This window comes from Mycobacterium sp. NGS40, from assembly GCF_059812735.1.
In genome coordinates, this window is record NZ_JCALDG010000005.1 from 1 (window position 1) to 115,343 (window position 115,343).

The following is a 115,343-nucleotide window of genomic DNA, read 5'->3' on the forward strand; positions in this document are numbered from 1 at the left end:
ACCTTGAGGATTTCGTCATCGGAAAGCTCCCTGGCCTCCTTGCCGGAGACTTCCTCGGTCTGGATAGCGGCCAGCAACATGCGCAGGGTCGCGGTCCGCAACTTATCCTGGGCCTTCATCGCCCCGGTGAGGTCCGCCCGAAGCCGGGCTTTGAGTTCCGCCATGCCCAGAGACGCTACGCGCCCGGACTGTGCAGGCCAGCGGTGGCGGGACCGGACACTGGGCAAGATTGAGAAAAGCCCCGACCGCCGACAGGATGGACCCCATGACGAACCACGACGGCTGCCGGACACGGTGAGCTCGCTTCCGCCTGGCTATCCGGCCGGCCCGCCGCCTGCAGGGCCCACACCCGGCGCCTTTCCGCCGGGGCCGCCCGCGCGCAGCGGTCCACCGCCCGGGTACGGGGCACAGCCCGCTTACGGGCCGCCTGGCTACGGACCGGGCTACACCCCACCACCCGGTTACACCCCACCACCCGGTTACGGCCCACCGCCTGGCTACGGACCGGGCTACGGCCCACCTCCCGGTTATGGGCCCCCGCCCGGCTACGGCCCACCTCCCGGTTACGGGCCCCCAACCGGCTACGGGCCACCACCCGGCTACGGCGCGCCGCCCGGCTACGGATCGCCCCAGCTGGCGCCGGGAGGCATCAAACCCGGGATCATCCCGCTGCGCCCGCTGAGCCTCAGCGACATCTTCAACGGCGCGGTCGGCTACATCCGCACCAACCCGAAGGCCACGCTGGGGTTGACCGCCATCGTCGTTGTGGTCATGCAGATCATTTCGCTGGTCGCGACCGTGGGGCCCATTGCCGCGTTCGGCGGGATCACCGACGACCGATCGGCAGAAATGAACTGGGGAGTGGTCGGCGCGTGGTTCGGCTCGATGGGTGTCGGCGTGCTGGTCACCTGGCTGGGCAGCATGCTGCTGTCCGGAATGCTCACCGTCATCGTCGGGCGGGCGGTGTTCGGATCGTCGATCACGATCGGCGAGACGTGGGCCAAGATCCGTGGGCGGCTGCTCCCGTTGCTCGGCCTGGCGCTGCTGGAATTCGCCGTCGTGGCCGCACTGTTCGGGCTCGCCGCCGTGATCATCGCGCTGATCGCGGCGATCGGCAACGGGGCCGCGGCGGTGCTGATCGGTATCCCGATGTTCTTGGCCCTGATCGCGTTGATGATGTACCTGTACATGGTCGTGCTGTTCGCGCCGGTGCTGATCGTGCTGGAGCGGCTGCCGGTCCTCGATGCGATCACCAGATCCTTTGCGCTGCTTCGTAATGGCTTCTGGCGGGTGCTGGGCATCCGGGTGCTGACGTTCATCGTGGCCGGTGTCGTCTCCGGGGCGATCAGCGCACCGTTCAGCATCGTCGGGCAGGTGATGCTGGCCGGAATGCCGTCCACGGGACTTCTGCTGCTGGGCACCATGATCACGTCGATCGGATCGGCGATCGGCCAGATCATCACGGCGCCGTTCAACGCCGGCGTCATCGTGCTGCTCTACACCGACCGCCGCATCCGCGCCGAGGCATTCGATCTGGTACTGCAATCCGGTGCGGCGAGCGGACCGTACGCAGCCGCCTCGACCGACCACCTCTGGCTGACCCGGCCATTAGCGGGCTGAGCGAGAACCACAGTGCCTTCTATCGACATCGACCGTGATGCCGCTCACCAGGCCGCAGCCGACGAGCTCAGCAAGCCGATCTATACCAAGGCGTCCGCGACCCAGCAGCTCATGGATTGGATCAACGAGTTGCTGTACCGGCTGTTACAGAAGACCTCCTCGCTACCCGGCGGCTGGTTGACCACCGCGGTGCTGCTCACCCTGCTGGCCATCGCAATCGTGGTTGCCATCCACACCGCGCGACGCACCATGCGCAGCAGGCGCCGCGGTGACTACCAACTATTCGAAGCCGCTCAGCTGACCGCGGCTCAGCATCGTGCGACGGCGGAAAGCTATGCGGCGGAAGGGAATTGGACCGCCGCCATTCGACACCGGTTGCGAGCCATCGCGCGCCAACTCGAAGAGACCGGGGTGCTGAATCCGGCGCCTGGGCGCACCGCCAACGAGCTGGCCCGAGACGCAGGCGAGGTGTTGCCTCACCTGACCGGTGAATTGCCGCAAGCGGCAACGGCGTTCAACGACGTCACGTACGGGGAGGTGCCGGGCACCCAGTCCGCATATCAGATGATCGCCGACCTCGACGACCATTTGCGGATGCGGGCTCCGGCCACCCCATCCACGTCCGGGCAGTACACCCCGGCCGAATCATGGGCTCAGGTGCGGTGATGGCCACCACCGCATCTCAACCCGCAACGGCGAGCACCGGCCGATGGCGGTCGTGGCGCGGCGTCATCCTCATATTGGTTGTGCTGGCAGCCATCGCCTGGCTCGGTGCCTACCTGACCGCGCCGCGACCGGGTGCCCGTCTGGACGCGGAGTCGACCGGAACCGACGGCGCCCACGCGTTGGTCACCCTGCTGCGCGACGGCGGTGTCGACGTCGTGGTGGCCGACAACCTCGCCGACGTCGAACACGCGGCCCGTCCCGACACGCAAATCCTGTTGGCGCAGAGCCAATTCCTCTCCGAAGACATGCTGGACCGGCTGGCCAAGGCACCCGGGGATCTGCTCCTGGTCGAACCAACGGCGCGGACCCGCGAGGCCCTGCTGCCCGGCGTGCGCATCTCGGGCGCCAGTTCTTTTGACAGCAATCCGGACTGCACGCTGCGCGAGGCCGCTCGGGCCGGATCGGTTCGTTTCGGCCCCGCCGACACATTCGACGTCAAAGACACCCGGGTGATCACCCGCTGTTACGACGGTGTGCTGATTCGTTTCCGGGACAACGGCCGAACCATCACCGCGGTCGGAAGCAGCGACTTCATGACCAACCAAGCCCTGACGCAGGCGGGCAATGCCGCGCTGGCGATGAATCTCGCGGGCGACCGGCCCCGCTTGATCTGGTACGCCCCGCACCATACCGAAGATGAAACAAATTCCGCCACATCGATTTTCGACCTGATCCCGGACAACGTTAACTGGATCGTCTGGCAACTGTGGGTCGTCGTGCTGTTGTTCGCGCTGTGGAAGGCCCGACGGCCCGGCCCGCTGGTGGCCGAGGACCTGCCCGTCGTGGTGCGCGCCTCGGAGACCGTGGAGGGCCGCGGCCGGCTGTACCGATCCCGGCGGGCACGCGATCGCGCCGCCGCCGCGCTGCGCACCGCGACGCTGCAGCGGCTGCTGCCCCGGCTCGGCCTGGGTACCGGCGCCCCGGCACAGGCGGTGGTGATGACCGTCGCCCAACGCACCGGGATCGACCCGGGATTCGTCTCCTACCACCTGTTCGGCCCGCCGCCGGGCACCGACAACGACTTGCTCCAACTCTCCCGTGCGCTCGACGACATCGAAAGGCAGGTCACCCACTCGTGACACAGTCCCCTTCCGCCCCACCAGCCGCTACGGCACAATCCCCACTCGCGGACTCGGCGCGCGACGCACTGCTGGCGTTGCGCGGCGAACTTGCCAAGGCCGTCGTCGGACAGGAAGGGGTGATCAGTGGCCTGGTGATCGCGCTACTGTGTCGCGGGCATGTGTTGCTGGAAGGTGTTCCGGGCGTGGCGAAGACACTGCTCGTCCGGGCGCTGTCCGCGGCATTGCAACTGGAATTCAAGCGAGTGCAGTTCACCCCCGACCTGATGCCCGGTGACGTCACCGGCTCACTGGTGTACGACGCGCGCACCGCCGAGTTCGCGTTCCGACAGGGCCCGGTGTTCACCAATCTGCTGCTGGCAGACGAGATCAACCGCACCCCACCCAAGACGCAGGCCGCGCTACTCGAGGCCATGGAGGAACGGCAGGTCAGCGTGGACGGCGAAGCTCGGCCGCTGCCAGACCCTTTCATCGTCGCCGCCACCCAGAACCCCATCGAATACGAGGGCACGTATCAGTTGCCGGAAGCGCAGCTCGACCGCTTCCTGCTCAAGCTGAATGTGACGCTGCCGTCTCGTGATTCCGAAATCGCCATCCTGGGCCGGCACGCGCACGGCTTCGATCCCCGCGATCTGTCCGCGATCAAACCGGTCGCCGGGCCCGCCGAACTGGCTGCGGGACGGCAAGCGGTGCAACAGGTTCTGATCGCCGACGAGGTACTGGGATACATCGTCGACATCGTTGGAGCGACCCGCTCCTCCCCTGCCTTGCAACTGGGCGTGTCACCGCGTGGCGCGACGGCCCTGCTGGGCACCGCGCGCTCCTGGGCGTGGCTGTCGGGCCGAAACTACGTCACTCCCGACGACGTGAAGGCGATGGCCCGCCCGACGCTGCGGCACCGGGTGATGCTGCGCCCCGAAGCCGAACTCGAGGGCGCGACGCCTGACGGAGTGCTCGACGGCATCCTGGCATCGGTCCCGGTGCCGCGCTAGTGATTCTGACCGGGCGCACCGGCCTGGTGGCGCTGATCTGCATCATCCCGATCGCGCTCTCTCCCTGGCCGGCAAAGGTTTTCGAGGTGCTGTTGGCAACGCTGGCGGTCGCCGTGGTTGTCGATATCGCGCTCGCCGCGAGTACCCGCAAACTGCGTTATGTCCGTTCGCCGAACTGTTCGGTACGGCTTGGTCAACCGGTGGACATCAGGCTGGAGATCCACAACGACGGCTCCCGCCGTTTCCGCGGCCAGATCCGCGATGCCTGGCCTCCCAGCGCGCGCGCCGAACCGCGCATTCACGCGGTCAAGATCGCCGCCGGGAATGTCCAGCAGGTCCAGACGCACCTGCGACCGGTCCGCCGGGGCGACCAGCGCGCGGCGGCGGTCACCGCCCGGTCGATCGGCCCGCTGGGATTGGCCGGACGGCAGGGTTCACAGCCGGTGCCCGGTCAGGTCCGGGTGCTGCCGCCGTTCCTGTCCCGAAAGCACCTGCCGTCGCGACTGGCCAAACTGCGCGAGATCGACGGATTGCTGCCGACGCTGATCCGCGGCCAGGGAACCGAATTCGACTCGCTGCGTGAGTATGTCGTCGGCGACGACGTGCGGTCCATCGACTGGCGCGCTTCGGCGCGGCGCTCCGACGTGATGGTCCGCACCTGGCGGCCCGAACGTGACAGGCGGGTGGTGATCGTGCTCGACACCGGGCGCATGGCGGCGGGCCGCGTGGGTGTGGATCCGACCGCGTCCGACCCCGCGGGCTGGCCCCGGCTGGACTGGTCGATGGACGCCGCCTTGTTGCTGGCGGCGCTCGCATCGCGGGCCGGCGATCATGTCGACTTCCTCGCTCACGACCGGTTGACTCGGGCCGGGGTGTTCGGCGCATCGCGTACCGAGCTGCTCGCCCAGCTGGTCGAGGCGATGGCCCCGCTGCAGCCCACACTGGTCGAATCCGACTGGCGTGCAATGGTTGCCGCGATAGCACGGCGTACCCGGCGGCGGTCGCTGGTGGTGCTACTGACCGACCTTAACGCCACCGCTCTGGACGAGGGACTGCTGCCGGTGCTACCGCAGCTGTCGTCCAAGCACCATCTGCTGGTCGCCGCGGTCTCCGATCCTCGGGTGGACCAAATGGCGGCCGGGCGTTCGGATGCGGCGGCGGTCTACGACGCGGCGGCCGCCGAACGGTCCCGCAACGACCGCCGTGCGATCGCGACACGCCTGCGCCAAAGCGGGGTGGAAGTCGTCGATGCGCCACCCGACGAATTGGCGCCCGCGCTGGCCGACCGTTACTTGGCGATGAAAGCGACTGGGCGGCTATAAGTTTCAGGCAGCGGGAACCACGTCGGGCGCATCGTCGATATCGCCGGTCTCCCCGGCCTGCACCGCGCGGCGCCCGAAGTAGATGACGTAGGTCAAGAACGCCGCCTCGGCGAGGACCCCGATGGCGATACGAATAAACGTCGGCAAGGGTGACGGCGTCACCATGGCTTCGATCAGCCCGGACACCAGCAGCACGCCGACGAGCCCAATCGCTACCGACACCACGGCCCGGCCCTGCTCGGCGAGCACCTGTCCGCGGGGCCGATCTCCGGGTGATATCACCGACCATCCCAGGCGCATCCCCGCTGCCCCGGACAGGAACACGGCGGTCAGCTCCAGCAGCCCGTGCGGGAGCAGCAAACCCAACAGGATGCCGCCCTTGCCGGCCTGAAACATCAGCCCCGCGATCAAACCCAGGTTGGCGGCATTCTGGAACAGCACGAACGGAATCGGCAGGCCCAGCAACACCGAAAACGCGATGCACTGGGCAGAGACCCAGGAGTTGTTCACCCAGACATGCAGGGCGAACGCCGCGGCAGGATGTTCGCTGTAGTACTCGGCGATGTCGTGGTTGACCAAATGGTCGATGTCGCTGGGTGTTCCGACCGCGGCCTGTACATCGGGATTGTTCGCCACCCATACCGCGATGATCACCGCGACGCCGAAGAAGGCCACCGCGGTGGCCAACCACCACCGCCAGGCACGGTATGCGGTCACCGGGAAGGACACCGTCCAGAACCTGGTGAACGTGCTGGTCAGCGGCGCATGGGCGCCGGTGACCGCGGAACGGGCACGCGCGATCAGGCTGGACAGTCGACCGATCATCAGCGAATCCGAGGACGCCGACCGCAGCATCGACAGATGGGTGGACACTCGCTGGTAAAGCTCGACGAGTTCGTCGACCTCCGCGCCCGTCAGTGACCTGCGCCGCTTGATCAACTGGTCAAGCCGGTCCCAAGTGGGGCGATGGGTCAGCACGAATGCGTCGACGTCCACCTTTGGCAGCCTAATCGGTTTTTCGGGGTCACCGACGACAGCCGGTCGCACCCGGCGAACCTGTACCGTTCGGTGTTATGTCGGAGGTGGTGACCGGGGACGCCGTGGTGCTGGACGTGCAGATCGCCCAGCTGCCGGTGCGAGCCCTGAGCGCGCTGATCGACATCACGGTGATCTTCCTCCTGTACGTCGTCGGGCTGATGCTCTGGGCGGCGACGCTGACCCAATTCGACGGCGCGCTCAGCGGGGCCATCCTGATCATCTTCACGGTGCTGGTGATGGTCGGCTATCCGATGGCATTCGAAACGGCCACCAGGGGACGCTCGGTAGGCAAGATCATCATGGGCTTGCGCGTGGTGTCCGACGACGGCGGCCCGGAACGCTTCCGGCAGGCCCTTTTTCGCGCGCTGGCATCGGTGGTGGAAATCTGGATGCTCGCCGGGAGCCCGGCCGTGATCTGCAGCATTTTCTCGTCGAAGGCCAAGCGCGTCGGGGACATCTTCGCCGGCACGGTCGTCGTCAGTGAACGCGGGCCACGATTGGGGCCGCCCCCGATGATGCCTCCGTCGCTGGCGTGGTGGGCGTCGTCGCTGCAGTTGTCGAATCTCGATGCCGGCCAGGCCGAAGTCGCGCGCCAATTCCTTTCCCGCGCACACCAACTCGACCCTGCGCTGCGCATGCAGATGTCCTACCGAATCGCCGGCGATGTGGTCTCCCGGATCGCACCGCCGCCGCCGCCCGGCACTGCGCCCGAGCAGATCCTGGCCGCTGTCCTGGCCGAACGCCACCGTCGCGAGCTGGCGCGGTTGCGCACGGCCATGCCACCGGCCCCACCGCCGGGACCCTGGACTGCCGGGCCGCAATTCCACGCTCCGCCCGGGTGGCCCGCCGCACCGCCGGCAGCCATGCCGCAGCCGGCACCGGTCCCGTGGCCACAGCCGGCAGCACCGCAGCCGACGCCGCCGCAGCAGGAACAGCAAACGGGCGGCTTCGCGCCGCCGCGCTAGTCACCTCGCGACTAGCGCGCGACAGAGGCCGCCATCAGCGCCACATCGGCGACCAATAACGCCCATCCGAGCAGCGGCACCGCGATGCCGCCGCGGCGTTTGGCCGTGAAAAACGTGATCAGGATGACGACGAAGGCCACCAGCGGCGCCCCGTAAAAGGCCACGCCGAAATCAATTCCGCCGCCCAGGTTGGGGCAGCTGCGGCCGGTGCATCCGTCGTTACTCATCGCGGCGCCGAGCGCGAAGAGCATGACGATCGCGGCGGCGGGCACCGTCGACAGCGCCAAACCCCAGTTCACCCACGGCCACACGGGCCGGTCCTGGCCGTCGTCGTGGCGCCCCGGTGCCCTGCGATGCGTGTCGCTGAACGTCGGGTTCTCTGCGTTCATCCCGAAGTCCGTACCCGTCGCCCATCCGGGACAAACGAAACCTCGCAACGAGTCTTTTCCGCAGTTCAGCGCCGCAAAATATCGCTTCGATCCGAAGCTGCCCGGAATCCGTCGTTGCATCGCGATCGTTTGCGATATATCGTGATATTCCGAAGCGCACAGACAGTGCGCAACCCGAAAACATTGAGGACTAGACAATGAGCAACCCATTCACTCCCCCTGAGGGACCATTCCCGGGTCATCCCGGCACTGGATTCGGCTTCGGCCCCGGCCACGGCCACGGCCGTGAGCAGCGACGTGCGCTACACGGCACACGGCGACAGGCCCGGCGGGAATTCTTCGAAACCCTCCGCGACCAGGCCGGCGATCAGGGCTTCGGCCCCGGTTTCGGCCCGGGCTTCGGCCCCGGCTTCGGGCCGGGCTTTGGCCCCGGGTTCGGTTTCGGGCCCGGCGGACGACGCGGCGGCTGGCGTCGCGGCGGCCACAACCGCGGCAAACGCGGTGATGTGCGGGCGGCCATCCTGGCACTGCTCGCCGAGCGGCCGATGCACGGCTACGAGATGATCCAGCAGATCGCCGAACGCAGCAATGGAATCTGGAAGCCCAGCCCTGGCTCGGTGTACCCGACGCTGCAACTGCTCGACGACGAGGGCCTGATCACCGCGAGCCAAACCGACGGCAGCAAGAAGCTTTTCGAGCTGACCGAAGAAGGGCGCGCGGCCGCCGAGAAGGTCGAGACCCCGCCGTGGGACGAGATCGCCGAAGGCGCCGACCCCGGCCAGATGAACCTGCGGTCGGCCATCGGCCAGCTGTTCGGGGCGGTCGCGCAATCCGCGCACACCGCCACCGCCGAACAGCAGCAGCGCATCATCGAGATTCTGAACAACGCGCGCCGCGAGGTCTACGGCATCCTCGGCGAGGACTGACCTTGCGCTGGCAAGTGCCCGTCGGCCATTCGCCGACGGGCACTTCGCTACGACACGTCGACCCAATCCAGCGTGCGCTGCACCGCCTTACGCCAGCCCGCATATCCCTGCGCGCGCTGATCGTCGTCCCAAGCCGGCGTCCACCGCTTGTCTTCCTGCCAGTTGGCCCGCAGGTCGGAGGGGTCGGCCCAGAACCCGACGGCCAACCCGGCCGCATACGCGGCACCCAACGCGGTGGTCTCGGCGACCACCGGCCGCACCACGTCCACGCCCAGCACGTCGGCCTGGATCTGCATGCACAGCTCGTTGCCGGTGATGCCGCCGTCGACCTTCAGCACCTCAAGGCGCACACCGGAATCCGCTGCCATCGCGTCCACCACGTCGCGGCTCTGATAGCAGATCGCCTCGAGCGTCGCGCGGGCCAGATGCGCGTTGGTGTTGTACCGCGACAGCCCGACGATCACACCGCGCGCATCGGAACGCCAGTACGGGGCGAACAACCCGGAGAACGCCGGGACGAAGTACACCCCGCCATTGTCCGGCACCGCGCGGGCCAGCCATTCGCTTTGCGCGGCACCGCTGATGATGCCGAGCTGATCGCGCAGCCACTGCACCGCCGAGCCGGTGACCGCGATCGAGCCCTCCAGCGCGTAGACGGGCTTGGCGTCCCCGAACTGGTAACAGACCGTGGTCAGCAGCCCGTTGTCGGAGCGCACGATGGTCTCGCCGGTATTGAGCAGCAGGAAATTGCCGGTGCCATAGGTGTTTTTCGCCTCTCCCGCGGACAGACACACCTGCCCGACCATCGCGGCGTGCTGGTCACCCAGCACGCCGGTGATCGGCACCTCGGCGGCGAGCGGCCCATCCGCGGTCGTGACGCCGTAGGGCTGCGTGGGTGACGACGACGCGATCGCCGGCAGCATCGCGCGCGGAATCGAGAAGAACGACAACAGCTCGTCGTCCCAGTCCAGCGTTTCCAGGTCCATCAGCATGGTCCGGCTGGCATTGGTCACGTCGGTGACGTGCACCCCGCCCCGCACACCGCCGGTCAGATTCCACAACACCCAGGTGTCCGGGGTGCCGAACAAGGCGTCACCGTTTTCTGCCGCCGCGCGCACGCCATCGACGTTCTCCAGGATCCACTGCAGCTTCCCGCCGGAGAAATAGGTGGCCGGCGGCAGGCCGGCCTTTCGGCGGATCACGTCGCCGCGCCCGTCGCGCTGCAACGCCGACGCGATCCGGTCGGTACGGGTGTCCTGCCAGACGATCGCGTTGTAATACGGCCGGCCGGTGCGCCGATTCCACACCAGAGTCGTCTCGCGTTGGTTTGTAATTCCCAGCGCGGCAATGTCTTTCGTTGAGAACTTCGAGGTATTGAGCACCGACATCAATACCGAGGAGGTACGTTCCCAGATCTCGATCGGATTGTGCTCGACCCAGCCGGCCTGCGGCAGGATTTGCTCATGCTCGAGCTGATGACGTGCGACCTCGGCGCCGTCGTGATCGAAAATCATGCAGCGGGTACTGGTGGTGCCTTGATCGATAGCTGCGACGAACTCGGCCACCTGTCTCCTTCGTCGTGAACTGCGACACGTTCCTGCCATCGTCCATGATGGAGGACCGGCCCACCAGATCTGCAGCTAACCGACCCGATTCGCGATTGGTGGGCGCACCCGCGCCGGCGCAATCCGCCGCCGAGGAGTCCGGTCGCCCTTGCGCTACCGCCGGTAACCCTGTTCCATCGGCGATGTGGGCGAAGAGGTCAAGCGCACCACGTACGACCGCGCCCACGCGCGGGAGTACCGGCGCAAGGTGCAGCTGTGTCTCGACGTCTTCGAGACGATGCTCGCCCAGTCACGCTTCGACTCCGACCGTCCGCTTACCGGCATGGAGATCGAATGCAATCTCGTCGATGCCGACTATCAGCCCGCCATGTCGAACCGGCCGGTGCTCGATGCCATCGCAGATCCGGCCTACCAGAAGGAATTAGGCGCCTACAACATCGAATTCAACGTGCCTCCCCGCCCGCTGCCGGGACACACCGGATTGGACTTGGAGGCAGAAGTGCGGGCCAGCCTCAACGACGCGCAGACCAAGGCCGGTGCCGAGGGCACCCGCATAGTGATGATCGGCATCCTGCCGACGCTGATGCCCGAGCATCTGTCGCGCGACGGCTGGATGAGCGATTCGAGGCGGTACGCCGCGCTCAACGACTCGATCTTCAGTGCGCGCGGTGAGGACATTCCGATACATATCTCCGGCCCGGAGCCGCTGAGTTGGGAATCGGTGACCATTGCTCCCGAATCCGCTTGCACCAGCATGCAATTGCACTTGCAGGTGGCTCCCGACGACTTCGCCCCGAACTGGAACGCGGCGCAGGTGATGGCCGGCCCGCAGCTGGCGCTCGGCGCCAACTCGCCCTACTTCTTCGGTCATCAGCTGTGGTCGGAGACCCGTATCGAGGTGTTCGCGCAGTCCACCGACACCCGGCCCGAGGAACTCAAGACTCAAGGGGTGCGGCCGCGAGTGTGGTTCGGCGAGCGCTGGATCAGCTCGATCCTCGAGCTGTTCAAGGAGAACATCCGTTACTTTCCGTCCCTGCTGCCCGAATTGTCCGACGAGGATCCGGCCGCCGAGATCGCCGCGGGCCGCATCCCCCGGCTTTCCGAACTTCGCCTGCACAACGGCACCGTGTACCGATGGAACCGGCCGGTGTACGACGTGGTCGACGGGCGCCCACACCTGCGGCTGGAGAACAGGGTGTTGCCGGCCGGGCCCACCGTCATAGACATGCTGGCCAACTCCGCGTTCTTCTACGGCACGCTGCGCACCTTGTCCGAGGAAGAGCACCCGCTGTGGGCGAAGATGAGTTTCGCTGCGGCGCATCACAATTTTCTCGAAGCGGCCCGCCACGGGATGGACACCGTGCTGCATTGGCCCGGGCTCGGTGAGGTGGCGGCGACCAAGTTGGTACTGGACACGCTGCTACCGATCGCCGACGAAGGACTGCGCCGGTGGGGGGTAGACGTCGAGGTGCGCGACCGTTTCCTCGGCGTCGTCGAGGGCCGGGCCAAGGCCGGCCGCAACGGGGCCAGCTGGCAGGTGGCAACGGTGCGCGCGCTGCAGGACTCCGGCATGACGCGGCGCGCGGCGCTGGCCGAGATGCTGCGCCGGTATTGCGACCACATGCACGCCAACGAACCGGTCCACACCTGGCCCTGCTGACCGCGGGTAGGTTGGATTCATGGCAACCGACGAGGTCATGGACTGGGACAGCGCTTATCGGGAGCAGGGCGAGTTCGCGGGGCCTCCGCCGTGGAATATCGGTGAGCCACAGCCCGAATTGGCCGCATTGATCGCGGCCGGGAAATTCCACAGCGACGTGCTGGACGCCGGTTGCGGCGTCGCCGAGCTGTCGTTGACGCTGGCCGCCCAGGGCTACACGGTGGTGGGCATCGACCTCACGCCTACCGCTGTCGCGGCGGCCACCAAGGCCGCCGAGGAACGCGGCTTGCGCACCGCCAGCTTCGTCCAGGCCGACATCACCTCGTTCACCGACTACCCGCCCGGCTCCGAGGGCCGGTTCGCGACGATCGCCGACAGCACGCTGTTTCACTCGCTGCCGGTTGAGGGCCGCGACGACTACCTGCGTTCGGTGCACCGCGCGGCCGCCCCGGGCGCCAACTATTACGTGCTCGTGTTCGCCAAGGGTGCCTTCCCTGCCGAGATGGACGAGAAGCCCAACGAGGTGGACGAGGACGAGTTGCGCGCCGCGGTGAGCAAATACTGGGAGATCGACGAGATTCGGCCCGCCTACATCCACGCGAACATCCACGCCATGCCCGACGCGCCGTTCCAGTTCCCGCCGCACGACCGCGACGAAAAGGGACGGACGAAGCTTCCCGCTTATCTGCTGACGGCGCACAAGGCAGGCTGATTCAGGTCACGGCCCCATAATGGCCAGACCCCAGTCCAGGTGGCCCTGCCATACGCCGGCGATCCGCCCGCCCTGCACCGCGGGTTTCGGATCACCGATCGGACCGCCGGCTGCACGAATCGCGGTGACGGTGGCGTCCAGGTCGGGCGACCAAAGCGCGAGCCCGATCAGCGCCGGCTCGCCGCCCGCGGCAACCACCTCGATGAAGCCTTCGCCGACCCGGTAGAACGCCATCTCGGGACCTTGGGCACCCCGCGGGTGGAACCGTCGACGCGGCGGCGCACCGAGCACCGCGGTGAGAGCGGTGATGGCAGCCTCCAATTCGCGCACCGTGTAGACGATGTGGTCGACGTGAGTGACACCGCAAGGGTGCACCGCGCCGGTCACCGGCGGGTGGACCGCCGTCGGCACCCCGAGGGCGTCGGGCTGCGCGCAGATTTCGTCGAACCCCCAGCCCCGCTCGACCGTTAGCGCACAGCCCACCCGTCCGATCCGGATCGTGCCGTCATTCACAACGAATCCCAGTGCACTCCAGGAACTTTCGTCACCAGGTACGCCGAGCCAGGTCAGGGTGGACATCGCGGCTTCCGTCACGTCGCCGTTGCGGCGGTCGCGGCGATCAGCGCTTCGGCGAAGCGTTCCAGATCGTCGGCGGTAGTGTCGGCGTGTGGCGAGATCCGCAGCCGCGGCGCGGTCATCTCCAGTGGCGCCCGTTGCACACCGGCGAAGGTGGTCAGGATTCGCCGCTCGGCGAGCAACCAGTCCCGCACGGTCTGCGGGTCGGCGCCTTCGACCGGCGCCAAAGTAGTGATGGCGCTGGGCTCTTCGACCTCTTCGAGCACCGCCCACCCCGGTACGTCAGCCAGCGTCGTGCGGCTGATGCCGCCGAGTTCGGCCAGTCGCGCGCGCACCGCATCGGGACCGAACGCCAGATACTCACCCAACGCCACCGAAACACCCACTCGCGCAGCAATATTGGCTTCGCCGAACTCGAGCTGCTGGGCCACCGAGAATGACCCAGACCACTGCGGGGCGGCCAGTCGGGGATGGAGCCGCCGCATCACGTCGGGCTCCACCGCCAGGAAGCCCACCCCGCGTGGACCCGCGATCCATTTGCGCGACGAGGAATAGGTGACGTCGGCGCCGACCGCGCAGTCGACCTGGCCCAGCGCCTGGGCGGCGTCGACGACCAGCGGCAGCCCCAACTCGCGACACAATTTCGCGATCATCGAAATCGGTTGCACGACACCGCTATGGCTGGCGACCGGGGTTAGGTGGACGAAATCGGGCGGGTCGTCGCCGAGGGCGTAGGCCGCGTCGTCGAGCGCGAGGCGGCCATCCTCGAGGACCGGCAACAACTGCCGGTCGAATCCGTGGGCAGCCATCACGGCGAGGTTGGGACCGTATTCGCCCGGCAGGCAGGCCAGCCGCCGGCGCTCGGCGGGCCAGCTGCCCAGCAGCAGATCCAGCGCATGCAGCGATCCCGTCGTGTAGACCACCTCGGCGTCGGTCATCCCGGCCAGGGCGGCGAACGCGGCACGCCCGGCGTCGAGCGTCGGTGTCGCGGCCTGCGCCGCGACATATCCACCGACCTCCGCCTCGTGGCGGGCGTGCTGCGCGGCGGCGTCGATGGCCGCGTAACTCTGGCGCGAGCAGGCGGCACTGTCCAGGTGTAAACCGGCTACGGGCGGGCGGGCCTCCCGCCATCGGTCGGCCAGCGACCCGCCATCGCTCACTTGACCGCTAACGACAACCCGAAATCGCCTGCGGCGTCGGTCCACCAGCGGACGCGACGCAGTCCGGCGCCGGCCAACTCGGCGCTCACGCCACCCGGGTGGAACTTGCTCGACACCTCGGTCAGCATCTCCTCGCCGGCGGCGAACTCGACGGTCAGGTCCAGGGCGCCGACCCGGACCGTCTGCGGCCGGTCGGTCCGCAGCCACATCTCGACGCGCTCCTCGTCGGCGTTCCAGCGCGCCACGTGCCGGAAGGCCTCGACGTCGAAATCGGCGTCGAGTTCGCGGTTGACGACCTCGAGCACATTGCGATTGAACCGGGCCGTCACCCCGGCGGAATCGTCGTAGGCGCGCAACAACCGACCGATGTCCTTGACTAGGTCGGTGCCCAGCAGCAGGGTGTCGTCGGGCTGCATCACGTCGGCGAGGGACTTGAGGAATTCCGCCCGCGGCCCGGGCGTGAGGTTGCCGATCGTCGACCCGAGAAACACGAACAGGCGCCGACCGCCGCGCGGAATCTCGCCGAGGTGCTCCTCGAAATCGCCGCAGACAGCTTTGATTTCGACACCCGCATACTCCCGCTGGATGGCGGCCGCCGCGGTCGACAAGATCGTCGAGTCGACGTCGAACGGTACGAAACGGCGCAGCGATCCGCGGCCGTGCAGCGCGTCCAGCAAAAGGCGCGTCTTCTCCGAGGTGCCACTGCCGAGTTCGACCAGGGTGTCGGCCGCGCTGGCCGAGGCGATCTCGGCGGCCCGGCCGCGCAGGATCTCCGCCTCGGCCCGAGTCGGGTAATACTCCGGCAAGCGGGTGATCTGGTCGAAGAGATCACTACCGACCGAATCGTAAAACCACTTGGGCGGCAAGCTCTTCGGCGTGCGCTGCAGACCGTCGAGCGCGTCGCGGCGCAATGCGTGGTACGCCGAGTCGGCGGCGAGATGGTTGGACAACGTCAGTGTCATCAAAATCCTTTCGGCTCGTCCAGCGGGGTCATCGTTACGCCTTTAGTGCTCACTTCGACAAGGTGGTGGTCGGGTACGTCCTCCCATTCGGAGTCGTCGTTGTAGGGTTCGCTGGCCAGCACCACACCGTCGTCGCGGCGCAGGATGGACAGGGTGTCCCTCCAGGCGGTAGCCAGCAGGCGAGACCCATTGGCGGCCAAGACGTTCAGCCGGGCGTTGGGATCGAGAGTCCCGATCTGCGCGATGGTCTCGCCGAGCACCTCGAGCCCCAGCGAGAATATGGTGGCTGCCAACATCGCACTGTCGCAGACGGATTCGGCTGTCGCGGTCAAGGGCAGGACGCCGCGATCGACGACACCGTTGTGCGACAGCAGCCACTGTCCGTCGGTGAAAGGTGCCGTCGCGCTGACGTCCAGCGGCATGCCGACGGTCGCCGAACGGACCGCGGCCACCACGCAGCCGCTGCGCAGCGCGGGCGCGACCGATTCCAGTGACGTGTCGCCCCACAGCGGGGCGGTGCTGCGCCAGCGCCGCGGCACACCGTCTGCTGGAGTGCCGCCGGACGAACGATCGAAAAACCCGACGCCCCAACCGTCGGCGTTCATCAAGCCGTGCTTCTGCCGGCGCGGGGAATACGACTGCACGCGCAGGCCGAAGGGCGGATCGAGAATCAGCGAGGAGACGCTGACGTCGGCGCCGAGCCAGCCGAGGTGACGACACATCAGGCGCAGTCCCCCGCGTCGGGGACATCCCAGGCCAGGCGGACGCCGGAGAAGATCTGACGACGGATCGGGTGGTCCCAGTTGCGGAAACTCGGCCGCAGGATCGCGGATTCGACGGCCCACGATCCGCCGCGCAGAATCCGGTAGTCGCCGTCGAAGAACGGCTGGGAGTAGCGGTCGTAGATCATCGGGACGAAGCCGGGCCAGGGCCGCAACGGTGAACTGGTCCACTCCCAGACGTCACCCAGCATCTGCTCGACGCCATACGCCGACGCGCCGGCGGGGTACGCGCCGACCGGGGCCGGCCGCAGCGCGGCGCCGCCGAGGTTGGCGAACTCCGGCGACGGGTCCTGCGCTCCCCAGGGGTAGCGACGCCGGGACTCGGTGACGGGGTCCCACGCGCAAGCCTTCTCCCATTCCATTTCGGTGGGCAGCCGCGCGCCCGCCCAGGCCGCGTATGCCTCGGCCTCGAAGTAGGTGATGTGCTGCACGGGTTCGTCGGCCGGAATGTCTTCGATGTAGCCGAAGCGGGTGCGGGTGCGACCGTCGGGCCCCCAGAATTGCGGCGCGCCGAGCCCCGCGCCGCAGCGGTGCTCCCAGCCGCGGTCCGACCACCAGCGCCGGTCCCGGTAGCCGCCGTCGTCGATGAACTGCTGCCATTCGCCGTTGGTGACCGGGACCCGGCCGATGCGGAACGCCGGCAGATCGATGATGTGGGCGGGGCGCTCGTTGTCCAGCGAGAACGGCTCGCTGGTGGCGTCCACGCCCAGCACGAACGGGCCACCGGGCACCAGCACCGACGTCCCGGCCAGGCCCGTCCTGCCCCCGGGCAGGACGGCGGGGTCACGCAGCAGCGCGGCGCCGGTGCGCAGGTTCAACGCCTGCAGCATCGTCTCGTCGTGCTGGTTTTCGTGGCTGGCCACCATCGCGTAGACGAAGGCCGCGCGGTCTGCGGCGGGGTCGTCAGGCAATGCGTCCAGCGCATCCAGCGCGGCGGAACGCACTGTGCGGCAATAAGATCGGGCTTGGTCGGGAGATAGGAGCGGCAAATCGACGCGACTGGCGCGGGAGTGTTCGAAGGCGTCGTAGAGACCTTCGACCGACGGATCCAGCATCCCCGGGCGGCTCGGGTCACCGCCGCGCAGCAGCCACAGTTCCTCCTGCTGACCGATGTGCGCGAGGTCCCACACCAGTGGGCTCATCAACGGGTCGTACTGACGCCACAGTTCGGCGTCGTCGAAATCGACCAACCGCAGCGTGCGCGTGCGCGCCCGCTCCAGATCGTCGGCGATCCGTTGTCGCGGAGTCACAGCCCCCCTTGCGCCAACTGCGACACCGTGGCCGCGATGCCGTGGTCGATTACCTGGTCGGAGAAGTCGTCGCCGGGACATCGGCCCCGCTCGACGTTGCGGATCAGCCGGTCCATCGCGTCGGTGAGCTCGGGCGGCGCCTTCGCGGCCGCGATGGCCACACAGGCGATGGCGGCCTCGTACAGGCGCCGGTCGCTCAACCCGAGCCGCGCTGCGTTGTCCCACGCGGTGGCCACGGGTTCGACCGCCGCGGCGGCGGCGTCGGCCGCGACCGGGTCGTCGAGCAGCGCGGCCAGCGTGAACGCGATCGCGGGCCAGTGGGCGTCCGGTGCGCTGTCGAGGTAGCGGATCTCCAGCCATTGCCTGGGACGCACTGGCGGGAACAGCGTGGTCAGGTGATAGTCGAGATCGGCGAGGGTGGGCCGACGATCGCAGAGCCGCGCCGAGCCGTCCGCCCAATCGGCGAAGGACACGTAGTGGGTGAGCGCTCGGAAGTCCGGGACTTCCGGGTTGTGCACCATCATCACCGGTGCCTTCAGTGCGTAGCGCGCCCAGTCGGTGCCGGGGTCGTCCCCGCTGGCGCCCAGGATGGGCCCGCAGCGCGCGGAGTCCATCTGGCCCCACACCCACTGCCGGGTGGACACCCACCCGGAGAAGTCGCCGCCCAGCATCGGGGAGTTGGCGGCGATCGCGATCATCGTGGGGCCCAGCGCGTGCGCCAGCCGGATCCGCGCCGCCCAGCCCGCCTGCGGGCCGGCGTCCAGGTTGATCTGGACCGAGGCCGTCGACGTCATCATCGCCGCGCCCGCGTCGGCGGAGTTGCTCGCGGCGAAGAACTCCTCCATTGCGCGATAACGCGCGCCCGGGTTGACCCGCCCGGGTGCCCGCAGCGGGTCGGCACCCAGAAAGACCAGTCCCAGCCCGGCATTGGCGAAGGCCTTGCGCAGCACGGCCTGGTCGTTGCTCATCGCTTCGATGGCGCCGACGACGCCGTCCTCGGGCGGCCCGGACAGTTCGACCGCGCCACCGGGCTCGACGGTCACCGCACTGCCGCCGGGCAGTGGCGGTAGCTGGTCGATGACCTCGGTGATCTCGTCCCAGCTCGGCCGCCGGTAGGGATCGACCGGGTCGATGCAATGCGCTTCCATCTCCAGCCCGACGCGCCCCAGCGGGCCGTCGATCAAACAGCCATCGGCGATGTACTGGGCGGCTTCCTCGGAACTGGTCAATTCGGAGTCGGCCGGGCGGGCGGCATCTAGCTGCGAGGCCGCGGCGGTGATAGCGGCGAGCGTCATATCACGATCCCTCCGGGCCCGACCACGCCGGAACATCACCGGGCCGAGCGCCAAGTTGGGCAGCTATCCGAACGATAGCCGCCGTCTCTTCATCTTCCAGATCGCCCCGACATATTCCCGTTCCCGCAGGTTCTCGCCGCACGGCTTACCTGCATACCCACTTCACCGATTATTGCCCCAGCGCGTTTTGCATCGCCCCGGCCAGCACATTGACCGCGGGCCCCGCGTTGCCAGACTGGCAAACCTTCGCCTGCAGCAACACATTTTCACGCAGCCGGGTTTGATTGAAGCAGCGACGATCGGTGCCCGCTTCTTGCTTGGTCCAGTTCGCGTCGGTCGCGGTGGCCGGTGCGCCGGCAAACGACCACACCTGCGTCTGCCCGTTGTCCAGGTGCATCGTGGTGGTCTGGCCGGAGCAGCCCCCGGTGCGGTCCACCAGCCGATGGAATGCCCGGCCTGCGGCATCGTTGGTGGCGAACACGCCGACGGCCTGCTTGACGAGATGGGTCTGATCGTTGGCCGACGTCTGCGACGTGGCCCCGTTGAAGGACGCCAGGTCGGGATCGTCGTACACGTCGGGCAGTCCGATGTCGGCCCAGTTGTTGCAGTCGGCCAAGTCGACGAAGAAGCCCTGCACCGGCGCGGTGAACACCGCTTCCCACCCCATCGGCCCGCCGACGATGTTGCCCACCGACCCTTTGCCCAGGACCGCATACGACACCACCCCGGGATCGGATGGATGAGCCGCCGCGACGGGCACACCCGAAGCCGCCCCCAAGCCCAGACCGACGCTTACCGCCACAGCGGAGATCCGCATCATGAATCTCGATCATGCCAGGGCGGCGGCCCGTGCCGAACAGGGCGCCTGATGGCGCCACAACTATTGAGCCCGAACGCCCTCCTCGACCTTTTTGCCGAGATCGGGGTCGACGTTGCGCCAGTACTCGAAGACCCGGGACAGCACCGGTTCTTTGACACCCTTGGATACGTGCCCAATGATGTTGTGGGCCAAGCGATCCCGGGCCGCGTCGTCCAGAACTTCGCGGACCATGGTGCCGGCCTGCGAGAAGTCGTCGTCCTCGGCGCGCAGCGTGTATGCGGCGCGGATCATCTCGCCGTCTGCCTGCCAACGCACCTCGGCAGCGCGCTGCGGGTCCGCTTGCGGGCCGCCGTAGGAGTTGGGCGCATATACCGGATCCGACACGTTCTTCATCCGCATCGCGCCGTCTTTGGAGTAGCTGTTGACCTCCACCTTCGGCTCGTTGACCGGGATCTGCCGGTAGTTGGCCCCCAACCGGGCGCGATGCGCGTCGGAGTAGGAGAAGCCGCGGGCCTGCAGCATCTTGTCCGGACTGAGACCGGTGCCGGGCACGGTGTTGTTGGGCTCGAACGCGGCCTGCTCGATCTCGGTGTGGTAGTCGGTGACGTTGCGGTTCAACGTCATCTTGCCGACGTCGATCAGCGGGTAGTCGCCGTGCGGCCATACCTTCGTGAGGTCGAACGGGTTGATCCGGTAGGTCTTGGCCTCCTCGTACGGCATGATCTGCATCTTCAGCGTCCAGCTCGGGAAGTTGCCACTCTCGATCGAGTCGTAGAGGTCCCGCTGGTGGTAATCGCCGTCCTCACCGGCCAATTGGTCGGCGTCCTCTTGGGTCAGGAACTCGATGCCCTGATCGGTGATGAAGTGATACTTCACCCAGAAGATCTCACCGCCGGCGTTGATCCAGCTGTAGGTGTGGCTGCTGTAGCCGTTCATATTGCGCCACGTCTTGGGGATTCCCCGATCGCCCATCAACCAGGTCACCTGGTGCGCGGATTCCGGCGACAGGCTCCAGAAGTCCCACTGCATGTTGTGGTCACGCAAATTCGTTGCCTGCATCCGCTTTTGGGAACGGATGAAGTGCTGGAACTTCATCGGGTCGCGCATGAAGAACACGGGCGTGTTGTTGCCGACCATGTCGAAATTGCCCTCGGTCGTGTAGAACTTCAGCGCGAAGCCGCGCGGGTCGCGCCAGGTGTCTGGGCTGCCGCGTTCGCCGGCCACGGTCGAAAACCTGCCCAGCATCTCGGTTTTGGTGCCGGGCTGGAATACCGCGGCCCGGGTGTACTGGCTGACATCATTGGTCACCTCGAAATGACCGAAGGCGCCACCACCCTTGGCGTGCGGCTGACGCTCCGGGATGCGTTCCCGATTGAACTGCGCCATCTGCTCGATCAGGTAGTGGTCCTGCAGCAGGATCGGACCGTCGGGACCGACCGTCAACGACTGGTCGTCACTGGGCGCGGCAATGCCCGCATCGGTCGTGGTGAAGCGCTCCGTCATCTCGCCATCTCCTCGCTAAGTGGACTGAATCCGAGGGCCGTGCGACGTGTACCCATCCAGTGTGAACCCAAATCGGTGGCAAGCGCGTTCAGGGCAGGAAACGGCCCGGCATCTCTTCGCGGGACGCCGGGCCGTTCGCGATACCGGTGCTAGGGACGTGGCGCGGGGGCACTGGTCGCGGGAGCGGGCGCGGCCGGAGCAGTCGGGCCGGCGCCGGGGCCGCCGGGACCACCCGGGCCGTATCCCGGAGGCGGACCGTACTGGTAGGGCGGCATCATTCCGGGGCCCCCCGGGCCGCCGTACTGCCACGGTCCGGGGCCGCCCGGGCCACCGGGCTTCCACATCTGGCCGTGGTGATGGCGGCAGTGGTGGTTGTGATATCCGAAGATCATGGCGCCGGAAAAGAAGACGACCGACAAGATGAAGACGATTCCCGCCACGATCACCACCCACGCCGCGGCCGTATAGACCTTGGGTGGCTTGACCAGATGCGGCGGTGGGGGCGCAGCCGTGTCGACGGCCGCCGGCTGTATCCCGCGTTCAGGTGTTTCACTCATGGCTTGAATACTGCCCCTGAATGCAACTGCTGCAACAGATTCCGGCGACAAAGTTGCTGTGAATTAATCCGAATGCGATCAGCGAGCGGGTTGCGGCGAAACCACTGGTAGCCCGGCGCTCTGGTGAGCGCCGGGCCAGTGCGTGTGAATTAGTGGCCCCCCGGAGTCCTCCTATTACTCCGTGAGCATCTGAATGGTTGGGGTCTGGGCTACGGCGTGCGAGACGGCGCGACCGAGGACGGAACCTGGCTGGGCCCCGGAGCACCGGGGGTTACGGCCCCGGGTCCACCCGGCTGCTGGTTCGCACCGGGCCAACCCGGACCGCCGGGGCCACCCGGACCGCCGAATCGGTGGGGATGCACCATCGCGTGGTGCTTGTGGTGGTGGCCGTGGCCGTGGTGCCCGGTCGACTTACCGAGCAGGAAGCCGGTGAAGAAGATGACCGCGATGATGAACACGGTCCCGGCGGCGATGGCGACGTAAGCCGCGGCTTGGAAGACCCTGGGGGTCCGGTGGACGACGACTGGCTCGGCAGGCGCCGGTGCCGTTGCGGTCGAGGACCGCACAGTGGGGGTTTCAGATGTTTCACTCATGAGACAAATGATGCGGGGGTAAACAATGGTTCTGGCTATGCGCTACTTATGTAGCAGCTGTGAGCCGAAACCCCTGCTCAGCGGCTGAAACCGCCGGTATTCGGTCCCAGCTCGACGCCGAAATGGCCGACCGAGTGGGCGCCCAGCCTCGTCGGCGCCGAATGGGGGAAATGAACCAGTCGTCGCGCGGGCGGTTCGGCTCAGCTGAGTCGGCTGAGCAGGCGTTGTTTCTGCTCGTTGAACTCCTCGTCGGTCAGCAGCCCCGAGTCGCGCAGATCACCGAGTTTGCCCAAAAGCTCAGCGAATTCACGCATGTCGGAGGCGATACCGCTGATCTGGCCAGCCGCGGCGGACGGGCCCGGCGAGTATGGATGAGCAGCCGCCCCGACACGCTCACGGCGAGCCGGACTCACCGTGCCGTTGATCGCCTGGCCGGCGATGCTTGCCAGGGTCATCTCACCGAACACGGCAGCCGGGCCGGCGGCGAAGGCTTCCGGCACGGCGCCCAGGCCGGTCGCCGGCAACGCCAGCGTGGCCAATCGGAGCTGCGGTGCCGCGGTGGTCCAGCCGGGCGGCACCGATAACGCCCCGATCGTGGCGGCCTGTCCCAACCCTGCCGAGGCCGCCTGGCCGACGGTCCCCAACTGATCGAACCTGCCCAAGATCCGCATCTCGGCACCCGAGATTTGACGGGTGAGCGCATCCTGGTCGTCGGCGATTTCGCGGCCGGCGGCCTCGATCTCGGTATCGGCTTTCGCGGCGTCGGCCCATGCCCCCGACGCGGTACCCAATTCGCTCGTCGCGACACCCAGGCTCGCGGGCTCGAAGAACGTCGAAGGCGATATCAGGTCCAGGCTCTGCAGCGCGTCGAAGATTCCCGACGCGGGTGACACCGCGCCGGCTGTGGAGGTCGGGGACGAAGCAAGCGCCTGCAGCGTCGTGGGCACGTCCGAACTCAATTGCGCCAGCGCCGTCTGGGTCTCGGTGGCGGCCGACGTGGCCGTGGTCCGCGCGAGCGCGTCGGCTTGGTCGCTGTACCCGCCCGGGCGGGTACTTTGCGGTGACGGGGTGAACGGAGTCAGCGTCGTCGCGGCCGCCGACAGCCCGGCATAGCTGTACATCACCGCGGCGTCCTGTGCCCACATCTCGGCGTAGCCGGTCTCGGTGACGGCGATCGCCGGGGTGTTCTGCCCGAAAATGTTCGTCGCCACCAGCGCCTTCAGCGTGCTGCGGTTTGCCGCGATCACCGGCGGGGGCACCACCGCCGCAAACGCCACCTCGTACGCGGCCGCAGCCGCTTTGGCCTGACTGGCGGCCTGCTCGGCCTGGCCGGCAGCGCTGCGCATCCAAGCCACATAGGGAGCAGCAGCGGCCGCCATCGACGCGGATGCCAGACCCAGCCAGGGCCCGGCAACCAGCCCGGCGATCACCGATGTGTAACCCGCCGCCGCCATGTGCAACTCAGCGGCCAGCTCGTCCCAGGCCGCCGCAGCGGCCAGCAGCGAGCCCGCTCCAGGGCCGGCATACAACTGGCCAGAGTTGAATTCTGGCGGAATTGTTGCAAAATCCATTGCTGCACAACCTCCTAGCGCGGCGATCAGATGGACGGCGTACGGCCCTCTTCGCTGTATTAGTGCACAACAGGCACCAGTCCGCAGATCTCGCAAGCGTTCCGGGTCTGGGGCCACGGCGCCCGGCTGGCTCCAGCCGGGCCAGGCAACGCTTGCGGCGCACCACGGTTTTCGGGCTTCAGCGGGGGATCACCGCGCGTTCACCTCAGCCTTATTAGACACACGTTAGGGTGCCGAGCAAACGGTCGCTCTTAGCTCAAAAAAGGGATAAGGCATGGACTTTGGTTTGCTGCCGCCGGAGGTCAACTCGGGACTGATGTACACCGGGCCCGGCTCGGGGCCAATGCTGGCGGCGGCGGCGAACTGGGCGGCGGTGGCCGCACAGCTGGAGTCCGCCGCCGGCGGCTACTCATCGGAGATCGCCGCGCTGAGCGGGCGGTGGTCGGGCCCCTCGTCGATGAGGATGGTCGCCGCGGCGACCCGCCAAGTGACGTGGCTACACGTCAGTGCCGCGCAGGCTGCACAGACCGCCGCCCGGGCGTACGCCGCGGCAGCCGCCTACGAGGTCGCGTTCAGTATGACGGTGCCCCCGCCGGTCATCGTGGAGAACCGGATGCGGCTGATGGTGCTGGTCGCGTCGAACTTCTTCGGGCAGAACACCCCATCGATCGCGGCGACCGAAGCGCAGTATATGCAGATGTGGAGCCAGGACGCCGCGGCCATGTACGGCTATGCCGCCGCGTCCGAAACCGCCGGCACCCTGGAAGCTTTCGCCGAACCATCGCAGACCACCAACCCGAACGGCCAGGCCGACGCGGCCGCGCGGGCCGCTGCCGACGCAACCAGCGGCCGCGCGCAATCCTCGATCCAACTGGCTTCGTCGCAGGCGACTCAGGTCGCCTCGACCAACGTCCCTGTTGGTGATACCGTGACCGCGCCGGCCGGCAGCACCGTGACCCTGGAACCGGGCTCTGACGCCTACATCAGCAGCGGCAGTGTGACCGCTACACCCGGCACCGCGGTCGGCAGCGAATCCTCGATCATCCTCAACGCCGGTAGCAGCATCATCCTCAATTTCGACAGCGGCGCCATCACGTCGGACGGCGTCGTCTACCCCGCGGGTGCCACACTGACCGCCGGCGCCAATCCCGTCACGCTCGCCCCGGTCGCCGCCGGTCAGGCCGTCGAAGGCACGGTTGTCAGTGGCTCGGTAACCGTCCCAGGTAATGCCTCAGCGCTCAGTGTTGTCGCAGCCGTCGGCAATTCGGCCGTTACCGTCACGGTCGACGCAGGTGGCGCCACCATCACCAACCTGCAAGGCGTCGTTTCCATCACCACCACCCCGATCGCCAGCGTCTCGTCGAGCAGCGTCGGGGCGGCACCCGCGGCAGCGGCCACGCCGGGCCCGGCCGGGACGGCGGGGATCCAACCGCAGCTCAACCCGGCGGGACTCGCGGAATGGGTTCGGGGCATCTCCGGTGCCGACCTTGCCGCGGGTCTCGCCGAGGCGGCCGGCTGAGGACCTATTCCGGTTTGAACGGGTTCACCGCGAACTGGATCACCCGATACGGCGCGGACACCCGCGCGCGAGTGTCCCACTGGCTGACGAAGATTCGCAGCTCGTCGAGCGTGGAACCAGGCGATATGTAGCCGCCATATGGTTGCGCGAGCCGGTTGTCGGACGGCGGCGGCAGGCTCTCCGCCGGCTCGGGCCATTCGTCGTGCTGTACGACCGTGGTCACCGGCGCCTCGCCCAGCGACGTCGGGTCGTTGGCCACCCGGACCTCCATGTTGCCGTTGCTGGCGTTGAAGTAGGACAGCACTGTTTTTCCGTCGATCTGCCGGACGGACATCTCCCCTACCTGGTCGGGCCACAGCGGCGTCGGCGCCTTGTTCCAACCGCCGGTGGACCCGGCCGCCCAGCCCTGCCATCGCGAACGGTCCGTAAAGTTCTGCGGCGCAACCCGATACAGCACCACCGACTGACTGCGGGTGAAGCTGTTGGCCACGATATACACCCAGCCACTGGGCGAGTCACCGGTCGGAATCGGGTCGTAATACCCGCTGATCTGGGTCTGCGAACCACCCTGATAGGTGGCGTCGCGCTTCGACCCGGCTACTGTCTGCCATCCCCCGCGCGCCGCTTCGGCTACCACCAACCGAGAGTTCTGCGGCTTGAGATCCTTTGTCGTGGTGACCATCAGGTAGTTACGCCGGTTGATCTGCACGACTCCGGCGGGCAGTTGCGAATCCCCCGAAGGCGTTGGGTCGGCCAGCAGCGGCTTGGTGGTTCCGGTGACGCCGGTGTAGCGCACCCCGGCGGGATCGTCGACCGACGACGTGTCGACATGCAGCGCGATCGGCGCGTACCAGCCGCCGAACCCCACGCCCTGCCCGGCGAAGCTATCGCCGCAGACCTGCAGCAGTTCGGTCGGAAACTCCAGGAATTCGCAGAGATCAGTGGCGCCGACACCGTAATCGCCTGTAGGAGTGCCGGTTCCGGCCGTCGGACCCATTCGCAACACCTGGCCGGGCGCCAATGGCTGCACTATCGGCTGCGGGACAGGCGCCGGAGGATCGGCGCGTGCGATCGAAACAGCTTGCGGCCCAAGCAAAAACAGCGCAGTGAGCAGCGATACCCGCGCGCCGCTCACCCGCGGGTCACAGCTGCGCGGCGAGCAGCTCGGCGATCTGAATGGTGTTGAGCGCAGCCCCCTTGCGCAGGTTGTCCCCCGAGACGAACAGCGCCAGACCACGCCCGTCGGGCACCCCGGGGTCGTGGCGAATCCGGCCCACCAACGAGTCGTCGACGCCCGCGGCATCCAAAGCTGTTGGCACGTCGACCACTTTCACCCCAGGGGCGGCGCTGAGCAATTCTCGGGCCCGCTCGGGTGAGAGGGGCCGGGCGAACTCGGCGTTGATCGACAGGGAGTGACCGGTGAACACCGGAACCCGCACGCAGGTCCCGCTCACCAGCAGATCGGGAATGCCGAGAATCTTGCGGCTCTCGTGCCGTAGCTTCTGGTCCTCGTCGGTCTCCCCGGAACCGTCGTCCACCAACGAACCGGCCAGCGGCAGCACGTTGAAGGCGATCGGCGCGACATAGGTCTTCGGCGCCGGAAACTGCAGCGCATGACCATGGTGCACCAGCTGCTCGGCGTCGTCGATCACCGCGCGTGCCTGCGTCGCCAGCTCCTCGACACCGGCCAACCCGCTGCCGGATACCGCCTGGTAGCTCGACACCACCAGGCGCTGCAACCCAGCTTCCTCGTGCAGCGGCATCAGCACCGGCATCGCGGCCATCGTGGTGCAGTTCGGGTTGGCGATGATGCCCTTCGGCCGGTTGGCCGCATCGCGTGCGAAGTTCACCTCGGAGACCACCAACGGCACCTCGGGGTCCTTGCGCCAGGCCGACGAGTTGTCGATCACGGTCACCCCGGCCGCGGCGAACCGCGGGGCCTGCACCAGCGACATCGTCTTGCCGGCCGAGAAAAGCGCGATGTCCAGGCCGCTCGGATCCGCCGTCGCGGCGTCCTCGACCTCGATCTCCTGGCCGCGGAATTCCAGCTTGCGGCCCTGCGAGCGGGCGGACGCGAAGAACCGCACCGTGCTCGCCGGGAAGTCGCGCTCGTCCAGCAGGCTGCGCATCACCTGGCCCACCTGGCCGGTGGCGCCCACTACACCAATTGCGAGCCTATCGGCGCCCATATCTATCGACCCGTCCCCGCATACACCGTGGCCTCTTCCTCGCCGCCGAGGCCGAACGCCTCGTGCAACGCCACGACGGCCTTGTCTAGTTCGGTGTCGCGGCACAGCACCGAGATCCGGATCTCGGAGGTGGAGATCAGTTCGATGTTGACGCCCACCTCGGCCAGCGCCTCACAGAAGGTCGCGGTCACGCCGGGGTGGCTGCGCATACCCGCCCCGATCAGCGACACCTTGCCGATGTGGTCGTCGTAGAGCAGCTGGGTGAAGCCGATCTCGTCCTTGAGGGCGTCCAGCTTGGCCACCGCGGTGGGCCCGCTGTCGCGTGAGCAGGTGAACGTGATGTCGGTCTTGCCGTCCTCGACCTTGGACACGTTCTGCAGCACCATGTCGATGTTCACGTCGGCCTCGGCGACGGCCCGGAAGACGCGGGCCGCATACCCGGGGATGTCCGGGATGCCGACGACCGTCACCTTGGCCTCGCTACGGTCGTGGGCGACGCCGGTCAGAAGGGGGCTTTCCATGGATATGTCCTTGATCGATCCGACAACGACGGTGCCTAGCTTGTCCGAGTACGACGACCTGACGTGCACCGGAAGGTTGTAGCGACGGGCGTACTCCACGCAGCGCAGCATCAGCACCTTGGCGCCGCAGGCGGCCATCTCGAGCATTTCCTCGAAGGTCACGGTGTCGAGCTTGCGGGCGTTGGGCACGATGCGCGGGTCGGCACTGAAGATGCCGTCTACGTCGGTGTAGATCTCGCAGACGTCGGCGTGCAGCGCCGCGGCCAGCGCCACGGCCGTGGTGTCGGAGCCGCCGCGGCCCAGCGTGGTCACATCGCGACTGTCCTGGCTCACACCCTGGAAGCCCGCGACCAACACGACGTCGCCCTGCTCGAGCGCGGACTGCAATCGCGTCGGCGTGACGTCGATGATCTTCGCGTTGCCGTGCGTGCCGGTGGTGATCACCCCGGCCTGCGACCCGGTGAACGAGCGGGCGCGAGCCCCGAGCGATTCGACCGCCATGGCCACCAGCGCGTTGGAGATCCGCTCGCCGGCGGTCAACAGCATGTCCAGTTCGCGAGCCGGCGGCACCGGGCACACCTGCTGGGCCAGATCCAGCAGGTCATCGGTGGTATCACCCATCGCCGAGACCACGACGACGACGTCGTTGCCCTGTTTTTTGGTCTCGACGATGCGTTCCGCGACACGACGGATCCGATCGGCGTCGGCCACCGAGGATCCGCCGTACTTTTGTACGACGAGCGCCACTGTTTTCCTGCCTGCCCTTCCGCACCCACAGACGTGGTTCAAGTTCACAACAGGATACGTGGCGGCGCATCTTGTTTTTAGACCCGCTGGCGGGTGCCGCAGCCTGCGGTTTTGGGTTCGATTGGGCGTAGTTTTCGCCTGGGCACCGATCGCGGTAGAGTTCACAGCGTGCAGCGGGTGCTCCTTCTCGGACGCCGCGACGGGGTCTGATCCAGACCGGCTTCCCGTCGCGGGTGTTCGCGATGCGCCGGTCTGAAGTCCCTTCTGACACCCGGAGCAATAACCGTGACCAACTTTTCGCAGCCCGCCAACCCGGACGCATACACCTCAGCCCGCACCGTGACGAAGCCCGCGGGCCCGATCCGACCCGATCAGCCCGCGTGGAATCCGCAGCGCGGCTCGTCGATGCCGGTCAACCGATACCGCCCCTTCGCTGACGAGGTGGAGGCCATCCGGCTCGCCGACCGCACCTGGCCCGACCGCGTCACCAGCCAGGCACCGCTGTGGTGCGCGGTGGATCTGCGCGATGGCAACCAGGCACTGATCGACCCGATGAGCCCGGCCCGCAAACGCCGCATGTTCGACCTACTGGTTGCCATGGGCTACAAGGAGATTGAAGTCGGGTTCCCGTCGGCCAGCCAAACCGACTTCGACTTCGTGCGCGAGATCATCACCGACGGCGCGATTCCCGACGACGTCACCATCCAGGTGCTGACGCAATGCCGTCCGGAACTGATCGAGCGCACCTTCGAGGCGTGCCGCGGCGTGCACCGCGCGATCGTGCACTTCTACAACTCGACGTCAATCCTGCAGCGCCGCGTGGTATTTCGCGCCGACCGCGCCGCGGTACAGGCCATCGCCACCGACGGCGCGCGCAAGTGCGTCGAAGAGGCGGCCAAATACCCGGACACGCGATGGCGCTTCGAATACTCGCCGGAGTCCTACACCGGAACGGAATTGGAGTACGCCAAGCAGGTCTGCGACGCCGTCGGCGAAATCATCGCGCCGACGCCGGAGCACCCGATCATCTTCAATCTGCCCGCCACCGTGGAGATGGCGACACCCAACGTCTACGCCGACTCGATCGAGTGGATGAGCCGAAACCTGGCCAACCGGGAGTCGGTGATTCTGAGCCTGCATCCGCACAACGACCGCGGAACCGCCGTGGCGGCAGCCGAATTGGGCTACCAGGCGGGTGCCGACCGGATCGAGGGCTGCCTGTTCGGCAATGGTGAGCGCACCGGAAACGTGTGCCTGGTGACGCTGGGGCTGAACCTGTTCTCCCGCGGTGTGGACCCGCAGATCGACTTCTCCAACATCGACGAGATCCGCCGCACGGTCGAGTACTGCAACCAGCTGCCGGTGCACGAGCGGCACCCCTACGGCGGCGATCTGGTCTACACCGCGTTCTCGGGCAGCCACCAGGACGCCATCAACAAGGGCCTGGACCAGATGAAGGCGGACGCCGACGCCGCGGACACCGACGTCGAGGACATGCTCTGGCAGGTGCCGTATCTGCCGATCGACCCGCGCGATGTCGGGCGCACCTACGAGGCGGTGATCCGGGTCAACTCGCAGTCCGGCAAGGGCGGGGTGGCCTACATCATGAAGGCCGACCACGGCCTGGCCCTGCCGCGGCGGCTGCAGATCGAGTTCTCGCAGGTGATCCAGAAGATCGCTGATGGCGAGGGTGGTGAGGTGTCGCCGAAGGAGATGTGGGACGCGTTCTCCGAGGAGTACCTGGCGCCGATCCTGCCGCTGGAACGGATCAAGCAGCGCGTCGACGCCTCGGAGGAAGACGGCGGCACCACCCGGATCGCCGCGACCGTCAAGATCAACGGGGCGGAGACCGAGATCACCGGTGCCGGCAACGGTCCGCTCGCCGCGTTCGTCCACGCGCTGGGCGATGTCGGGTTCGACGTCGCCGTCCTCGACTACTCCGAACACGCGATGAGCTCCGGCGACGACGCGCAGGCCGCGGCGTATGTGGAGGCGTCGGTGGTCATGCCGATCGCGAGCGCGGCGCAGCCGGGGGAAGCGGGTCGGCATGCAAACGCCATGCCGATCGCGAGCGCGGCGCAGCCGGGGGAAGCGGGTCGGCATGCAAACGGCGAGCGCCGCACGGTGTGGGGGGTTGGCATCGCGCCGTCGATCACCACCGCGTCGCTGCGTGCTGTGGTGTCTGCGGTCAACCGCGCATCGCGCGGCTGACAACGGAGCGGGGCGGGCGGGCTCGCATATGGTCGCGAACCCTGCTCATGATGTCGCCGAGGTTGCTGACGTCGCCGTCTGACAGCGGATCGAACAGCAAACCGCGCACCACCTCGATGTGCCCGGGTAGCACTTTGGTGAGACGAGCCCGGCCCGCCTCGGTGATATCGACGATGGTCGCCCGCTGATCATGCGGACTGGCCGCGCGAGCGATAAGCCCCGCTTTCTCCAACAGTCCCGCCTGATGGGTGAGGCCGCTGCGGCTGTAGACCACTCTGTCCGCCAGATCGGTCATGGTCAGTTGCCCGTCGGCGTCGGCGAGGTGGGCCAGAATCTCGAACTGCACGTAGCTGAGATCGCCTTCGGCCTGTAGCTGCTGGCGCACCGCGTACTGAAGCAGGCTGACCGCCTCGGTGAGGGCGAAGTACGTCCGCATTTGCTCCGGCTTGAGTGGTTCGACCATGCCGCGATCGTACTGCTTCGATGTCGAAGCAAAGAGACGAAGGCCACAGTTATCTCGGGATTGCTTCGATCTCGAAGCAAGTTACTGCATGGGTAACTGCTTCAATCTCGAAGCAAACAAGGAACGGAGAAGATCATGAAGGCAGTGCTTTACCACCGGTACGGCAGCAGCGAGGTGCTGGAGTACTCCGAGGTCCAGCGACCGACTCCGGGCGCCGGCCAAGTTCTGGTGAAAGTGGCCGGGACGTCGTTCAATCCGGTCGACGCGGGCATCCGCGGCGGCTACCTGTCCGAGGTGTACGAGATCACCTTCCCGCACGTGCCGGGGATCGACGTCGCGGGCACGGTCGCCGAGCTCGGCGGCGGCGTAACAGGCTGGAGCGTCGGTGACGCGGTCGTGGCGTTGCTTCCGATGGATGCCGACGGTGCCGCCGCCGAGTACGTGCTGGCACCGGCGGAGGCGTTGGCGCCGGCGCCGCGGACCGGGAGCCTGGCGGATTCGGCCGCGCTGCCGACCGTCGGCTTGACGGCGTGGCAGGCACTGTTCGAGATGGCGGGCCTGCAGGCCGGGCAGACCATCCTGATCAACGGCGCGGGCGGAGCGGTCGGTGGCTACGCCGTCCAGCTCGCCAAACACGCCGGTGCCATCGTCACGGCTACCGCATCGGCGCGCAGCGCGGACCGGCTACGTGCATACGGAGCCGACCGGATCATCGGCTACATCGACTACACGCAGACACCGATCGCCGTCGCCGGGGGCCCGTTTGATGTGGTGTTCAACCTGGTGAGCACCACGCCCCAGGAAACCGAAGCGCTCGTCGACGTGGTCGCCGACGGCGGCTTCTACGTCGGCACCATGACGTCGGGGACGGAGGACACCGGCCGAAACGTCCGTGCGCAGCGGATATTCGTCCGCAGCGACGCGAGGCAGTTGGCCGACCTGGTCAGCCGGGTAGACGCCGGCCAGCTGCGCATCGACGTCGCCGAGCGTCGCCCGCTGAACCAGGCCGCCGCGGTCCACGAAGCCTCCGACGCCGGCCGGTTGCCGGGCAAGACCATCCTGTTGCCCGCCGATCGATAACCCGCGACGCGACCCGCTCCGCACCAATTGTGCCGAGCGGGTCGCTTACGCGGCGGGTGGATGTGGACCTCAGCGAATTCGCCCGGAGGTGCGGGCGCCGACCCGAGTCCAGATCAGCAACACGATCACAGCGCCGATAACGGACCCGATGAGTCCGGCGGGCTGAAAAAAGCCCTGCTCAGCATCCTTGTGGAAGAGCACATAGCCGAGGAAGCCACCGACGAACGAGCCGACGATCCCCAAGGCCATCGTCGACAGAATCGACATCGGCTGGTTGCCGGGAACCAGCAACCGCGCCAGCGCTCCGGCGACGAGCCCGACGACGAGGAGGGTAACGATAAGTCCGATCATGATGCGAGCCTTTCGCGTTGTGCCGCAAGCGGCGTTTCGTACCTGCGTGGCCGAGCGGATGCCCGACACATCTCCCAGACAACAACCCCAAAGGGTGGTGGCACTACACCCCTAGGGGGGTAAGTTCTACGCCCATGGCCGCTCGTAACGCAGAACCGATCACGGTGGCGCTGGTCGACGACTACGACGTCGTCGTGATGGGCGTGGCCAACATGTTCGACCGATACAAAGACCGCATCGTCGTCGCCGAACTGGACTCGAACATGTCCCTGGACGACACCGTCGACATCGTCATGTACGACTCGTTCGCACAGCCCGAATCGGATTACGACGAGATCGCCGAGCTGGCGGCGAATCCCCGTGCGGCCCGAGTTGTGGTGTACACCTGGAACTTTCACCCCGATCTGATTCGCCACGCGCGCGACAAGGGCGCCGATGGTTACCTGTCGAAGGCGTTGCCGGCTAGAGAACTGGTGGCAGCGTTAGAGGCGGTGCATGCCGGTGAGACGGTGATAAGCGAGGCTCCGCCGCGGGCGCGCAGCGCACTGGGTCTCGACTGGCCCGGACGCGGTGAAGGACTCAGCGACCGGGAGGCGGAGATCCTGGCGCTGATAACCCAGGGCAAGAGCAACGCCGAAGTGGCGCGGCTGACTTATCTCAGTCCCAACACCGTGAAGTCCTATATCCGAAGCGTTTACCGCAAGATCGGTGTGGCGAGCCGGACTCAGGCCGTGCTGTGGGGAGTCGACCACGGCTTTATGCCGGACCACCATCGCATCGAACACTGGCGCGGCGGACCCTGAGGTACCGCGAGGAGCGCCGGTTAGCTCGCACGGCCGTTGCGCCGAGCCGATGCCCAGCGTCGCACCGCACTCTGCGGCGGCCGGGGGAAGTACGGGGTCAGGTGCCGTGTCCGTTCGGTGTCTTCGTTGAGATCGTGCAGGCGGGCGGTGAGCAAATCCTTCATCAGCAGATGGCCTTGGTCGCAGCCGTCCGGCGATATCACGCGCAGTGGCCGGCCGTCCGATTCGGCGAAGACATTCGCCGCGTGCCGCAAGGTGGCCTGCGAGCTGATCGAGGCGCCCGCCGGTGTGGGCGACGGCCCGGGACGCACCACTTCGCCGACCAGGAATGCTTCCAGCGGGTCCGTTGTGTAATCACGGGTGAGGTGCATCCCGCTGCGGGCGATCTTCTCGGTGAGCACCGAACGCGCCAGCACCAGAACGGATATCACGTAGGCGGTGATCGTGGCGATGATCACCGGGAGCATCGCGGGCCAGGCTCGGGTGAGTTCCAGGGTGAACATGATGGCGGCCAGCGGTGCCCGCATGATGCCGCAAACCACGGCCGCCAGGCCCAACATCGCCCAGAAACCTGGAAACACGTGCGGAAACCAGTGCCCGAGGAATGCTCCGAGCGCACTGCCGATCATGAACACCGGAGCGAAAACACCACCCGAAGTTCCCGAGCCGAGCGACAGAGCCCAGATTGCCGTCTTCACCACGAGGATGCCGACGATCAGCGACAGGCCAGCATGCCCGGTGAGGAGCGCATCGATCACGTTGTAACCAACCCCGAGAGCGCGCGGTTCAATCAGCCCGCCCACGCCGATGATCAGACCGCCGATCGCCGGCCACCACATCCAGTGGATCGGCAGGCGCGGAAAAGCGCCCTCGGCCCAATAGACCAAGTGCGTCGCGCCGATGGCCACTGCGGCGCCGGCGATTCCGACCGCGACCGCCAAAACATCTATTTGCCAATGCACTTCGGCCATCCGTGCAGCGACGGGAAATATCGGCGCGCCGCCCATGATGAATAGCCGCGTAACGGTGGCGACGGCGACCGAACCGGCGACCGGGACCAGGCTGCGAGGCCGGAATTCGAACAGCAGCAACTCGACCGCCAACAAGATGGACGCCAGCGGAGCATTGAAGGTGGCCGCGATGCCGCCCGCAGCGCCGGAGGCGAGCAGGATCTTTCGCTCATCCGCGGTCAAATGCAGGAACTGGGCGACAACCGAACCCATCGCGCCGCCGGTCATGACAATCGGCCCCTCCGCGCCGAACGGGCCGCCGGTACCGATACTGATGGCCGCCGAGATTGGCTTTAACACAGCGACTTTGGGTTCGACCCGGCTGCTGCCGGTGAGGATCACCTCGATGGTCTCGGGCATGCCGTGGCCGCGGACCTGATCCGACCCGTACCGAGCCATCAAGCCGATCACCAAACCGCCGGCAACCGGCGCACCCAGGATCAGCCACCATGGATGCTCATTGGCGGCGGGTGACACCAGAGCATCCGAAAATCTATGGTAGAAAACAAGATTGGTGACAAGTCCGATCAACTGGACCAGACACCATGCCACCCCCGCCGATAGGGCGCCGATGCACAGCGCAATCCCGGTGATCAGCAATACCCGCCGATCGACGGCGAAATCCGCCAACGGTCCACTCACCACAGATTTCCTCACTGCCGCGACGAGAACTGCCCCAATGCGGCGTTTCTTTTCGATCGTTTCCCCAAAACGCCACGCGCAGCCCGTGTTTGCGCTCCGTAATGGCCCGCCGATAGTAACGATCAGCCTCTGCCCAACGGCTGGGGAGTTGCCGGGTGCCAGCTGAGAATATGCTGAATCCGGGAACGATCTGGTCGGCAGTCGGAGCAGTTAGAACAGCGCAAGCTGGTCGTCGGCGCTGGCAGCGTCGACAAACTCCTCCATGCTGGTGCCTCCGACCACGGTGCCCACGCCGGCCATGAACTGCGCGTCGGACACCACCGGCACACCCAGCTGCTGAGCCTGGTAGCCCTTGCCCTGCTCGGGGGCGGGGGCGTTACACACCACCAGTGAGGTCTCGCGGTCGACCACATCGGTGTAGGCCAGCCCGGCGTGCAGGATCCGCTCGACGAGTTCCTCGTGGGTGCGCCGCACCTCGGCAGCCAGCGCCACCCGCATGCCCTGGACCAGCGGCCGGCCGCGGACATACGGCCCGGGATTGAGAAAGGGGCACGGCATCCGCGAGGCCAGCGCCTTCAGCGGGCGCAGCTCGTCGTGGGTGACCCGGCCGTTGGGCCAGCGACGGCGCGTGACGGGGCGCACCGGCAACCAGATGTCGAGTTCGCGGGCCCGTCCCAACGCGGACGCGAGCACACCCGTGAGCACCAGGGCGTCGTCGAAGGCGTCGTGTGGCCGCTCCTGGGTCACGCCCCAATGCGTGGCAAGGGTCTCCAATCGCAGGTTCTCGACACCGAGGTTGAGCCGACGGGCCAGCTCGACCGTGCACATGACGCTGTCGACGGGCAGTGCGATGCCGGTGAGCTCGGCCTCCGCGGCCAGGAACGCGTAGTCGAAGGCGACGTTGTGGGCCACCAGCGTGCGCCCGCGCAGCACCTCGATCACGTCACCGACGATGTCGCCGAACTGGGGCTGATCCTCGAGCATGGCGGCGGTCAGCCCGTGCACGTGCGTGGGACCGGGATCCACCCCGGGGTTGAGCAGGCTGACGACGGACTGCTCGACGCGGCCCTCGGTGTCGAGCCCGAGCACCGCCAGGCTGATGACCCGGGCCTGACCGGGACGGAAACCCGAGGTCTCGACATCGATGACGGCCCAACCCGCATCCGGATGGCTCGCGGGCCGGCCCCAGGGCGTCGGATTTGTGGGGCTCATAGACGAAGAATCGCACGTCTGACCGACATCACCGCGCCGCTGCGCGGCCGTGTCGGCGGTTAGTTGGATCCGAGCGGCCACCCTTAAACTGCGCGGGTGGTCACCACCCGCGCACGTCTGGCCCTCGCCGCAGGAGCGAGCGCGCGCTGGGCGTCGCGGATGACCGGGCGCGGCGCCGGCGCGATGATCGGTGGCCTGGTCGCGATGACACTGGACCGCTCGGTGCTGCGCCAGCTCGGCACGGGCCGGCGCACGGTCATCGTCACCGGCACCAACGGCAAGTCCACGACCACCCGGATGACCGCGGCCGCTCTCGGCACGCTGGGACCGGTCGCCACCAACGCCGAGGGCGCCAACATGGACGCCGGCCTGGTCGCCGCGCTGGCCGCCGACCGTGACGCGGGGCTGGCGGCCCTGGAAGTCGACGAGATGCACGTGCCGCACGTCTCCGATGCCGTCGAACCGAGCGTCATCGTGTTGTTGAACCTGTCGCGCGATCAGCTGGACCGGGTCGGCGAGATCAACGTCATCGAGCGCACGCTGCGCGCGGGGCTGGCCCGTCACCCGAACGCCGTCGTCGTCGCCAACTGCGACGACGTGCTGATGACCTCGGCCGCCTACGACGCCCCGAACGTGGTGTGGGTGGCCGCCGGCGGCACGTGGGCGAACGACTCGGTCAGCTGCCCGCGCAGCGGCGAGGTGATCGTCCGCGAGCAGGGCCATTGGTATTCCACCGGCGCCGATTTCAAGCGGCCCAGCCCGCAGTGGTGGTTCGACCCCGAAGATGGGGGCACGCTGTACGGGCCCGGCGGGCTGGCCCTGCCGATGCGGCTGGCGCTGCCCGGCGCGGTGAATCGCGGCAATGCCGCCCAGGCCGTCGCGGCCGCGGTCGCGCTGGGCGCCGACCCCGCGGCCGCCGTCGCGGCGGTCTCGGGAGTGGACGAGGTCGCGGGCCGGTACCGGACCGTGCGGATCGGCCCGCACGACGCCCGGATCCTGCTGGCCAAGAATCCGGCCGGCTGGCAGGAGGCGCTGTCGATGGTCGACAAACACGCGGCCGGGGTGGTCATCTCGGTCAACGGGCAGGTGCCCGACGGCGAGGATCTGTCGTGGCTGTGGGACGTACGCTTCGAACACTTCGGTGAGACGGCCGTTGTCGCCGCCGGCGAACGCGGGACCGACCTGGCGGTGCGCCTGGGGTACGCCGGCGTCGAGCACACCCTGGTGCACGACACCCTGGCGGCGATCGCGTCCTGCCCGCCGGGACGCGTCGAGGTCGTCGCCAACTACACCGCCTTCCTGCAGCTGCACCGGGCATTGGGACGTCATGGCTGAGTCGAGCGTGCGGATCGGGCTGGTGTTGCCCGACGTGATGGGCACCTACGGCGACGGCGGCAACGCGGTGGTGCTGCGGCAACGACTGCGGCTGCGGGGTATCGCCGCCGAGATCGTCGAGATCACGCTGGACGAGCCGGTGCCGGAGTCCCTGGACCTCTACACCCTGGGCGGCGCGGAGGACTACGCGCAGCGATTGGCCACCCGTCACCTGCTGCGGTACCCGGGCCTGCAGCGCGCCGCGCAGCGCGGTGCACCCGTGCTGTCGATCTGCGCGGCCGTCCAGGTGCTCGGGCACTGGTACGAGACGTCCTCGGGAGAGCGGGTGGACGGGGTGGGCTTGCTGGACGCGACGACCTCGCCACAGCAGGCGCGCACGATCGGCGAACTGGTGAGCAAGCCGCTGCTGGCCGGGCTGACCCAGCCGCTCACCGGCTTTGAAAACCACCGCGGCGGCACCGTGCTCGGCCCCGCCGCCGCACCGCTGGGGGCCGTGGTCAAGGGCGCGGGCAACCGGCTTGGCGACGAATTCGACGGCGTGATCCAGGGCAGCGTCGTCGCGACCTACATGCACGGGCCGTGTCTGGCCCGCAACCCGGAGCTAGCCGACCTGCTGCTGAGCAAGGTGGTCGGCGAGCTGGCGCCGCTGCGACTGCCCGAGGTGGACCTGCTGCGCCGCGAACGACTGGCGGCGCGCTAGTGCCGGTCGTGAAGATCGCTGCCAGCGGCGCGCTGCTCGCCGCGTTCATCGCGTCGGCGGCACCGGCACACGCCGACCCGGACGTCCCGAGCGGCCGGTACAACGTGCTCTATCCGGACAACGGCAAATCGACCGCCTGGCTTTTCGCCCCCTGCGGATCGGACTGCACCCGGGCAACCTCGCAAGATGGCGGGACCTTCGTCATCAGCTGGGAATTCCACCTGGCCAATGGGCGCTGGACGCACAGCGGTACGGCCCAGGCACCATGCCCGAACGGCGCATCGATCTCACAGGCCCCGGTGACCGTCGACTACAGCTTCGATGCCGTGTCGCTCGCCGGCGAAGCCCGGACGACGGCCTCGGACGGGTGCGGCGCGGAGCCGGGCAAGACCTTCACCAGGCCGTTCCAGTTGAGCAAGGCCTGAGGAACGTCAGACCCGCCCTACCTGGGCGACAAGGTTCTTTATAGGGCACTAGCCCACCCTTCCGCTACGCCGACGCGCCCCGCGGCGGCCCGAGAAAGGGTCCCCATGACCAGCACCCCCGCAAGCATGGCCAGGGCGGTACGCTTCGGCGCCCTCGCGGCGTTGATGGCCGCGGCCGCCGCCGGCTGGGCGGCCGGAATCGCGCACGCCGCCCCGAGCATTCCCGCCCCACACCTCGTCGCCGGAACGCACGGCGACCCGGCCGCCGCCGCGCCCTACTGGCGCTACCAGCAACAGGACCTCGACTGCGGCGAGATGGCGGTCGCCGACGTGATCGGCCAGATCAGCGGCCACGAGCCCAGCGAGGACGAGATCACCGCCGCGGCGGAGAACATCCCGAGCGTGGCCCACCCCGGGCCGATCTACCACCCGGGCGGCCGAACCAGCAATCGCGACCTGGTCCCGCTGTTGGAGCACTACGGCGTGCACGCCAGCGCCGTTCACCCGGACACCGAAGCGCTGGCTGTCGATCTCGATCGCGGCCGCAAGATCATCGTCGGGGTCAACGACAACGTGATCTGGAACAGGCCGGGCAACCGCACCAAGGAAAACCACTTCGTGGTCGTCATCGGGATCGACTACGACGCCGGTGTGGTGCACCTCAATGACAGCGGCGCCCGCGCGGGCCGCGACGAGCAGGTCTCGGTCGCGACGTTCGAAGAAGCGTGGGCCGCCAGCGACAACTTCACGGTCGTGACCGCGTGACGTTCCGACGGGTCAGACCATGGACCGGCGGCCGGTGAGCGCGCGGCCCAGCGTCAACTCGTCCGCGAACTCCAAGTCGCCGCCCATCGGCAGCCCGGACGCGATCCGCGTGACCGTCAGGCCGGGAATGTCGCGCAACACCCGGACCAGGTAGGTGGCCGTCGCCTCCCCCTCGGTGTTGGGGTCGGTCGCGATGATCACCTCGGTGATATCCACACCGTCGACCCGCTCGCCGATGCGGCTGAGCAGCTCGCGGATCCGCAGCTGATCGGGGCCCACGCCGGACAGCGGATCCAGCGCGCCGCCCAGCACGTGGTAGCGACCGCGGAATTCGCGCGTGCGCTCGACGGCCTGGACGTCCTTGGGCTCCTCGACGACGCACACCAGCGAACCGTCCCGGCGCGGATCGCCGCAGATCCGGCAGCGCTCGTCATCGGACACGTTGCCGCAGACCGCGCAAAAGCGGACGCCGTCGCGGACCTTCGCCAGCACGGCGGTGAGCCGGTCGATCTCCGGCGGTTCGACCGACAACAAGTGAAAGGCGATGCGCTGCGCGCTCTTTGGACCGATACCCGGCAGCTTGCCGAGTTCGTCGATCAGATCCTGGACCGGTCCCTCGAACATCTAAGAGGTCAGAGCCCCGGTATCTGAGTCGGTGGGGCGGGCGGGGCCGGCGGCGCGCTCAGGCCGGCGGTCAGCGATCCCAGCTGTTCCTGCGCCATCTTGGTGACCTGCTTGGAGGCGTCGACCATGGCGCCGACGATCAAGTCCTGCAACGTCTCGACGTCCGAGGGGTCCACGACCGAGGGATCGATCTTGACCGCGACGACCTCACCACTGCCTTTGACGATTGCCTCGACCAGCCCGCCGCCCGCCTGACCGCGAATCTCGGCATTCGCGAGCAGTTGCTGAGCTTCCATTAGCTTTTGTTGCATCTGCTGCGCCTGAGCGAGCAGCGCCGACATATCGCCTCCGGGTTGCATGACAATCCCTTCGCATCTTGGTCTCGAGTTGGTTTCGCCTGTGGATGTCGGGCGATTCGAAACACCCAGCGTAGACCGCGCGACGTTACCTTTGCGCCGTGGACCAACGAGTGAGCAGGCGTGTCGGCATCAAGACGGCGATCAGCATGCTGGTCGCCGCATCGACCCTGATCGTGCCGACCGCGACCGCGACCCCATCCAACATCGCCGGCATGGTCGTTTTCATCGATCCCGGCCACAACGGCGCCAACGACGCGTCCATCGGCCGGCAGGTCACGACCGGCCGTGGCGGCACCAAGGATTGCCAGACCAGCGGCACCGCGACCAACAGCGGTTACCAGGAACACACCTTCACCTGGGACACCGCGCTGCGGGTTCGCGCCGCACTGACAGCACTCGGCGTCAGGACCGCCCTGTCCCGCGGCAACGACAACGCCCTCGGACCGTGTATCGACGAGCGCGCCAACGTGGCCAACTCGTTGCGGCCCAACGCGATCCTGAGCATCCACGCCGACGGCGGTCCACCGTCCGGGCGCGGATTCCATGTCAATTATTCGGCCCCGCCGCTCAACCAGGTGCAGGCCGGACCGTCGGTGCAGTACGCGCGGATCATGCGCGACCAGATGCAGGCCGCCGGTATCCCGCCGTCCACCTACATCGGCCAGGGCGGGCTGTACGGACGCTCCGACCTGACCGGGCTCAACCTGGCGCAATACCCCGCGATCCTCGTCGAATGCGGCAACATGAAGAACCCGGTGGATTCGGCGCTGATGGAGTCCCCGGATGGCCGGCAGAAGTACGCCGACGCACTCGTCCGTGGCGTGGCGGGCTTCCTGGCCACCCAGGGCCAGGCGCGCTGACCGCGGCGGTTCCGCGGTTTCGGGTAGCGCCGATGCCATCCACCCGGTAGCGTTGTCGGCAGTTTTCGGACCCCTGGCTTGGGCGGTCACGAAACCAGATTGCTTGCGGCCCTAGCGGTTTCGCAGTGTGAACTCGCCTGCGCGAAACTCGCGGCTAACACCTCGCTAACATCAAGAACTTTGCCGAAACCCCTGTTGGAGCCCGTTTTGGTCCACTAGGGTTTGTTCCACTCATGTCGATTAGACGTGTGGGGAGAATCGGTGAGCAACAAACCGTCGGCGACACATTCGTCCAGGTCAACGACGACCATCCGCACCGCCCGGGGTGGGCTTCCGCGGACGTCGCCACCTGTGGATAAGCGGTTCACCACAGGGCCTAAGCCGCGGCGGTTTTCGGCCGCGTCCCACGCTGTCGCACCGATACACGGCCATGGAATCTGCGGCACCCGGAACCGGATAAGGCCTTTACTGCGTAAGCCTTTCGGGTAGGGGCGGTCGGATGGAATTTGACGCCCGTGCCCTCCCGCTGACGCGCCGGCAATTGGATATCTGGCTCGCACAGGAAACGGGACGCTCCGGCACCGACTGGCAACTCGGCCTATTCATCAAAATCGAGGGCACGGTCGAGCCTGATTTGCTCAGACAAGCAATCAGCAAAACGTTGCACGAGGCCGAACCGTGCCGCGCCGCATTCTTCGAAGTCGACGGTCAGGTTTTCCAAAAGGCAGTCGATTACCCGGAATTCGAGTTGGACTTCCACGATCTCCGCGGCTGCAGCGATCCCGTGGCCGAGGCCCGCGAGATTGCGTCATCGATCCAGCACACCCTGATGCCGCTGGATGGCCGGCTACTCAAATTTGCGTTATTCCGCACGAAAGCCGATGAATATTACTGGTCTGCCTGCTGCCATCACATCGTCCTCGACGGCTTGGGTATTGGGCTCGTCGGCCGCCGGATTGCGGCTCTCTACACCGCACTCGCGTCCGGCACGGCCAGCTCGCCCGCGTTCTTCGGCTCATTACAGGACCTCGTTCGCGGCGAGCTGGAATACGAGGCGTCCGCGGAATACCTGGAAGACCAGGCCTACTGGAACGCCAACCTGCCGTCGGAGAACGGACCGGACTATCGATTGGCGCCGGCCACCTCGCGGCCGGATCCGAATCAGCCGACCACGCCGGTTCAGCTGGATCCGTCCGTCGTCGGCCAGATCAAACAGCTGTCCAAAACGCTGGGTGTACGTCGAACCTCGATCCTGACGGCGGCGTGTGCGCTGTTGGTGCGCGGATGCACCGGCGGCTCGGAGGTCGTGCTCGACTTCCCGGTCAGCAGGCGGGTCCACCCGGAGTCCAAATCCCTTCCCGCAATGGTCGCCGGGGTGGTTCCCCTGGTGCTCAAGACGTCACCGGGGTCGACCGTTGCCGACTTCTGCAAGCACGTCGATAAGCGAACGCGAGAAGCTTTGCGGCATCAGCGTTTTCCGGTGCAGGTCCTGGGGGACGAGGGCGGTCTTCGCGGCGCCGGGCAGACGGCGAATCGAGTGGTCCTCAACTTCGTTCCGTCCAGGATCACCCTGAACTTCGCCGGAGTTCCGGGCACCGCGACGTACACCAGCTTTGGACCGATAGGTCACTTCGGGCTGTTCTTCGTCGGTGCCGGCGACGAGCAGTTCGTCACCACTGCCGGGGCCGGGCAACCATATTCGAACTTCGACGTCGCGGAACTGACGCAACGGTTGCAGCGGGTGCTGAAAGCCATGGCGTCGGCACCCGAACACGAGCTCGCCTCGATCGATCTGCTGGACGACGACGAACACACCGGCGTGGACCGGTTGGGTAACCGGGAGGTGCTGACGCGGCCCGCGACCGCGGCGTCGATCCCGGCATTGTTCGCAGCACAAGTCGCGCGCACCCCGGACGCGGCAGCGGTGAGCTTCGACGGCCGTTCGCTCACCTACCGCGAACTCGACGAGAACGCCAACCGGGTGGCCCACCTGCTAGCAGACCGGGGCGCGGGGCCGGGACAGTCTGTGGCGCTGCTCTTTTCGCGATCGGCCGACGCCATCATCGCGATCTTGGCGGTGCTGAAGACCGGAGCCGCGTACCTGCCGATCGACCCGGCTCACCCCGCGACGCGGATCGAGTTCATGCTCGCCGACGCCGCGCCGGTGGCCGCACTGACCACCACCGCGCTCGCGGACCGGCTGGACCCTTACGGCCTGGAGATCATCGATATCCACGACCCGGCGGTCGACGCCCAGCCCGCCACCGCGCCGCCCGGTCCGTCACCAGATGACATCGCGCACATCATCTACACCTCCGGCACCACCGGTGTCCCCAAAGGCGTGGCCATCACCCATGACAACGTCGCCGCGCAACTCGACTCGCTGAGCGCCGGATTGCCCCCCGGACAGGTCTGGACCCAATGCCACTCTTACGCCTTCGACTTCTCGGTGTGGGAGATCTGGGCTGCGCTGCTGCACGGCGACCGGCTGGTGGTGGTCCCCGAGTTGGTCACCGCTTCGGCCGACGATTTCGGCGCCCTGCTGATCGCCGAGCGGGTCAGCGTACTGACGCAGACACCGTCGTCGGTGGCGGCGCTGTCGCCGGAAGGTCTGGGATCGGCGGCGCTGCTGATCGGCGGCGAGGCGTGCCCGGCCGAGGTGGTCGACCGGTGGGCGCCCGGGCGCGTGATGATCAACGCCTACGGCCCCACCGAAACCACGATCTACGCGGCGATGAGCGCGCCGCTGTCGGCCGGGAATGCGGTACCGATCGGTGCGCCGGTCTCCACGTCGGCACTGTTTGTGCTCGACGACTGGCTGCGCCCGGTGCCCGCCGGGGTGGTCGGCGAGCTTTACGTGGCAGGCAGCGGCGTCGGATACGGCTACCTGGCGCGGTCCCCGTTGACAGCATCGCGGTTCGTGGCCTGTCCCTTCGGCGGACCCGGCGCCCGTATGTATCGGACCGGAGACCTGGTGCGCTGGGGCGCCGACGGACAGCTGGACTATGTCGGGCGCGCCGACGAGCAGGTCAAGATTCGCGGCTACCGCATTGAGCTCGGCGAAATCCGCGCCGCACTGGCAGGCTTCGACGGGGTCGAGCAGGCCGCGGTGATCTCCCGCGAGGATCGCCCCGGTGAAAAGCGCTTGGTGGGTTATGTCACCGGCACCGCCGATCCGGCCGAGCTGCGCAGCGCACTGGCCGAGCGGTTGCCCGCGTACATGGTGCCGGTCGCGGTGCTGGCGATCGACGCCTTGCCCTTGACGGTCAACGGCAAGCTCGACACCCGCGCGCTGCCGGCACCGGACTACCGCGACGTCGAGAACTACCTCGCACCGGCCACCGCGGTCGAGGAGATTGTGGCCGGTATCTATGCCCAGGTTCTGGGAGTGGACCGGGTCGGAATCGAGGAGTCGTTCTTCGATCTGGGCGGAGACTCGCTTTCTGCGATGCGGGTGATCGCCGCGATCAACACCGCCCTGGACGCCGGGCTTTCGGTGCGGGCATTGTTCGAAGCCCCGACGATCGCGCAGCTGGTACCCCGCATCGACACCGGGCAGGAGCGACTGACGCCATTGACGGCCGGCTGGCGCCCGGCGGTGGTTCCGCTGTCGTTCGCCCAGTCGCGGCTGTGGTTCCTGGACCAGCTGCAAGGTCCATCGCCGATGTACAACATCGCGGTCGCGTTGCGGCTGTCGGGCAGCCTCGACGTCGACGCGCTGGGCGCCGCGATGGCCGATGTGATCGCCCGGCACGAGAGCCTGCGTACGGTGTTCCCCGCGACCGAGGACACCCCGCGGCAACTGGTGTTGGCCGCCGACGGTGCCGAGTTCGGTTGGCAGGTCGTGGATGCCAACGGCTGGCCGGCATTCCGGCTGGATGAGGCAGTCGATGCGGCGGCGCGCCACACCTTCGACCTGACCAGCGAGATACCCTTACGGACAACGCTTTTCCGCTGCGGCGACGACGATCATCTGCTGATCGGCGTGCTGCACCACATTGCCTCCGACGGCTGGTCGATTGCGCCGCTGATGCGTGATCTGGCGCAGGCGTATGCCGCTCGGTGCCTCGGACGCGAACCGGACTGGGCCGAATTGCCGGTGCAGTACGCCGATTACACGCTGTGGCAGCACGCGCAATTCGGAGACCTGGCCGACGCAGAAAGCCCGATCGCGTCGCAACTGTCCTATTGGGAAGAGACGCTGGCGGGGATGCCGGAGGTACTGCCGCTTCCCACCGACCGTCCCTACCCGCCGGTGGCCGATCAGCACGGGGCCAGTGTGGCCGTGCAGTGGCCGGCCGAATTGCAGCAGCGGGTCCGCGAAGTGGCCCGGGAGCACAACGCCACCAGCTTCATGGTGGTCCAGGCCGCCCTGGCGGTGCTGCTGTCGGCGATCAGTGCGAGTTCCGATGTGGCCGTGGGCTTCCCGATCGCCGGGCGCCGCGATCCCGCGCTCGACGAGCTGGTGGGCTTCTTCGTCAACACCCTGGTGCTGCGGGTCGATGTGGCTGGCGATCCCACCGTCGCGGAGTTGTTGGCTCAGGTACGGCGACGCAGCCTGGCCGCCTACGAACACCAGGACGTGCCGTTCGAGGTTCTGGTCGAGCGGCTGAACCCGACCCGCAGCCTGGCGCACCACCCGCTGGTGCAGGTGATGCTGGGCTGGCAGAACACGGAGCCGGCCGAACTGGCCTTGGGCGATGTGCGAGCCACCCCATTGCCAATCGACACCCGCACCGCACGAACGGATTTGGCCTTCACTCTGACCGAGCGCTTCACCGCGTCCGGTGAACCGGCCGGAATCGGCGGGGCGGTGGAGTATCGCACCGACGTGTTCAACCCGGACAGCATCGAGGCGTTGGTCGGGCGATTGCAGCGCGTGCTTACCGCCATGACAACCGATGCTGCCCAACGGCTCTCGTCGATCCAGCTGTTGAATTACGCCGAACGCAACCAGCTCGACGCGTTCGGCAATCGCGCCGTACTGGCTCGGCCGCAGACCCCGACCACAGTTCCGGCACTGTGGGCCGCGCAGGTGGCCCGCGCCCCGGAATCGGTAGCCGTAACCTTCGAGGGCCGGTCGATGACCTATCTCGAGGTCGACGCGGCCGCCAACCGGTTGGCACACCTCCTGCGCGCCGAAGGCGCTGCACCGGGAGGGTCTGTGGCACTGCTGTTTTCGCGATCCGCCGAAGCGATCATCGCGATCCTGGCGGTACACAAATCCGGTGCGGCCTACCTACCGATCGATCCCGGCCACCCATCGGCACGTATCGCGTTCATGGTGGCCGACGCCGCGCCGATCGCCGCGATCACCACCGCCGAGCTGCGGCCGCGGCTGCAGAAATGCGAGCTGCGGATCATCGACGTGGACGACCCCCGCATCGACGCCCAGCCCGCGACCGCGCCGCCCGGACCGTCGCCAGACGACATCGCTCACATCATCTACACCTCGGGTACCACCGGCATGCCCAAAGGCGTTGCGGTTACTCAGCACAACGTCACTCAACTCTTCGACTCGCTCGACACCGGCCTGGAACTGTCACCCGGACAAGTGTGGACCCAATGTCATTCGTACGCCTTCGACTTCTCGGTGTGGGAGATCTGGGGCGCGCTGTTACACGGTGGCCGACTGGTGGTAGTGCACGAAGCCGTGACCGGTTCACCGGCAGACTTCCACGCCCTGCTGGTCGCCGAACGCGTCACCGTTCTCACTCAGACCCCGTCCGCGGTCGGCGTGCTCTCCCCGCAGGGCTTGGAATCGACCGCGCTGGTCATCGGCGCCGAACCCTGCCCGGCGGAACTGGTGGATCGGTGGGCACGCGGCCGACTGATGATCAACGTCTACGGACCGACCGAAACGACGATGTGGGCGGCCAAGAGTGCGCCGCTGGCAACGGGTTCGGGCGTTCCGCCGATCGGCTCGCCGGTCTCGGGGGCCGCGTTCTTTGTGCTCGACCAGTGGTTGCGCCCGGTGCCCGTCGGCGTGGTAGGTGAGTTGTACCTGGCCGGGCGCGGGGTCGGGTGCGGGTACTGGCGCCGGGGCGGGCTGACCGCGTCGCGTTTCATGGCCTGTCCGTTCGCGGAGCCCGGCGCCCGGATGTACCGTACCGGCGACCTGGTGCGGTGGCGTCCCGACGGGCAACTCGACTACCTGGGCCGCGCCGACGAACAGGTCAAAATTCGCGGCTACCGCATCGAGCTCGGCGAAATACGAGCGGCCCTGGCACGTTTGGAAGGCGTGGAGCAGGCGGTCGTCGTCGCCCGCGAGGACCGGCCCGGCGTCAAACGCCTCGTCGGCTACATCACCGGAACCGCCGACCCCAACCACGCCCGGGCCGCGCTTGCCGACGGCCTTCCCCCGTACATGGTTCCGTCGGCGGTGGTGGTGCTCGACGCGCTGCCGATGACGGTCAACGGCAAACTTGATACCCGCGCGTTGCCCGCACCCGAATATCAGGATGCCGATCATTACCGCCCCCCCACCGATGCCGTCGAGGAGATCCTGGCCGGGATCTACGCGCAGGTGCTGGGGTTGAAGCGCGTCGGGGTCGATGAGTCGTTCTTCGACCTGGGCGGGGACAGCATCCTGTCGATGCAGGTGGTGTCCCGGGCGCGCGCGGCCGGGGTGGTGTGCCGACCTCGGGACATCTTCGTCGAGCAGACTGTCGCCCGGCTGGCCCGAGTAGCCAGTGTCGCAACGGATGACGCCGGAGTCGTCGATGAAGGCGTGGGCGAGGTGCCGGCCACCCCGATCATCCGCTGGCTGGAGGGCGTCGCGGGTCGCGTCGAGGAGTTCAACCAGACCGTCGCCATTCAGGCCCCGGTCACGGTGACCGAAGCCGACGTGGTGGTGGTGCTGCAGGCGTTGCTGGACCGGCACGCGATGCTGCGGCTGCGCGTCGACGACGACTTCGCCGGCGGCTGGTCACTGTGGGTGCCCGAGCCCGGTTCGGTGGACGCGCAAGGTTGCCTGCGCGTCGTCGACGAGCTCACCGATGAGGTACTGGTCCAAGCGCGGGCCCGGCTGGATCCGGTCACCGGAAAGATGCTGAGCGCATTGTGGGTGGCGCCGATCGGTGAGCTGGTGCTGATCATTCACCATCTGGCCGTCGACGGGGTGTCATGGCGAATCCTGTTGGAAGACATCAACCTTGCCTGGGCACAGCATTGCGCCGACCAAGAGGTGGCGTTGCCCGCACCGGGAACGTCGTTTGCCCGCTGGGCGTCGTGGCTCGATCAGCACGCCCGCGATCCCGAAGTCGTCGCCCAGACGCAGGTGTGGCGGCAGATAGCCGCGGTCCCGTCCACACTGCCGGCACCCCGGCCCGAGCTGGACACCTACGCCAGTGCGGGCCGGTTGTCGGTGGACCTCGACGTCGACACCACTCGGATGTTATTGGGCGAAGTGCCCGCGGCGTTTCACGCCGGCGTGCAAGACATTCTGCTGATCGCGTTCGGGTTGGCCTGCACGGAGTTTCTGGGCGCCGGCCCGATCGGCATCGACGTGGAGGGCCATGGGCGCCACGGTGAGCTGGCCGGCGACATGGACTTGTCACGGACGGTGGGATGGTTCACCACCAAATATCCGGTGGCCCTGGACGGCGGTGGCTTGTCCTGGGCACAGGTGCTCGCCGGTGCGCCCGCGCTGGGCGCGCTGATCAAGAACGCCAAAGAGCAACTGCGCGCACTGCCAGACGGCCTGACCTACGGGCTGTTGCGCTACCTGAACCCCGAAGTGGATCTGGACTCGGCCGACCCGTTGATCGGGTTCAACTACTTCGGACGCCTGGGCGCCGGCGCCGTTGAGTTCTCCGACGATCTGTGGCTGATCGGCGAGGACGGTGTGACGGTCGCCGCCGTGGCCTCGGCCATCCCAATGCCGTTGGGGCACACCGTGGAACTCAACGCCGGCACGCTCGACACGGACATCGGCCCACGCTTGCACGCGACCTGGACCTGGGCTGCCTCAGCGCTCACCAGTGAGCAGATCGGCCGGCTCAACCAAATGTGGTTCGACGCCCTGACCGGGATCTGCGCTCATGTCCGCGCCGGTGGTGGCGGTCTGACTCCGTCGGATATCGCCCCGGCGCGGCTCAGCCAGCAGCAGATCGACGAGCTGTGCCGACGCGACCACATCGCCGACATCTTGCCGCTCACGCCGCTGCAACAGGGCCTGCTGTTCCATGCCAACACCCACGGCACAAGCGATTTGGGCGAGCTCTACGCGGTCCAGCTGGATATCACCATCACCGGCCCGCTGGAACCCGACCGGTTGCGCGCCGCGGTCGACACGGTGGTCGGCCGCCATCCCAACCTGGCAGCCCGGTTCTGCCCGGAGTTCGACGACCCGATCCAGGTCATTCCGATCGACCCCGAATCAGCTTGGCAATACCTGGAACTCGACGGGGCCGTCGATACCGAGGAACACCTCGCGCGGCTGTGCGCTGCCGAACGCACGGCAGTCGTCGACCTGACCGAGCCGCCCGCGTTCCGGGTCGCGCTGATCCGCATCGGCAGCGACCTGCACCGGTTGGTGTTGACGAACCACCACATCGTGCTCGATGGCTGGTCACTGCCAATCCTGTTGCAAGAGATCTTCACAACCTATTACGGCCAGCGACTCCCGGCACCGGCGCCGTACCGCCGGTTCGTGTCCTGGCTGACCGACCAGGACCGCGGCAGCGCCGAGACGGCCTGGCGGCAAATGTTCGCCGGTTTCGAGGTTCCCACCCTGGTGGCCCCGCCGGGGCGCGCCGGGCTCGGGCGGCGAGCGGTGGTGACGTCGCGAGTGCCCGCCGACACGACCCAGGCCGTAACCGAGCTGGCGCGGCAGAATCACACCACCGTCAATACCGTCCTGCAGGCCGGCTGGGCGCAGCTGTTGATGTGGCTGACCGGCCAGCGCGACGTCGCCTTCGGCACCGCGGTTTCGGGCCGCCCGCCCGAGCTGGCCGGCTCCGATTCGATGGTCGGCCTGCTGATCAACACGGTGCCGGTGCGCGCCACGATCACCACGGCCACCACCACGGCCGACCTACTCGACCAACTGCATCGCGCCAACAACCACACCCTCGAACACCAGCACCTGGCACTGCCCGAGATTCACCGCGCCGCAGGCCACGACCAACTCTTCGACACGCTGTTCGTCTACGAGAACTACCCCGTTGATCCCGCATTGTTCGGCGTCAACGGCCTGGCCGTCACCGGGTACAGCGCTCGCGAAAACAACCACTACCCAATGACTTTGCAGGCAATGCCCGGCGACGAACTGGGCCTGCGGATCGAGTACGACACCGACGTCTTCACCGCGGACAGCGTCCACACCCTCATCCGGCAGTTGCAGCGGGTCCTGGTGGCCATCACCAACGATCCCACCAGCAGGCTGTCGCTGATGGATCTGCTCGACGCCAACGAACACCACCGCCTCGATGAGATCGGTAACCGAGCGGTGCTGACTCGGCCGGCAACCGGGATATCCGTGCCGGCATTGTTCGCCGCACAGGCCGCGCGCACCCCCGACGCGATCGCGATCACGTTCGACGGCCGCTCGATCACCTACCGCGAGCTCGACGAAGAGTCCAACCGGGTGGCGCACCTGCTGACCTCGCACGGGGCGGTCCCCGGACAGTTTGTGGCACTGCTGTTTTCGCGCTCGGCCGAGGCCATCGTCGCGATCTTGGCGGTGTTGAAATCCGGCGCGGCATACCTGCCGATCGACCCGGCACACCCCGCGGCACGGATCGAATTCATGGTGACCGACGCCGCGCCGATCGCCGCACTCACCACCACCGAGCTGCGCGCGCGAATCGACGGGTACGACCTGACGACGATCGATATCCGCGATCCCGCGCTCAGTGCTCAACCCGCCACCGCGCTACCGATGCCGGAGCCCGACGATGTCGCCCACATCATCTACACCTCGGGCACTACCGGGGCGCCCAAAGGCGTTGCGGTCAACCACGCCAACGTCACCCAGCTCTTCGACTCACTGGAGATCGGGCTGAAACTGACCGCGGAGCAGGTGTGGACGCAGTTCCACTCCTATGCGTTCGACTTCTCGGTGTGGGAGATCTGGGGCGCGCTGCTCCACGGCGGGCGGCTGGTGGTGGTGCCCGAGCAGATGACCCGCTCACCCGACGACTTCCACGACCTGCTCGTCAACGAACGCGTCACGGTGCTGACCCAAACCCCGTCCGCGGTGGCCGCCCTTTCCGTTAACGGTTTGGAATCGGCGGCGCTGGTGATCGGCGCCGAACCCTGCCCACCCGAGGTGGTGGATCGATGGGCGCCCGGGCGGACGATGGTCAACGTCTACGGGCCCACCGAGACCACGATGTGGCTGTCCAAGAGTGCGCCCCTCATCCCGAAAACCGCTGTGGTGCCGATTGGTTCGCCGACAGCGGGCGCGGCGTTCTTCGTGCTCGATGGCTGGTTGCGCCCGGTACCCGTCGGCGTGGTCGGCGAGTTGTACCTGGCCGGGCGTGGGGTGGGATACGGGTATTGGCGCCGCGGCGGGTTGACCGCATCGCGATTCATGGCCTGTCCTTTTGGGAGTCCCGGTGCCCGCATGTATCGCACCGGCGACCTGGTGCGGTGGGGCGCCGACGGGCAGTTGCAATATGTCGGGCGCGCCGATGAGCAGGTGAAGATTCGCGGCTACCGCATCGAACTCGGCGAAATACGCGCGGTCCTGGCCGGTTTGGACGGCGTGGAACAAGCTGCGGTGATCGCCCGCGAGGACCGCCTCGCCACCAAGCGTCTCGTCGGCTACATCACCGGGACCGCCGACCCGGCCCTGGTCCGTGCCCAGCTGTCCGAGTTGCTTCCGCCGTACATGGTGCCGTCGGCGGTACTGGTGGTCGACGCGTTGCCGATGACGGTCAACGGCAAGCTCGACACCCGGGCCTTGCCGGCACCGGACTACCGCGATGCCGGTCGGTACCGGGCGCCGGCCAGCGCCGTCGAGGAGATCCTGGCCGGGGTCTACGCCCAGGTGCTGAATGTGGAACGGGTCGGAGTCGACGATTCCTTCTTCGATCTCGGCGGAGACTCGCTGTCGGCGATGCGGGTGATCGCCGCGATCAATACGGTTCTGGACGCGGACCTCAAGGTGAGCAGGCTTTTCGACGCACCCTCTGTCGCCCAGCTGGCACCCTATCTCGGCGCGCCGGCGAGCCGCCGTGAGCCGCTGGTCGCTCTCGAACGACCGGCGGTGGTGCCGCTGTCGTATGCCCAATCTCGGTTGTGGTTCCTGGATCAGCTGCAAGGACCGTCCGCCGTGTACAACATGGCGTGGCGTTGCGGCTGTCCGGAAGCCTCGATGTCGACGCGCTGGCCGCGGCACTGGGTGACGTGGTGGCGCGCCATGAAAGTCTGCGAACGGTCTTCTCGGCACCCGACGGCATCCCGCGGCAGGTCGTGCTGGATCCCGACCGGGCCGAGTTCGGCTGGCGCTTCGTCGATTCCACCCGATGGTCCGCGACTCTTTTCGACGACGCCATCGACGCCACGGTGGGTCACCGCTTCGACCTGTCTGCCGAACTGCCCCTTCGGGCCACCCTGTTCAGGCGCAGCGATCACGAGCACGTGCTGGTGGGTGTCGTGCACCATATCGCCGCCGACGGGTGGTCGATCGCTCCGCTGGTGCGCGATCTGGGTCAGGCGTATGCCGCCCGATGCCGAGGACAAGCGCCCGCCTGGACCGAATTGCCGGTGCAGTACCCCGATTACGCGATATGGCAGCACACGCGGTTCGGTGATCTGGCCGATCCCGACAGCCCGATCGCCGCCCAGCTGGCGTTCTGGCGTGACGCCCTGGCCGGGATGCCCGAGCGCATTGCACTGCCGACCGACCGGCCGTACCCGGCGGTCGCGGATCAGCGCGGCGCCACGGTGGCGTTGCAGTGGCCGGCCGAGTTACAGCGGCGGGTACACGAGGTGGCCCGCGAACACAACGCGACGAGCTTTATGGTGGCCCAGGCGGCGCTGGCGGTACTGCTGTCGGCCGTCAGCGCGAGTTCGGATGTGGCCGTTGGCTTTCCGATCGCCGGGCGCCCTGACCCGGCACTGGACGAATTGGTGGGCTTCTTCGTCAACACCCTGGTACTGCGCATCGACGTGACCGGCGATCCCACCGTCGCCGAGCTGCTGGCGCAGGTTCGCCAGCGCAGCCTGGCCGCCTACGAACACCACGACCTACCGTTCGAGGTGCTGGTCGAACGGTTGAACCCGACCCGAAGCCTGGCACATCACCCGCTGATCCAGGTGATGCTGGGCTGGCAAAACGCCCAGCCCGCCGAGCTGCGACTGGGCGATGTGAAGGCCACGGCGCTCCCGATCGATACCCACACCGCACGCATGGACGTGTCGTTCTCCTTGACCGAACTCTTCACCGCGGCCGGTGAGCCGGCCGGGATTTCCGGCACGATTGAATATCGCACCGACGTATTCGACGCCGACAGCATCGAGGAATTGGCCGAGCGCCTTCAGCGGGTGTTAACGGCTATGACATCCGATGCGGCGCAACGCCTCTCGTCGATCCAGCTATTGGGCGCCGACGAGCATGCCAGGCTGGATATCTTGGGTAACCGCACGATGTTGGCACTGCCCGCGCCGGTGGCGGTGTCGGTGCCGGAATTCTTCGGCGAGCATGCGCAGCGCACCCCGGACGCGGTAGCCATTACTTACGCGGGCAGGTCACTGAGCTATCGCGAACTCGACGCATCCGCCAACCGGCTGGCACATCTACTGGCCACCCGAGGTGCTGGGCCGGGAACGATTGTGGCGCTGTTATTTTCGCGTTCCACCGATGCTGTTGTCGCGATGCTGGCGGTGCTGAAGACGGGGGCAGCGTATCTGCCGATGGATCCGGCGCATCCCGACGCGCGAATCGGGTTCATGCTCACCGACGCCGCGCCGGTCGCCGTCGTCACCACCGCGGAGCTGGGACCGCGGCTCAGCGATTACAACCTCGCGGTCATCGACATCGATGACCCTGTCGTGGGATCGCAGCCGGCGACGGCGCTGCCGGCGCCCTCGCCTGACGACATCGCGTACCTGATCTACACGTCGGGCACCACCGGTGTACCCAAAGGTGTTGCGGTCAGCCACCGCAACCTGGCCCACCTCGCGGTGTCCACGCCCAGCCAGCTGCCGGTGATGCAGGTATGGACGCAATGCCACTCCTACGGATTCGACTTCTCGGTCTGGGAGATCTGGGCCGCCCTGCTCGGCGGCGGACGATTGGTCGTCGTCCCCGAAGTAGTGGCGGCCTCGCCGCACGACTTCCATGCTTTGTTGGTTGCCGAACACGTCAACGTGCTCACCCAAACCCCCTCCGCTGCAGCGGCATTGACTCCGGACGGGCTGGAGTCGGTGTCGCTGCTCCTCGGCGGGGAGGCCTGCCCCGCCGAGGTGGTGGATCAGTGGGCGCACGGGCGGATGGTGATCAACGCGTACGGCCCCACCGAAGCCACCGTCTACGCCTCGATGAGCAACCCTCTCGCGGCGGGATCGGGCGCCGCACCCATCGGCGTACCCGTGGCCACCTCGGCGCTGTTCGTATTGGACCCCTGGCTGCGCCCGGTACCGGCCGGAGTGGTCGGCGAGCTGTACGTCGCCGGCACCGGGGTGGCGTACGGATACCTCGGCCGGGCCGAGTTGACGGCCTCGCGATTTATCGCCTGCCCGTACGGCGAACCCGGCACCCGGATGTACCGCACCGGCGACCTGGTGCGCTGGCGCGCCGACGGGCAACTCGACTACCTCGGCCGCGCCGACGAGCAGGTCAAAATCCGCGGCTACCGAATCGAACTCGGCGAAATCCAAACCGCGCTCGCCGCCCTCGGCGGCGTGGATCAGGCCGTCGTCGTCACCCGCGACGAGCGCGCCGCCACCCGGCTCGTCGCCTACGTCACGGGGACGGCCGACCCGGCCGGGCTGCGCGCCGCGCTGGCCGAGCAGCTTCCGGCGTACATGGTCCCGTCGGCGATCGTCGTGCTGGACGCGCTGCCGCTGACCGTCAACGGAAAACTCGACACCCGCGCGCTGCCCGCACCCGATTACGAGGATGCCGGTCGCTATCGCGCCCCCGCGGACGCTATCGAAGAAATCCTGGCCGGTATCTACGCCCAAGTCCTCGGCCTCGAACGCGTCGGCATCGATGACTCGTTCTTCGACCTGGGCGGCGACAGCATCTTGTCGATGCAAGTGGTTGCCCGGTCGCGCGCGGCCGGTGTGTTGTGCCGTCCGCGTGACATTTTCGTCGAGCAGACCGTGGCGCGGCTGGCCCGGGTGGCCAGCGTGGTCGACGACGAAGCCGCCGGCGACGATGCGGGCATCGGACCGGTGGTGGCCACCCCGATCATGCGATGGCTGCGCGACGTCGACGGCCCGGTCGCGCAGTTCAACCAGACGGTCGTCGTGCAGGCACCGGCGGGCGTGACCGAGGCCGACGTGGCAATGGTGTTGCAAGCCCTGCTGAATCGGCACGCGATGCTGCGGCTACGGGTCGGCGATGCGTGGTCGTTGCAGGTGCGCGAGGCCGGAGCGGTCGACGCGCGGAGCTGTCTGCAATCCGTGGAAGTGCTCTCCGATGAGGTGCTGGTGCGGGCGCGTGAGCGGTTGGATCCGGGCAGCGGGACGATGGTGAGCGCGCTGTGGATCACCTCGACGTCCCAGTTGGTACTGATCGCTCACCATCTGGCCGTCGACGGGGTGTCGTGGCGAATCCTGTTGGAGGACATCAATATCGCGTGGGCCCAGCACCGCAGCGGGCAGCCGATAACACTGCCGGCGCCCGGGACCTCGTTCGCCCGGTGGGCTTCGCTGCTCGATGAGCACGCCCACTCCGCGGCGGTGCTTCGAAGCGCGCACGCGTGGCGGCAGGTCGCCGCCGTGCCGAACGCATTGCCGGCACCCCGGCCCGAGCTGGACACCTACGCCAGCGCGGGACAGTTGTCGGCCGAACTCGATGCCGAGACGACCCGCATGCTGCTCACCGAGGTCCCCGCGGCGTTTCACGCAGGCGTACAAGACATTCTGTTGATCGCGTTCGGCTTGGCCTGGGCGGAGTTCTTGGACACCGGCGCGGCCATCGGTATCGATGTCGAAGGCCACGGCCGCCACGACGAATTGGCCGCCGGTGTCGACTTGTCCCGCACGGTGGGGTGGTTCACCACGAAATACCCGGTGGCGCTGCGCATCGGCGATCTGGATTGGGCGCAGCTGATTGCCGGTGATCCCGCGCTGGGTGCGGCGGTCAAGGACGCCAAGGAACAACTGCGGGCGCTGCCCGATCCGCTCAGCTACGGGCTGCTGCGTTATCTCAATCCCGACGCCGAGCTGACCGGAACCGACCCCGCGATCGCGTTCAACTACCTCGGACGACTCGGCGCTGGCGCCGCCGAGCTGTCCGACGATCTGTGGCGGGTCAGCCGGGACGGCGCAGCGGTGGCGACCACCGCCTCGGCGATCCCAATGCCGTTGGGACACAGCGTAGAACTCAATGCCGTCACCATTGATACCGACACCGGTCCACGCCTGCAGGCGACGTGGACATGGGCGCCCTCGGTGCTCGGCGGCGAGCAGGTCGACCGCCTCAGCGCGTTGTGGTTCGACGCGTTGACGGGGATCTGCGCACACGTTCGCCGCGGCGGAGGCGGGCTGACACCGTCGGATATTCTCCCGGCCCGCCTGACCCAGCAGCAGCTCGACGAGCTGTGCCGGCAAGACCACGTCGCCGACGTCCTGCCGCTCACCCCGCTGCAGCAGGGGCTGCTCTTCCACGCCAGCGCCGCGAACGACAACACCGACGACCTGTACGCGATGCAGCTGGATCTCACCATCGCGGGGCCGCTCGATGCGGACCGGCTGCACGAAGCGGTGCGTACAGTGGTCAACCGGCACCCCAACCTGGCCGCCCGATTCTGTCGGCAGTTCGACGAGCCGGTGCAGGTCATGCTCGTCAATCCCGTTGTGGCCTGGCGGTTCTACGTGCTGAGCTCCGAGGAGCGAATCCAGCAGATCTGTGCCGCCGAACGCACCGCGGTCTGCGATCTGACCGAACCGCCGGCATTCCGGGTCGCGTTGATCCGCACCGGCGACGACGTGTACCGCTGTGTGCTGACGAATCACCACATCGTGCTGGATGGCTGGTCATTGCCCATCCTGGCGCAGGAGATCTTCGCCGGCTACCACGGGCAGCGGCTACCCGCGGCCAGGTCCTATCGGAGGTTCGTCGCCTGGCTGGCCGAACGAGACGTCGGCGCCGCGGAGCTGGCCTGGCGAGAAGTGTTGGCCGGCTTGGATTCGCCCACCCTGGTGGGCCCGCCGGGTCGGGTGCGGCCCGGACGCCGCGGCAGCGCCGGTTCGGCCTTGTCGGAGCAGACTACCCACGCGCTGGGCGCGCTGGCCCGCGCGCATCACACCACCGTCAACACCGTGTTGCAGGCCGGCTGGGCGCAGGTGCTGATGTGGCTGACCGGCCAGCGCGACGTCGTCTTCGGCACCGCTGTCTCGGGCCGCCCGCCCGAGCTGGCCGGCTCCGATTCGATGGTCGGCCTGCTGATCAACACCGTGCCGGTGCGGGCCACCAGCACCGCGGTCACCACCACCGCCGACGTGCTGGATCAGCTGCACCGCGCCAACAACCACACCTTCGACCACCAGCACCTGGCGCTGACCGAAATCCAGCGCGCCGCAGGCCACGACCAACTCTTCGACACCCTGTTCGTCTACGAGAACTACCCCATCGACACGTCCACCGCGCTCGGCGGCGGCTTGGCCATCACCGCGATGACCGCCCGCGAATTCAACCACTACCCGCTGACCCTGCAGGCGATGCCCGCCGACGAACTCGGCCTGCGCGTGGAATACGACACCGAGCTATTCGACGCGAAAACCGTTGAGGCGCTGATCGGGCGGTTGCACCGGGTACTGGCGGCGATGACCGCGGATCCGGAACAACGGCTGTCCTCGATCCAGCTGCTGGACGACGCCGAACACGCCCGGCTCGACGAGCTCGGCAACCGAGCGGCGCTGACGCGACATGGTCCCGCTCCCAAGCCGATTCCGCAGCTGTTCACCGCGCAGGCCGTACGCACCCCCGATGCGATCGCGATCACCTGCGACGGCCACTCGATCACCTACCGCGAATTGGACGAGTCCGCCAACCGGATGGCGCATCTGCTCGCCGACCAGGGTGCTCGCCCGGGACATTCGGTGGCACTGCTTTTTTCACGCTCTGCCGAGGCCATCGTCGCTATGCTGGCGGTGCTCAAGACCGGCGCGGCGTACCTCGCGATCGACCCCGCGCATCCCGACAGCCGCATCGAGTTCATGCTCACCGATGCCGCGCCCGTCGCCGCGCTCACCACTGCGGGCCTGCGGCCGCGGCTGCGCGGGCACGACCTACCGATCATCGACGTCGACGACCCCGCCGTCGTTCTGCAACCCGCCAGTGCGCCAGAAGCAACGCCGTCGCCGGACGACGTCGCTTACCTGATCTATACCTCCGGCACCACTGGTGTCCCGAAAGGTGTTGCGGTCACTCATCGCAACCTGGCCCACCTGGCCGAGTCGACGCCCGCTGCGCTGCCCGTGCCACAGGTGTGGACGCAATGCCATTCCTATGGCTTCGATTTCTCGGCATGGGAGATCTGGGCCGCGCTGCTCGGGGGTGGCCGCCTGGTGGTGGTACCCGAGGCGGTGACCAGCTCGCCACCGGACTTCCACGCCCTGCTGGTGCGCGAACGGGTCAACGTGCTCACCCAAACACCCTCGGCCGCAGCGGCCTTGACTCCGCAGGGCCTCGAGTCGGTAGCGGTGCTGCTGGGAGGGGAGGCATGCCCCGCGGAGGTGGTGGATCAGTGGGCGCCCGGCCGGGTGGTGATCAATGCCTACGGCCCCACCGAAGCCACCGTGTACGCCTCGATGAGCGCCCCGCTGACACCGGGCACCGCCGTCGTCCCGATCGGAGCGCCGGTATCGACCGCGGCCCTGTTCGTCCTCGACGGCTGGTTGCGCCGGGTGTCACCCGGAGTGGTCGGCGAGTTGTATGTGGCCGGGGCGGGCGTGGCAGGTGGATATCTAGGCCGCACCGAGTTGACCGCATCCCGTTTTGTCGCATGCCCTTACGGACGACCGGGCGATCGGATGTATCGCACCGGAGACATGGTGCGCTGGCGCGACGACGGGCAACTCGACTACCTGGGCCGTGCCGACGATCAGGTCAAGATCCGCGGTTACCGGGTCGAACTCGGCGAAATTCAAACCGCCCTGGCCAGCCTCGACGGCGTCGAACAGGCCGTGGTGATCACCCGCGAGGACCGCCTCGGCGCCAAACGGCTCGTCGGCTACGTCACCGGATCCGCCGACACGGCCGCGCTGCGCAGCGCACTGGTCGAGCGGCTGCCGTCCTACATGGTGCCGTCCGCGTTGGTCGCCCTGGAGACACTGCCGCGTACGCCCAACGGCAAGCTCGACATCCGTGCCCTGCCCGCACCCGAATATCAGGGTATCGGCGGCGATCACCGCGCCCCGTCTACGGCCATCGAGGAGATCCTCGCCGGCATTTACGCGCAAGTCCTCGGTGTCGAACAGGTCGGTGTCGACGATTCCTTCTTCGACCTCGGCGGCGACTCGCTGCTGGCGATGCGCCTGATCGCCACGATCAACTCGGGCCTCGACGCAGGTCTGCAGGTGCACACCCTGTTCGATGCCCCGACGATCTCCCGGCTGGCACCGCGTGTCGGGACCGGTCGAGGATGGCTGGAGCCATTGGCGGCCTGGTCGCGACCCGCGGTGGTGCCGCTGTCCTTCGCCCAATCCCGGTTGTGGTTCCTGGATCAGTTGCAAGGGCCGTCCCCCGTCTACAACATGGCGGTCGCGTTGCGGTTGTCCGGTCGCCTCGATGTCGACGCGCTCGGAGCCGCGCTCGGCGATGTGGTCGCCCGGCACGAGAGCTTGCGGACGCTGTATGTGGCGCCCGACGGCGTCCCCCAGCAGGTGGTGGTGGCCGCCGAGCGCGCCGAGTTCACCTGGCAGGTGGTCGATGCCCGCGACTGGACCACCGCGAAGCAGGACGCGGCGTTCGAGGCCGCAGCGGGATACACCTTCGATCTGACAAACGAAATCCCGCTACGCGCAACTCTTTTCCACCTGGCCACCGATGAGCACGTACTGGTCGGCGTGGTTCACCACATCGCCGCCGACGGCTCCTCGGTCGCCCCGCTGGTACGCGATCTGGGCGTGGCGTACGCCGCGCGGTGTGCCGGACAACCACCGGCCTGGATGCAATTGCCGGTGCAATACGCCGATTACACACTGTGGCAGCACGCGCAGTTCGGCCGTCTGGACGACCCCGGCAGCCCCATCGCCACCCAGCTGTCCTACTGGCAAGACGAGCTGGCCGGAATACCCGAACGCTTGACGCTTCCCACCGATCGGCCCTACCCGGCGGTGGCCGACCAGCGCGGCGCGACCGTGGACATCGAGTGGCCGGCCGAATTGCAGCAGCGGGTGCGTACGCTGGCCCGCGAGCACAACGCGACCAGCTTCATGGTGGTGCAAGCCGCCCTCGCCGTGCTGCTGGCATCCGTCAGCGCGAGTTCCGATGTCGCCGTGGGCTTCCCGATCGCGGGGCGCCGCGAGGTGGCACTCGATGAGCTGGTGGGCTTCTTCGTCAACACCCTGGTGCTGCGCGTCGAGGTCAACGGCGATCCCACCATCATCGAGCTACTGGCCCAGGTCCGCCAGCGCAGCCTGAGCGCCTACGAACACCAGGACGTACCCTTCGAAGTTCTCGTCGAACGCCTCAACCCTTCCCGCAGCCTCGCGCATCACCCGCTGGTCCAGGTGATGTTGGGCTGGCAGAACCTGTACGGCGACGACCCCGCCGCCGCGTTGGCGCTAGGTGAAGTCCGGGCCACCCCGCTGCCGATTGAAACCCGCACCGCACGAATGGATTTGGCGTTCTCACTGGTGGAACGTTGGACCCGCGCCGGTGAGCCTGCCGGTATCCGCGGGACGGTGGAGTATCGCACCGACGTGTTCGACGCCGACAGTATCCATACCCTGACCCGGCGATTCGAGCGGGTGCTGGAAGCCGTCACCACCGACCCCACCCGGCGGTTCTCCTCGATCCGGTTGCTGGATGTGGGCGAGCGCGGCCGCCTCGACGAGATCGGCAACCGCGCCATATTGACCCGGCCTGCCGCGACCGCGAAGTCGGTCCCGGCACTGTTCGCCGCACATGTGGCCCGCGCACCCGAAGCGGTGGCGATCACCTTCGAGGGCGACTCGTTGACTTATCGCGGCCTCGATGAGGCCTCGAACCGATTGGCGCACTTGCTGATTGCTAACGGCGTGCGGGCTGGACAGTGTGTGGCGCTCGTGATGGAGCGCTCGGCCGAGGCGATCGTCGCGATGCTCGCGGTGCTGAAGACGGGTGCTGCCTACCTGGCGATCGACCCGGCGCTGCCCGACGCTCGGATCGGCTTCATGCTCACCGATGCCGCGCCGTCCGCCGCGATCACCGCCCGGCAGCTGCTGCACCGATTGGACGGTCACGACCTCGCGGTGATCAGCATCGACGACCCCGCGGTGGGCATTCAGCCCGGAACCGCGCTGCCGGCGCCGTCGGCCGACGAGATCGCCTACCTCGTCTACACCTCGGGTACCAGCGGCACTCCCAAGGGGGTGGCGGTCACGCACCGCAACCTGGCGCACTTGGCGGAGTCGACACCGCGAGAGCTGCCGCGCGACCAGGTGTGGACGCAGTGCCACTCGTATGCGTTCGACTTCTCGGTGTGGGAGATCTGGGCCGCCCTGCTCGGCGGAGCCCGGCTGGTGGTGGTGCCCGAGGCGGTGACGACCTCACCGGACGACTTCCACGCCCTGCTCGTCACCGAGCGTGTCAATGTGCTGACCCAAACTCCTTCTGCGATAGCGGCGTTGGCGCCGCGGCAATTGGAGTCGACGGCGGTGCTGCTCGGCGGCGAGCCCTGCCCGGCCGAGGTGGTGCGGCAATGGGCGCACGGTCGCGTGGTGATCAACGCCTACGGCCCCAGCGAGGCCACCGTGTACGCATCGATGAGCGCCCCGTTGGCGCCGGACACGGCAGTGGTACCGATCGGTGCGCCGGTGTCGACAGCTGCGCTGTTCGTCCTCGATGGCTGGTTGCGCCCAGTGCCCATTGGCGTGGTCGGCGAGTTGTACATCGCCGGCGACGGCGTGGCGTGCGGGTATGTCGGACGAGCCGGCCTGACGGCAGCACGGTTCATTGCGTGCCCCTTCGGTGAACCGGGATCGCCTGGACAAAGGATGTATCGCACCGGAGACCTGGTGCGATGGCGGGCGGACGGACAGCTCGACTACCTCGGGCGTGCCGACGAGCAGGTCAAAATCCGCGGCTACCGCATCGAGCTCGGCGAGATCCGGTCAGCGCTGGCCAGTTTGGACGGCGTGGACCAGGCGGTGGTGGTCACCCGCGAAGACCGCCCCGGCACTGCCCGCCTGGTCGGCTACATCACCGGCACCGCCGACCCCGCTCAGATACGCGCGGCGCTGGCCGATCGGCTGCCGCCGTACATGATCCCGTCGGCGGTGGTGCTGATCGACGCGCTGCCGTTGACGGTCAACGGGAAACTCGACACCCGCGCCCTGCCGGCTCCGGAGTATCGCGATGTGGATCGCTACCGCGCTCCTGGTAGCGCCACCGAGGAAATCCTGGCCACGATCTACGCCCAAGTCCTCGGCCTGGAGCGGGTCGGGGTCGACGATTCCTTCTTCGATCTGGGCGGCGACAGCATCTTGTCGATGCAAGTGGTCGCCCGGGCGCGGGCGGCCGGTGTGGTATGCCGTCCGCGCGACATTTTCGTCGAACAGACGGTCGCGCGGCTGGCCCAGGTTGCCACGGTGGCCCGCGATCAAGTGATCGTCGATGACGGCGTCGGGCCCGCGGTGGCTACCCCGATTATGCGCTGGCTGCTGAACACCGACGGTCCGGTCGAGGATTTCAACCAGGCATTGGTGGTGCAGGCGCCCGCCGCGGTGACCGAGGACGACGTGGTGCTCGTTCTCCAGGCGTTGCTCGATCGGCACGCCATGCTGCGGTTGCGCGTAGCCACCGACGGCTCCCTGGAAGTACCCGAGGTCGGTTCGGCGGATGCCCGCGGGTGCCTGGACACCGTCGACGAACTGTCCGAATCGGCGCTGGTCGCGGCCCGGGCGCGGCTGAACCCGGCCGCCGGGGCGATGTTGAGCGCCGTGTGGGCGACCCGCACCGGTCAGCTGATGCTGATCATCCATCACCTGGCCGTCGATGCGGTGTCATGGCGAATCCTGTTGGAGGATATCAATATCGCCTGGGGTCAGCAGCACAACGGGCAACCGATCGCGCTACCCGCCGGCGGAACGTCGTTCGCCCGCTGGTCGTCACTGCTGTCCGAATACGCGCGCGCCGCGGCGGTCGTCGAGCAGGCCGACGCCTGGACGCGCGCGCTGGCGACCCCGGCCGCGATTCCCGCACCAAACCCCGACGTCGACACCTACGCAAGTGCCGGCCAGCTGGCGGTGGAGCTGGACATCGAGACCACCCGAATGCTGCTGGGGGAGGTGCCCGCCGCGTTTCACGCCGGCGTGCAAGACATTCTGTTGATCGCGTTCGCAATGGCCTGGGCAGAGTTTCTGAACAGCGACTCGCCGATCGGCATCGAAGTCGAGGGCCACGGCCGACACGAGGAGCTGGCCGACGATGTGGACCTGTCGCGCATCGTGGGCTGGTTCACCACCAAATACCCGGTGGCACTGAGTGTCGACGGCCTGAACTGGACGCGGGTGCGCGCCGGCGACCCGCCGCTGGGTGCGCTGATCAAGGATGCAAAAGAACAACTGCGCGCGCTGCCGGACGGACTCACCTACGGGCTGCTGCGCTATCTTAACCCCGAGGTCGACCTGACCGGGCCCGACCCGGCAATCGGGTTCAACTATCTCGGGCGGCTCGGCGGCGCGGCCGAACTCTCCGACGACCTGTGGCAGATCAGCCAAGACGGGCTCTCGATGGCCGCGGCATCGGCTGCGATTCCAATGCCGTTGGGGCACACCGTCGAACTCAACGCGAGCACGCTGGACACCGACGCCGGACCTGCGCTGCACGCGAACTGGACCTGGGCGCCCTCGGCGATCGGTGAGGCGCAGATCAGCCGGCTCAGCCAGCTGTGGTTCGACGCCCTGGCGGGAATCTGCGCTCACGTCCAGCGCGGTGGCGGCGGACTGACCCCGTCCGATATCGTCCCGGCGCAACTGAATCAGCAGCAGATCGACGAGTTGTGCCGGCAGGACCCCACCGCCGATATCCTGCCGCTCACCCCGCTGCAGCAGGGACTGCTGTTCCACGCCAACACAATCCACGGCAACACCGACGATGTCTACGCCATGCAACTCGGCATCACCATCACCGGCCCGCTGGACCCTGACCGGTTGCGCCGGGCAGTACACACCGTGGTCGGCCGCCACCCCAACCTGGCCGCCCGCTTCTGCCGTGAATTCGACGAACCGGTCCAGGTCATCCCGGCCGATCCGGTGCCGGCGTGGCAATACATCGAACTCGGCGATGATGCGCAGTCCGTCGGGCAAGTGTCCGCCGCCGAACGTAGCGCGGTCTGCAATCTCACTGAGCCACCGGCATTCCGGGTCGCATTGATCCACACCGCCAAGGATCGCCATCGACTTTTGCTCACCAACCACCACATCGTGCTGGATGGCTGGTCGTTACCGATCCTGGCCCAGGAGATCTTCGCCGGCTATTTCGGGCATCGACTCCCCGCACCCACGCCCTACCGCCGGTTCGTCAGTTGGCTGGCCGAACGAGACATCGGTGCCGCGCAAGCGGCCTGGCGAGCGGCGTTCGCGGGGTTCGAGATTCCCACCCTGGTGGGTCCACCAGCGCGAATCGGGCTGGGGCGCAGAGGGGTACGGACATCTCGGGTCGGCGAACAGATGACCCAGTCGCTGAGTGACCTGGCTCGCGCACATCACACCACGCTCAATACGGTGTTGCAGGTCGGCTGGGCACAGCTGCTGATGTGGCTGACCGGTCAGCACGACGTCGCCTTCGGCACCGCGGTCTCCGGCCGTCCCACCGAGCTCCCCGGCGCGGATTCGATGGTGGGCCTGCTGATCAACACGGTCCCGGTGCGGGCCAACTGCACGCCACTGACCACCACCGCCGACCTGCTCAACCAACTGCATCGCGCCAACAACGACACCCTCGAGCACCAGCACCTGGCGCTGTCCGAGATCCACCGCGTGACGGGTCACGACCAACTCTTCGACACGTTGTTCGTGTTCGAGAACTACCCTGTCGACGCCGCCAGCCTCGCCGGTGTCGACGGGCTGGCCATCACCGAGATGACCGCGCGCGAATACAACCACTACCCCCTGACGCTGCAAGCCATGCCCGGCAAGGAACTCGGGCTGCGCGTCGAATACAACACCGACATCTTCGCGGCGGACAGCATCGACACCCTCATCCCGCAGCTGCACGACGTACTCCTGGCCATGACCACCGCACCCACCCGCAGGTTGTCGTCGGTTCAGCTGTTGGACTCCGACGAGCAGGCCCTGATGGATGAGGTCGGCAACCGGGCGATGTTGGCCCGGCGCGCGGCCACGCCGGTGTCGATCCCCGAGTTATTCGCCGAGCACGTACAACGCGACCCGGATGCGGTGGCGGTGAGCTTCCGGGGACGCTCGCACAGCTATCGCGAGCTGGATGCGGCGGCCAACCGGCTTGCGCACCTGGTGGCCGGCCACGGTGCCGGCCCGGGACAGTTTGTGGCACTGCTGTTTACGCGCTCACCTGAAGCCATTGTCGCGATGCTCGCGGTGCTCAAGACCGGAGCGGCCTATCTGGCGATCGACCCGGCGCTGCCCGACGCACGGATCGGGTTCATGCTCGCCGACGCCACCCCGATCGCGGCGCTCACCACCGACGATCTGCGCCCGCGACTCGACGGCTACGACGTATCGATCGTCGACGTCAACGACCCCGTCGTGCACACCCAGCCCGCCACCCCGCCGGCGGCACCGTCGCCCGACAATATCGCGTACCTGATCTACACCTCCGGCACCACCGGTGTTCCCAAAGGTGTTGCGGTCACTCATCGCAACCTGGCCCACCTGGTCAGCTCGACGCCCACACACCTGCCGCTGGCACAGGTGTGGACGCAGTGTCACTCCTACGGCTTCGACTTCTCGGTGTGGGAGATCTGGGCCGCCCTGCTCGGCGGCGGACGCCTCGTCGTGGTGCCGGAGTCGGTAGCCGCCTCACCCGAGGACTTCCACGATCTACTCGTCAATGAACGGGTCACGGTTCTCACCCAAACCCCCTCAGCCGCAGCGACATTGACGCCAGACCGATTGGGCTCGATGGCGGTGTTGCTGGGCGGCGAGGCTTGCCCCGCCGACGTCGTGGACCAATGGGCGGACGGCCGCGTGGTGATCAACGCCTACGGCCCCACCGAAGTCACCGTCTACGCCTCGATGAGTGCGCCCCTGACGGCGGGGTCGGGGACGGCGCCCATCGGCGGACCGGTTTCGACCGCGGCGCTGTTCGTGCTTGACGACTGGCTGCGCCCGGTCCCCATCGGCGTGGTCGGTGAGTTGTATGTCGCCGGCGACGGCGTGGCATGCGGATACCTGCACCGACCGGCATTGACGGCATCACGATTTGTGCCCTGCCCCTTCGGCGAGCGCGGTGCACGAATGTATCGCACCGGAGACCTGGTCCGTTGGCATCCCGACGGGCAGCTGGACTACGTCGGGCGCGCCGACGAGCAGGTCAAGATCCGCGGCTACCGTATCGAGCTGGGTGAAATCCGAACCGCGCTGGCCAATTTGGACGGCGTCGAACAAGCCGCGGTCATCACCCGCGAGGACGCGCCCGCCACCACCCGTGTGGTCGGGTATATCACCGGAACGGCCGACCCCGCCGTGCTGCGAAATGCGTTGGCGGACAGGCTTCCTGCCTACATGATCCCGGCTGCCATCGTGGCACTCGAGGCATTGCCGCTGACCACAAACGGCAAGCTCGATGTCCGCGCCTTACCGGCGCCGGACTACCACGACCGTAGCAACTACCGCGCCCCGACCAATGCCGTCGAGGAAATCCTGACCGGCATCTACGCCCAAGTCCTGGGGCTCGAGCACGTCGGCACCGACGACTCCTTCTTCGACCTCGGCGGCGACTCGCTCTCGGCGATGCGCCTGATCACCGCGATCAACTCCGCTCTCGACGCCGGCCTCGAAGTGCACACCTTGTTCGACGCACCCACCATCGCGCGGTTGGCACCCCGCATCGGCACCGACCGAACCGGGCGGCGTCAGCCGCTGGTCGCAGGTCAGCGGCCGGCCCTGATTCCGCTGTCGTTCGCGCAATCCCGGTTGTGGTTCCTGTATCAGTTCGAGGGCGGGGTCGCGACCTACAACATGCCGACCGCGTTCCGGATCAGCGGGTCACTGGACATCGAGGCACTGGACGCGGCCCTCGACGACGTGATCGCGCGGCACGAATCACTGCGCACCATTTTCGTCGAGATCGACGGCGTCCCCTACCAGGAGGTGCTACCGGCCGCGGCGGGAATGTGGCGGCGCGGCCGCGACGCGGTGGTACCGCTGGCGCGCCACCACATGGTCTCCGAAATGGTGGCATTGGCGAACTACCGGTTCGATTTGTCGGCCGAGATCCCGATTCGTGCCCAGATCTACTCGGTCACAGCCGAGGAATACTACATCGGGATTGTGGTGCACCACATTGCCTTTGACGGATGGTCGCTGGCGCCGATGGTCAGAGACATCGGCGAAGCCTACCGGGCTCGACGACAGCACCGGAACCCGCAACAAGCGCCGCTGTCGGTGCAGTACGTCGACTACACGCTGTGGCAGCGCAAACAATTCGGTGATCTGGCCGACGCCGGCAGCCCGATCGCCGCGCAGCTGGCCTACTGGGAACACGCGCTGGCCGGAATGCCCGAGCGCTTGCAGCTGCCCACCGATCGGCCTTACCCGCTGGTCGCCGATTACCGCGGCTCCCACGTGGCGTTGCAGTGGCCGGCCGAGCTGCAACAGCGCATCCGCGAGACCGCCCGCGAGCACAACGCGACCAGCTTCATGGTGATCCAGGCCGCCCTGGCGGTACTGCTCTCGGCGGTCAGCGCCAGTTGCGATGTGGCGGTGGGCTTCCCGATCGCCGGGCGGCGTGACCCCGCGCTCGACGAACTTGTCGGCTTCTTCGTCAACACCCTGGTGTTGCGCGTCGAGGTGGCCGGTGACCCCACCTATGCCGAGCTGCTGGCGCAGGTCCGCCGACGCAGCCTTTCCGCCTACGAGCACCAAGACGTCCCCTTCGAGGTGCTCGTCGAGCGCATCAATCCCACCCGTTCCCTGACCCATCACCCGCTGATCCAGGTGATGCTGGCCTGGCAGAGCGCCCCGGGACCCCGGGTCGACTCCGCCACCGGATTGACCCTCGATGATCTGCAGGTCGCTCAGTTGCCGATGGACACCCAAACCGCCCGAATGGATTTGGTGTTCCACCTCGCCGAGCACTGGGACGACGCCGGTGACCCGGCCGGGATCGGCGGGACGGTCGAATATCGCACCGACGTGTTCGACGCGGCCACCATCAGTGCGCTGATCGAGCGCCTGCAACGGGTGTTGGTGGCCATCACCACCGACCCAACTCAACGGCTGTCGTCGGCGGATCTCCTTGAACCCGAAGAATATGAGCGCCTGGACCGTTGGGGCAACCGGGCAGTGCTGAGCGGGCGCAGTTCCGACGTCGCGTCGATCCCGCTGCGCTGGGCCGAGCAAGTCGCACGCACTCCCGGTGCGCTCGCCGTCACCTTCGCCGGACTGTCGATGACCTACCGGGAACTCGAGGAGGACGCGAACCGGTTGGCGCATCTGCTGACCGCGCACGGAGCCGCCCCGGGACAGACCGTGGCACTGCTGTTTACCCGTTCGGCCGAGGCGATCATCGCGATCCTGGCGGTGCTGAAAACCGGGGCGGCCTACCTGGCGATCGATCCGGCCCACCCCGACGCCCGCATCGGATTCATGGTCGCCGACGCCAAGCCGGTCGCCGCGATCACCACCGCCGCGCTGTCCGGCCGTCTGGACGGGCACGACCTGGCGGTCATTTCGGTCGACGATCCCCGCATCTCCGGTTACCCGAGCACCGCTCTGCCAATGCCTGCCCCCGATGACACCGCCTACATCATCTACACGTCGGGCACCACCGGCACTCCGAAGGGTGTCGCCGTCGCGCACCGCAACGTGACCCGCCTACTGCACTCGCTAGAAAGCGAGCTGGAGATGAAACAGGCTTGGACACAATGCCATTCGCTGGCGTTCGACTTCTCGGTGTGGGAGATCTGGGGTGCGCTGCTCTATGGCGGGCGCCTGGTGGTGGTGCCCGAATCGGTGGCCCGTTCGCCCGAGGACTTCCACGCGCTGCTGGTCGCCGAACGCGTCGGCGTGCTGAGCCGAACCCCGACGGCGTTCTATGCGCTGCAAACCGCCGATAGGCTGTCGGCCGAGCTCGCCGAACAGCTGGAGCTTCAGACCGTGGTGTTCGGCGGTGAAGCCCTTGAGCCACAACGTCTTCGGACGTGGTTGCAGAGGCATCCGCGCTCGCCACGACTGATCAACATGTACGGCATCACCGAGACGACGGTGCACGCCTCGTTCCGGGAGCTCGTCGACGGCGATGTGGACAGCCCGGTCAGCCCCATCGGCGGTCCGCTGGCACATCTGGCGTTTTTCGTGCTGGACAATTGGTTACGCCGGGTTCCGGCCGGTGTGGTCGGGGAGTTGTACGTGGCCGGTGCCGGGCTGGCCGACGGATACGTGCGCCGGCCCGACTTGACGGCGTCACGGTTCCTGGCGTGCCCCTTCGGGGAGCCGGGGACACGGATGTATCGCACCGGCGACCTGGTGTCCTGGAGCGCCGAGGGGCAGTTGCGGTATGTCGGGCGCGCCGACGAGCAGGTCAAGATCCGCGGCTATCGCATCGAACTCGGCGAGATCGAAAATGCGTTGCTGGACTGCCCGCAGGTCACCCAGGCCGTCACGATGGTGCACCACGGCAACGCCGGCGAGCATCTCGTCGCTTACCTCACCCTGCGGCGTACCAGCACCGCCGACCACGATGCCGAAATCGTCGGCCAGTGGCAGGACGTGTACGACGACCTGTACGACGGCCACGACGCGGTGCCGCAATTCGGCATGGATTTCCGGGGTTGGAACAGCAGCTACACCGGCGAGCCGATTCCGTTAGAGGAGATGTACGAGTGGCGTGCGGCCACGGTGCACCGGATCATGAGCCTGCGGCCCAGCCGGGTACTGGAGATCGGCGCCGGTTCCGGGCTGCTGCTGTCACAGATCGCCCCGCACTGTGAGCGCTACGTCGCGACCGATATGTCGGCGGTGGCCGTCGAGAACCTCACCCGTTCGCTACAGCGGCTGCAGATCCCGTGGCGCGATCGGGTCCAGCTGCTGGCCCGGCCCGCCCACGTCACCGAGGGATTGCGTGCCGGCGACTTCGACACGATCATCGTCAACTCGGTCGTCCAGTACTTCCCGAACGCGGCATACCTGGCCGACGTGATCGGCAACGCCATGGAGCTGCTCGCGCCGGGCGGCGCACTGTTCCTCGGCGACATCCGTAACCACGCCCTGCAGGACGCCTTCCAAACCGGGGTCGCGCTGGCCCGCACCACCACCGCCGACGTCGCCGAGATCCGCCAGCGGGTCCACCGCGCCGTCGTCAGCGAACCTGAATTACTCTTGGCCCCAGAGTTTTTCACCACCTGGGCCGCCGACCACCCGTCCGCTGCCGGACTCGACATCCAGGTCAAGCGCGGGGTTGCCGACAACGAGCTCAACCGGTACCGCTACGACGTCGTCATCCGCAAGACCCCGGGGCCCGTACGTTCCGTGGCGTCGGCGCCCAGCTGGACGTGGAGCGAATGCGCGGGCCTGCTCGGCCTGCACACCCGCCTGGCCTCGCAACGTCCCGCCGCGGTGCGCGTCACCGGGATCCCGCGGGCCGGACTGGCCGACGACGTGCGCATCGAACGCGCCCTCGCCGACGGGCTGCCGTTGGCCGATGCGCTCACCCCGCCCCCGCCGGGCCCCGACAGCGTCACTCCCGAACAACTGCACCGCCTCGGCGAAAACGCCGGCTACCAGGTCGCGGTCACCTGGGGCACCGAGCCGGGCAGCCTTGACGCCGTCTTCCTCGTCTCCGCCGGTGTTCCGCTGACCGACCTCTACCTGCCCCGCGCCGAGACCCACCAGCGCGGCACGCACGCCAACAACCCCAACACCAACATGGAGATCAGCGCGGTGCGCCAGCGGCTGAGCGCGCGGTTACCCGAGTACATGGTGCCGGCGCAGATCGTGGTGATCGACGAGTTCCCGTTGACCTCGTCGGGCAAGATCGACAGCAAGGCGCTTCCGGCGCCGGTGTTCGCCGCCACGCCATTCCAGGCCCCGCACACCGAGACCGAGCAGGTCATCGCGGGGATCTACGCCCAGGTCCTGGGGATCGAGCGGGTCGGCGTCGACGACTCGTTCTTCGATCTCGGCGGCGATTCGCTATCCGCGATGCGCGTGATCGCCGCGATCAACGCCGCTCTCGATGTCCACCTCCCGGTGCGCACCATGTTCTACGCCCCGTCGGTGCGAAACCTCAGTGAGCAGCTCGGCGCCCAGGACAGCGCCGCGGAGGTGGTCGGAGTCGAGGTCTTCCAGGAGGGCTCCGGCGCACCGCTGTGCTGCATTCACGACGGCCTCGGACTGAGCTGGGCGTATCGCGCGCTGGGCGAGTACGTGGATTGCCCGATCATCGGGATCAACCAGATCTCGCACGACGGCGAGGCCGAGCCGGCTTCGATTCGCGGTCTCGCGGCCAACTACGCAGACCGGATCCAAGCCCGCTATCCCGACGGGCCCTACAAGCTGCTCGGCTGGTCGTTCGGCGGCGTCGTCGCCCACGAACTCGCGATCGAACTGCAGCGGCGCGGCCGCGTCGTCGAGAGCCTGGTGCTGATCGACCCGGTGTTCAGCGCCAACAAGTTCGTCGCGAGACTCAACGCCAACCGGGCCATTGCACAGAATCAGGCGCTGGATGAAAGCCACATCCTGGAACACATCTTGCGGACCAATCGGATCGACATTCCCGCGCAGTCCGGACCGCTGGGATACCGGCAAGCCGAAGAATTGGTGCATCAGCACGGAGCGGGGATCCCGCTGCCGCCCCAGCAGCTGCTGGAGTTCATGGTGCACAGCGTCCAGGCCAACCAGCGACACCTGCTGGACCACGTACCCGGCGTGTTCGACGGTGACATGGTCATCTTCTCCGCCGCCCGGGGCAGAACCGACGACAGGCGGGGAAGGTCACGGTGGCGGGGCCTCCGAACCGGGCGAGCGGCCCGGTCCCAGCAGCGGCTTTGGCGTCCGTACGTCGCCGGAGAGATCGCGATCTACTCGGTCGACAGCACGCATCTCGAGATGCTGACCGCCGATGCGCTGAGCACCTACGGCGAACAACTCGGGCTATATCTGCACACCAGGGTGACGCAGCGCTGAGGCCTAGCCTTCGAGCTCCTTCTTCAGATTGGCCAGTACCTCACCCTGAATCTTCCTCAGTCCCAACGGGGCAAACGTCTTTTCGAAAAAGCCCTTGACGCCGCCGGCGCCCTTCCAGCTGGTTTTGACGGTCACGCTAGATCCGGGGCCCGCCGGAGCCACCGTCCAGGTGGTGATCATCGACGAGTTCGCGTCCTTCTCGATGACGCTGTGACCAGCCACATCGACGGTCGCCTGCACGTCGCGACTCCGGGATTTGGTGGCCTGAAGCTTCCACTTCACAACGGTGCCCTGGCCCTGACCGCCCTGCAGCACTTGGTATTCGCTGTAGTGCGGGGACAGAATCTTCGGGCGCACGGTCTGGTAGTCCGCCACCGCGGCGAGCGTGGCCCCGGGCTCGACGTTGATCAAGATGGTGCTGGCTGCGCTGACCTGTGCCATCAGGCGCGACTCCTCTGTTGTGATGCCGCTCGTGAGCGGGTGCACGGGATGTGGTCGAAGACTAGGGTATATGTGGTGCCAGGCTCTGGATCTGCACTCTCGGCTCACACGTCGGGCGTCGATCGGTTGATGGCGAGTTATCGCTCCATCCCCGTAACGTCCGCGGTTCGGCTCGCCAAGCCCACGTCAAACCTGTTCCGCGCCCGCACGAAACGCGATGCCCGCGGCCTGGATACCTCGGGACTGACCGGCGTCCTGAGTGTCGATCCCGATACCCGCACCGCCGATGTGGCCGGCATGTGCACCTATCAGGATTTGGTGGCCGCGACCCTTCCCTACGGCCTGTCGCCGCTGGTCGTTCCGCAGCTCAAGACCATCACGCTCGGCGGCGCGGTCACTGGCCTGGGCATCGAATCGGCGTCCTTCCGTAACGGTTTGCCACACGAATCGGTGCTGGAAATGGATATCCTCACCGGCGCCGGCGAATTACTCACCGCTTCGCGCGATCAGCACTGCGATCTGTTCCGGGCTTTTCCCAATTCCTATGGGACACTCGGCTATTCGACGCGGCTGCGGATCGAGCTAGAACCGATCGCGCCGTTTGTGGCCTTGCGGCACATCCGATTTCACTCGTTGCCCGAACTGATTGCGGCCGCCGAACGCATCATCGACACCGGCGGGCAGGGTGGAATCCCGGTCGACTATCTGGACGGGGTGGTCTTCGGTCCCGACGAGAGCTATCTGTGCGTGGGCCGGCGCACTACCACCCCTGGGCCGGTCAGCGACTACACCGGCAAAAACATCTACTACCAGTCGATGCAGTACGACGCCGCAGGCCCGGCGGACAGCAAAGACGACCGGCTGACGATGCACGACTATTTCTGGCGCTGGGACACCGACTGGTTTTGGTGCTCACGCGCATTCGGCGTGCAGAACCCGCGGCTGCGCCGCTGGTGGCCGCGCCGCTACCGGCGCAGCAGCATCTACTCCAAGCTCGTGGCGATGGATCGCCGGTTCGGTGTCTCCGACCGGATCGAGGCCCGCCATGGGCGTCCGGCCCGGGAACGGGTGGTCCAGGACGTCGAGGTACCGATCGGGCGTGCCTGCGAATTTCTGGAGTGGTTTCTGGACAAGGTGCCGATCACACCGATCTGGTTGTGCCCGTTGCGACTTCGCGATCACGAGGGCTGGCCGCTGTATCCGATACCGGCCGAGGTCAGCTACGTCAACATCGGGTTCTGGTCTTCGGTGCCCGCCGGTGACGGTGCGGGAGTCACCAACCGGGCGATCGAGGCGAAGGTCAGTGAGCTCGACGGGCACAAGTCGTTGTACTCCGACTCCTTCTACAGCCGTGAGGAATTCGACCAGCTGTACGGCGGCGAGGCGTACAAGACGGTCAAGAAGTCCTACGATCCCGACTCTCGTCTGCTCGATCTCTATGCAAAGGCGGTGCAACGGCGATGACGACAACCAAAGAGCCCGACCACTCCATTACGGGCAAACTGAATATGGCCGAGGTGCTGGCCATCTTCACCGCGAGCGGTGGGCACCCACTCAAGTTCACCGCCTACGACGGCAGCACAGCCGGAAGCGCAGACGCCAAGCTGGGACTGGACCTTTGCTCGCCGCGCGGCACGACCTACCTGGCGACGGCGCCCGGCGAGCTCGGCATCGCCCGCGCCTACATCTCGGGAGACCTGCAGCCCATCGGCGTGCATCCGGGCGATCCCTACGAGCTGCTCCGAATGCTGGCCGACCGCGTGGATTTCAAGCGGCCGTCGGCGTGGACCCTGGCTCAGGTGGTCCGCTCGATCGGTATCGAGCACCTGCTGCCGATTGCCCCGCCGGCGCTGGAAACCCCGCCGCGGTGGCGCCGGTTCGCAGAAGGCTTGCTGCACAGCAAGTCCCGCGACGCGGGAGCCATCCATCACCACTACGACGTGTCCAACACGTTCTACGAATGGGTACTGGGGCCGTCGATGACCTACACCTGCGCGGTGTATCCGGACGCCGACGCGACTCTGGAAGAGGCGCAAGACAACAAGTACCGGTTGATCTTCGACAAGCTCAAGCTGCAACCGGGCGACCGACTGCTGGACGTGGGATGCGGCTGGGGCGGCATGGTGCGCTACGCCGCTCGCCACGGCGTCCGGGCCATCGGCGCCACGCTGTCGGCCGAACAGGCGAAGTGGGCCCAACGGGCGATCGAGAACGAGGGCCTCGCCGACCTGGCCGAGGTGCGCCACTCCGACTACCGCGACGTGCGGGAGTCGGGCTTTGACGCCGTCTCGTCGATCGGGCTGACCGAGCACGTCGGGGTGAAGAACTACCCCACGTATTTCAGTTTCCTCAAGTCGAAGCTGCGCACCGGCGGGCTGCTGCTCAACCACTGCATCACCCGTCACGACAACGAGCAGCACACCTTTGCCGGCGGTTTCACCGACCGCTACGTCTTCCCCGACGGGGAGCTCACCGGTTCGGGACGCATCATGATCGACATTCAGGACTCGGGTTTCGAGGTGTTGCACACCGAGAACTTCCGCCACCACTACGCGATGACGTTGCGCGACTGGTGCCGCAACCTCGTCGAGCACTGGGACGAGGCGGTGGAGGAGGTGGGTCTTCCCGTCGCCAAGGTGTGGGGCCTGTACATGGCGGCATCACGAGTTGCGTTCGACGAGAACAACCTTCAGCTCCATCACGTGCTGGCCGCCAACGTGGAGCGGCGCGGCGCCGACGATCTGCCGCTGCGCCCGTGGTGGCGACCCTAACGAGGCTAAGACCCGTCGATCCGGCGTGCCCCCAGCTCGTTCTGTAGCAGTTCGAGCGCGGCCTCTTCCGGGTCGCGGCGCGGTGCCGACGGGTCGCTGCGACCGGCTTCGGCGAGCATGTGTTCTTCTTCGTCACGTTGAGCGGATTCCGCTGCGGCAGCATCTTTTACGGGGGCCTCGTCCTCGACGGGTGGCGGCACGACTCTGCGACGAGGGGGTGGCGGCGCGACCGCGTTGACGGGCGGTGGCGGCGCGGACGGTGCCGCCGCCGGGGAGCCGGCCTCGCAGCGGACCCGCCAGTTCACGCCCAGCGCGTCCTTGAGTGCCTCTGCGATGACGTCGGCGTTGCGCTGTTCGGAGAGCCGCTTGGCCAACGGCGCCGACTCGTGAGTGAGCACCAGGGTGTCGCCCTCCACGGCGCGTACGGTGGCGCCCGCCAGCATCACCTCGGTGGTCCGGCTGCGCTCGCGCACCTTGTCCCGCACCGTCGGCCACATCGTGCGCACCGCTGCGGCATTGAGTTCGCCTGGGGCAGAGGATGTTTCGGATACGGTGACCGAAGTGTGTTCCGGGTTCGGCACCGGATCGGGCGGCGGCGCCACCACCGGTTCGGGGGTCGGCTCGCGCTCGGGTTCGGAGGGCTCGACCGGCGTTGCCGCGACCGGCGGGCGCGCGGCCGGGCGGGCAACGGGCTCGGCCGGGGTAGCGGCCGGCGGTGGTGTGGCCGCGGGTGCGGCGACCGGCGCCGCTTCCGAGGCGGGGATGGACATGGCCAGCCGGGTCTCGATGCGCTCGACGCGTTGCAGCAGAGCCGATTCGGCGTCGCTGGCCGACGGCAACAGTAAACGGGCGCAGACCACTTCGAGCAGCAGCCGCGGTGCGGTCGCACCGCGCATCTCCCCCAGGCCCGCCTGCACCACTTCGGCGTAGCGGGTCAGCGTCCCGGCACCGATTCGGGCCGCTTGATCGCGCATGCGGTCCAGCACGTCTTCCGGAGCGTCCACCACGCCGCGGCTGATCGCATCCGGAACCGCTTGCAGCAGAATGAGATCGCGGAACCGCTCCAATAGGTCGGTGGCAAAGCGGCGCGGGTCGTGGCCGGCGTCGATCACCGATTCGACCGCGCCGAACAGCGCGGCGGCGTCCCCGGCGGCCAGCGCGTCGACGGCGTCGTCGATCAGTGCGACGTCGGTGGCGCCCAGCAGGCCCAGTGCCCGCGGGTAGGTGACGTGGTTGTCGTCGGCGCCGGCCACCAGCTGATCGAGCACCGACAGCGTGTCGCGGGGCGAACCACCGCCGGCCCGGATCACCAGCGGGTACACCGCGTCGTCGACAGCGACACCTTCTTGTTCGCAGATCCGCCCGATCAGCGAGCGCATGGTCTTGGGCGGCAACAACCGGAACGGGTAGTGATGGGTGCGCGACCGGATCGTCGGCAGCACCTTCTCCGGTTCGGTGGTGGCGAAGATGAAGATGAGGTGCTCGGGCGGTTCCTCGACGATCTTGAGCAGCGCGTTAAACCCTGCGGTGGTCACCATGTGCGCCTCGTCGACGATGAACACCCGGTAGCGCGACTGCGCCGGCGCGTAGAAGGCGCGGTCGCGCAGTTCGCGGGTGTCGTCCACGCCGCCGTGGCTGGCCGCGTCGAGTTCCACCACGTCGATGCTGCCGGGCGCATTGGGCGCCAGCGCCTGACACGAGTCACACACCCCGCACGGGGTGGCCGTCGGCCCCTGCGCACAGTTCAGCGACCGGGCCAGAATGCGGGCGGACGACGTCTTTCCGCAGCCCCGGGGCCCGGAGAACAGGTACGCGTGGTTGATCCGGCCGGCTTCCAGTGCGATCGACAACGGCTCGGTGACATGCTCCTGCCCCACCACTTCGGCGAAGGTTGCCGGTCGGTACTTGCGGTAGAGAGCCACGGTCAGCAGGCTACCGGCGCGCAGTGACTACGGCCGGGGCCGGGCGTCGAGTGTGCATCAGCGGCGTCGAGTGTGCGTGGACGCCGCCCTCAGCGCACACTCAGGGCGTCAGTTCAGTTGACACTCGGCGCCGGTGCGCCCAGCCGGGCCTCGGACGCCGCCAGCAGCGCGCAGGTCGCCAGCCCGTCGACAGCGTCGCGCAGGTCCGGCAGTGACGGGAAGGTGGGCGCGATACGGATGTTCTTGTCCTCCGGATCCTTGCGGTACGGGAACGTCGCACCCGCCTCGGTGACGGCGATACCGGCGTCCTTGGCCAGCGCAACGGTCCGGCGCGCGGTCCCGGGCCACACGTCGAGGCTGATGAAGTAGCCGCCCTTGGGCTCGGTCCAGGACGCGATCTTGGAGTCGCCGAGCCGCTGCTCGAGGATCTCGAGCGTCAGGTCGAACTTCGGCGCCAGGATCTGCCGGTGGCGCTGCATCTGCAGGCGGACCCCGTCGGCGTCGCCGAAGAAGCGCAGGTGCCGCAGCTGGTTGATCTTGTCCGGGCCGATCGACTTCTTCCCCGCGTACTGCAGATACCAGGCGATGTTCCCCAGCGATCCGCCCAGGAAGCTGACGCCCGCGCCGGCGAAGGTGATCTTCGAGGTGGACGCGAAGACGTACGGCCGGTTCGGGTTGCCGGCCGCGGCGGCCAGCCCGAGGATGTCGATCTGGCTCAGAAAGTCGTGCGTCAGGGTGTGCACCGCGTACGCGTTGTCCCAGAAGATCCGGAAGTCGGGCGCCGCCGTTCGCATCTGCACCAGCCGAAGAACGGTCTCCCAGGAATACGTCACGCCGGTTGGGTTGCCGAACACCGGCACCGTCCACATCCCCTTGATCGCCGGGTCGACGGCCACCAGCTCCTCGATCATGTCGACGTCCGGGCCGTCGTCGCGCATCGGGACCAGGATCATCTCGATGCCCATGGTCTCGGTGATGGCGAAGTGCCGGTCGTAGCCCGGCGCCGGGCACAGAAACTTGATGCCCGGCTCGTCCCTCCAGGGACGCTGCGAGTCCACGCCTCCATAGAGCATCGAGAAGGCGACGAGGTCGTGCATCAGCTCCAGGCTGGAATTGTTCCCGGCGATCAGGTTGGGCACCGGGATGCCCAGCAACTCGCCGAAGATGGACCGCAGTCCGGGCAGGCCGTGCAGGCCGCCGTAGTTGCGCGTGTCGGTCCCCTCGGCATCGCGGAAGTCGTCGCCGGGCAGGCTCAGCAGCTGGTTGGACAGATCGAGCTGCTCGGGGGCGGGTTTCCCACGGGTCAGATCCAAGTGCAGCTTCTTGGCCTGCAATTCCGCGTAGTCCTGCTGGTTGCGGGAGTGCAACGCGGTGAGCTCGTCGGGACTGAGGGAATCGAACGCCGCCATGTTTTTGGAGGCCCCTTCACTGTCGAACGCCGGAGGGTGACGGGCCGGCTCGCGGCGTAAGCGCTGGTTGCCCGGCCCCGCACATAGGGGACCCCGCGCACCCGACAGAGCCCATTGACCCTTGCTGCCTTCCGGCCCTGGGGGAGTTCACAGGATAGACGCCGCGCGGGGTCCATGGCGAGTGTAATACCTGGCTCGGGGCAGCCGATGACGGCCGACCGACATTCCACGTTGACCCAGCCGCTACCATTGCCACGGAGGATTCGCCTAGTGGCCTATGGCGCTCGCCTGGAACGCGGGTTGGGTTAACAGCCCTCGCGGGTTCAAATCCCGCATCCTCCGCAAATCGGGTCCACTCGGTTGGCAGACGCGGCCAAACGGTTGTTTGGAATCTGTTTGGCTGCCTTTAGGCTGACGTGAGCTCACCAGTATGAGGGAGGCGTATGGGGCGCAAGGTCGCCATACCGTGGCACTTGGTGTTTTCGATCGGTGCCGGCGTCCTCTATTTCCTCTGCGTGTTGCCCCGCTGGTCCGAGCTGATGGGCGACACCTCGCGCGGACTGGGGATGGCGGGCCGCATCGGCGCGGGCGCGCTGATCGCCCTGGCCGCGCTGCCCGTGGTGTTCACCCAGCTGCGCACCCGCAAGCCGGAGCTGGGCGTCCCGCAAATGGCCCTGACGCTGCGGGTCTGGTCGATCGTGGGGCATGTGCTGGCCGGGGTGCTGATCATCGGCACCGCGATCAGCGAGATCTGGCTCAGCCTGGATGCCGCCGGACAGTATCTGTTCGGGATCTACGGCGCGGCCGCGGCGATCGCCCTGCTCGGATTTTTCGCGTTCTATCTGTCGTTTGTCGCCGAGCTGCCGCCGCCTCCGCCGAAGCCGATCAAGGCGAAGAAGCCCAAGAAGCGTCGTCTGCGCCGTAAGAAGGGCGACGAGGCGGACGCTGAGGCCGCCACCGACGCCGACGAGGCGGAAACCGACGAAGCCGAGGACGCCGAGGCCGCCGACGTCGCAGAGGCCGAGACCGTCACCGCCGAAGAAGCCGAACCGGAACCAGCCGACGAGCCCGCAGCAGAATCCGTCGAGCCCACCGCGAAGGCTGTCGACGCCGTCAAAGCCGAGAAGCCGCTGACCGACGACGCCGCGGAGCCGTCCGACGAGTCCGGCGACGACACCGACGAACCTCGCTCCGGGCTGCGTAACCGTCGCCCGGAGGGCAAGGGCTCGCACCGCATGCGGCGCAGGCGCACCCGCGGCGGCGTCGCGCTCGACGAGTGATCAGTCGCGGCGCTTAAGACTTTCCACGTAGGCGGCCAGGCGCTGCTGCGTCTCGTCTGAACCCCACAGCTCGCGCACGCCGGCGTCGGTCGCAGCTCCGTGCCGAATCCGCGCCACGGCCGGGGCGCGCAGCTGCGTCTTGGTATCGCTGTACGCCTCGACCGGCAGCTCGCCAAGCTCCGCGGCCTCGGCGACCGCCGCCTCGACCAGATCGTCGGTGACCACGCGATGAGCCAGACCCCGGGTGATCGCCTCGGCCCCCTTGTAGGTGCCGGCGCCGAGCAACACTTCCTCGGCGCGATCCCCGCAGGCATAACGCATCACTTCCAGCGCGGCGACCGGGAAGGAGACGCCGACGCGAACCTCGGCCGCACCGATACCCGCTTCGGGTCCGATCAGCCGGCGATCGCAGGCACACGCCAGCACACACCCGCCCGCGATCGCGGCGCCGTTGATGGCGGCCACGGTCGGCCACGGAAAGTTGAACAGCGCGTCGAAGGTGTCGGACAGCGCCGGAACCAGCCGATCGGTGTAGTCACGGCCACCCTCGACCACCCGGTTGAGATCGACCCCCGCGGAAAACACCCGGCCCGAGCCGGTGACGACCAGCGGACCGTTGCCCGACTCCTGCAGTTCACGAAAGGTTCGGGTCAGCTCCTCGAGCACTTCCACATCGAGGGCGTTGACGCGCCCCGACGACAGGGTCAACACCCGCACCGAAGCCGGCCCCGTTTTCAAAGTCTGGATCTCTATCACAAGGACACTCAAGCACTCGCCGGAAGCGCTACTGCTGGTGGGTCAACCTGGCCAGGATCACCGGAATGTCGGTGTTCTCATCGGAGTGATAGCTCGCGCAGACGCGGTGATAGCCGTCGGCGATCTGCAGCGGAACGCCGGTCACGATGTCACCGCGCACCAGCAGGATCGGCGACAGCGCAATGCCTTTCTCGATCTTGGTGAGATCGGCGGCGACGTGCGGGTTGTCGACGGGTAGCAGGCTCAGCCGCGCGGCCCGCAGGATGTCCTTGGCCTTCTTGTGGGTCACCGATCCGCTCTGCAGCCGTTTGGCGAGCTTCTTGACCGTCGGCGGGTCGGCGAGTAGGTCCAGGTAATCAGATGCTGCCGGAAAGTCATGCGCCTCAGGCGTTTCCAGCCACTTCACGCTGGCCATCGGATCTCTCCCTTCGTGGCTCCCCGCCGACGGAGCCTACCGGCTGCACCTGAAAATTGGGATCGGTAGCAACGCCGGAGTTCTGTACTTACGTCATGACGACGCCAACGGGGCGACGCATGAAGGAAGGAACGACAAGTGAAACGTCTTCTCGTGGGCGCAATCGGAACGCTCGGCGTGGCCGCGACCGTCGTGGGCTGCTCGAGCGGCGGCCACTCGGCCAGCCCGGCGTCGAGCACAGCCGCCAGCGTCGCCTCCGGGAGCGGTGCCCAGGTCAAGGTCGGCGGGGCCGACCTGGCGGGCGTCAACCCGGCGTCGGTGACCTGCGTGAGGCAGGGCGGCAAGATCGACATCGGTAGCGGTTCCACCGGCGGTGCACAGCAGGCGCTGGCCGTCGTGATGACCGACGAAGCGACCCCGAAGGTCGAATCGTTGGCGTTGGTGGTGGACGGCAACGCCCTGTCGGTCGCCAACAACATGGGCGCGAAGGTCGGGTCGGCCAACGTGGCGGTCGACGGCAAGACCTACACCATCACCGGGCAGGCGCAGGGCGCCGACCTGAAAAACCCGATGGCCGGAATGATCACCAAGGACTTCAGCATCAAGGTGACGTGCGGTTAATCGGTTCCACTCCGGGCGGCGGACGTGCCTCACTCACACGTCCGCCGCACCGGGCTGTCCCGAGACTTATGATGCAGCCGTGTCGATCTCCGGCGAATTAGAGCGAGCACGCCGCCTGACACTGGTCGCCGACGAGACCGGCGCCCGGGACCTGTTGCTGTCCCTGGTGCCCGCGATCGAGCGCGAAGACCGTGACGACTTGGTCCTGGAGGTCTTCGCTCAGCTGGGCGGTATCTACCTGTCGCGGGGCGCGAATGACGGAGTGCACGAGTGCATCCGGCGCATCCGCGACTGCCTGGCGATCTACTCCGCAGTCTTGGCCGGCACGATGCCCGAAGCCGCCGCTTCGGTGACGATGCCGGCAGCCGACATCGCGCGGATGATCCGTCGCTATTCGCGACGAGCGCAGTTCCTGCAGACCGGGATGACCGCCGCGCTGGGCGATCACGAAGGCGCCGAGACGGCGCTGGCCGAGTTGAGCCGGTCCGACGCGACGTTTCCCGAGCTGGCCGACGAGCACGCCCGCCTGATCGTGCACGCGCAACTGTTGTGCGCAACAGCGTTGTGCGACGACGACCTGCATGTTCGATCGGTTCCGTTGTGGGAGAGCGTGGTTGATGCGATCGATCGCTTGGGCGACGACGAATTCGACGACCAGCTGCGGGTGGACGCGTCCACCGGATACGGCAGATTCTGCGTCGAGACCGGCCGGCTGAGCGAAGCCGAACCCTGGCTGCGTCGAGCCGGAGCGCGGGCGAAGAAGCGCGGGTGGGAATTAGCCGAGGCCAGAACGCAATTGGAGCGTGCGGCGGCGCGCTGGCTGGTCAGTGATCACGCGGGGACCGAGCAGCTGGTCTCCGAGGCGTATCCCGTCATCGCAAGATATGAGCGAGCACACGACGTCGCACGGTGCTGGCTGTACATGGGGCTCACCCGGTTGGCATCCGGCGCGCTGGAAGGCGCCGACGAATGCTGGGGGCATGCCGAGCGGCACTGGCGCGAGCTGGGCAAGCCATTACACCTGCACCGTATCCTGTTGCAGCGCAGTTGGATAGCGATCTTCTGGAGTAAGTTCGCCGACGCTGTCGAGTTGATTGCCCAGGCCCGGGAACTGCTCGACTCCTCACCACGCAGCAGCTGGCTGCAGTACGCCCAACTGGACAGTCATCTGGGCACGGTGTGGCGCGCGGATGCCTTGGCGGACCTGGGTTTCGACAGTTCGGGCGACCCCGGCGAAACGCTGGAGGAAACCGAGGCGCGGCAGGCCGAGGGACTCGGCATCCTGAAGGGCGAGGTCGGAACTCCCGAATACTGGCGCGGCATGGAAAAACTCGAACAGGCCGCCGAGCTCAAGGTACCGGCAGCGCTCGCGGTCGACTCCGTGCGGTTTTCGATCGCCGACGCCGACGCGCGAGCGCGCTGGGCAACCAGCATTTCGGCACCCATCCTGGCCGGGGCCTTCGCCGTCGCGTACGAGTGGGAGAACACCCAACTGATCAGTGAGCTCGTCGAATACCACAGTGCGCGCGGCACTTTCGACAACGATCCGCAGCGTCCGGCCATCGGCGAGTGGGCGTCTACGGGCACCGCCACGGTGCTGGTCGACGCCGACCTGGAACCGGCGCTGGCCGCGGCCGGTCCGCCGGCGGCCGGACGTTCACTCACCAGACTCGGCCCGCTGCCGCCGTTACAGATGCAGCCGGACAGCCCGCCGATCATGAGCCACTACCGCGCCCTGGCGCTGCAGCGCTACGGCCGCGACGTCACCGCCGCCGAAGCCCCCTGGTCGACCTGGCCATGAGCGACCGGCTCACTCTGGTCCTGCGCTACGCCGACGTGGGGATCGCGACCTACGGCAGCCTGCGGATCATCGGACAGCCATCACGGACCGTCACCTGGGTGGTGGAAGAACCGCTGCTGCTGGCGGCCCTCGAAGAACTGACTGAGGCCATCCCCGAGCCGCATGGCACCGAGAGCCGTCGCGACGCCATCGAGCGTGCTTTGGCCACTGGCCCTTTCGCGAATCCGGACACCGAACTCACCGTCGCCTACATCCTGGGTGTACTGCTGATTTCGGCGCAGGGCTGGCAACTGCTCGACGAGTGTGTGTCCTCGCCGCGCGCCACGTTGTTTGTGGCCCCCAGCGCGCGGTTGGCCCGCGTCCCGTGGGGGTTGCTGGCGGTACCGAAATCGGGCCCCAGCAAAGAGGAATTGGTGCGTGCTCGCCAGGACGCCATCACGTCCAGCGGTCGGGTGGCCGCCCGGATCCCTTGGCAGCTCGCGAATATCGCCGACCATACCGACGGCCATCGACTGATGGAGTTGGTCGACGTGCTGATGGCGGTGCCGGCCAACATCGTGCACGCGCCACGCGCCCCGGCGCGATGGGATGCCCGTCAGAACGGTCCACCGGTGCTGGTCCTCGACCCGCGGGTACCGGGGCAACGGCCCGACTCCGCACTCGGTTCGGTGCTCGGCAAGCCGTCCGCGGAAACGCCGTTGGCCCGCCACTTCGCCGAACTGATGGGCAACCGCGCGGTCTTGCCCGGAGTCGACGGGGCGGTCGAACTGTTCCGCCGTCAGGACGCCGACCGCGGCTGGCTGGCTGGCCTGCTGGCGCGGGCCCCCAGCAGGCTGCTCTACGTCGGCCACGCGAGTTCTGCTGACGCACAACATGATCACGCCACCCAGGCCGACCGCGCGGCCCTGCATCTCGCGTGTACGGCGGCGGCGCGGGGCGACGCCGACACCATCGGGGACCACCGCCCGCTCACCGCGTCGGACCTGATGGCGCTGCGGCTGCCGATGCCGCCGCGGGTGGCCCTGCTGGCCTGCGGGTCCGGCGGGGACTACCGATTCGACGAGGCGACCGGTCTGGTCGCGGCGATGATCCTCGGCGGCGCACAGTTGGTGACCGCCACGCTGTGGTCGCTGCCCACCACTGCCGCCTACCGTCAGTTCGCCGCTGACGCCGGTGATGCGGCCGATCCGATGTCCGATGTGGTCGTCGCCGTGGACCGCGCACACGAGGCCGCCGAGGCGGGGTGCGCGGTCAATCGATGGCAGCGCGAACAGATGCGGCGCTGGCGCGACGGCGACCTGTCCGCCAATCCGCTGTACTGGGCGGCGCTGGTCACCTTCGCGGTCGACGGCGCACGCTAGCACTCAGACCGCGGCCAGCCACGACGCATGAACGGCCAACACGTCGTCGGGCAGCGAAAGCTCTTCGCGGGCAGCGGGATCGAACGCGACCAGAACCACAAGGCCTGGCCGCAGCACCGACACGTCCAGGTCGTCCTCGCAGCGCGCCAGTCGGCCGATGAACGTCTCGCCCGACACGGCGACCACTTCGATGAAAACCTGCCGCTCGCCGGCCACCGTGCGCACGGTGCCGACGCCGACGGTGCGGCCCTCGGCGTTGCCGTGCCGCCAGAATGCCAGTCGGTAAGGCGATGTCATCAGCTTCTTCATGCATCCAGCGTCGGGGTGCCGGGCGGCTACCGAACCCAACTTTTTGGCTAGGGGTATCTGTGAAATGCCCCTATCCTGTGCTGATGAGCGCGGACCCGCAGCTGGCCACCACCGTGGCCGCAGGCCATCCACGCCGGTCGGTGATCGACCAGGCGTGGCGGGCGATCGGACTCGGAGTCGAGGTGCTCAGCAGCGACGACGGCGGACCATTGACCCGAACCGTCAAACGCATCATCGACCCGCTGGTGCTGCGGCTGCGGTCCAATCCGCAGTATTCCGCCCCGGTGGTCGCCCCCGACACCGCCGCGGCAATGCACGAACTGATCGTGGGCAGCGCATCCGAATTGCGCTCGGCCGCAGCGTGGTTCGAGGTCCTCAAACTCGAGCGCCGCAGGCAGCGGATCCGTTCCGGGAACGCCCAGGAGCTCTATTTCCCGGTCTGCTACGAGCTGGCGGTCACCAAAGGCGCACCGGCGCCGGAGGATCGCGAGACCGCGGCCACCGTGCTCGGCGAGATTCACCAGGGCCGCGACCGCACCGCGATCGAAGTCTTGCATCAATACGTGGCCGCCCAGGATGTCGTTGCCACGCTTGCCGATCAGCTCGAACACAGCTGGCGTGACGTGCAGGCGTCCGAGATCGTAACGGGTCCGTTCCTGGCTGAGCTGGGTACGGTACTCGGGCCGGCCCACGGCCACCGCGCCGCGACCGCACGCCAGCGCGTCTGGTCGGCCATGATCAGCGACACCACCCCGTACAACCTGGGCGCTCTGGTCCGTGTCGAATCGGCCGACCTGCCCTGGTCGATCGTCAAGCTGGGCTTGAGTTCGGTTGCGCCGCAACGTCCCCCGTGCATCGCGGGCGGCGCCGACGGCGATCGTCCGCTGGATCGCAGCGTGGTGGACCGGGTGCGCGCGACGCTGCGCCGCGCCCTGGACCGCGACGCACTGCCCGACATCCCGTTGCTATGTGAAGAAGAGGTCGACCGCGCCTGTGCTCCGTGGGGGCTGCTCTCGGAGGACAAGCAGGCCACCCTGGTGGCCGGCATCGAGGTCGCGGTCGAGCTGGCGCCGCTGGACCGATCCGTCACGAGCCGCTATGCGCTGGCGGCGCAGATCCAGGCGCGGCTCCGTAAGGAAGCGTACGTGCTGCACGCCCGGCGCTACCTCGCCGAGGGCGGCCCGATGCATCCGCGGCAACGCCAGGTGGTCGACGACCTCGCGGCGTATGCGCCGCCGTACCTGAGTCGGCTGTGGGCTCGACTGCACGGGCGTGACGTCTGGCAGGAGTCCTGCGAGGACGTCGACGAGATGCGGTCGCTGCTGGAGGGCGTCGCGCGATCGGTGAGCCTGGATCACCGCCAGCGAATCAAGTCGATGCTGGAATTGCAGGTGGCCGGATGAAGTTGGTTGCCGAGTCCGGCCTTTGGACCGTCGGGCCCGCCAGCGCCCCGACACCGCTGGCCGCGGTGCTGGAAGTCAGCGGCGCCGTGCTGTCCTGGACGATCGACGATCCCCCCGGCGACGAGCGAACCCAGATCACCTTCACCGATCTGTCGCGCGCGGACTGGCTGTGGCGCGTGTTCGGCGAGGCCGGCCATGTCGCGCTGGCCGCTGCCGCGGACGCGACGGACGGCATGACCGAGCTCGCCGGCGTCGACATCGTGCCCGGTTCGGTCGACCCGCTGCGCCGGCTGGCCGTCGGGCATTGGCTGCGGCGCTGGTGGCCGGCGAGCCAGCGGGACGGCATCGCGGGCCTGGACCGCGCGCTGCTCGACGTCGAGGTCGCCCTGCTGACCGCCGGCGCGCAGGACTTCTTCGCCGACGACACGCTGGACTCGGACGTCACCGGCCTGCTGACGCCGCACGCCGCGGCGTTGTTCACCCATATCCGCAGTGACGATGCCCGGATCGTGAACCTGGTGCGCGCGGGCGCCGAGCTGGCCGACGAGGTCGGGGTGGACGACGATGCCTGGGCGGAACTGATTGCCGCCCTTGATGATTCGAGTACGTTGTCAGCGATCCCGAGCGGCCGCCGCGACGACTACGCGCTGGCCGCGGGGGCCGACGCGGGTCCGCGCGGCACATCGATCGCCCGGGGCGTCGCGTCCATCAACTGGACCGCGGTACCCCCGGCCATCTTCGACGCCGGCGAGAACACCGTCGACTGGAGCGTCGAGACCGCGGGGGCGGTGGTGCGCGCGGCGATCGTCGGGCCGGACCTGCCGTCGGGCGTCGCGGTGCGATTGCGGTCCGGCGCGATAAGCGGCACCGGGGCCCTGGACGGCGAGGGCCGCGCGATCCTCCCCCTGCTCGGCGCGCGGGGCCAGCCGATCACCGAGTCCGCCGCCTGGGATCACGATTGGACGGCGACCGAGGTGATCGTCGGGGGCGACACGAACGAGACCCGCGAGACCCGGGACCGGATCCGCCGTTGGGCGCACGCCCGGCTGGACCGGCCGCCGGCGGACGCGTATCTGGCCGAGATTCTGGCGTCGGAGTCCGCCTATTAAGCGTGCGAACAATTCCCTATGCTGAGCGAGTGCCAAACAACTATCGAGTCGTTCAGTGGAACACCGGAAACGTGGGCAAGAGCTCGCTCAAGTCGATCGCCGACAACCCCATCCTGGAACTGGTCGGGTGCTTCGCCTGGTCGCCGGACAAGGTGGGCAAGGACGCCGGCGAATTGGTCGGCATCCCCCCGCTGGGGGTCGCGGCGACCAATGACGTCGACGCGCTGCTCGCCCTCAAACCGGACTGCGTGGTCTACAACCCGATGTGGATCAACGTCGACGAGCTGGTCGCGATCCTGTCGGCCGGCGTCAACGTGGTGACCACGGCGTCATTCATCACCGGCCACAACCTGGGCGACGGCCGCGACCGGCTCCTCGAGGCCTGCGAAAAGGGCGGCGCCACGATCTTCGGGTCCGGGGTCAGCCCGGGCTTCGCCGAGCTGCTCGCCATCGTCTCGGCGATGGTGTGCAACCGCGTCGACAAGGTCACCGTCAACGAGGCCGCCGACACCACGTTCTACGACTCCCCGGAGACCGAGAAGCCGGTGGGCTTCGGGCAGCCGATCGACCACCCGGACCTGCAGGCGATGGCGGCCAAGGGCACCGCCATCTTCGGCGAGGCCGTCCGGCTGGTGGCCGACGCGCTCGGCGTCGAGCTCGACGAGATCACGTGCGTCGCCGAATTCGCCCAAACCACAGCCGATCTCGAGATGGCGTCGTGGACCATCCCGGCCGGACACGTCGCGGGTACCTACATCAGCTGGCAGGGCGTCGTCAACGGCAAGACCTTGATCGACCTGAACGTCCGGTGGCGCAAGGGCCAGACACTGGAACCCGACTGGAAGATCGAGCAGGACGGCTGGGTGATCCAGATCGACGGTCAGCCGACGGTGACGACCAAGGTCGGCTTCCTGCCGCCGCCGTACTTCGAGGCGACGACGCTCGAGGAGTTCATGGACCTCGGCCACATCATGACCGCGGTACCCGCGATCAACGCGATTCCCGCCGTGGTCGCCGCCGCGCCCGGTATCGCCACGTACGCCGATCTGCCGCTGACGCTGCCCCGCGGCTTCGCGAAGGTCTAACCCTCGCCGGACGCGGCCCGGGCCGGCGCGGCCGCCCGCCGCCGGCCGGGCCTGGGGTAGGTCGCGCCCAACTGGGGCACCTCCATCGGTCCTTGGTGCCGGGCGGCCTCCATCGCGGCGCGCAGCGGCCCGGCCAGCCCGGCGAACGATCCCATGTCGAACACCCGTGACGTCAACAACCGGTTGTGTACGTAGCCGAACGACCCGCCCACCTCGGGGTCGGCCCAGCCGAGTGTCCCGCCAAGACCCACGTGCCCAAACCCGTGCAACAGACCGGGCACCGGCGACTCGTGATAACCGAGGTGAAAAGGCATGGGCACCACCATGTTTGCGTCCGGCCACTTGATGCGTGCTCGCCCGGTCAGCCCGCGTGCCAATTCCTTGGACAGGTACTTCTTGCCGTCGATGCGGCCGTCGTTGGCCAGCACGGCGTACACCTTGGCCAGCGCGCGGCCGGTCACCACACCGTTGGCCGCGGGGATCTCGCCGTCCAGAAACGGGGTGTCGCCCTGCATCAACGACATGATTCCGGGGAAGTACATCGCGCCCAGCGCTCCGGAGTAGCGCATATTGGCCACCCGAGGGGCGATGAAGTTGAGCACCGGGGTCCGCACGACGAGCTTCTGTGGCATCAGGATCTGCGCCGGCTGCGTCGGCGATCCCTGCGGCGGCCGGCCCAGATGCAGGCCGTCGGTGTTCAGCGGGCGGGCAACCTCCTGACGGATCAGCTCCCGCATGCCTTTGCCCGTGACCGCACGGGCCAGCCCGGACAACAGCCAGCCGTAGGTCAGCGCGTGATAGGCCTGCACGCCCCGCAGGTGATCCACCGGCGCGGCGGCCAGCCGAGCCTCCATGGCCAAGTGGTCCATCAACTCCGCCTTGGTGACACCCCGCAGATGCGACAGCCCGGCGCGATGGCGCAAGACGTCGCGCACCGTGATGTCGGCCTTTCCGTTGGCGCCGAACTCCGGCCAGTGCTCGGCGACGGGGTCGTCGTAGGACAACAAGCCCCGATCGGCCAGCCGATGGATCACCGTCGACGCGACGCCCTTGGTCGCCGAGAACACCATCGCTCCCGTGTCGGCGGTCCAGGGCTGCGTACCGGCGCGGTCCGACCACCCCATCCAGACGTCGACGACGGGAACGCCGTCGATGTACACCGACAGTGCTCCCCCGCCGAGCCGCCGTCCCGGAAATTGCTGCGCGAACTTCTTGATGACGTTCGCGAAATGCGGATCGGCAGCCCCGGACACGCCACGGGGCAGACCGTCGTCAGTTACCAGCAGAGTCATGGTGCCCCCGAGCCTGGTGCGCATCGGGCAGCTACCGCCGCGGCGGCCCCTCCCCGATGAGGTGCGATTACGGGATTGAAGCTATCAGTCGAGCAGAGGCCTGAAAATCACCCGGTCGGCTCGCGCTCGGGGGGCTCACGGCCGTCCACATCGGGCAAATGGTCGGGGGGCGGCTGCCCCAAATACTTCCTCAGCCGCAGCAGCTGATTGATCACGATGCCCAGGCCCAGCAGCATCAGCACTACGACTATCGCCACCACCGTTGCGGTGCTCATCGGACCATTGTGATCCATGCCACGGCCGCCGGGCCGGCTGGCTGTTTGCCAGCCATGACACGGCGTCGCGTGAACCGCCGCCGACTCAAAACACGACTCGAACCCGGCTACCGGGTTTTGGAATCAACCATTGGGGGGTAGCCAGCACGAGAACCACGTCGTGCGAGAAAGGGAGCGCAAGCGAATGAGTGCCGAAGACAAGATCAAGAACAAAATCGAGGATCTCGGCGGCCAGGCCAAGGAAGCCCTTGGCAAGGTCACCGGGGACGACAGCACCAAGAACGAGGGTCGCGCGGACCAGGCGAAGTCCAGCCTCAAGGACGCGGGCGAGAAGGTCAAGGACGCCTTCAAGAAGTAGTTACGATTCTCGACCAGCAGGTTTACTGAAGACGCCGGTAAACCTGCTGGTCTTTTTCTGGGGACATTCGCGCGCGTCCGAGCATCCGGTCGTCCGATTGGCACCCGGGGTCGCCCAGAAGACGCCCACATCCCGGCAGACCGGATTATCGTCGATTGATGCCGCTACCGATTGTCGACCCACAGCGCCGGACCACGGCGTTCACTCGCGCGATGACGAAGTTTGCCCGTAGCGGTGCGGGAAAGTTTCTGGCACAACGGATCGCGGCGAGGACAGATCCGTGGCTGATGCGGGTGTCCCACGACAAGGTGTCATGGGGAATGTTTGCTGTGCCATCGGCGACACTGCACATGACGGGCGCTAAGACCGGGCAGCCGCGGCAGGCTCAAATCTCCTATTTCCACGACGGTCGTGACGTAATCGCGGTCGCCTCCAACTTCGGCGGGACCACGCACCCGAATTGGTATTACAACCTCAAAGCCCACCCCGAGTGCGAACTGGGCGGCGAGCGCTTCCTGGCCACCGAGGTCACCGATCCCGCGGAGTACGAGCGGCTCTATGGTCTCGCCGAACGCTCCTACCCGGGCTACAGCGACTACCGCGCCGCGACCGCGGCAATCGGCCGCCACATCCCGGTATTGCGCCTGCGCCCCCGTGGCGATTGAGAGATGGCGCTTTGGGCAATCCTTACCGCTACCTGCATCGAATACAGGTAAAGCAAAGTCAGGACAACCACGGTGGGATACGCATGAATTTCTTGAACGTGATCGATGGCCGGATACGCAGGCTCGCGGCGGCCGGTGCGGCGGCCGCGCTGCTGGCGACGGCCGTGCTGGTCAGTGGCTACGCGCCCACGGCCAACGCCGACTGTCCTGACGTCGAACTGGTCTTTGCCCGGGGCACCAGCGAGCCGCCGGGTGTCGGTGGCATCGGGTCCGGCTTCGTCGACGCGCTGCGCGGGCAGCTCGGTGGACGCAGCATGACGGTGTACCCGGTGAACTACCCCGCCAGCAGCGACTTCGGCAGCCCAGACTTCCCGGCGACATTCATCGACGGCATTCGTGACGCCAGCTCGCACATCGAGTCGATGGCGGCCAGCTGCCCGAAGACCAAGGAGGTGCTCGGGGGTTTCTCGCAGGGCGCTGCCGTGGCCGGGTTCGTCACGTCGTCGGCCGTGCCGAAGGGCGTACCCGCCGCTTCGGTCCCAGCGCCGATGCCGTCGGACATCGCCAACCACGTCGCCGCCGTCACGCTCTTCGGCACGCCGTCGAATCAATTCCTGGAGCACTACGGCGCGCCGGACATCGCGATCGGCCCGCTCTACCAGCCCAAGACACTGCAGCTGTGCGCTCCCGGCGATCCGATCTGCGGCGGCGGCAGCGACGGCGCGGCGCACGCGTCGTATGTCGTGAACGGCATGACGGGCCAAGCCGCGAGCTTCGTGGCCAGCCACCTGTAGTTAACGCACTGCCGGTTGCCCCGCGGCCGGCCAGCCTTGCAGAATCGCTGCGTGCGAATTCTGATAACCGGCGGTACTGGATTTGTGGGTGGGTGGACCGCCAAGGCCATCGCGGACGCGGGGCACTCGGTGCGGTTCCTGGTACGCAACCCGGATCGGCTACACACCTCGGTCGCGAAGCTCGGCGTCGACGTGTCGGACTTTGCCGTCGGGGACATCACCGATCGCGTCTCGGTGCGCGAAGCGTTTCAGGGATGCGACGCCGTCGTGCACAGCGCCGCCCTGGTGGCAACCGATCCCCGGCAGACCAACGAGATGCTGACCACCAACATGCAGGGCGCGCAGAACGTTCTCGGCCAGGCGGTCGAACTCGGCCTGGACCCGATCGTGCACGTGTCCAGCTTCACCGCGCTGTTTCACCCCCACTTGGAGACACTGTCGGCAGACTTGCCGGTGGTCGGCGGGGCCGACGGCTACGGAAAGTCCAAGGCCCAGGTCGAGATCTACGCCCGCGGCCTGCAGGACGCCGGCGCGCCGGTGAACATCACCTATCCCGGGATGGTGCTTGGGCCGCCGGTCGGCAATCAGTACGGCGAAGCCGGCCAAGGCGTGAAGTCGCTGCTGGACCTGCATGTGGTACCCGGGCGGGGAGCGGCGTGGCTGATCGTCGATGCCCGCGACGTGGCCGCGCTGCACGTGGCGCTGCTGGAACCCGGGCGCGGGCCGCGACGCTACATGGCCGGCGGTCACCGTGTCGCTGTCAGCGAGCTGGCCAGCATGTTCGGCGAAGTGGCTGACACTCCGATGGTCGCGGTGCCGGTTCCCGACACCATAATTCGCGCGGCGGGGGCGGTTCTCGATATAGCGACGCCCTACCTGCCGTTCAACACGCCGTTCACCGCGGCGGGGATGCAGTACTACACGCAGATGCCGGCGTCGGACGATTCGCCAAGCGAAAAGGAGCTCGGCATCACCTACCGGGATCCGCGCGAAACGGTGGCCGACACCATCGCTGCGCTGCGCCGCGCCGACAGCTAAGGCTGCCGGCCCTTTCCGAAGCTGCGGACGAAGCCGCGCACACCGGCGCCGACGAACGGCACGGGTGCCAGCGTGGCGATCATCGCGCTCTTGGTTCCGACGATGGCCCGGCTGCGCAGCCCGAGCAGCAGGTCGGCGCTGTCGCTGATCAAGCCGAAGGCCGCCCAGCGCCGGAAGTCACCGTCGCCACCGCGCAACAACGCGGCGCAGGCACCCGACCCGATGACCAGGTCCCGAATCCCGATCGTTTGCATCAGCAGCGTCTCGGTCCCCGAATCCGGTTTGAAGAATCGATCGGGCGCCAGCAACATCGCGGCTCCCACACCGACGCGGGCCGCCGCGACCAGTGCCAGAACCGGCGACGACGTTCGGGTCGAATCCGGTGCCACCGGTCAACCCTAACCGCGGCGCTGCACGCCGGGAAGTGTTGCTATTCGGCGGGTTTGATCTCGAGGCCGACGTGGACCTTATCGATGCCGCCGCGCACAATCGAGTGCACGTAGAACCACGGGGCGTGATACCAGTACCGCTTCAGCACGGCGTTGTAGACCCGCTGCGTCTCGGACTTCGGCAGCACGCGGGCGACCCCCTCGACCTCATCGCTCTTGGGTTTGCCCAGCGCCCCGCTCTTGGCGACCGTCACACGTGGCGTGTTGTTGATCCGCTTGGTTTTCCAGGAGCCGTCGTCGGTGATGACGAGAAGCTTGTCGCCGTCGGGAACACCCCAGATCGCCGTGGGCTTCGGACGACCATCCTTGGTGAATGTGGTCAACAGCAGGTACTTGGACTGAATGACGTCCTGAAAGCTCAGAGCCACGGGTGTTCCTTAAGTAAGTGAATGGTTTTTCACACCATTCCCCGATCCCTAATTCCCTAATCATGACGATCATCAGGGTGGCTGGCCGTATTCATCGAGCAAATGCCACCGATTCAGGCGATACTCCAATCGTCTTCGACGACGTTGCCGGAAGGGCCGACGATGACTGGATTTCGTGTAGGTGTTGGGGACCCGATCCTCGCGGCCAGGTCTGCGGCAGCCGCCTTCACCCGGGCCAATTACCTCGGCGCAGTCGCCGACCGGGTCGACTCTTTCTGGGTACCTGATCACCTCAATCAGTTGTTTCCGCGCTCGCTCTGGCAGCAAAAGTATTGCGGTGCAACCAGACTCATACCCAAGATCGATGCGGCCATGGAGCCGTGGACGATGCTCGGGCACATCGCGGCGCGCAACCGGATCGGCCGCCTCCGCTTAGGCGTAGGAGTGACCGACAGCGGCCGGCGCAACCCCGCGGTGACCGCGCAGGCCGCTGCGACGCTGCACCTGATCAGCCGGGGCAGGGCAATCCTGGGCATCGGCCCGGGCGAACGCGAGGGAAACGAGCCGTACGGTGTGGACTGGTCTAAGCCCGTCGCCCGGTTCGAGGAGGCGATGGCCACCATCCGCGCACTGTGGAATTCGGGCGGCGAGCTGGTCAACCGGGATTCGCCGTTCTTCCCCCTGCGGGATGCCCTGTTCGAGCTGCCGCCGTATCGCGGCAAGTGGCCCGAGATCTGGATCGGTGCGCATGGTCCGCGGATGCTGCGTGCCGCCGGACGCTACGCCGATGCCTACTATCCGAGCTTTGCGCACCTGCCGGAGGACTACACGCAACGACTCGACGTGGTCCGCTCGGCCGCGTCCGACGCCGGTCGCGATCCCCTGTCGATCCTCCCGGCGCTTCAGGTGTTCGTCGTGACCGGCCGCAGCCGAGACGACGTCGACGAGGCCCTCGACTCCGAAGTAGTGCGGGCATTCGGGCTCAACGCACCGGACGACGTCTTCGTTCGCCACGGCGCGCAGCACCCGCTCGGGGCGGGCTTCGCCGGCGCTCAGGATCTGGTGCCGCACGGCTGGGACGAGCAAACCGCCCTGTCCCATCAAGCCAAGATTCCACCGCCGGTGCTGCGGGAGTTCCTGCTCAACGGAACGCCCGACGAGATCATCGAGACGGTCGCGCACTGGCGTGACGCAGGAGTGCGCTACCTCGTGATGAGCAATGTGAGCCTGCTGCAGCGCAGTCTGCGCAAAGGCCTGGCATCGGTCATGCCGTTCAGGAAGGTCGTCAGCGGCCTCAAAAAGCTTTGATCAGCCGGCCGTCGAAATCGACTGGCTCACCGTGTAACTGTCGATTCCCTCGGTGCCGAGCTCGCGGCCGTATCCGCTGTTCTTTACGCCACCGAACGGGGCGGCCGGATCCATGATGTAACCCTCGTTGACGCCGAAGGTTCCGGACCTGACCCGGGCCGCGACGCCGTACCCGCGTTCGACGTCACCGGTGAACACCGATCCGGCGAGCCCGTATTCAGAGTCGTTGGCGATGCTGATCGCCTCATCCTCGTCTCGGTAGGAGATGACCGTCAGCACCGGGCCGAAGATCTCCTCGCGCGCAATCCGCATGTCGTTGGTCGCGTCGCTGAACAGCGTCGGGCGCACATACCAACCGGCGTCGAGGCCATCGGGCATCTGACTGCCGCCGGTAACCACCCGTGCCCCTTCGCTTTTGCCCGACTCGATGTAGCCGCGGACCCGCTCCTGCTGGCGCTGGGCCGCCAGCGGACCGATTTGGGTGGCCGGATCGGCCGGGTCACCGACGGTCATCGAGGCCATTCCGGCGGCCAGCGCGTCGACGAATTCGTCCTTGCGCTGGTGCGGGACCAGGATCCGGCTCAGCGCGTTGCAGACCTGCCCGCTGTTGGCCAGGCTGGCCATTTGGATGCCGGTCGCGACGGCCGAAGGGTCAGCGTCGTCGAGCACGACGGCCGCCGACTTGCCGCCCAATTCGAGGCTGACCTGCTTGAGCCCTTGGGCACACGCCAGGGCCACTTGTCGGCCGGCCGCGGTAGAGCCGGTGAACGACACCTTGTCGACGCCCGGATGCCGCACCAGCAGCTCGCCGACCTCACGCCCCCCTGGCACCACGTTGAGCGCACCGGGCGGAAGGTCAGCTGCCGCAACAAGATCCGCGAGCAGCTGCGCATCGAGCACCGACTCGGGCGCGGGCTTGAGCACCACCGTGCAGCCGGCCAGCAACGCCGGCACCACCTTCGTGACAGTGAGGAACTGCGGCATGTTCCACGGCACCACCGCGGCGACGACGCCTACCGGCTGCTTGCGGATCCGGATGTTCTTGCCGTACAGCCCGGGACGATCTTGGCACCACTGGTAACCGGCCGCTAAATTGCAGAACGCCGACATCATGGTGAGCGGCAGCCGAACCTGCGCCCTCTTGGCGAAGGTGATCGGAGCTCCGATCTCGGCCGAGATCAGCGTGGCCATATCGGCTCGCCGTTCGTTGTAGATGCCGGCCAGCCGGGTGATTGCCTCGATGCGCTCGGCCGGTTGCATCCGCGGCCACGGCCCGGCGTCGAAGGCCGCGCGGGCCGCGTCGACCGCGCGGTTCACGTCCGCAGGTCCGGCACTGACGGCGTGGCCGATGACGGCCTCACTGTGCGGGGACACCACCGAGATGCAATCGCGGCCGTCAACCGGCGCGGCCCACTTTCCGTTGATGAAGAGCTGGTCCCTGTCGTACATGAAACTCCTTGAATGTCTTGGGATCTGGCCCGTCAGGTATTGCGACCGCCATTGACGCCGAGGATCTGTCCGGTGATGTAGCCGGCTTCCTCGGAAGCGAAGAAGGCGCACGCGGCGGCGATATCTTCGGGTCTGCCTACTCGTCGAACCGGGGTGCGGGCGATGTGGTCCTCCACGGTTCCGCCGAGTAGATGCCGACTCTCGGCGCTGCGCAGCATTGGGGTGTCCACGAATCCCGGTGGCACCGCGTTGACGGTGATCCCGCTCGGCCCGTACTCGAGAGCCAGCGACTTGGTCAGCCCGTTGACCGCGGACTTCGCCGCCACGTAGTGGGCCATGAACGGTTGACCGGAATGCGTGCTGGACGACGAGATGTTGATGATGCGTCCCCAGCCCGTCTCGACCATGTCGGGCAGTGCGGACTGGACGGTGTTGAACACGCCGTTGAGGTTGACGTCGATCACCTTGGACCATTCCTCGAACGACATGCTCAAGAACTTCTTGAAACCCTCCACCCCGGCGGCGTTGACCAGCACCTGGATCGGGCCGAGCGCGTCGCGGATGGCCGACATCGCGGCGTCGACCTGCGTCCGGTCGGTGACGTCGGCGACGTGGCCGAACCCGTCGTCGGTGGGAGAGAGATCGATGACCGCCACTCGAAATCCGTCTTTGCGCAACCTTTCGGCGCAGGCCCGGCCAATCCCCGAGGCACCGCCGGTCACAACCGCTGTCTTCGCGCTCAAGCGTCATCCACCTTTCCTGAGCGATCGCTCAACGGTCAGCTTCACATGCCTATCACCCGGTATCGATTACGGTCAAGCCGATGAACCGGCCTCCCTTTCGCTTCGGGGTGCACGCGACCAACACCGCGGGCGGGCCCGATTGGTGCGACACCGTGCACAAAGCCGAATATTTGGGATATTCAACGCTTTTCCTCGCCGATCACTGTCTCGGCCCAGGCCCCGCGCAGCGGGGTACCCGAGCTCCAGTGCCGCATTCTTCGACATGGTCGCCGAACCTGCTGTGTGATATGACCGGACTGTGACTGCATCCGAGCGACCGAAGCCGCGCGACTCCACGACGCGCGACATGCTGGTGGCCGCGACGAGTCAGATCATGGTCGAGGAGGGTTACGCCGCGGCGACGTCGCGTCGGGTGGCCGCCAAGGCCGGCGTCAAACCGGCCTTGGTGCACTACTACTTCCCCACGATGGACGAGCTGTATCTGGCCGTCTTCCGCAGCGGCGCCGCCGTCTACCTGGAGCGGCAGCAGACGGCATTGTCATCCGATCGCCCGCTGCACGCCTTCTGGGAAACGCTGATCGCGCCCAAGGACACCCGACTACTGCTGGAGTTCATGGGACTTGCCAACCACCGCAAGGAGATTCGCGCGGAGATCGCGGCATGGTCGGAGCGGTGGCGCGAGCAACAGATCACCGCGCTGAACTTCATCATTCGCCGGCACGACATCGACACCGACGAGTTCCCGCCGGCGGCCATCGCGGTCTTCATCGCCTCAATCGGCCGCACCCTGATCCTGGAAGAAGGGCTGGGTACCTCCGGGGGCCACGACGCGGCCATCGCACTGGTGAACCGACTGCTGGACCGATTCGAGATGCCGGAGCCGAAAACCCGCCGGGATCGTGACATGCCGGACTGAGTCGCTCCCGCGACTGTCGGGCTACGGCAGCACGACCCGCAGTCTCTCCCAGCCGCGCACGGTCGAGGTCGAGGCGAGTTGTGCTGTGTCGTAGTCGATATCCCATTCCGGCCAGCGGTTGAGAATCTCGTCGAGCGCGACACGGCCCTCCAGCCGGGCCAGGTTCGCCCCCAGGCAGTAGTGCACACCTTTTCCGAAGGTGATGTGCGAGATGTTGTCGCGATGGATGTTGAAGGTGTCCGGGTCGGTGTAACGGCGGGGGTCACGGTTAGCGGAGCCGAACAGCAGCAACATCGCGCTGCCCGCCGGCACGGTCCTCCCATAACACTCGAAATCCTTTGCCATCCAGCGAGCTACGTGCGGCCCGGTGGGTTCGAAGCGCAGTGTCTCATCGACAGTGCGGTTCAGCAGTGAGCGGTCCTGGTGGATTTCCCGGCGCTGTTCCGGGTTTTCGGCGAGCACTTTGGCCAGCCATCCGATCAGTCGTCCCGTGGTCTCGTTGCCCGCACCGGCCACCACCTGGGTGTAGTGCAGGACCTCCTTGCGAGTCAGTTTTCGATGCACCCCGTCTTCGTCGTCGAATTCGACGTTGAGCAGCGTGGTCATCAGGTCGTCGGACGGGTTCTTCGACCGCCATTCGACATAGTCGGCGTAGATGCGGCCATCGGCGATGGAATCGGCGTTGGCGACCTTCAGCGGCGCCCCCGGCTTGGTGCGCAGGTTGGCGTCGTTGGCGTCGCGAACCGAAACCTGCTCGGATTCAGGAATTCCCAACAGCATGCCGATCACTCGCATGGGCATCATCGACGCGAGCTCGGCAATGATGTCGAATCCCGACGACCCGACGAGCGGGTCCAGGCAGCGCACGCAATAGCGCCGGATCTGGTCCTCGATTTCGGCCATCCGGCGCGGCGTGAACACCCGCGACATCAGTCCGCGCAGCCTCGTGTGTTCGGGTGGGTCTTGAAACATCATCACGCCGCGGGGCATATCGAACTTCGATTGCACCAGCTCGAGAATGTCGCTGCGACGGTTCGAGAACGTCTGCCAATTGGCCAACCCGTGCTCGACGTCCGAATGCCTTGACAACGACCAGAAGTCGTATTGCTCGTTGTAGTAGAGCGGAGCCTCTTCGCGCAGCCGCGCGTACGTCGGGTATGGGTCGGAGTTGATGGCGACGTCATAGGGGTCGTAGTAGACCTCGGTGTCCTCCGCGACAGTCATCGATGCTTTCCCTTACCCACGGCGACCTCCACCGGGTCGCGTTTGAGCGATCGCCCAAATGGGTCACGCAGGCCATGTCTAACAGCCGCGGGACGACGGCGTCAAGGATTCGGCGAAGTGCTGTCGGCGTGGCTGTCTTCCGGCGCAATCGTTGCCACAACCATGAAGATTGAGCACCCCGGTGTGAAGAATCCGTTAAGAACGTGGCACCCCAGTGCGGCAGACCTCAAATTTAGAAGCATGACGCTGTTCGAGCTGCATCCGTCGCTCCGGCACGGATCGAGCCCGCGCCTCGATCGCGCCATCGGGCCGTCGACCGAGAAATCATCGCTGACCTGCTGGCCCGCGACTGTGATTGGTCTCACCGGCCGCACCGCCCCGGTTCCGTCAGAATGGTTGTCAACACTGTGAGGGGGAATAGGCATGTCGGACATGGCTGTTGACCCAAACGGTGACCATTGGCCGCCAATAGTCGACCGGACTCACGAAGGTACAACCGCCGTGCTTCGCATTGAGAACCGCCGGACAGCGTGGAGCTCGCGGGTGCTGTCCGTGGTGGCGTGGTTGCCGGCCACCATCGTGTACGCCACCATGCTGCTCGGGGTGTCATTCCTGCTGACGGCGCTCGGTCCGCATGTGCACGACGTCGCGGTGCGGGAGATGAGCACCAATTTGCACAATCTGGCGCACGGCCAAATCGTCACGTTGGTCGGCAGCGCGTTCGTCAGCGAGGGCGGCCACGTGCTGTTTTGGCTACCGGGCCTGGTGGGTCTGCTGGCGCTGGGCGAACTGATCTGGCGCAGTAAGGGTTTGGTCATCGCATTCGCAGTCGGCCATATCGGTGCCACGCTCGTGGTAGCCGTCTGGCTCACCACAGCGCTGACCGCAGGCTGGCTGCCGATGTCCTTGGCACGCGCCACCGATGTGGGGATGAGCTACGGCGCCGTGTCCGTTCTGGGGGCGCTCACGGCATCGATACCGTCGCGCTGGCGGCCGGTGTGGGTCGGGTGGTGGATGGGCAACGCCATCGCGGCGGCCTTGAGCGCAGATTTCACCGCGGTTGGTCACGTTGTTGCGTTGTTGTTGGGTATCGCGGTGTCCTTCCGACTGCGCTCCATCACCAGCTGGACTTTTGTGCACTCGGCGTTGCTCGTGGTCGGCTCCGCGTTCGGCTACATGGTGCTCTGTGGACCGGCCGGGCCGGCACCAACCGCCGGTGTCGCGGGCGCCCTGATCGCATTCGTCGCCACCTGGATGTTGCGGTCCCGCGACGGCGCACCGCGCGCGTTGGCGGGCCAGCCGAGTTTTGTGCCGCAGCCGGCACAGCCCTAGTCGACTGGCTGGCAAAGGCTCGAAAATTCCTGTGCGACAATATCTTTAACCGCAGGCGTACAGTCAAAACATGAGCTTAGTCGAGTCGATCCAGCGCGGCCTCAACTGGCTGGCCACTCCCCATCACCTCGAGCCGCACCTGGATATGCAGACCCGGCCGATCGGGCGATTGCCGCTGGAAATGGAAATCGTCTACTGCACGATCTCCGGCGGCGGCGCAGCGCTGAAGTTCCCGCTGACGATGCTGTTCCTGCCGACCGGTGCCTCGCCCGTCAGGAATTAGGCAGAGCAGGTGTAGGGACTGCAGTCGATCGTGACCGGCGTTGTGCATCCGGCAGTCGCGGTGGCGGCGGCCGCGAGAATCGCCGCGACAATGAGCTTGCTCCTCAGGCCAGGCATGGCCACTCCGTCCTTCAGGCCCCCAGCCGTTGTCGGCCCGCTCGCAGTAATTCCCCTCCGCGGCGAAACGCGATGATCTAGCTGTCAGAATGCCAGAATATGCCCCGAACGGGGCTGCTGAATGCAGAAATTGATCGCCCTCCAGAAGTGCGACCAGCAAAAACTGTCATTCAATTCGGCCTGTTTTTCCTGGTCAGATCCGTATCCCGACTCGGCTGCACACGTTTGGGCTCACCGGGCATTTTGGGATAATTCGGCGGATAGGGCATATCACCCATTCCCCGCTCCTCGTCCGCCTCGACCATGTCCAATAACGGGGCCAGCGATTGAGCGTCCTCGTCCATGCCGGCCCATGGGTCGTCGCGGTCCTGCATCAGGTCCGGCACGGTCGCCATCGTGTAATCGTCCGGCTCCGCGTCGGCCAACTCGCCCCAGCTCAACGGCATCGACACGGTCGCGATCGGCGTCGGTCGCACCGAATAGGGCGAGGCCATCGTGCGGTCGCGGGCGTTTTGGTTGAAGTCGATGAAGATGCGCTGGCCGCGTTCCTCCTTCCACCAGGACGTTGTCACCGCGTCCGGCGCGCGGCGTTCGACTTCACGCGCCAGTGCGATGCCGGCTCGGCGCACGGCGATGAAATCCCAGTCGGTGGCGATCCGGATAAAAACGTGGATCCCGCGGCCCCCGGACGTCTTGGGATAGCCGACGAGGCCAAGCTCGTCGAGCAACGGACGCAACACGTCTACCGCGACCGAACGCGCCTGCTCGAAACCGACACCGGGCTGGGGATCAAGATCGATGCGCAGCTCGTCGGGATGCTCGGTGTCGGGGCACCGCACCTGCCAGGGATGTAGCGTGATCGTGCCCATCTGCGCCGCCCACACGATCGCGGCGGGATGCGTCACCATCAGCGCATCGGCGGTCCGCCCCGACGGAAAAGTGATCCGGCAGGTCTCCAAGTACTCGGGATGATGCTGCGGTATCCGCTTCTGATAGATCTCCTCGCCGTCGATGCCGTCCGGAAAGCGCTGCAGATGCGTCGGCCGGTTGCGCAGCGCGTCCAGCATCGGGCCGCCTGCCACGGCACGGTAGTACTCGACGAGCCGCCGCTTGGTGCCGTTCGACCCGAGCTTCGGGAAGTACACCTTGTCCGGGCTGGATAGACGAACCGATACGCCGTCGACGTCGAGCTCTTCGGATGCCGCAGCCATCTCTCGATTCCAGCACGCCCCGCGTCAGAATGGACGAATGGACTTGCCCGTCATGCCGCCGGTTTCGCCGATGCTGGCCAAGTCGGTCAAAGCGATACCCCCGGAAGCCTCCTACGAGCCCAAATGGGACGGCTTCCGATCCATCTGCTTCCGGGACGGCGATCAGGTCGAGCTGGGTAGCCGCAACGAGCGCCCGATGACCCGCTACTTCCCCGAGCTGATCGCCGCGGCCCAGGCCGAGCTGCCACGGCGCTGCGTGATCGATGGGGAGATCGTCATCGCCACCGACCACGGCCTGGACTTCGAGGCACTGCAACAGCGCATTCACCCGGCGGACTCGCGGGTGCGGATGCTGGCCGAGCAGACCCCGGCGGCATTCATCGCATTCGATCTGCTGGCCCTCGGCGACGAGGATTTCACCCGGCGCACGTTCAGCGACCGGCGCGCCGCCCTGGTCGACGCGGTGCCTGTTTCCGCGGCCGGATCGGCCGCGGCGTTCCACGTCACGCCGGCGACCACCGATCTCGAGACGGCGCAGCGCTGGTTCGACGAGTTCGAGGGAGCCGGTCTCGACGGCGTCATCGCCAAGCCACTGACCATCACATACCAGCCGGACAAGCGCGTCATGTTCAAGATCAAACACGAGCGGACCGCCGACTGTGTGGTCGCCGGCTATCGGGTGCACAAGTCCGGCGGCCCAGAAGTTCAAGCGATCGGGTCGCTGCTGCTCGGGCTCTATCAAGACGATGGAGCGCTGGCGTCGGTTGGCGTCATCGGCGCGTTTCCGATGGCCGAACGACGGCGCCTCTTTACCGAATTACAGCCGCTGATAACCAGTTTCGATGACCACCCGTGGAACTGGGCCGCGCACGAGGCCGGCGAGCGCACCCCGCGCAAGAACGAAACGTCGCGGTGGAACGCCGGTAAGGATCTGTCCTTCGTCCCGCTGCGACCCGAGCGGGTAGTCGAGGTCCGCTACGACCACATGGAAGGCCGGCGGTTCCGTCACACCGCCCAGTTCAGCCGGTGGCGTACCGATCGCGATCCCCGCTCGTGTACCTACGAACAACTCGAACAGCCAGTCACTTTCAGCCTGGGCGACATCGTGCCCGGCCTGGGCTGAAAGAGCACCGGCTGATTGGTTCCAGCGAATCCGGCGGAGTTGAGTGAGCGTTCGCAAAAAGTTCCGTTGCAGGACTGGCGGCGGAAGCGGATCCTTAGTGTGCAAACTTCGAAGGAAGGGAACGAATGAACGCTGCTGCGGCCGTGAAGAAGCCCATGGCCATAGGAATCCTGGCGGCCATCGCGCTGATCGGGAGCGCACCGCCGATCGCACATGCAACGACGGCCGATTTCCTCCAACAGGTGCGCGCGGCCGGGATCGGGACCAACGCAACGGATGGCGCGCTGATTGAGGACGCCCAGGAAGTCTGCGCGATGCTCGACTACCAAGAGGCTGCCTACCAATACCTCAATCAGCACTCCGGGCTCGACCGCAATCAGTCCGCGCTGTTCATCGCCGCATCGGTCGCAAACTTCTGCCCGCAGTACGCCCCCAGAATGGGACTGCCGAGCAGCTAACCCGGCCGACGAACTCACACCGCGACGGTCAGCTCGGATAACCCCCGCAGCGTGACGTTCGCCTTGTACTGCGGTTCGCTGTCCAGTCGCGCGGTCGGGAAACGCGCAGCCACCTCCGACAGGGCGATGCCGGCTTCCATTCGCGCCAGCGGTGCGCCCAGACAGTAGTGCAGGCCGCGACCGAAGCCCAAGTGCCGCAACGTTCCCCGATCGGGATCGAACGTATCGGGCCGATCGAATTCGGCGGGGTCGCGGTGTGCCGCGGCCAGCAGCAACATCATCACATCACCCGCAGGCACCTCGACTTGCCCGATCTTCATGTCCTCGAGCGCAATTCGGCCAACCATTTGCACGGGCGGGTCGTAGCGCAGGGTCTCCTCGATCACCGCCGAGACACGGTTCGCGTCGGCGCCCAACGCCGTCCAGTGCGCCGGCTCTCGCAGCATGGCCAAGACGGCGTTGCCGATCAGGTTGACCGTGGTCTCGTGACCCGCGACCAGCAGCAGCAGGCAAGTCGAGACGATCTCCTCCTCCGTGAGCTGATCACCGGACTCCTCCACCGCGACCAGACCCGACATCAGGTCCTCGCCGGGCCGCGAACGACGCCGGTCGATCAGGCCGTGCAGGTACTCCCGCAGCCACGCTCCGGCGTCGAGGCGTTCCTGCAAACCATCGGAGGCCGAACCGGTGAACGTGACGAACGGATCCAGTGCTTGCGCAAGCAGTCCCGAGGCGTGGCTGAATTTCGGCTCGTCTTCCAGCGGTACGCCGAGCAGTCGGCAGATGACCGCGACCGGCAGCGGGTACGCGAAATTGTCGATGACGTCGAAGCAGCCCTTCTCCGCGATCGCGTCGAGCAATCCGCCCACCAGGACGCTGATGTCGGGCCGCAGCGCATTGACCACCTTCGGCGCGAACGCCTTGCTGACCAGCCTGCGCAGGCGCGTGTGGTCGGGAGGATCGAGGAACAGAAATCCCGGCGGGGGTTGCGCGGGTGGTGGCGCACCCGCCGCGGTGAGCTCCCGGATCTGCGCTTCGACCTGCTCTTGAGCGCGCGTCGACTTCATCCGGTCGCTGCTTGACGCCGGGTGCCGCAGCGCGTCGTCACAGTCCCGGTAGGTCGAGAAGACGGCGAGGTGCGCGTCGGGCAACAGGATCGGTCCGCGACCGCGAAACTCCGCGCACAGCGGATACGGGTTGGCTCGAGTAGCCGGATCGAGGAATGCGAACAGCAACTTCTGCGATTCGGCCTGGTCGTCGGGTTCGGCGGGCGGCTGAATCGGCACAGTCGTCATGGCCACATTGTGCATATCCCACCTTAAGTAGCCCTGAGAAGTGGGTGACCGCGCGCTCGTCAGCAACTAGCATGTGCGGCATGAAGATACCCCGCACTTGCGGGTTGGGTCTGGTCGCGGTTCTGCTGGCTACCCTGGCCAATGTGGCCATGGCTGCCCCGGGGTATGCCTGCGCGTGCGGCGCGATCGTCCCTCCCACCGGCGGCCAGGCCGCCATGAACCACGAAGTCGCGCTGCTGCATTGGAACGGATCCAGCGAAACCATCGTGATGCAGCTGGCCCTGAATGCCGACACGAACAACGTCGCCCTGGTGGTGCCCACGCCGACCCCGGCGATCGTCACCGAGGGCGACAAGGAGACCTTCGCCGAGCTGGACACACTCACCGCCCCCCGAGTACAGCAGCGCCGGCACTGGGTCCTGGGCGGGCTGGGTGCCAGCGCGCCCGCGCCACTCGACGCCGCAGCGGCCCCCCGCGGACCGACGGTCGTCAACCAGGTTCAGCTCGGGCCGCTGGAGGCCACCACGCTGGCCGGCGGTGATCTGAGCGGATTGCAAAAGTGGTTGGACGACAACGGTTATGCCGTTCGCCCGGCGGTGTCGGACGCGCTGGGTCCGTATGTGCGTGACGGATGGTCGTTCGTCGCGATCCGGCTGACCAGTTCGGACCCCATCGTGGGTGGCCTGAACCCGGTGCGGATGACCTTCCCGTCGACGAAACTGGTCTATCCCATGCGATTGTCGGTCGCGGCAGCAGGTCCCCAACAAGTCACGGTCTTCACCCTGTCCGATCATCGTCAGCAGCGCACCGACGCCGATGCGGCCGGCCAGACGGTGCAAGTCCAATTCGCGGGCAATGTCGCGGCCGAGGTACGTAACCCGCTGCTGCGCGAATTGTCCGCCGACCACGGCGGCTATCTGACCAAGCTTCAGGTCAGTATCCCCAAGCCGGAACAGATCTCGTCGGACTTCACCTTCGCCAACGCGGCCAGCGATGACGCGTACCGGCAGGTGATTTACGTCGACCACAACACGGTCATCCCGGTCGAGCTGATCGTATTTGTGGTATTCGTGTTCGTCGTGCTCGCGATCGCGGTGCCGGTGGTCTTCTTCGCCGTCCGCCGGCGAAGGCAGCGGACTAACACCCTTCGGTGAGGCCCGTCAGCTCCGGCTGCGCCATCAACAAGTCGAGATAAGGTCGTTGTCCCTTAAGCAATTTGACGCGCGCCTGCGCCACCGGGAACCACCCGACCCGATCGACTTCGGGGAACTCGCGCACGTTGCCCGAGCCCTTCGGCCACTCCAACTCGAAGGTGTTGCTACGCGTGCTCCGGACGTCCAGGTCGCCCCGGACGGCGAAGGCGGTGACCACTTTGCCGCTGGGCTGCTTCAGCGCACCGAGGTCGAGGCGCGGTCCGGCCGGGACCGGTAAGCCGAGCTCCTCGGAAAACTCGCGCTGCGCGGCGGCCCAGGCATCCTCGCCGCCGCAATACTCGCCTTTCGGAATCGACCACGCCGCGTCGTCTTTGCGAACCCAAAACGGACCACCCGGGTGTGCGATCAGGACTTCCACAACACCGTCGCGGGCCCGGTACAGCAGCACTCCCGCACTGAATTTCGGCAACGGGCTCAGACTCCGACGGCGCGTTCCAGGTCTTTCAGCGACTCCTCCAGATGCGCGAGCAGCCGCTGCAAATGCGGGACGCTACGCCGGCACCCGACCAGCCCGAAGTCGAGCTTGTCGGCATTGCTCACCAGCGTGATGTTCAACGCCTGGCCGTCGAGAATCGCCGACAGCGGGTAGCTGCCGTCCAGGCGGGCGCCGCCGTAGTACATCTGCTCACGGGGTCCCGGAACGTTGGAGATGATGATGTTGAACGGCGGTGACGTCGAATTCACCCATCCGGGAACCACCGACATCGCCAGCGCGCTCATGTTCACCGCGGAAAGCGCCAACGCCTGTGCTCGCGGCAGCTGGGAGAACACCGTCTTGTTCTTGTACATCGACTCGCTGATCGTCTCCAGCCGGTTGGCGGGATCCTCGATGTCGGTGGCCAGGTTGCACAGGATGGCGCCGACCAGGTTTCCGCCGGCATCGGCCTCGTCCTCACGGCGCAGGCTCACCGGGACCATCGACAAGAGCGGCGTTTCCGGCAGTGCATCCCGCTCGAGGAGGTAGTAACGCAACGCACCCGAACACATCGCCAGGACGACGTCGTTGAGCGTGACGCCCGCCGCGTTTTTGACGTTCTTGATGCGGTCCACCGACCATGACTGCGCGGCACACCGGCGGGCGCCGCCGATCTTGACGTTGAGCATCGTGCGCGGGGCGCCGAACGGCAGCGTGAGTTGCTGTTCGAACAGCGCCGCACGGGCCAATGACAACGTCGACGGGGCAAGTGCGGCAAGGGATCCCGCCGCATGCATCAACGCACTCAACCGCGACGTCGGCGCGGATTTGCGCTTGGATTTAGGTAGGCTCCAGGGTGCCCGGATCTCGGTGTCCTCGGGATCGGCGGACAGTGCGCGTTGCATCAGCTTCAGCGCCGAGACGCCGTCGATCAGCGAGTGATGCATCTTGGTGTAGATCGCGAACCGGCCGTCCTTGAGTCCCTCGATCACGTACGCCTCCCATAGCGGGCGGTGGCGATCGAGCAGGGCGCTGTGCAGCAGCGAGGTCAGCTCGAGCAGATCGCGGACCCGCCCAGGCGAGGGCAGCGCGGAGCGCCGGACGTGATAGTCGATATCGAGGTCCTTGTCGTAGGACCACCCGAGGTTGGCGATGCCGCCCAAGAAGGTCGCCGGACGCTTGAGAAAGGTGGGCTGGAAATCACGCTGGACCACCAAGCTGTCGTAGAACTCCCGCACAAACTCCGGACCGGCGCCGCCCGGGGGTTCGTACAGCTGCAGGCCACCGACGTGCATGGGGTGTTCACGGGATTCGCCCAGCAGAAAGATCCCGTCGGCGGGGTTCATCAGTTCCATCACCCAATTAGACCGCGATCGAGGTGGGAAGCGAAGGCGCAATCCTGCGCAACCATGCCGGGAAGCGTCGCGTTGCGCCTGGGCGCACCGGCGGCTGACCAGACGCCGGCGGTCACGCCTTTGCGTACATCGCCTCGATCTCGTTGGCGAACCGCATCCTGACGATGTTTCTCTTCACCTTCAGAGTGGGAGTCAGTTCACCGGTGAGCACGGTGAAGTCGACCGGCAAGATCCGGAATTTGCGGATCGATTCGGCATGCGACACCGCACGATTGGCTTGTTCGACCGCTCCGCCGATCTCGCTGACCAATTCGGGGTCGTCGGTCAGATCTGCGACAGAGTCGGTCGCGCCCTTACCGTGGTGCTGCTTCCACACCTCGAAGCCCTCAGGGTCGATCGCGATGAGCGCGGCCACGAAGGGCCTGTTGTCGCCGACCACCATCGCCTGACTGATCAGCGGGTGTGCCCGCAGCTGATCTTCGAGGACGGCCGGGGCAACGTTTTTGCCGCCCGCGGTGACGATGATTTCCTTTTTGCGGCCGATGATCGACAAGTAGCCGTCGTCGTCCATCGTGCCGAGATCGCCGGTGTGGAACCACCCGTTGGTGATCGCCTCTCGGGTGGCCTTGTCGTTGTGCCAGTACGCGCTGAACACGACGCCGCCGCGCACCAGCACCTCGCCGTCGTTGGCGATCGCCATGCTGTTGCCGGGCAACAGCTTTCCCACCGTGCCAAGACGCTCCTCGCCGATCAGGTTCACCGTGATCGCGGCGCTGGTCTCAGTGAGGCCGTAGCCCTCATAAATGGTCAGGCCCGCGCCCCGGTAGAAGTGGCACAAGCGCTTGCCCAGCGGGGCCCCACCGGAAACCGCCGCGTGGCAGTCGCCGCCCAGCGCAGTGCGCAATTTGTGGTAGACCAGCCGATCGAACAGAGCGTGCCTGGCTCGCAATAGCGGCCCCGGACCACCGGCATCCAGCGCCATGCTCCACTCGATCGCCGCCCGCACGGCCGCCTCGAAGATCCCCCGCCTCCCGCTGTCGTGGGCTTTCAATTCTGCTGTGTTGTAGACCTTTTCGAAGACACGCGGAACTGACACGACGACAGTGGGCTTGAACGCGGCCAAGGTCGGAATCAGGTGTTTGATGTCGCCGGTGTAGCCGATGGTGACTTTGGTGGCAAAGGCCGACATCGACAATGCGCGGGCCAATACGTGAGCCAGCGGCAAGAACACCAGCAGCCGTTGGCCCTTGCACAGCAACGTCGGGAAATACATTGCCGCACCACGTGTCTCGCAGAGCAGATTGGAATGCGTCAACTGGCAGCCCTTAGGCCGGCCCGTTGTACCCGAGGTATAGATCAGCGTCGCGGGGTCCGCGGCCCGCAGTGCCGCCAGCCGCTTGGTCAGTTCGCCCGCTTCGACCGATTTCCCGGACGTGGCCAGCTCCTCGAGCGCGGATAGCCCGCCCGTCTCGAGGTGCAGGATCTTGCGCAGTGCGGGCAGTTCGGTGCTCAGTTCCTTGACCAATTGGCCGTGAGCATCGCTTTGGGTGATCACCAACACCGCGCCCGAATCCTCCAGCACCCAGCGGACCTGCTCGGCCGACGAGGTGTCGTAGATGGGGACGGTGACCGCTCCGACCGAGAGGATCGCGTAGTCGAGAATCACCCACTCGTAGCAGGTGGCCGCCAAGATCGCCACGCGGTCTCCGGCGTTCACCCCCTCCGCGATCAGGCCGAGCGCGGTTTCCCTGATCTGCTGAGCGGCTTGCGCGCAGGTCACATCCCGCCACACGTCGTTGACCAGACGCTGAAAGATCACATGATCGGGGTCGTCCCGCTCATGCGCATACACACTGGCGACGATGCTGTCACGCTCGTCGATGCTGAAGTTCGCGGGAACGCTGAATTCACGCATGATCAGACGACTCTCGAAGACAGTGGGTATCCACGAGACCCACCTCCTGGCTGTAGCTATTCCTGGCCCGACGCTAACCGCACTGACCGCGCGGTTCCAGTGGCCATAGGTCCCGGCCTCGAGGGCCGATGGACTCATAGGGTTCAGCTTTCGCCGATCGACCACACCGAGGTGGCGATAAGGTCTCCGCGGTCCAGGGCGGCGGCGCGATGTTCGTGGACCTTGAGATAGTCCTGATTCGTCACCATGTCGATGAAGGCCTGCGGCGACGGGTATTCAACGACGAGAATCGTATCCCACCAAGGCTTTTCACCCTCACCGATCACTGCCGCAGGTGATCCGCCCATATAGCGGACCACGGCACCGGCACGTTCGAGATGCGGTGTGACCTCGCGCCCGTACTGGGCGTAGCGCTCCAGGCCGCCCTCGGCCTTGAACTTCAGGAGGTTGATCATCACCACCGGCGCGTCGGCCGGCCGCGCGGCGAGCGCCGCGAATTGCTCGGGGGTGGGTTGCAGCTCGCTCATCTGAATCTCCCTGCCGTCGTGCGATCACATGCGAGACGAAAGTACCTCGACTCCCTCACCGCTGCGGCGCGAAAGCGCCCACGGCCTTCCCGCGAGCACGGTCACTACTTAGAGCAGATCGGTGATGGTCTTCAGACCCGCCTCGTAGAGCACGCCGGGCATCATGCCGCCGTCGCATTCGATCGTGGTGCCGTTGACGAAGTCGGCCTGCCCGCCGGCCAGGAAAACGCAGACGCGTCCGACCTCTTCGGGCTCACCGGCGCGGCGCATCGGAACGGCGGCGAAGTATTTCTCCCCGGTCGGATCGTCTTTGGGCAACACGAACGAGCGGAAGTTCTCGGTCATCGTGGGACCCAGGGCCACGCAGTTGACGCGCACCTTCGGCCCCCACTCCTCGGCCAGTGATCGGGTGAGGTGGTTGAGGCCACTCTTGGCCGCCCCGTAGGAGACCAGGGTCGGCGAGCCCGCCGGGTGCCCGGCGCCGCTGGAGATATTGATGATGCATCCGACGCCGTCCTGGGTCGCCATTTGCCGATAGGCCCGGATGGCGAACCAGAGCGGGCTGATCAGGTTCATCTGGACGGCGAACGCGTGGAAGAGCGCAGTGCGTTCGTACTCGTCGTCGCTCGGCGGCGCGCCCTGAATCCGTTGCACGAGTTCGGGAATGCTCTCCACATGTGGCGCGGGAACGGTGCCGCCGGCGTTGTTGACCAGGATGTCGACCCGGCCGTGAGTGGCGACCACGTCTTCGACGAAGGAATCGATCGAGCCGCAGTCGCCCTGATCGCAGACGCGCTGCGAGGCCCGTGGCGCCCATTCGGAGTCGGCGTCGACGCCCGGGATGGTGTCCAACGGCCCGCGTGAACAGCCGATGACGGTGGCGCCGGCACGCAGCAGTTCATGTGCGATGCCGACGCCCACGCCCCGGCTGGTTCCGGTGACGATTGCGATCTTGCCCTCGAGGACGCTCATGAACAGCCCTTCCTACCCGAAGCCATGATTGACAGTGACTGTCAGCGGGTCATACTGTGCCATTTCGGTCGTTGGCATGTAAAGGCGTGCAATCGAAAGGACACCGATGAGTAGTTCGGCCAAGCTTCGCGTCATTCAATGGGCGACGGGCGGTGTGGGCAAGGCCGCCATCGCGTGCGTGCTCAACCACCCGCAGCTCGAACTCGCCGGCTGTTGGGTGCACAGCGCGCAGAAGAACGGAGTCGACGTCGGCCGGATCATCGGAACGCAGGACCTTGGCGTGACCGCCACGTCGAGCATCGACGAGATTCTGGCGATGGACGCGGACTGCGTGATGTACAGCCCGTTGGTGCCTAACGACGACGAGGTCATCGCCATCCTGCGGTCCGGCAAGAACGTGGTCACCCCGGTTGGCTGGGTCTACCCGGATCCGGGCAACAAGCGTCACCAAGCCGTCGCCGATGCCGCAGTGGAAAGCGGTGTGACCCTGCATGGTTCGGGTATTCACCCTGGCGGCATCACGGAGCGGTTCCCGCTGATGATCTCGTCGCTCTCCTCCGCGGTCACCCACGTGCGCGCCGAGGAGTTCTCCGACATCCGCACCTACAACGCACCGGATGTGGTGCGCCACATCATGGGTTTCGGCGGTACTCCCGAAGAGGCCATGGGGGGACCCATGGCCAGCCTGCTCGAGGCCGGATTCAAGCAGTCGGTGCGAATGATTGCCGATCACATGGGATTCCGCATCGACCCCAATATCAGGACCATACAAGACGTCGCGGTGGCGACAGCCGAAATCGACTACGCCCCATTCCCGATCACCAAGGGCTCGGTTGCCGCGCGCCGGTTCCGCTGGCAGGCTCTGGTCGACGGCGAACCCGTCATCACGGCTGCCGTCAACTGGCTGATGGGTGAGGAAAACCTGGATCCCGCATGGGATTTCGGAGGAATCGGCGAGCGATTCGAGGTGGAGATCACCGGCGACCCGGACGTGAAACTCACTTTCAAAGGCCTGCAACCGGAGACGATCGAAGAGGGGCTGATCAAGAATCCGGGCGTGGTGGTCACCGCCAACCATTGCATCAACGCCATCCCGGACGTTTGCCTGGCAGAGCCGGGTATCAAGACCTACCTGGATCTGCCGCTGTTCGCCGGGCGTCCGGCGCCCAATCTCGCGAAGCCATCGTGACCGGCGAAAGCGTGCTCGACGACGTGTCGTTCTGCCACCTCGTCGTCGGTGTTACCGACATGGACCGCGCGCTGGCGTTCTACCGGGGCGTGCTCGGAATGGAGATCGTCTTCGAATCCCTGATATCCGGCGAGCCTTTCGACGCGGTGCTGCACGCCAACCGCAAACAAGAGGGCCGGGTGGTCGGTGGCCTGCTGGGCGGGTTGATGATCGAGCTGCTGTCTCTGGGCAGCAGGCCGGCCACCGATCGGGTAGCTCGGCGGGGCATCACCGGCATTCACAACGTGTCGTTGTCGGTCACCGATCTCGACGACACCCACCGACGCGTCATCGCCGCCGGTTACCCGCCCGATCAGGAGCCATTCGAGATCGGCGGAGTCCGAATGTTTTTCGTGAAAGACCCGGACGGCACACCGGTGGAATTCATCGAACTGCCCGACGGGGTGCGTAGCACCTACGAAATGTACCGCGGCGTACGGCTACAGATGGGACCCGCCAGATGAGCTACACCCATCCCGATTCGATGCGCGGCCACGTCGCCATCATTACCGGTGCGGCTCAAGGCGTGGGCAAGGGCACCGCGACGGCGCTGCTGGAACGCGGCGCATCGGTGGTGCTGGCCGACATACAGGCCGACGTCTTGGACGCGACGGCCAACGAGCTCAAGGACTTGGGTCCGGTCGCAAGCGTCGTCGCCGACCTGCGCGACCCAGAGAGCGCGCAGCGGATCACCGCGGCCGCGGTCGATGCATTCGGGACCGTGCACGGGCTGGTCAACAATGCCATTGCCACCAACGAGCCCAAGGCATTCGTCGACATCACCCTCGAGGACTTCGCGCTC

Annotated in this window: 87 protein-coding genes, 1 tRNA gene, 1 other RNA gene and 1 pseudogene (1 of these 90 running past the window's edge); 45 read left to right on the top strand and 45 right to left on the bottom strand. The window is 67.1% G+C overall.

The features are described 5' to 3' along the window. A partial coding sequence (locus tag AC5Y5O_RS09390; protein WP_500025121.1) for a GatB/YqeY domain-containing protein occupies positions 1 to 164 on the bottom strand: 164 nt, incomplete at its 3' end. Here AC5Y5O_RS09390 and AC5Y5O_RS09395 point away from each other — a divergent pair. Genes AC5Y5O_RS09395 through AC5Y5O_RS09415 form a run of 5 tightly spaced genes read left to right on the top strand, consistent with a single transcriptional unit; the run spans position 163 to position 5,739 of the window. Further along, the gene (locus AC5Y5O_RS09395; protein WP_500024818.1) at positions 163 to 1,620 is read left to right on the top strand and encodes a DUF7847 domain-containing protein; all 1,458 of its coding nucleotides are present in this window, start codon (positions 163 to 165) and stop codon (positions 1,618 to 1,620) included. The genes AC5Y5O_RS09390 and AC5Y5O_RS09395 overlap by 2 nt on opposite strands. Positions 1,621 to 1,632: 12 nt before the next feature. Further along, positions 1,633 to 2,286: a DUF4129 domain-containing protein gene (locus AC5Y5O_RS09400; RefSeq protein ID WP_096290421.1), complete on the top strand. Its 654-nt coding sequence runs from the start codon at positions 1,633 to 1,635 to the stop codon at positions 2,284 to 2,286. Next, positions 2,286 to 3,425 (top strand): DUF4350 domain-containing protein, encoded by a 1,140-nt coding sequence (locus tag AC5Y5O_RS09405; RefSeq protein WP_096290422.1) that lies wholly within the window; start codon positions 2,286 to 2,288, stop codon positions 3,423 to 3,425. The genes AC5Y5O_RS09400 and AC5Y5O_RS09405 overlap by 1 nt, the downstream gene beginning before the upstream one ends. After that, positions 3,422 to 4,417 carry an AAA family ATPase gene (locus AC5Y5O_RS09410; RefSeq protein ID WP_096290423.1) on the top strand — a complete coding sequence of 332 codons (996 nt, stop codon included), beginning with the start codon at positions 3,422 to 3,424 and terminating at the stop codon, positions 4,415 to 4,417. The genes AC5Y5O_RS09405 and AC5Y5O_RS09410 overlap by 4 nt, the downstream gene beginning before the upstream one ends. Beyond that, positions 4,417 to 5,739, top strand: coding sequence for a DUF58 domain-containing protein (locus AC5Y5O_RS09415; RefSeq protein ID WP_096290424.1), 1,323 nt, complete (start codon positions 4,417 to 4,419; stop codon positions 5,737 to 5,739). The genes AC5Y5O_RS09410 and AC5Y5O_RS09415 overlap by 1 nt, the downstream gene beginning before the upstream one ends. 3 nt (positions 5,740 to 5,742) lie before the next feature. Here the strand turns inward: AC5Y5O_RS09415 and AC5Y5O_RS09420 are convergent, their stop codons facing one another. Continuing rightward, positions 5,743 to 6,735, bottom strand: a complete 993-nt coding sequence (locus tag AC5Y5O_RS09420; protein ID WP_096290425.1) for a stage II sporulation protein M — start codon at positions 6,733 to 6,735, stop codon at positions 5,743 to 5,745. A gap of 77 nt (positions 6,736 to 6,812) precedes the next feature. Between AC5Y5O_RS09420 and AC5Y5O_RS09425 the strand changes: the two genes are divergently transcribed. Further along, positions 6,813 to 7,742, top strand: a complete 930-nt coding sequence (locus AC5Y5O_RS09425) for an RDD family protein (protein WP_096290426.1) — start codon at positions 6,813 to 6,815, stop codon at positions 7,740 to 7,742. 11 nt (positions 7,743 to 7,753) lie between these two features. Here the strand turns inward: AC5Y5O_RS09425 and AC5Y5O_RS09430 are convergent, their stop codons facing one another. Then, on the bottom strand, positions 7,754 to 8,131 hold the full coding sequence (locus AC5Y5O_RS09430; protein ID WP_341477113.1) for a hypothetical protein: 378 nt from the start codon (positions 8,129 to 8,131) through the stop codon (positions 7,754 to 7,756). A gap of 197 nt (positions 8,132 to 8,328) precedes the next feature. Between AC5Y5O_RS09430 and AC5Y5O_RS09435 the strand changes: the two genes are divergently transcribed. Further along, on the top strand, positions 8,329 to 9,057 hold the full coding sequence (locus AC5Y5O_RS09435; protein ID WP_096290427.1) for a PadR family transcriptional regulator: 729 nt from the start codon (positions 8,329 to 8,331) through the stop codon (positions 9,055 to 9,057). 47 nt (positions 9,058 to 9,104) lie between these two features. Here AC5Y5O_RS09435 and glpK read toward each other — a convergent pair whose 3' ends face one another. Next, entirely contained in the window at positions 9,105 to 10,661 is a 1,557-nt protein-coding gene (gene glpK / locus AC5Y5O_RS09440; protein ID WP_096290428.1) for a glycerol kinase GlpK, read from the bottom strand. A 145-nt stretch (positions 10,662 to 10,806) separates the two neighbouring features. Between glpK and AC5Y5O_RS09445 the strand changes: the two genes are divergently transcribed. Together AC5Y5O_RS09445 and AC5Y5O_RS09450 are read left to right on the top strand one after the other, a co-directional pair. Beyond that, positions 10,807 to 12,282 carry a glutamate-cysteine ligase family protein gene (locus AC5Y5O_RS09445; RefSeq protein ID WP_096290429.1) on the top strand — a complete coding sequence of 492 codons (1,476 nt, stop codon included), beginning with the start codon at positions 10,807 to 10,809 and terminating at the stop codon, positions 12,280 to 12,282. A 19-nt stretch (positions 12,283 to 12,301) separates the two neighbouring features. Next, positions 12,302 to 12,994, top strand: a complete 693-nt coding sequence (locus AC5Y5O_RS09450; protein WP_096290430.1) for a class I SAM-dependent methyltransferase — start codon at positions 12,302 to 12,304, stop codon at positions 12,992 to 12,994. Between the two features lie 6 nt (positions 12,995 to 13,000). Here the strand turns inward: AC5Y5O_RS09450 and AC5Y5O_RS09455 are convergent, their stop codons facing one another. The 11 genes from AC5Y5O_RS09455 to AC5Y5O_RS09505 all read right to left on the bottom strand — a co-directional run bounded on the left by AC5Y5O_RS09455 (position 13,001) and on the right by AC5Y5O_RS09505 (position 24,063). Further along, positions 13,001 to 13,573: a VOC family protein gene (locus AC5Y5O_RS09455; protein WP_133160890.1), complete on the bottom strand. Its 573-nt coding sequence runs from the start codon at positions 13,571 to 13,573 to the stop codon at positions 13,001 to 13,003. Positions 13,574 to 13,584: 11 nt separating this feature from the next. After that, complete coding sequence (gene egtE, locus AC5Y5O_RS09460; protein WP_096290432.1) at positions 13,585 to 14,730, bottom strand: ergothioneine biosynthesis PLP-dependent enzyme EgtE; 1,146 nt, start codon at positions 14,728 to 14,730, stop codon at positions 13,585 to 13,587. Further along, positions 14,727 to 15,692, bottom strand: a complete 966-nt coding sequence (gene egtD / locus AC5Y5O_RS09465; RefSeq protein ID WP_096290433.1) for an L-histidine N(alpha)-methyltransferase — start codon at positions 15,690 to 15,692, stop codon at positions 14,727 to 14,729. The genes egtE and egtD overlap by 4 nt, the downstream gene beginning before the upstream one ends. After that, positions 15,692 to 16,414 (bottom strand): ergothioneine biosynthesis protein EgtC, encoded by a 723-nt coding sequence (egtC, locus tag AC5Y5O_RS09470; RefSeq protein ID WP_096290434.1) that lies wholly within the window; start codon positions 16,412 to 16,414, stop codon positions 15,692 to 15,694. The genes egtD and egtC overlap by 1 nt, the downstream gene beginning before the upstream one ends. Further along, positions 16,414 to 17,724 (bottom strand): ergothioneine biosynthesis protein EgtB, encoded by a 1,311-nt coding sequence (egtB, locus tag AC5Y5O_RS09475; protein WP_096290435.1) that lies wholly within the window; start codon positions 17,722 to 17,724, stop codon positions 16,414 to 16,416. The genes egtC and egtB overlap by 1 nt, the downstream gene beginning before the upstream one ends. Beyond that, positions 17,721 to 19,019 (bottom strand): ergothioneine biosynthesis glutamate--cysteine ligase EgtA, encoded by a 1,299-nt coding sequence (egtA, locus tag AC5Y5O_RS09480; RefSeq protein WP_500024825.1) that lies wholly within the window; start codon positions 19,017 to 19,019, stop codon positions 17,721 to 17,723. The genes egtB and egtA overlap by 4 nt, the downstream gene beginning before the upstream one ends. Before the next feature lie 169 nt (positions 19,020 to 19,188). After that, complete coding sequence (locus AC5Y5O_RS09485; protein WP_096291423.1) at positions 19,189 to 19,836, bottom strand: sensor domain-containing protein; 648 nt, start codon at positions 19,834 to 19,836, stop codon at positions 19,189 to 19,191. Positions 19,837 to 19,899: 63 nt separating this feature from the next. Next, on the bottom strand, positions 19,900 to 21,342 hold the full coding sequence (locus AC5Y5O_RS09490) for a catalase (RefSeq protein WP_096290437.1): 1,443 nt from the start codon (positions 21,340 to 21,342) through the stop codon (positions 19,900 to 19,902). A 149-nt stretch (positions 21,343 to 21,491) separates the two neighbouring features. Next, positions 21,492 to 21,899, bottom strand: a complete 408-nt coding sequence (locus AC5Y5O_RS09495; RefSeq protein ID WP_096290438.1) for a hypothetical protein — start codon at positions 21,897 to 21,899, stop codon at positions 21,492 to 21,494. Positions 21,900 to 22,108: 209 nt separating this feature from the next. Next, positions 22,109 to 22,492 (bottom strand): hypothetical protein, encoded by a 384-nt coding sequence (locus tag AC5Y5O_RS09500; protein ID WP_243394200.1) that lies wholly within the window; start codon positions 22,490 to 22,492, stop codon positions 22,109 to 22,111. 200 nt (positions 22,493 to 22,692) lie between these two features. Next, entirely contained in the window at positions 22,693 to 24,063 is a 1,371-nt protein-coding gene (locus tag AC5Y5O_RS09505; protein WP_096290440.1) for a PPE family protein, SVP subgroup, read from the bottom strand. A 274-nt stretch (positions 24,064 to 24,337) separates the two neighbouring features. Between AC5Y5O_RS09505 and AC5Y5O_RS09510 the strand changes: the two genes are divergently transcribed. Next, a complete protein-coding gene (locus AC5Y5O_RS09510; RefSeq protein ID WP_500024828.1) occupies positions 24,338 to 25,582 on the top strand; it encodes a PPE family protein in 1,245 nt (414 codons plus the stop codon). 4 nt (positions 25,583 to 25,586) lie between these two features. Here AC5Y5O_RS09510 and AC5Y5O_RS09515 read toward each other — a convergent pair whose 3' ends face one another. The 3 genes from AC5Y5O_RS09515 to AC5Y5O_RS09525 are packed head-to-tail and all read right to left on the bottom strand — an operon-like array spanning position 25,587 to position 29,039. Then, positions 25,587 to 26,717: a DUF4185 domain-containing protein gene (locus AC5Y5O_RS09515; protein WP_096290442.1), complete on the bottom strand. Its 1,131-nt coding sequence runs from the start codon at positions 26,715 to 26,717 to the stop codon at positions 25,587 to 25,589. 7 nt (positions 26,718 to 26,724) lie between these two features. Further along, entirely contained in the window at positions 26,725 to 27,771 is a 1,047-nt protein-coding gene (locus AC5Y5O_RS09520) for an aspartate-semialdehyde dehydrogenase (protein WP_096290443.1), read from the bottom strand. Positions 27,772 to 27,773: 2 nt separating this feature from the next. Continuing rightward, on the bottom strand, positions 27,774 to 29,039 hold the full coding sequence (locus AC5Y5O_RS09525; protein ID WP_096290444.1) for an aspartate kinase: 1,266 nt from the start codon (positions 29,037 to 29,039) through the stop codon (positions 27,774 to 27,776). 285 nt (positions 29,040 to 29,324) lie between these two features. On the opposite strand from AC5Y5O_RS09525, the gene leuA reads away from it, so the two are divergent. Beyond that, entirely contained in the window at positions 29,325 to 31,250 is a 1,926-nt protein-coding gene (gene leuA / locus AC5Y5O_RS09530; protein ID WP_096290445.1) for a 2-isopropylmalate synthase, read from the top strand. On the opposite strand, the gene AC5Y5O_RS09535 is transcribed toward leuA, so the two are convergent. After that, positions 31,228 to 31,713 carry a MarR family winged helix-turn-helix transcriptional regulator gene (locus tag AC5Y5O_RS09535; protein WP_096290446.1) on the bottom strand — a complete coding sequence of 162 codons (486 nt, stop codon included), beginning with the start codon at positions 31,711 to 31,713 and terminating at the stop codon, positions 31,228 to 31,230. The genes leuA and AC5Y5O_RS09535 overlap by 23 nt on opposite strands. A 135-nt stretch (positions 31,714 to 31,848) precedes the next feature. On the opposite strand from AC5Y5O_RS09535, the gene AC5Y5O_RS09540 reads away from it, so the two are divergent. Continuing rightward, on the top strand, positions 31,849 to 32,793 hold the full coding sequence (locus tag AC5Y5O_RS09540; RefSeq protein WP_096290447.1) for an NADP-dependent oxidoreductase: 945 nt from the start codon (positions 31,849 to 31,851) through the stop codon (positions 32,791 to 32,793). 69 nt (positions 32,794 to 32,862) lie between these two features. Here the strand turns inward: AC5Y5O_RS09540 and AC5Y5O_RS09545 are convergent, their stop codons facing one another. Further along, positions 32,863 to 33,144, bottom strand: a complete 282-nt coding sequence (locus tag AC5Y5O_RS09545) for a GlsB/YeaQ/YmgE family stress response membrane protein (protein WP_096291424.1) — start codon at positions 33,142 to 33,144, stop codon at positions 32,863 to 32,865. Positions 33,145 to 33,278: 134 nt separating this feature from the next. Between AC5Y5O_RS09545 and AC5Y5O_RS09550 the strand changes: the two genes are divergently transcribed. Further along, positions 33,279 to 33,947 (top strand): LuxR C-terminal-related transcriptional regulator, encoded by a 669-nt coding sequence (locus AC5Y5O_RS09550; protein WP_096290448.1) that lies wholly within the window; start codon positions 33,279 to 33,281, stop codon positions 33,945 to 33,947. Between the two features lie 20 nt (positions 33,948 to 33,967). On the opposite strand, the gene AC5Y5O_RS09555 is transcribed toward AC5Y5O_RS09550, so the two are convergent. Both AC5Y5O_RS09555 and AC5Y5O_RS09560 read right to left on the bottom strand, forming a co-directional pair. After that, a complete protein-coding gene (locus AC5Y5O_RS09555; RefSeq protein WP_500024833.1) occupies positions 33,968 to 35,599 on the bottom strand; it encodes a chloride channel protein in 1,632 nt (543 codons plus the stop codon). 210 nt (positions 35,600 to 35,809) lie between these two features. After that, positions 35,810 to 36,811: a DEDDh family exonuclease gene (locus AC5Y5O_RS09560; protein ID WP_096290450.1), complete on the bottom strand. Its 1,002-nt coding sequence runs from the start codon at positions 36,809 to 36,811 to the stop codon at positions 35,810 to 35,812. A 96-nt stretch (positions 36,812 to 36,907) separates the two neighbouring features. Here AC5Y5O_RS09560 and AC5Y5O_RS09565 point away from each other — a divergent pair, with 96 nt between their 5' ends. The 4 genes from AC5Y5O_RS09565 (at position 36,908) to AC5Y5O_RS09580 (ending at position 40,036) form a co-directional block, all read left to right on the top strand. Next, positions 36,908 to 38,146 (top strand): Mur ligase family protein, encoded by a 1,239-nt coding sequence (locus tag AC5Y5O_RS09565; RefSeq protein ID WP_096290451.1) that lies wholly within the window; start codon positions 36,908 to 36,910, stop codon positions 38,144 to 38,146. After that, positions 38,139 to 38,846, top strand: a complete 708-nt coding sequence (locus tag AC5Y5O_RS09570) for a type 1 glutamine amidotransferase (protein ID WP_096290452.1) — start codon at positions 38,139 to 38,141, stop codon at positions 38,844 to 38,846. The genes AC5Y5O_RS09565 and AC5Y5O_RS09570 overlap by 8 nt, the downstream gene beginning before the upstream one ends. Positions 38,847 to 38,854: 8 nt before the next feature. After that, complete coding sequence (locus AC5Y5O_RS09575; RefSeq protein ID WP_243394202.1) at positions 38,855 to 39,271, top strand: hypothetical protein; 417 nt, start codon at positions 38,855 to 38,857, stop codon at positions 39,269 to 39,271. A 105-nt stretch (positions 39,272 to 39,376) separates the two neighbouring features. Next, positions 39,377 to 40,036, top strand: coding sequence for a C39 family peptidase (locus tag AC5Y5O_RS09580; protein WP_096290454.1), 660 nt, complete (start codon positions 39,377 to 39,379; stop codon positions 40,034 to 40,036). Between the two features lie 12 nt (positions 40,037 to 40,048). On the opposite strand, the gene recR is transcribed toward AC5Y5O_RS09580, so the two are convergent. After that, positions 40,049 to 40,660, bottom strand: coding sequence for a recombination mediator RecR (recR, locus tag AC5Y5O_RS09585; protein WP_096290455.1), 612 nt, complete (start codon positions 40,658 to 40,660; stop codon positions 40,049 to 40,051). 8 nt (positions 40,661 to 40,668) lie between these two features. After that, on the bottom strand, positions 40,669 to 41,019 hold the full coding sequence (locus AC5Y5O_RS09590; protein WP_096290456.1) for a YbaB/EbfC family nucleoid-associated protein: 351 nt from the start codon (positions 41,017 to 41,019) through the stop codon (positions 40,669 to 40,671). A gap of 98 nt (positions 41,020 to 41,117) precedes the next feature. On the opposite strand from AC5Y5O_RS09590, the gene AC5Y5O_RS09595 reads away from it, so the two are divergent. From AC5Y5O_RS09595 to AC5Y5O_RS09605, 3 genes and pseudogenes are all read left to right on the top strand, one after another. Next, positions 41,118 to 41,879 carry an Rv3717 family N-acetylmuramoyl-L-alanine amidase gene (locus AC5Y5O_RS09595; RefSeq protein ID WP_243394203.1) on the top strand — a complete coding sequence of 254 codons (762 nt, stop codon included), beginning with the start codon at positions 41,118 to 41,120 and terminating at the stop codon, positions 41,877 to 41,879. Between the two features lie 499 nt (positions 41,880 to 42,378). After that, positions 42,379 to 52,980: pseudogene (locus AC5Y5O_RS09600) on the top strand (amino acid adenylation domain-containing protein); the annotation flags it as partial. Positions 52,981 to 53,174: 194 nt separating this feature from the next. Continuing rightward, a complete protein-coding gene (locus AC5Y5O_RS09605) occupies positions 53,175 to 73,535 on the top strand; it encodes a non-ribosomal peptide synthetase (protein ID WP_500024837.1) in 20,361 nt (6,786 codons plus the stop codon). Between the two features lie 3 nt (positions 73,536 to 73,538). On the opposite strand, the gene AC5Y5O_RS09610 is transcribed toward AC5Y5O_RS09605, so the two are convergent. After that, positions 73,539 to 73,976 carry an SRPBCC family protein gene (locus AC5Y5O_RS09610; protein ID WP_096291426.1) on the bottom strand — a complete coding sequence of 146 codons (438 nt, stop codon included), beginning with the start codon at positions 73,974 to 73,976 and terminating at the stop codon, positions 73,539 to 73,541. A gap of 129 nt (positions 73,977 to 74,105) precedes the next feature. On the opposite strand from AC5Y5O_RS09610, the gene AC5Y5O_RS09615 reads away from it, so the two are divergent. Together AC5Y5O_RS09615 and AC5Y5O_RS09620 are read left to right on the top strand one after the other, a co-directional pair. Beyond that, positions 74,106 to 75,440, top strand: coding sequence for an FAD-binding oxidoreductase (locus AC5Y5O_RS09615; RefSeq protein ID WP_500024839.1), 1,335 nt, complete (start codon positions 74,106 to 74,108; stop codon positions 75,438 to 75,440). Beyond that, a complete protein-coding gene (locus AC5Y5O_RS09620) occupies positions 75,437 to 76,747 on the top strand; it encodes a class I SAM-dependent methyltransferase (protein WP_207768614.1) in 1,311 nt (436 codons plus the stop codon). Before AC5Y5O_RS09615 ends, AC5Y5O_RS09620 begins: the two co-directional genes overlap by 4 nt. 5 nt (positions 76,748 to 76,752) lie before the next feature. Here AC5Y5O_RS09620 and AC5Y5O_RS09625 read toward each other — a convergent pair whose 3' ends face one another. The 3 genes from AC5Y5O_RS09625 to ffs form a co-directional block, all read right to left on the bottom strand. After that, positions 76,753 to 78,669, bottom strand: coding sequence for a DNA polymerase III subunits gamma/tau (locus AC5Y5O_RS09625; protein ID WP_500024840.1), 1,917 nt, complete (start codon positions 78,667 to 78,669; stop codon positions 76,753 to 76,755). 113 nt (positions 78,670 to 78,782) lie between these two features. Next, on the bottom strand, positions 78,783 to 80,078 hold the full coding sequence (locus AC5Y5O_RS09630; protein WP_096290460.1) for an aspartate aminotransferase type Ic: 1,296 nt from the start codon (positions 80,076 to 80,078) through the stop codon (positions 78,783 to 78,785). An 82-nt stretch (positions 80,079 to 80,160) separates the two neighbouring features. After that, positions 80,161 to 80,255, bottom strand: an RNA gene (gene ffs, locus AC5Y5O_RS09635) — signal recognition particle sRNA small type. 79 nt (positions 80,256 to 80,334) lie between these two features. Here ffs and AC5Y5O_RS09640 point away from each other — a divergent pair. Both AC5Y5O_RS09640 and lucA read left to right on the top strand, forming a co-directional pair. After that, a tRNA-Ser gene (locus AC5Y5O_RS09640) sits at positions 80,335 to 80,420 on the top strand. Between the two features lie 101 nt (positions 80,421 to 80,521). Then, complete coding sequence (gene lucA / locus AC5Y5O_RS09645) at positions 80,522 to 81,358, top strand: lipid uptake coordinator LucA (protein WP_500024841.1); 837 nt, start codon at positions 80,522 to 80,524, stop codon at positions 81,356 to 81,358. Here lucA and AC5Y5O_RS09650 read toward each other — a convergent pair whose 3' ends face one another. Together AC5Y5O_RS09650 and AC5Y5O_RS09655 are read right to left on the bottom strand one after the other, a co-directional pair. Next, positions 81,359 to 82,114, bottom strand: a complete 756-nt coding sequence (locus AC5Y5O_RS09650; RefSeq protein WP_096290462.1) for an enoyl-CoA hydratase/isomerase family protein — start codon at positions 82,112 to 82,114, stop codon at positions 81,359 to 81,361. A gap of 28 nt (positions 82,115 to 82,142) precedes the next feature. Beyond that, the gene (locus AC5Y5O_RS09655) at positions 82,143 to 82,529 is read right to left on the bottom strand and encodes a hypothetical protein (RefSeq protein WP_096290463.1); all 387 of its coding nucleotides are present in this window, start codon (positions 82,527 to 82,529) and stop codon (positions 82,143 to 82,145) included. A 138-nt stretch (positions 82,530 to 82,667) separates the two neighbouring features. Between AC5Y5O_RS09655 and AC5Y5O_RS09660 the strand changes: the two genes are divergently transcribed. The 3 genes from AC5Y5O_RS09660 to AC5Y5O_RS09670 all read left to right on the top strand — a co-directional run bounded on the left by AC5Y5O_RS09660 (position 82,668) and on the right by AC5Y5O_RS09670 (position 86,312). Continuing rightward, positions 82,668 to 83,150 (top strand): lipoprotein LpqH, encoded by a 483-nt coding sequence (locus AC5Y5O_RS09660; RefSeq protein ID WP_096290464.1) that lies wholly within the window; start codon positions 82,668 to 82,670, stop codon positions 83,148 to 83,150. A 79-nt stretch (positions 83,151 to 83,229) separates the two neighbouring features. Then, on the top strand, positions 83,230 to 84,951 hold the full coding sequence (locus tag AC5Y5O_RS09665; protein ID WP_096290465.1) for a hypothetical protein: 1,722 nt from the start codon (positions 83,230 to 83,232) through the stop codon (positions 84,949 to 84,951). Then, positions 84,948 to 86,312, top strand: a complete 1,365-nt coding sequence (locus AC5Y5O_RS09670) for a CHAT domain-containing protein (protein WP_423790944.1) — start codon at positions 84,948 to 84,950, stop codon at positions 86,310 to 86,312. Before AC5Y5O_RS09665 ends, AC5Y5O_RS09670 begins: the two co-directional genes overlap by 4 nt. A 3-nt stretch (positions 86,313 to 86,315) precedes the next feature. Here AC5Y5O_RS09670 and AC5Y5O_RS09675 read toward each other — a convergent pair whose 3' ends face one another. After that, positions 86,316 to 86,660, bottom strand: a complete 345-nt coding sequence (locus tag AC5Y5O_RS09675) for a hypothetical protein (protein WP_423790945.1) — start codon at positions 86,658 to 86,660, stop codon at positions 86,316 to 86,318. 44 nt (positions 86,661 to 86,704) lie between these two features. Between AC5Y5O_RS09675 and AC5Y5O_RS09680 the strand changes: the two genes are divergently transcribed. From AC5Y5O_RS09680 to AC5Y5O_RS09690, 3 genes are read left to right on the top strand one after another with little or no spacing between them, the layout of a single operon-like run. Continuing rightward, the gene (locus AC5Y5O_RS09680) at positions 86,705 to 88,024 is read left to right on the top strand and encodes a hypothetical protein (RefSeq protein ID WP_096291429.1); all 1,320 of its coding nucleotides are present in this window, start codon (positions 86,705 to 86,707) and stop codon (positions 88,022 to 88,024) included. Beyond that, positions 88,021 to 89,133, top strand: a complete 1,113-nt coding sequence (locus AC5Y5O_RS09685; protein ID WP_096290467.1) for a hypothetical protein — start codon at positions 88,021 to 88,023, stop codon at positions 89,131 to 89,133. The genes AC5Y5O_RS09680 and AC5Y5O_RS09685 overlap by 4 nt, the downstream gene beginning before the upstream one ends. 29 nt (positions 89,134 to 89,162) lie before the next feature. Then, positions 89,163 to 90,218 (top strand): NAD(P)H-dependent amine dehydrogenase family protein, encoded by a 1,056-nt coding sequence (locus AC5Y5O_RS09690; protein WP_096290468.1) that lies wholly within the window; start codon positions 89,163 to 89,165, stop codon positions 90,216 to 90,218. Here the strand turns inward: AC5Y5O_RS09690 and lipL are convergent. Next, positions 90,215 to 91,510: an esterase/beta-lactamase LipL gene (gene lipL / locus AC5Y5O_RS09695; RefSeq protein WP_096291430.1), complete on the bottom strand. Its 1,296-nt coding sequence runs from the start codon at positions 91,508 to 91,510 to the stop codon at positions 90,215 to 90,217. The genes AC5Y5O_RS09690 and lipL overlap by 4 nt on opposite strands. Positions 91,511 to 91,617: 107 nt before the next feature. Continuing rightward, the gene (locus AC5Y5O_RS09700; RefSeq protein WP_423790946.1) at positions 91,618 to 91,785 is read right to left on the bottom strand and encodes a hypothetical protein; all 168 of its coding nucleotides are present in this window, start codon (positions 91,783 to 91,785) and stop codon (positions 91,618 to 91,620) included. A gap of 184 nt (positions 91,786 to 91,969) precedes the next feature. Here AC5Y5O_RS09700 and AC5Y5O_RS09705 point away from each other — a divergent pair, with 184 nt between their 5' ends. The 4 genes from AC5Y5O_RS09705 (at position 91,970) to AC5Y5O_RS09720 (ending at position 94,640) form a co-directional block, all read left to right on the top strand. Further along, complete coding sequence (locus tag AC5Y5O_RS09705; RefSeq protein ID WP_096290470.1) at positions 91,970 to 92,143, top strand: CsbD family protein; 174 nt, start codon at positions 91,970 to 91,972, stop codon at positions 92,141 to 92,143. Positions 92,144 to 92,301: 158 nt separating this feature from the next. Beyond that, positions 92,302 to 92,808: a nitroreductase family deazaflavin-dependent oxidoreductase gene (locus AC5Y5O_RS09710; RefSeq protein ID WP_096290471.1), complete on the top strand. Its 507-nt coding sequence runs from the start codon at positions 92,302 to 92,304 to the stop codon at positions 92,806 to 92,808. 83 nt (positions 92,809 to 92,891) lie between these two features. Then, positions 92,892 to 93,602, top strand: a complete 711-nt coding sequence (locus AC5Y5O_RS09715; RefSeq protein ID WP_096290472.1) for a cutinase family protein — start codon at positions 92,892 to 92,894, stop codon at positions 93,600 to 93,602. Between the two features lie 51 nt (positions 93,603 to 93,653). Next, positions 93,654 to 94,640, top strand: coding sequence for an SDR family NAD(P)-dependent oxidoreductase (locus AC5Y5O_RS09720; protein ID WP_500024846.1), 987 nt, complete (start codon positions 93,654 to 93,656; stop codon positions 94,638 to 94,640). On the opposite strand, the gene AC5Y5O_RS09725 is transcribed toward AC5Y5O_RS09720, so the two are convergent. Together AC5Y5O_RS09725 and AC5Y5O_RS09730 are read right to left on the bottom strand one after the other, a co-directional pair. Further along, the gene (locus AC5Y5O_RS09725; RefSeq protein WP_500024848.1) at positions 94,637 to 95,029 is read right to left on the bottom strand and encodes a hypothetical protein; all 393 of its coding nucleotides are present in this window, start codon (positions 95,027 to 95,029) and stop codon (positions 94,637 to 94,639) included. The two genes, AC5Y5O_RS09720 and AC5Y5O_RS09725, sit on opposite strands and share 4 nt — an antisense overlap. A 41-nt stretch (positions 95,030 to 95,070) precedes the next feature. After that, positions 95,071 to 95,457, bottom strand: a complete 387-nt coding sequence (locus AC5Y5O_RS09730; protein WP_500024852.1) for a PPOX class F420-dependent oxidoreductase — start codon at positions 95,455 to 95,457, stop codon at positions 95,071 to 95,073. A gap of 162 nt (positions 95,458 to 95,619) precedes the next feature. Here AC5Y5O_RS09730 and AC5Y5O_RS09735 point away from each other — a divergent pair, with 162 nt between their 5' ends. Beyond that, complete coding sequence (locus AC5Y5O_RS09735; protein WP_096290476.1) at positions 95,620 to 96,765, top strand: LLM class flavin-dependent oxidoreductase; 1,146 nt, start codon at positions 95,620 to 95,622, stop codon at positions 96,763 to 96,765. Here AC5Y5O_RS09735 and AC5Y5O_RS09740 read toward each other — a convergent pair whose 3' ends face one another. Then, positions 96,766 to 98,214, bottom strand: a complete 1,449-nt coding sequence (locus AC5Y5O_RS09740; protein ID WP_096290477.1) for an aldehyde dehydrogenase — start codon at positions 98,212 to 98,214, stop codon at positions 96,766 to 96,768. Positions 98,215 to 98,246: 32 nt separating this feature from the next. After that, positions 98,247 to 98,957, bottom strand: coding sequence for an SDR family NAD(P)-dependent oxidoreductase (locus AC5Y5O_RS09745; RefSeq protein WP_096290478.1), 711 nt, complete (start codon positions 98,955 to 98,957; stop codon positions 98,247 to 98,249). 346 nt (positions 98,958 to 99,303) lie between these two features. Between AC5Y5O_RS09745 and AC5Y5O_RS09750 the strand changes: the two genes are divergently transcribed. Next, on the top strand, positions 99,304 to 99,873 hold the full coding sequence (locus AC5Y5O_RS09750; RefSeq protein ID WP_096291431.1) for a TetR/AcrR family transcriptional regulator: 570 nt from the start codon (positions 99,304 to 99,306) through the stop codon (positions 99,871 to 99,873). Between the two features lie 21 nt (positions 99,874 to 99,894). On the opposite strand, the gene AC5Y5O_RS09755 is transcribed toward AC5Y5O_RS09750, so the two are convergent. Next, positions 99,895 to 101,097: a cytochrome P450 gene (locus tag AC5Y5O_RS09755; RefSeq protein WP_500024855.1), complete on the bottom strand. Its 1,203-nt coding sequence runs from the start codon at positions 101,095 to 101,097 to the stop codon at positions 99,895 to 99,897. Positions 101,098 to 101,337: 240 nt separating this feature from the next. Between AC5Y5O_RS09755 and AC5Y5O_RS09760 the strand changes: the two genes are divergently transcribed. From AC5Y5O_RS09760 to AC5Y5O_RS09770, 3 genes are all read left to right on the top strand, one after another. After that, positions 101,338 to 101,508, top strand: a complete 171-nt coding sequence (locus AC5Y5O_RS09760) for a hypothetical protein (RefSeq protein WP_165796493.1) — start codon at positions 101,338 to 101,340, stop codon at positions 101,506 to 101,508. A gap of 90 nt (positions 101,509 to 101,598) precedes the next feature. Beyond that, positions 101,599 to 102,429 carry a rhomboid-like protein gene (locus AC5Y5O_RS09765; RefSeq protein ID WP_500024857.1) on the top strand — a complete coding sequence of 277 codons (831 nt, stop codon included), beginning with the start codon at positions 101,599 to 101,601 and terminating at the stop codon, positions 102,427 to 102,429. Between the two features lie 70 nt (positions 102,430 to 102,499). Next, positions 102,500 to 102,712, top strand: a complete 213-nt coding sequence (locus AC5Y5O_RS09770) for a hypothetical protein (protein ID WP_096290481.1) — start codon at positions 102,500 to 102,502, stop codon at positions 102,710 to 102,712. Positions 102,713 to 102,998: 286 nt separating this feature from the next. Here the strand turns inward: AC5Y5O_RS09770 and ligD are convergent, their stop codons facing one another. Next, the gene (gene ligD, locus AC5Y5O_RS09775; protein WP_500024859.1) at positions 102,999 to 104,039 is read right to left on the bottom strand and encodes a non-homologous end-joining DNA ligase; all 1,041 of its coding nucleotides are present in this window, start codon (positions 104,037 to 104,039) and stop codon (positions 102,999 to 103,001) included. Between the two features lie 37 nt (positions 104,040 to 104,076). On the opposite strand from ligD, the gene AC5Y5O_RS09780 reads away from it, so the two are divergent. Next, the gene (locus tag AC5Y5O_RS09780) at positions 104,077 to 105,162 is read left to right on the top strand and encodes an ATP-dependent DNA ligase (protein ID WP_096290483.1); all 1,086 of its coding nucleotides are present in this window, start codon (positions 104,077 to 104,079) and stop codon (positions 105,160 to 105,162) included. A 125-nt stretch (positions 105,163 to 105,287) separates the two neighbouring features. Then, on the top strand, positions 105,288 to 105,620 hold the full coding sequence (locus tag AC5Y5O_RS09785; protein WP_096290484.1) for a DUF732 domain-containing protein: 333 nt from the start codon (positions 105,288 to 105,290) through the stop codon (positions 105,618 to 105,620). A 14-nt stretch (positions 105,621 to 105,634) separates the two neighbouring features. Here the strand turns inward: AC5Y5O_RS09785 and AC5Y5O_RS09790 are convergent, their stop codons facing one another. Next, positions 105,635 to 106,915 (bottom strand): cytochrome P450, encoded by a 1,281-nt coding sequence (locus AC5Y5O_RS09790; RefSeq protein ID WP_096291432.1) that lies wholly within the window; start codon positions 106,913 to 106,915, stop codon positions 105,635 to 105,637. A gap of 80 nt (positions 106,916 to 106,995) precedes the next feature. Between AC5Y5O_RS09790 and AC5Y5O_RS09795 the strand changes: the two genes are divergently transcribed. After that, entirely contained in the window at positions 106,996 to 108,069 is a 1,074-nt protein-coding gene (locus AC5Y5O_RS09795; protein ID WP_096290485.1) for a DUF2330 domain-containing protein, read from the top strand. Here the strand turns inward: AC5Y5O_RS09795 and AC5Y5O_RS09800 are convergent. The 5 genes from AC5Y5O_RS09800 to AC5Y5O_RS09820 form a co-directional block, all read right to left on the bottom strand. Next, on the bottom strand, positions 108,053 to 108,538 hold the full coding sequence (locus AC5Y5O_RS09800) for an NUDIX hydrolase (RefSeq protein ID WP_096290486.1): 486 nt from the start codon (positions 108,536 to 108,538) through the stop codon (positions 108,053 to 108,055). The two genes, AC5Y5O_RS09795 and AC5Y5O_RS09800, sit on opposite strands and share 17 nt — an antisense overlap. Positions 108,539 to 108,543: 5 nt before the next feature. Next, the gene (locus tag AC5Y5O_RS09805) at positions 108,544 to 109,899 is read right to left on the bottom strand and encodes a WS/DGAT/MGAT family O-acyltransferase (RefSeq protein WP_096290487.1); all 1,356 of its coding nucleotides are present in this window, start codon (positions 109,897 to 109,899) and stop codon (positions 108,544 to 108,546) included. A 112-nt stretch (positions 109,900 to 110,011) separates the two neighbouring features. Beyond that, on the bottom strand, positions 110,012 to 111,814 hold the full coding sequence (locus AC5Y5O_RS09810) for an AMP-dependent synthetase/ligase (RefSeq protein WP_500024862.1): 1,803 nt from the start codon (positions 111,812 to 111,814) through the stop codon (positions 110,012 to 110,014). Positions 111,815 to 111,957: 143 nt separating this feature from the next. Next, entirely contained in the window at positions 111,958 to 112,341 is a 384-nt protein-coding gene (locus AC5Y5O_RS09815) for a DUF1330 domain-containing protein (protein ID WP_500024864.1), read from the bottom strand. A gap of 108 nt (positions 112,342 to 112,449) precedes the next feature. Next, a complete protein-coding gene (locus AC5Y5O_RS09820) occupies positions 112,450 to 113,313 on the bottom strand; it encodes an SDR family NAD(P)-dependent oxidoreductase (protein ID WP_096290490.1) in 864 nt (287 codons plus the stop codon). Positions 113,314 to 113,419: 106 nt separating this feature from the next. On the opposite strand from AC5Y5O_RS09820, the gene AC5Y5O_RS09825 reads away from it, so the two are divergent. The 3 genes in view from AC5Y5O_RS09825 to AC5Y5O_RS09835 are tightly spaced (each overlapping or abutting the next) and all read left to right on the top strand, a layout consistent with a single transcriptional unit that may run on beyond the window. Beyond that, positions 113,420 to 114,502, top strand: a complete 1,083-nt coding sequence (locus AC5Y5O_RS09825; RefSeq protein WP_500024867.1) for an NAD(P)H-dependent amine dehydrogenase family protein — start codon at positions 113,420 to 113,422, stop codon at positions 114,500 to 114,502. Beyond that, positions 114,499 to 115,005, top strand: a complete 507-nt coding sequence (locus AC5Y5O_RS09830; RefSeq protein WP_096290492.1) for a VOC family protein — start codon at positions 114,499 to 114,501, stop codon at positions 115,003 to 115,005. The genes AC5Y5O_RS09825 and AC5Y5O_RS09830 overlap by 4 nt, the downstream gene beginning before the upstream one ends. After that, positions 115,002 to 115,343 carry the 5' portion of an SDR family NAD(P)-dependent oxidoreductase gene (locus AC5Y5O_RS09835; RefSeq protein WP_096290493.1) on the top strand. Its footprint extends 432 nt past the window's final position, so the window shows 342 of its 774 coding nt (coding positions 1–342); it begins with the start codon at positions 115,002 to 115,004; its stop codon lies off the right edge, out of view. The genes AC5Y5O_RS09830 and AC5Y5O_RS09835 overlap by 4 nt, the downstream gene beginning before the upstream one ends.

What these genes read in the sequence shown, in the direction of transcription:
- AC5Y5O_RS09550 (WP_096290448.1), top strand. Translation starts at nt 33,279, where the DNA reads ATGGCCGCTCGTAACGCAGAACCGATCACGGTGGCGCTGGTCGACGAC.
- AC5Y5O_RS09825 (WP_500024867.1), top strand. Translation starts at nt 113,420, where the DNA reads ATGAGTAGTTCGGCCAAGCTTCGCGTCATTCAATGGGCGACGGGCGGT.
- AC5Y5O_RS09495 (WP_096290438.1), bottom strand. Translation starts at nt 21,899, where the DNA reads ATGAGTGAAACACCTGAACGCGGGATACAGCCGGCGGCCGTCGACACG.
- AC5Y5O_RS09680 (WP_096291429.1), top strand. Translation starts at nt 86,705, where the DNA reads ATGAGCGCGGACCCGCAGCTGGCCACCACCGTGGCCGCAGGCCATCCA.
- AC5Y5O_RS09780 (WP_096290483.1), top strand. Translation starts at nt 104,077, where the DNA reads ATGGACTTGCCCGTCATGCCGCCGGTTTCGCCGATGCTGGCCAAGTCG.
- AC5Y5O_RS09580 (WP_096290454.1), top strand. Translation starts at nt 39,377, where the DNA reads ATGACCAGCACCCCCGCAAGCATGGCCAGGGCGGTACGCTTCGGCGCC.
- AC5Y5O_RS09805 (WP_096290487.1), bottom strand. Translation starts at nt 109,899, where the DNA reads ATGGAACTGATGAACCCCGCCGACGGGATCTTTCTGCTGGGCGAATCC.
- egtA (WP_500024825.1), bottom strand. Translation starts at nt 19,019, where the DNA reads ATGACGCTCGCCGCTATCACCGCCGCGGCCTCGCAGCTAGATGCCGCC.
- AC5Y5O_RS09450 (WP_096290430.1), top strand. Translation starts at nt 12,302, where the DNA reads ATGGCAACCGACGAGGTCATGGACTGGGACAGCGCTTATCGGGAGCAG.
- AC5Y5O_RS09715 (WP_096290472.1), top strand. Translation starts at nt 92,892, where the DNA reads ATGAATTTCTTGAACGTGATCGATGGCCGGATACGCAGGCTCGCGGCG.
- AC5Y5O_RS09540 (WP_096290447.1), top strand. Translation starts at nt 31,849, where the DNA reads ATGAAGGCAGTGCTTTACCACCGGTACGGCAGCAGCGAGGTGCTGGAG.
- AC5Y5O_RS09560 (WP_096290450.1), bottom strand. Translation starts at nt 36,811, where the DNA reads ATGAGCCCCACAAATCCGACGCCCTGGGGCCGGCCCGCGAGCCATCCG.
- AC5Y5O_RS09590 (WP_096290456.1), bottom strand. Translation starts at nt 41,019, where the DNA reads ATGCAACCCGGAGGCGATATGTCGGCGCTGCTCGCTCAGGCGCAGCAG.
- AC5Y5O_RS09770 (WP_096290481.1), top strand. Translation starts at nt 102,500, where the DNA reads ATGAGCTTAGTCGAGTCGATCCAGCGCGGCCTCAACTGGCTGGCCACT.
- AC5Y5O_RS09430 (WP_341477113.1), bottom strand. Translation starts at nt 8,131, where the DNA reads ATGAACGCAGAGAACCCGACGTTCAGCGACACGCATCGCAGGGCACCG.
- AC5Y5O_RS09485 (WP_096291423.1), bottom strand. Translation starts at nt 19,836, where the DNA reads ATGCGGATCTCCGCTGTGGCGGTAAGCGTCGGTCTGGGCTTGGGGGCG.
- AC5Y5O_RS09545 (WP_096291424.1), bottom strand. Translation starts at nt 33,144, where the DNA reads ATGATCGGACTTATCGTTACCCTCCTCGTCGTCGGGCTCGTCGCCGGA.
- AC5Y5O_RS09535 (WP_096290446.1), bottom strand. Translation starts at nt 31,713, where the DNA reads ATGGTCGAACCACTCAAGCCGGAGCAAATGCGGACGTACTTCGCCCTC.
- AC5Y5O_RS09520 (WP_096290443.1), bottom strand. Translation starts at nt 27,771, where the DNA reads ATGGGCGCCGATAGGCTCGCAATTGGTGTAGTGGGCGCCACCGGCCAG.
- AC5Y5O_RS09620 (WP_207768614.1), top strand. Translation starts at nt 75,437, where the DNA reads ATGACGACAACCAAAGAGCCCGACCACTCCATTACGGGCAAACTGAAT.
- lipL (WP_096291430.1), bottom strand. Translation starts at nt 91,510, where the DNA reads ATGACTCTGCTGGTAACTGACGACGGTCTGCCCCGTGGCGTGTCCGGG.
- AC5Y5O_RS09760 (WP_165796493.1), top strand. Translation starts at nt 101,338, where the DNA reads ATGACGCTGTTCGAGCTGCATCCGTCGCTCCGGCACGGATCGAGCCCG.
- AC5Y5O_RS09435 (WP_096290427.1), top strand. Translation starts at nt 8,329, where the DNA reads ATGAGCAACCCATTCACTCCCCCTGAGGGACCATTCCCGGGTCATCCC.
- AC5Y5O_RS09710 (WP_096290471.1), top strand. Translation starts at nt 92,302, where the DNA reads ATGCCGCTACCGATTGTCGACCCACAGCGCCGGACCACGGCGTTCACT.
- AC5Y5O_RS09615 (WP_500024839.1), top strand. Translation starts at nt 74,106, where the DNA reads ATGGCGAGTTATCGCTCCATCCCCGTAACGTCCGCGGTTCGGCTCGCC.
- AC5Y5O_RS09755 (WP_500024855.1), bottom strand. Translation starts at nt 101,097, where the DNA reads ATGACTGTCGCGGAGGACACCGAGGTCTACTACGACCCCTATGACGTC.
- AC5Y5O_RS09510 (WP_500024828.1), top strand. Translation starts at nt 24,338, where the DNA reads ATGGACTTTGGTTTGCTGCCGCCGGAGGTCAACTCGGGACTGATGTAC.
- glpK (WP_096290428.1), bottom strand. Translation starts at nt 10,661, where the DNA reads ATGGCAGGAACGTGTCGCAGTTCACGACGAAGGAGACAGGTGGCCGAG.
- AC5Y5O_RS09785 (WP_096290484.1), top strand. Translation starts at nt 105,288, where the DNA reads ATGAACGCTGCTGCGGCCGTGAAGAAGCCCATGGCCATAGGAATCCTG.
- AC5Y5O_RS09500 (WP_243394200.1), bottom strand. Translation starts at nt 22,492, where the DNA reads ATGAGTGAAACATCTGAAACCCCCACTGTGCGGTCCTCGACCGCAACG.
- AC5Y5O_RS09395 (WP_500024818.1), top strand. Translation starts at nt 163, where the DNA reads ATGCCCAGAGACGCTACGCGCCCGGACTGTGCAGGCCAGCGGTGGCGG.
- AC5Y5O_RS09655 (WP_096290463.1), bottom strand. Translation starts at nt 82,529, where the DNA reads ATGGCCAGCGTGAAGTGGCTGGAAACGCCTGAGGCGCATGACTTTCCG.
- ligD (WP_500024859.1), bottom strand. Translation starts at nt 104,039, where the DNA reads ATGGCTGCGGCATCCGAAGAGCTCGACGTCGACGGCGTATCGGTTCGT.
- AC5Y5O_RS09570 (WP_096290452.1), top strand. Translation starts at nt 38,139, where the DNA reads ATGGCTGAGTCGAGCGTGCGGATCGGGCTGGTGTTGCCCGACGTGATG.
- AC5Y5O_RS09790 (WP_096291432.1), bottom strand. Translation starts at nt 106,915, where the DNA reads ATGACGACTGTGCCGATTCAGCCGCCCGCCGAACCCGACGACCAGGCC.
- AC5Y5O_RS09820 (WP_096290490.1), bottom strand. Translation starts at nt 113,313, where the DNA reads ATGAGCGTCCTCGAGGGCAAGATCGCAATCGTCACCGGAACCAGCCGG.
- AC5Y5O_RS09630 (WP_096290460.1), bottom strand. Translation starts at nt 80,078, where the DNA reads ATGGCGGCGTTCGATTCCCTCAGTCCCGACGAGCTCACCGCGTTGCAC.
- AC5Y5O_RS09610 (WP_096291426.1), bottom strand. Translation starts at nt 73,976, where the DNA reads ATGGCACAGGTCAGCGCAGCCAGCACCATCTTGATCAACGTCGAGCCC.
- AC5Y5O_RS09505 (WP_096290440.1), bottom strand. Translation starts at nt 24,063, where the DNA reads ATGGATTTTGCAACAATTCCGCCAGAATTCAACTCTGGCCAGTTGTAT.
- AC5Y5O_RS09815 (WP_500024864.1), bottom strand. Translation starts at nt 112,341, where the DNA reads ATGAGCGAGCTGCAACCCACCCCCGAGCAATTCGCGGCGCTCGCCGCG.
- AC5Y5O_RS09700 (WP_423790946.1), bottom strand. Translation starts at nt 91,785, where the DNA reads ATGAGCACCGCAACGGTGGTGGCGATAGTCGTAGTGCTGATGCTGCTG.
- recR (WP_096290455.1), bottom strand. Translation starts at nt 40,660, where the DNA reads ATGTTCGAGGGACCGGTCCAGGATCTGATCGACGAACTCGGCAAGCTG.
- AC5Y5O_RS09455 (WP_133160890.1), bottom strand. Translation starts at nt 13,573, where the DNA reads ATGTCCACCCTGACCTGGCTCGGCGTACCTGGTGACGAAAGTTCCTGG.
- lucA (WP_500024841.1), top strand. Translation starts at nt 80,522, where the DNA reads ATGGGGCGCAAGGTCGCCATACCGTGGCACTTGGTGTTTTCGATCGGT.
- AC5Y5O_RS09750 (WP_096291431.1), top strand. Translation starts at nt 99,304, where the DNA reads ATGCTGGTGGCCGCGACGAGTCAGATCATGGTCGAGGAGGGTTACGCC.
- AC5Y5O_RS09490 (WP_096290437.1), bottom strand. Translation starts at nt 21,342, where the DNA reads ATGACGGAGCGCTTCACCACGACCGATGCGGGCATTGCCGCGCCCAGT.
- AC5Y5O_RS09705 (WP_096290470.1), top strand. Translation starts at nt 91,970, where the DNA reads ATGAGTGCCGAAGACAAGATCAAGAACAAAATCGAGGATCTCGGCGGC.
- AC5Y5O_RS09685 (WP_096290467.1), top strand. Translation starts at nt 88,021, where the DNA reads ATGAAGTTGGTTGCCGAGTCCGGCCTTTGGACCGTCGGGCCCGCCAGC.
- egtD (WP_096290433.1), bottom strand. Translation starts at nt 15,692, where the DNA reads ATGACACTGACGTTGTCCAACCATCTCGCCGCCGACTCGGCGTACCAC.
- AC5Y5O_RS09405 (WP_096290422.1), top strand. Translation starts at nt 2,286, where the DNA reads ATGGCCACCACCGCATCTCAACCCGCAACGGCGAGCACCGGCCGATGG.
- AC5Y5O_RS09670 (WP_423790944.1), top strand. Translation starts at nt 84,948, where the DNA reads ATGAGCGACCGGCTCACTCTGGTCCTGCGCTACGCCGACGTGGGGATC.
- AC5Y5O_RS09810 (WP_500024862.1), bottom strand. Translation starts at nt 111,814, where the DNA reads ATGCGTGAATTCAGCGTTCCCGCGAACTTCAGCATCGACGAGCGTGAC.
- AC5Y5O_RS09425 (WP_096290426.1), top strand. Translation starts at nt 6,813, where the DNA reads ATGTCGGAGGTGGTGACCGGGGACGCCGTGGTGCTGGACGTGCAGATC.
- egtC (WP_096290434.1), bottom strand. Translation starts at nt 16,414, where the DNA reads ATGTGTCGTCACCTCGGCTGGCTCGGCGCCGACGTCAGCGTCTCCTCG.
- AC5Y5O_RS09795 (WP_096290485.1), top strand. Translation starts at nt 106,996, where the DNA reads ATGAAGATACCCCGCACTTGCGGGTTGGGTCTGGTCGCGGTTCTGCTG.
- AC5Y5O_RS09735 (WP_096290476.1), top strand. Translation starts at nt 95,620, where the DNA reads ATGACTGGATTTCGTGTAGGTGTTGGGGACCCGATCCTCGCGGCCAGG.
- AC5Y5O_RS09740 (WP_096290477.1), bottom strand. Translation starts at nt 98,214, where the DNA reads ATGTACGACAGGGACCAGCTCTTCATCAACGGAAAGTGGGCCGCGCCG.